The organism is Asaccharospora irregularis DSM 2635, from assembly GCF_900129815.1.
In the GTDB taxonomy this organism is placed as follows: Bacteria; Bacillota; Clostridia; order Peptostreptococcales; family Peptostreptococcaceae; genus Asaccharospora; species Asaccharospora irregularis.
The window spans coordinates 1-113,468 of the sequence record NZ_FQWX01000004.1 but is presented as its reverse complement, the minus strand read 5'-3'; the positions used below and the strand labels follow the sequence as shown (position 1 = coordinate 113,468).

General features: G+C 29.7%; 117 protein-coding genes, 5 tRNA genes and 2 rRNA genes. 23 read left to right on the top strand and 101 right to left on the bottom strand.

The features are described 5' to 3' along the window. From BUB34_RS03490 to yabG, 21 genes are all read right to left on the bottom strand, one after another. Nucleotides 1-189: ribosomal RNA gene (locus BUB34_RS03490) — 16S ribosomal RNA — on the bottom strand; the annotation flags it as partial. A 378-nt stretch (nt 190-567) separates the two neighbouring features. Further along, on the bottom strand, nt 568-774 hold the full coding sequence (locus BUB34_RS03485) for a hypothetical protein (protein ID WP_073124278.1): 207 nt from the start codon (nt 772-774) through the stop codon (nt 568-570). Nucleotides 775-1,147: 373 nt separating this feature from the next. Continuing rightward, nucleotides 1,148-2,677, bottom strand: coding sequence for a lysine--tRNA ligase (gene lysS, locus BUB34_RS03480; RefSeq protein ID WP_073124276.1), 1,530 nt, complete (start codon nt 2,675-2,677; stop codon nt 1,148-1,150). A gap of 14 nt (nt 2,678-2,691) precedes the next feature. Beyond that, nucleotides 2,692-3,171, bottom strand: a complete 480-nt coding sequence (gene greA, locus BUB34_RS03475; protein WP_073124286.1) for a transcription elongation factor GreA — start codon at nt 3,169-3,171, stop codon at nt 2,692-2,694. 136 nt (nt 3,172-3,307) lie between these two features. Continuing rightward, a complete protein-coding gene (gene dusB, locus BUB34_RS03470; protein ID WP_073124274.1) occupies nt 3,308-4,276 on the bottom strand; it encodes a tRNA dihydrouridine synthase DusB in 969 nt (322 codons plus the stop codon). Between the two features lie 199 nt (nt 4,277-4,475). Then, on the bottom strand, nt 4,476-5,252 hold the full coding sequence (locus BUB34_RS03465; protein ID WP_073124272.1) for a type III pantothenate kinase: 777 nt from the start codon (nt 5,250-5,252) through the stop codon (nt 4,476-4,478). Nucleotides 5,253-5,270: 18 nt separating this feature from the next. Then, the gene (locus BUB34_RS03460; RefSeq protein ID WP_143153300.1) at nt 5,271-5,867 is read right to left on the bottom strand and encodes an ECF transporter S component; all 597 of its coding nucleotides are present in this window, start codon (nt 5,865-5,867) and stop codon (nt 5,271-5,273) included. A 164-nt stretch (nt 5,868-6,031) separates the two neighbouring features. Beyond that, nucleotides 6,032-6,991 carry a P1 family peptidase gene (locus tag BUB34_RS03455; RefSeq protein ID WP_073124270.1) on the bottom strand — a complete coding sequence of 320 codons (960 nt, stop codon included), beginning with the start codon at nt 6,989-6,991 and terminating at the stop codon, nt 6,032-6,034. Further along, nucleotides 6,984-7,961 (bottom strand): biotin--[acetyl-CoA-carboxylase] ligase, encoded by a 978-nt coding sequence (locus BUB34_RS03450; protein WP_073124268.1) that lies wholly within the window; start codon nt 7,959-7,961, stop codon nt 6,984-6,986. Before BUB34_RS03450 ends, BUB34_RS03455 begins: the two co-directional genes overlap by 8 nt. A 293-nt stretch (nt 7,962-8,254) precedes the next feature. Next, entirely contained in the window at nt 8,255-10,231 is a 1,977-nt protein-coding gene (gene ftsH / locus BUB34_RS03445) for an ATP-dependent zinc metalloprotease FtsH (RefSeq protein ID WP_073124266.1), read from the bottom strand. A gap of 31 nt (nt 10,232-10,262) precedes the next feature. Continuing rightward, nucleotides 10,263-11,648, bottom strand: coding sequence for a tRNA lysidine(34) synthetase TilS (tilS, locus tag BUB34_RS03440; RefSeq protein ID WP_073124264.1), 1,386 nt, complete (start codon nt 11,646-11,648; stop codon nt 10,263-10,265). A 246-nt stretch (nt 11,649-11,894) separates the two neighbouring features. Beyond that, nucleotides 11,895-12,299, bottom strand: a complete 405-nt coding sequence (locus BUB34_RS03435; protein ID WP_073124262.1) for a DUF1934 domain-containing protein — start codon at nt 12,297-12,299, stop codon at nt 11,895-11,897. 92 nt (nt 12,300-12,391) lie between these two features. Then, nucleotides 12,392-13,201, bottom strand: a complete 810-nt coding sequence (gene murI, locus BUB34_RS03430) for a glutamate racemase (RefSeq protein WP_073124260.1) — start codon at nt 13,199-13,201, stop codon at nt 12,392-12,394. 9 nt (nt 13,202-13,210) lie between these two features. Further along, on the bottom strand, nt 13,211-14,284 hold the full coding sequence (locus BUB34_RS03425) for a D-alanine--D-alanine ligase family protein (protein ID WP_073124258.1): 1,074 nt from the start codon (nt 14,282-14,284) through the stop codon (nt 13,211-13,213). Nucleotides 14,285-14,454: 170 nt separating this feature from the next. Then, nucleotides 14,455-15,024: a cell wall hydrolase gene (locus BUB34_RS03420; RefSeq protein WP_073124257.1), complete on the bottom strand. Its 570-nt coding sequence runs from the start codon at nt 15,022-15,024 to the stop codon at nt 14,455-14,457. 130 nt (nt 15,025-15,154) lie between these two features. Beyond that, nucleotides 15,155-15,832, bottom strand: a complete 678-nt coding sequence (gene spoIIR, locus BUB34_RS03415; RefSeq protein ID WP_084120137.1) for a stage II sporulation protein R — start codon at nt 15,830-15,832, stop codon at nt 15,155-15,157. A 173-nt stretch (nt 15,833-16,005) separates the two neighbouring features. Beyond that, nucleotides 16,006-16,677, bottom strand: coding sequence for a GntR family transcriptional regulator (locus tag BUB34_RS03410; protein WP_073124255.1), 672 nt, complete (start codon nt 16,675-16,677; stop codon nt 16,006-16,008). Then, entirely contained in the window at nt 16,661-17,551 is an 891-nt protein-coding gene (gene ispE / locus BUB34_RS03405) for a 4-(cytidine 5'-diphospho)-2-C-methyl-D-erythritol kinase (protein WP_073124253.1), read from the bottom strand. The genes BUB34_RS03410 and ispE overlap by 17 nt, the downstream gene beginning before the upstream one ends. A gap of 108 nt (nt 17,552-17,659) precedes the next feature. Then, a complete protein-coding gene (locus BUB34_RS03400; RefSeq protein ID WP_073124251.1) occupies nt 17,660-19,210 on the bottom strand; it encodes a DUF3794 and LysM peptidoglycan-binding domain-containing protein in 1,551 nt (516 codons plus the stop codon). Between the two features lie 92 nt (nt 19,211-19,302). Further along, nucleotides 19,303-19,569 (bottom strand): Veg family protein, encoded by a 267-nt coding sequence (locus BUB34_RS03395; protein WP_073124249.1) that lies wholly within the window; start codon nt 19,567-19,569, stop codon nt 19,303-19,305. Nucleotides 19,570-19,712: 143 nt separating this feature from the next. Beyond that, nucleotides 19,713-20,579: a sporulation peptidase YabG gene (yabG, locus tag BUB34_RS03390; protein ID WP_073124247.1), complete on the bottom strand. Its 867-nt coding sequence runs from the start codon at nt 20,577-20,579 to the stop codon at nt 19,713-19,715. Between the two features lie 125 nt (nt 20,580-20,704). Between yabG and BUB34_RS03385 the strand changes: the two genes are divergently transcribed. Then, a complete protein-coding gene (locus tag BUB34_RS03385; protein ID WP_073124245.1) occupies nt 20,705-21,463 on the top strand; it encodes a pseudouridine-5'-phosphate glycosidase in 759 nt (252 codons plus the stop codon). A 129-nt stretch (nt 21,464-21,592) separates the two neighbouring features. On the opposite strand, the gene BUB34_RS03380 is transcribed toward BUB34_RS03385, so the two are convergent. The 4 genes from BUB34_RS03380 to BUB34_RS03365 form a co-directional block, all read right to left on the bottom strand. After that, nucleotides 21,593-22,090: an SEC-C metal-binding domain-containing protein gene (locus BUB34_RS03380; protein WP_073124243.1), complete on the bottom strand. Its 498-nt coding sequence runs from the start codon at nt 22,088-22,090 to the stop codon at nt 21,593-21,595. A gap of 72 nt (nt 22,091-22,162) precedes the next feature. Beyond that, nucleotides 22,163-22,879, bottom strand: a complete 717-nt coding sequence (locus BUB34_RS03375; RefSeq protein WP_073124241.1) for a peptide arginase family protein — start codon at nt 22,877-22,879, stop codon at nt 22,163-22,165. An 87-nt stretch (nt 22,880-22,966) separates the two neighbouring features. Beyond that, complete coding sequence (locus BUB34_RS03370) at nt 22,967-23,638, bottom strand: RluA family pseudouridine synthase (RefSeq protein ID WP_073124239.1); 672 nt, start codon at nt 23,636-23,638, stop codon at nt 22,967-22,969. After that, nucleotides 23,638-24,510, bottom strand: coding sequence for a class I SAM-dependent methyltransferase (locus BUB34_RS03365; protein WP_073124237.1), 873 nt, complete (start codon nt 24,508-24,510; stop codon nt 23,638-23,640). The genes BUB34_RS03370 and BUB34_RS03365 overlap by 1 nt, the downstream gene beginning before the upstream one ends. A gap of 184 nt (nt 24,511-24,694) precedes the next feature. Here BUB34_RS03365 and BUB34_RS03360 point away from each other — a divergent pair, with 184 nt between their 5' ends. Next, nucleotides 24,695-25,426, top strand: coding sequence for a DUF3298 and DUF4163 domain-containing protein (locus tag BUB34_RS03360; RefSeq protein WP_073124234.1), 732 nt, complete (start codon nt 24,695-24,697; stop codon nt 25,424-25,426). 58 nt (nt 25,427-25,484) lie between these two features. Here BUB34_RS03360 and carB read toward each other — a convergent pair whose 3' ends face one another. From carB to BUB34_RS03340, 4 genes are all read right to left on the bottom strand, one after another. After that, complete coding sequence (carB, locus tag BUB34_RS03355) at nt 25,485-28,694, bottom strand: carbamoyl-phosphate synthase large subunit (RefSeq protein WP_073124232.1); 3,210 nt, start codon at nt 28,692-28,694, stop codon at nt 25,485-25,487. Nucleotides 28,695-28,745: 51 nt separating this feature from the next. Continuing rightward, nucleotides 28,746-29,792 carry a glutamine-hydrolyzing carbamoyl-phosphate synthase small subunit gene (gene carA / locus BUB34_RS03350; protein ID WP_073124230.1) on the bottom strand — a complete coding sequence of 349 codons (1,047 nt, stop codon included), beginning with the start codon at nt 29,790-29,792 and terminating at the stop codon, nt 28,746-28,748. Between the two features lie 12 nt (nt 29,793-29,804). Then, nucleotides 29,805-30,521, bottom strand: a complete 717-nt coding sequence (pyrF, locus tag BUB34_RS03345; RefSeq protein WP_073124228.1) for an orotidine-5'-phosphate decarboxylase — start codon at nt 30,519-30,521, stop codon at nt 29,805-29,807. A gap of 428 nt (nt 30,522-30,949) precedes the next feature. Beyond that, nucleotides 30,950-31,807 carry a nitroreductase family protein gene (locus BUB34_RS03340; RefSeq protein WP_073124226.1) on the bottom strand — a complete coding sequence of 286 codons (858 nt, stop codon included), beginning with the start codon at nt 31,805-31,807 and terminating at the stop codon, nt 30,950-30,952. 457 nt (nt 31,808-32,264) lie between these two features. On the opposite strand from BUB34_RS03340, the gene BUB34_RS03335 reads away from it, so the two are divergent. Further along, nucleotides 32,265-33,494, top strand: a complete 1,230-nt coding sequence (locus BUB34_RS03335) for an aminopeptidase (protein WP_073124224.1) — start codon at nt 32,265-32,267, stop codon at nt 33,492-33,494. Between the two features lie 256 nt (nt 33,495-33,750). Next, the gene (locus BUB34_RS03330; RefSeq protein ID WP_330392735.1) at nt 33,751-34,215 is read left to right on the top strand and encodes a tRNA 2-thiocytidine biosynthesis TtcA family protein; all 465 of its coding nucleotides are present in this window, start codon (nt 33,751-33,753) and stop codon (nt 34,213-34,215) included. Nucleotides 34,216-34,399: 184 nt separating this feature from the next. Here BUB34_RS03330 and BUB34_RS03325 read toward each other — a convergent pair whose 3' ends face one another. From BUB34_RS03325 to BUB34_RS03280, 10 genes are all read right to left on the bottom strand, one after another. Then, nucleotides 34,400-35,281: a metallophosphoesterase gene (locus BUB34_RS03325; RefSeq protein ID WP_073124222.1), complete on the bottom strand. Its 882-nt coding sequence runs from the start codon at nt 35,279-35,281 to the stop codon at nt 34,400-34,402. 17 nt (nt 35,282-35,298) lie between these two features. Beyond that, nucleotides 35,299-36,291, bottom strand: coding sequence for an NAD-dependent epimerase/dehydratase family protein (locus BUB34_RS03320; RefSeq protein WP_073124220.1), 993 nt, complete (start codon nt 36,289-36,291; stop codon nt 35,299-35,301). Nucleotides 36,292-36,479: 188 nt separating this feature from the next. Continuing rightward, a complete protein-coding gene (locus BUB34_RS03315) occupies nt 36,480-36,668 on the bottom strand; it encodes a ferredoxin (protein WP_073124218.1) in 189 nt (62 codons plus the stop codon). 65 nt (nt 36,669-36,733) lie between these two features. After that, on the bottom strand, nt 36,734-37,207 hold the full coding sequence (locus tag BUB34_RS03310) for a methylated-DNA--[protein]-cysteine S-methyltransferase (protein ID WP_073124216.1): 474 nt from the start codon (nt 37,205-37,207) through the stop codon (nt 36,734-36,736). 18 nt (nt 37,208-37,225) lie between these two features. Next, complete coding sequence (locus BUB34_RS03305; protein ID WP_073124214.1) at nt 37,226-37,996, bottom strand: N-acetyltransferase; 771 nt, start codon at nt 37,994-37,996, stop codon at nt 37,226-37,228. Between the two features lie 238 nt (nt 37,997-38,234). Then, a complete protein-coding gene (locus BUB34_RS03300; protein ID WP_073124212.1) occupies nt 38,235-38,426 on the bottom strand; it encodes a YwbE family protein in 192 nt (63 codons plus the stop codon). A gap of 26 nt (nt 38,427-38,452) precedes the next feature. Further along, nucleotides 38,453-38,710 carry a hypothetical protein gene (locus BUB34_RS03295; RefSeq protein WP_073124210.1) on the bottom strand — a complete coding sequence of 86 codons (258 nt, stop codon included), beginning with the start codon at nt 38,708-38,710 and terminating at the stop codon, nt 38,453-38,455. Between the two features lie 150 nt (nt 38,711-38,860). Then, nucleotides 38,861-39,622 carry a MerR family transcriptional regulator gene (locus BUB34_RS03290; protein WP_073124209.1) on the bottom strand — a complete coding sequence of 254 codons (762 nt, stop codon included), beginning with the start codon at nt 39,620-39,622 and terminating at the stop codon, nt 38,861-38,863. Between the two features lie 116 nt (nt 39,623-39,738). Beyond that, a complete protein-coding gene (locus BUB34_RS03285) occupies nt 39,739-40,083 on the bottom strand; it encodes a zinc ribbon domain-containing protein YjdM (protein ID WP_073124207.1) in 345 nt (114 codons plus the stop codon). Between the two features lie 150 nt (nt 40,084-40,233). After that, on the bottom strand, nt 40,234-41,457 hold the full coding sequence (locus BUB34_RS03280; RefSeq protein WP_073124205.1) for a hypothetical protein: 1,224 nt from the start codon (nt 41,455-41,457) through the stop codon (nt 40,234-40,236). 165 nt (nt 41,458-41,622) lie between these two features. Here BUB34_RS03280 and BUB34_RS03275 point away from each other — a divergent pair, with 165 nt between their 5' ends. Continuing rightward, entirely contained in the window at nt 41,623-41,949 is a 327-nt protein-coding gene (locus tag BUB34_RS03275; protein ID WP_073124203.1) for a hypothetical protein, read from the top strand. Between the two features lie 98 nt (nt 41,950-42,047). On the opposite strand, the gene BUB34_RS03270 is transcribed toward BUB34_RS03275, so the two are convergent. The 13 genes from BUB34_RS03270 to BUB34_RS03210 form a co-directional block, all read right to left on the bottom strand. Beyond that, nucleotides 42,048-45,215 (bottom strand): DEAD/DEAH box helicase, encoded by a 3,168-nt coding sequence (locus tag BUB34_RS03270; RefSeq protein WP_073124201.1) that lies wholly within the window; start codon nt 45,213-45,215, stop codon nt 42,048-42,050. Nucleotides 45,216-45,342: 127 nt separating this feature from the next. Next, complete coding sequence (locus BUB34_RS03265; RefSeq protein ID WP_073124200.1) at nt 45,343-46,020, bottom strand: flagellar brake protein; 678 nt, start codon at nt 46,018-46,020, stop codon at nt 45,343-45,345. Between the two features lie 191 nt (nt 46,021-46,211). After that, nucleotides 46,212-46,961, bottom strand: a complete 750-nt coding sequence (locus BUB34_RS03260; protein WP_143153299.1) for a creatininase — start codon at nt 46,959-46,961, stop codon at nt 46,212-46,214. Nucleotides 46,962-47,106: 145 nt separating this feature from the next. After that, entirely contained in the window at nt 47,107-48,153 is a 1,047-nt protein-coding gene (locus BUB34_RS03255) for a DUF4179 domain-containing protein (protein WP_073124198.1), read from the bottom strand. 12 nt (nt 48,154-48,165) lie between these two features. Continuing rightward, nucleotides 48,166-48,708, bottom strand: coding sequence for a sigma-70 family RNA polymerase sigma factor (locus BUB34_RS03250; protein ID WP_073124196.1), 543 nt, complete (start codon nt 48,706-48,708; stop codon nt 48,166-48,168). A 150-nt stretch (nt 48,709-48,858) separates the two neighbouring features. Beyond that, nucleotides 48,859-49,266, bottom strand: a complete 408-nt coding sequence (locus BUB34_RS03245) for a bacteriohemerythrin (RefSeq protein ID WP_073124194.1) — start codon at nt 49,264-49,266, stop codon at nt 48,859-48,861. 173 nt (nt 49,267-49,439) lie between these two features. Further along, nucleotides 49,440-50,327: an AraC family transcriptional regulator gene (locus BUB34_RS03240; RefSeq protein ID WP_073124192.1), complete on the bottom strand. Its 888-nt coding sequence runs from the start codon at nt 50,325-50,327 to the stop codon at nt 49,440-49,442. A gap of 148 nt (nt 50,328-50,475) precedes the next feature. Continuing rightward, nucleotides 50,476-51,234, bottom strand: a complete 759-nt coding sequence (locus tag BUB34_RS03235; RefSeq protein ID WP_073124190.1) for a nitroreductase family protein — start codon at nt 51,232-51,234, stop codon at nt 50,476-50,478. Nucleotides 51,235-51,330: 96 nt separating this feature from the next. Next, a complete protein-coding gene (locus tag BUB34_RS03230) occupies nt 51,331-51,777 on the bottom strand; it encodes a MarR family winged helix-turn-helix transcriptional regulator (RefSeq protein WP_073124188.1) in 447 nt (148 codons plus the stop codon). A 163-nt stretch (nt 51,778-51,940) separates the two neighbouring features. Further along, a complete protein-coding gene (locus BUB34_RS03225; protein ID WP_073124186.1) occupies nt 51,941-52,537 on the bottom strand; it encodes an FMN-dependent NADH-azoreductase in 597 nt (198 codons plus the stop codon). A gap of 197 nt (nt 52,538-52,734) precedes the next feature. Continuing rightward, entirely contained in the window at nt 52,735-53,256 is a 522-nt protein-coding gene (locus BUB34_RS03220) for a YcxB family protein (RefSeq protein WP_073124184.1), read from the bottom strand. Between the two features lie 86 nt (nt 53,257-53,342). Further along, a complete protein-coding gene (locus BUB34_RS03215) occupies nt 53,343-53,750 on the bottom strand; it encodes a bacteriohemerythrin (RefSeq protein WP_073124182.1) in 408 nt (135 codons plus the stop codon). A 99-nt stretch (nt 53,751-53,849) separates the two neighbouring features. Further along, nucleotides 53,850-54,557: a pseudouridine synthase gene (locus BUB34_RS03210; protein WP_073124180.1), complete on the bottom strand. Its 708-nt coding sequence runs from the start codon at nt 54,555-54,557 to the stop codon at nt 53,850-53,852. 132 nt (nt 54,558-54,689) lie between these two features. Between BUB34_RS03210 and BUB34_RS03205 the strand changes: the two genes are divergently transcribed. Then, complete coding sequence (locus tag BUB34_RS03205; protein ID WP_073124178.1) at nt 54,690-55,136, top strand: GNAT family N-acetyltransferase; 447 nt, start codon at nt 54,690-54,692, stop codon at nt 55,134-55,136. A 108-nt stretch (nt 55,137-55,244) separates the two neighbouring features. Here BUB34_RS03205 and BUB34_RS03200 read toward each other — a convergent pair whose 3' ends face one another. The 6 genes from BUB34_RS03200 to BUB34_RS03175 all read right to left on the bottom strand — a co-directional run bounded on the left by BUB34_RS03200 (nt 55,245) and on the right by BUB34_RS03175 (nt 61,950). After that, nucleotides 55,245-56,564, bottom strand: a complete 1,320-nt coding sequence (locus BUB34_RS03200) for a Na+/H+ antiporter NhaC family protein (RefSeq protein ID WP_073124176.1) — start codon at nt 56,562-56,564, stop codon at nt 55,245-55,247. Between the two features lie 123 nt (nt 56,565-56,687). Next, complete coding sequence (gene megL, locus BUB34_RS03195) at nt 56,688-57,878, bottom strand: methionine gamma-lyase (RefSeq protein ID WP_073124174.1); 1,191 nt, start codon at nt 57,876-57,878, stop codon at nt 56,688-56,690. Between the two features lie 250 nt (nt 57,879-58,128). Next, on the bottom strand, nt 58,129-58,935 hold the full coding sequence (locus tag BUB34_RS03190; RefSeq protein WP_242948816.1) for an ATP-binding cassette domain-containing protein: 807 nt from the start codon (nt 58,933-58,935) through the stop codon (nt 58,129-58,131). A gap of 191 nt (nt 58,936-59,126) precedes the next feature. Continuing rightward, nucleotides 59,127-60,422 (bottom strand): hypothetical protein, encoded by a 1,296-nt coding sequence (locus BUB34_RS03185; protein ID WP_073124172.1) that lies wholly within the window; start codon nt 60,420-60,422, stop codon nt 59,127-59,129. A 3-nt stretch (nt 60,423-60,425) separates the two neighbouring features. Beyond that, on the bottom strand, nt 60,426-61,352 hold the full coding sequence (locus BUB34_RS03180; RefSeq protein ID WP_073124170.1) for a glycosyltransferase family 2 protein: 927 nt from the start codon (nt 61,350-61,352) through the stop codon (nt 60,426-60,428). A 400-nt stretch (nt 61,353-61,752) separates the two neighbouring features. After that, nucleotides 61,753-61,950 carry an ATP-binding cassette domain-containing protein gene (locus BUB34_RS03175; RefSeq protein ID WP_073124168.1) on the bottom strand — a complete coding sequence of 66 codons (198 nt, stop codon included), beginning with the start codon at nt 61,948-61,950 and terminating at the stop codon, nt 61,753-61,755. Between the two features lie 553 nt (nt 61,951-62,503). Between BUB34_RS03175 and BUB34_RS13200 the strand changes: the two genes are divergently transcribed. Together BUB34_RS13200 and BUB34_RS03170 are read left to right on the top strand one after the other, a co-directional pair. After that, entirely contained in the window at nt 62,504-62,656 is a 153-nt protein-coding gene (locus tag BUB34_RS13200) for a hypothetical protein (protein ID WP_159430049.1), read from the top strand. Nucleotides 62,657-62,806: 150 nt separating this feature from the next. Further along, nucleotides 62,807-63,148 carry a hypothetical protein gene (locus BUB34_RS03170; protein WP_073124166.1) on the top strand — a complete coding sequence of 114 codons (342 nt, stop codon included), beginning with the start codon at nt 62,807-62,809 and terminating at the stop codon, nt 63,146-63,148. Nucleotides 63,149-64,286: 1,138 nt separating this feature from the next. Here the strand turns inward: BUB34_RS03170 and BUB34_RS03165 are convergent. The 5 genes from BUB34_RS03165 to BUB34_RS03145 form a co-directional block, all read right to left on the bottom strand. Then, nucleotides 64,287-64,835 carry an SF0329 family protein gene (locus tag BUB34_RS03165; protein WP_073124165.1) on the bottom strand — a complete coding sequence of 183 codons (549 nt, stop codon included), beginning with the start codon at nt 64,833-64,835 and terminating at the stop codon, nt 64,287-64,289. A gap of 44 nt (nt 64,836-64,879) precedes the next feature. Next, nucleotides 64,880-65,434: a DUF3885 domain-containing protein gene (locus BUB34_RS03160; protein WP_073124163.1), complete on the bottom strand. Its 555-nt coding sequence runs from the start codon at nt 65,432-65,434 to the stop codon at nt 64,880-64,882. 376 nt (nt 65,435-65,810) lie between these two features. After that, nucleotides 65,811-66,290: a 23S rRNA (pseudouridine(1915)-N(3))-methyltransferase RlmH gene (rlmH, locus tag BUB34_RS03155; protein WP_073124161.1), complete on the bottom strand. Its 480-nt coding sequence runs from the start codon at nt 66,288-66,290 to the stop codon at nt 65,811-65,813. 11 nt (nt 66,291-66,301) lie between these two features. After that, nucleotides 66,302-67,099, bottom strand: a complete 798-nt coding sequence (locus BUB34_RS03150; RefSeq protein ID WP_073124159.1) for an MBL fold metallo-hydrolase — start codon at nt 67,097-67,099, stop codon at nt 66,302-66,304. A gap of 97 nt (nt 67,100-67,196) precedes the next feature. Next, nucleotides 67,197-68,669 (bottom strand): M1 family metallopeptidase, encoded by a 1,473-nt coding sequence (locus tag BUB34_RS03145; RefSeq protein ID WP_073124158.1) that lies wholly within the window; start codon nt 68,667-68,669, stop codon nt 67,197-67,199. A 194-nt stretch (nt 68,670-68,863) separates the two neighbouring features. On the opposite strand from BUB34_RS03145, the gene BUB34_RS03140 reads away from it, so the two are divergent. Together BUB34_RS03140 and BUB34_RS03135 are read left to right on the top strand one after the other, a co-directional pair. Further along, a complete protein-coding gene (locus BUB34_RS03140) occupies nt 68,864-69,919 on the top strand; it encodes a DnaD domain protein (protein WP_073124156.1) in 1,056 nt (351 codons plus the stop codon). Nucleotides 69,920-69,927: 8 nt separating this feature from the next. Beyond that, complete coding sequence (locus tag BUB34_RS03135) at nt 69,928-70,920, top strand: ATP-binding protein (protein WP_073124154.1); 993 nt, start codon at nt 69,928-69,930, stop codon at nt 70,918-70,920. A gap of 90 nt (nt 70,921-71,010) precedes the next feature. On the opposite strand, the gene BUB34_RS03130 is transcribed toward BUB34_RS03135, so the two are convergent. The 26 genes from BUB34_RS03130 to BUB34_RS03005 all read right to left on the bottom strand — a co-directional run bounded on the left by BUB34_RS03130 (nt 71,011) and on the right by BUB34_RS03005 (nt 90,258). Next, entirely contained in the window at nt 71,011-71,748 is a 738-nt protein-coding gene (locus BUB34_RS03130; RefSeq protein ID WP_073124152.1) for a hypothetical protein, read from the bottom strand. Nucleotides 71,749-71,758: 10 nt separating this feature from the next. Beyond that, nucleotides 71,759-72,079, bottom strand: coding sequence for a PadR family transcriptional regulator (locus BUB34_RS03125; protein WP_073124150.1), 321 nt, complete (start codon nt 72,077-72,079; stop codon nt 71,759-71,761). Nucleotides 72,080-72,243: 164 nt separating this feature from the next. Further along, nucleotides 72,244-72,319: transfer RNA gene (locus BUB34_RS03120), tRNA-Thr, on the bottom strand. A gap of 16 nt (nt 72,320-72,335) precedes the next feature. Next, nucleotides 72,336-72,412: transfer RNA gene (locus BUB34_RS03115), tRNA-Asp, on the bottom strand. A gap of 7 nt (nt 72,413-72,419) precedes the next feature. After that, nucleotides 72,420-72,495: transfer RNA gene (locus BUB34_RS03110), tRNA-Val, on the bottom strand. 5 nt (nt 72,496-72,500) lie between these two features. Then, nucleotides 72,501-72,575: transfer RNA gene (locus tag BUB34_RS03105), tRNA-Glu, on the bottom strand. A 5-nt stretch (nt 72,576-72,580) separates the two neighbouring features. Next, a tRNA-Lys gene (locus tag BUB34_RS03100) sits at nt 72,581-72,656 on the bottom strand. Between the two features lie 361 nt (nt 72,657-73,017). Then, entirely contained in the window at nt 73,018-74,910 is a 1,893-nt protein-coding gene (locus BUB34_RS03095; RefSeq protein WP_073124148.1) for an FtsX-like permease family protein, read from the bottom strand. Continuing rightward, a complete protein-coding gene (locus BUB34_RS03090; RefSeq protein WP_073124146.1) occupies nt 74,897-75,652 on the bottom strand; it encodes an ABC transporter ATP-binding protein in 756 nt (251 codons plus the stop codon). Before BUB34_RS03090 ends, BUB34_RS03095 begins: the two co-directional genes overlap by 14 nt. Before the next feature lie 165 nt (nt 75,653-75,817). Continuing rightward, nucleotides 75,818-76,834 carry a sensor histidine kinase gene (locus tag BUB34_RS03085; RefSeq protein ID WP_073124145.1) on the bottom strand — a complete coding sequence of 339 codons (1,017 nt, stop codon included), beginning with the start codon at nt 76,832-76,834 and terminating at the stop codon, nt 75,818-75,820. Further along, on the bottom strand, nt 76,831-77,508 hold the full coding sequence (locus BUB34_RS03080; protein WP_073124143.1) for a response regulator transcription factor: 678 nt from the start codon (nt 77,506-77,508) through the stop codon (nt 76,831-76,833). Before BUB34_RS03080 ends, BUB34_RS03085 begins: the two co-directional genes overlap by 4 nt. A gap of 227 nt (nt 77,509-77,735) precedes the next feature. Next, nucleotides 77,736-79,025, bottom strand: a complete 1,290-nt coding sequence (locus tag BUB34_RS03075; RefSeq protein ID WP_073124141.1) for an adenylosuccinate synthase — start codon at nt 79,023-79,025, stop codon at nt 77,736-77,738. An 84-nt stretch (nt 79,026-79,109) separates the two neighbouring features. After that, the gene (locus tag BUB34_RS03070) at nt 79,110-79,442 is read right to left on the bottom strand and encodes a hypothetical protein (protein WP_073124139.1); all 333 of its coding nucleotides are present in this window, start codon (nt 79,440-79,442) and stop codon (nt 79,110-79,112) included. 243 nt (nt 79,443-79,685) lie between these two features. Then, the gene (gene dnaB / locus BUB34_RS03065; protein WP_073124137.1) at nt 79,686-81,014 is read right to left on the bottom strand and encodes a replicative DNA helicase; all 1,329 of its coding nucleotides are present in this window, start codon (nt 81,012-81,014) and stop codon (nt 79,686-79,688) included. Nucleotides 81,015-81,037: 23 nt separating this feature from the next. Next, complete coding sequence (gene rplI, locus BUB34_RS03060; RefSeq protein ID WP_073124136.1) at nt 81,038-81,487, bottom strand: 50S ribosomal protein L9; 450 nt, start codon at nt 81,485-81,487, stop codon at nt 81,038-81,040. Beyond that, a complete protein-coding gene (locus BUB34_RS03055) occupies nt 81,488-83,473 on the bottom strand; it encodes a DHH family phosphoesterase (RefSeq protein ID WP_073124134.1) in 1,986 nt (661 codons plus the stop codon). Nucleotides 83,474-83,483: 10 nt separating this feature from the next. After that, nucleotides 83,484-84,437 (bottom strand): DUF2232 domain-containing protein, encoded by a 954-nt coding sequence (locus BUB34_RS03050; protein WP_073124132.1) that lies wholly within the window; start codon nt 84,435-84,437, stop codon nt 83,484-83,486. A 7-nt stretch (nt 84,438-84,444) separates the two neighbouring features. Further along, nucleotides 84,445-84,765, bottom strand: a complete 321-nt coding sequence (locus BUB34_RS03045; protein ID WP_084120133.1) for a MazG-like family protein — start codon at nt 84,763-84,765, stop codon at nt 84,445-84,447. A gap of 96 nt (nt 84,766-84,861) precedes the next feature. Next, nucleotides 84,862-85,089 carry a 30S ribosomal protein S18 gene (gene rpsR, locus BUB34_RS03040; protein WP_073124128.1) on the bottom strand — a complete coding sequence of 76 codons (228 nt, stop codon included), beginning with the start codon at nt 85,087-85,089 and terminating at the stop codon, nt 84,862-84,864. A gap of 34 nt (nt 85,090-85,123) precedes the next feature. Next, a complete protein-coding gene (locus BUB34_RS03035; RefSeq protein WP_073124127.1) occupies nt 85,124-85,558 on the bottom strand; it encodes a single-stranded DNA-binding protein in 435 nt (144 codons plus the stop codon). Nucleotides 85,559-85,594: 36 nt separating this feature from the next. Next, nucleotides 85,595-85,873, bottom strand: coding sequence for a 30S ribosomal protein S6 (rpsF, locus tag BUB34_RS03030; protein ID WP_073124125.1), 279 nt, complete (start codon nt 85,871-85,873; stop codon nt 85,595-85,597). A gap of 349 nt (nt 85,874-86,222) precedes the next feature. Beyond that, nucleotides 86,223-87,425: an aminotransferase-like domain-containing protein gene (locus BUB34_RS03025; protein ID WP_073124123.1), complete on the bottom strand. Its 1,203-nt coding sequence runs from the start codon at nt 87,423-87,425 to the stop codon at nt 86,223-86,225. A 96-nt stretch (nt 87,426-87,521) separates the two neighbouring features. Further along, nucleotides 87,522-87,707 (bottom strand): DUF951 domain-containing protein, encoded by a 186-nt coding sequence (locus BUB34_RS03020; RefSeq protein WP_073124121.1) that lies wholly within the window; start codon nt 87,705-87,707, stop codon nt 87,522-87,524. Between the two features lie 11 nt (nt 87,708-87,718). Then, the gene (locus tag BUB34_RS03015; RefSeq protein ID WP_073124119.1) at nt 87,719-87,982 is read right to left on the bottom strand and encodes a DUF3343 domain-containing protein; all 264 of its coding nucleotides are present in this window, start codon (nt 87,980-87,982) and stop codon (nt 87,719-87,721) included. A 109-nt stretch (nt 87,983-88,091) separates the two neighbouring features. Further along, complete coding sequence (yedF, locus tag BUB34_RS03010) at nt 88,092-88,682, bottom strand: sulfurtransferase-like selenium metabolism protein YedF (protein ID WP_073124117.1); 591 nt, start codon at nt 88,680-88,682, stop codon at nt 88,092-88,094. 283 nt (nt 88,683-88,965) lie between these two features. After that, a complete protein-coding gene (locus tag BUB34_RS03005) occupies nt 88,966-90,258 on the bottom strand; it encodes a helix-turn-helix domain-containing protein (protein WP_073124115.1) in 1,293 nt (430 codons plus the stop codon). A gap of 207 nt (nt 90,259-90,465) precedes the next feature. Here BUB34_RS03005 and BUB34_RS03000 point away from each other — a divergent pair, with 207 nt between their 5' ends. Continuing rightward, nucleotides 90,466-91,038: a GerMN domain-containing protein gene (locus tag BUB34_RS03000; RefSeq protein ID WP_073124113.1), complete on the top strand. Its 573-nt coding sequence runs from the start codon at nt 90,466-90,468 to the stop codon at nt 91,036-91,038. Nucleotides 91,039-91,249: 211 nt separating this feature from the next. On the opposite strand, the gene BUB34_RS02995 is transcribed toward BUB34_RS03000, so the two are convergent. The 12 genes from BUB34_RS02995 to rpmH form a co-directional block, all read right to left on the bottom strand. Beyond that, the gene (locus BUB34_RS02995; RefSeq protein WP_073124111.1) at nt 91,250-92,392 is read right to left on the bottom strand and encodes an aminotransferase class V-fold PLP-dependent enzyme; all 1,143 of its coding nucleotides are present in this window, start codon (nt 92,390-92,392) and stop codon (nt 91,250-91,252) included. A gap of 28 nt (nt 92,393-92,420) precedes the next feature. After that, nucleotides 92,421-93,290 carry a ParB/RepB/Spo0J family partition protein gene (locus tag BUB34_RS02990; RefSeq protein WP_073124109.1) on the bottom strand — a complete coding sequence of 290 codons (870 nt, stop codon included), beginning with the start codon at nt 93,288-93,290 and terminating at the stop codon, nt 92,421-92,423. Between the two features lies 1 nt (nt 93,291). Next, nucleotides 93,292-94,065 carry a ParA family protein gene (locus tag BUB34_RS02985; RefSeq protein ID WP_073124107.1) on the bottom strand — a complete coding sequence of 258 codons (774 nt, stop codon included), beginning with the start codon at nt 94,063-94,065 and terminating at the stop codon, nt 93,292-93,294. 54 nt (nt 94,066-94,119) lie between these two features. Beyond that, the gene (gene noc, locus BUB34_RS02980) at nt 94,120-94,905 is read right to left on the bottom strand and encodes a nucleoid occlusion protein (protein ID WP_073124105.1); all 786 of its coding nucleotides are present in this window, start codon (nt 94,903-94,905) and stop codon (nt 94,120-94,122) included. A 208-nt stretch (nt 94,906-95,113) separates the two neighbouring features. Beyond that, a complete protein-coding gene (rsmG, locus tag BUB34_RS02975; RefSeq protein WP_073124103.1) occupies nt 95,114-95,833 on the bottom strand; it encodes a 16S rRNA (guanine(527)-N(7))-methyltransferase RsmG in 720 nt (239 codons plus the stop codon). Next, entirely contained in the window at nt 95,823-97,721 is a 1,899-nt protein-coding gene (mnmG, locus tag BUB34_RS02970) for a tRNA uridine-5-carboxymethylaminomethyl(34) synthesis enzyme MnmG (RefSeq protein ID WP_073124101.1), read from the bottom strand. Before mnmG ends, rsmG begins: the two co-directional genes overlap by 11 nt. A 59-nt stretch (nt 97,722-97,780) precedes the next feature. Continuing rightward, on the bottom strand, nt 97,781-99,160 hold the full coding sequence (mnmE, locus tag BUB34_RS02965; protein WP_073124099.1) for a tRNA uridine-5-carboxymethylaminomethyl(34) synthesis GTPase MnmE: 1,380 nt from the start codon (nt 99,158-99,160) through the stop codon (nt 97,781-97,783). 116 nt (nt 99,161-99,276) lie between these two features. Further along, nucleotides 99,277-99,918 carry an RNA-binding cell elongation regulator Jag/EloR gene (gene jag / locus BUB34_RS02960; protein WP_073124097.1) on the bottom strand — a complete coding sequence of 214 codons (642 nt, stop codon included), beginning with the start codon at nt 99,916-99,918 and terminating at the stop codon, nt 99,277-99,279. Then, the gene (locus tag BUB34_RS02955) at nt 99,890-100,591 is read right to left on the bottom strand and encodes a YidC/Oxa1 family membrane protein insertase (protein ID WP_073124095.1); all 702 of its coding nucleotides are present in this window, start codon (nt 100,589-100,591) and stop codon (nt 99,890-99,892) included. Before BUB34_RS02955 ends, jag begins: the two co-directional genes overlap by 29 nt. A 34-nt stretch (nt 100,592-100,625) precedes the next feature. Beyond that, nucleotides 100,626-100,877 (bottom strand): membrane protein insertion efficiency factor YidD, encoded by a 252-nt coding sequence (gene yidD / locus BUB34_RS02950; RefSeq protein WP_073124093.1) that lies wholly within the window; start codon nt 100,875-100,877, stop codon nt 100,626-100,628. A gap of 38 nt (nt 100,878-100,915) precedes the next feature. Continuing rightward, nucleotides 100,916-101,269, bottom strand: coding sequence for a ribonuclease P protein component (rnpA, locus tag BUB34_RS02945; protein ID WP_073124091.1), 354 nt, complete (start codon nt 101,267-101,269; stop codon nt 100,916-100,918). A 77-nt stretch (nt 101,270-101,346) separates the two neighbouring features. Beyond that, nucleotides 101,347-101,481: a 50S ribosomal protein L34 gene (rpmH, locus tag BUB34_RS02940; protein ID WP_007285206.1), complete on the bottom strand. Its 135-nt coding sequence runs from the start codon at nt 101,479-101,481 to the stop codon at nt 101,347-101,349. 836 nt (nt 101,482-102,317) lie between these two features. Here rpmH and dnaA point away from each other — a divergent pair. The 12 genes from dnaA to BUB34_RS02880 form a co-directional block, all read left to right on the top strand. Beyond that, nucleotides 102,318-103,637, top strand: a complete 1,320-nt coding sequence (gene dnaA / locus BUB34_RS02935; RefSeq protein ID WP_073124090.1) for a chromosomal replication initiator protein DnaA — start codon at nt 102,318-102,320, stop codon at nt 103,635-103,637. 239 nt (nt 103,638-103,876) lie between these two features. Continuing rightward, nucleotides 103,877-104,983 carry a DNA polymerase III subunit beta gene (gene dnaN / locus BUB34_RS02930; protein WP_073124088.1) on the top strand — a complete coding sequence of 369 codons (1,107 nt, stop codon included), beginning with the start codon at nt 103,877-103,879 and terminating at the stop codon, nt 104,981-104,983. A 217-nt stretch (nt 104,984-105,200) separates the two neighbouring features. Next, nucleotides 105,201-105,407: a S4 domain-containing protein YaaA gene (gene yaaA, locus BUB34_RS02925; protein WP_073124086.1), complete on the top strand. Its 207-nt coding sequence runs from the start codon at nt 105,201-105,203 to the stop codon at nt 105,405-105,407. 15 nt (nt 105,408-105,422) lie between these two features. Then, nucleotides 105,423-106,538 carry a DNA replication/repair protein RecF gene (gene recF, locus BUB34_RS02920; protein WP_073124084.1) on the top strand — a complete coding sequence of 372 codons (1,116 nt, stop codon included), beginning with the start codon at nt 105,423-105,425 and terminating at the stop codon, nt 106,536-106,538. Continuing rightward, a complete protein-coding gene (gene gyrB, locus BUB34_RS02915) occupies nt 106,539-108,440 on the top strand; it encodes a DNA topoisomerase (ATP-hydrolyzing) subunit B (RefSeq protein WP_073124082.1) in 1,902 nt (633 codons plus the stop codon). It begins immediately after the preceding gene. 20 nt (nt 108,441-108,460) lie between these two features. Further along, nucleotides 108,461-110,887, top strand: a complete 2,427-nt coding sequence (gene gyrA / locus BUB34_RS02910; RefSeq protein ID WP_073124080.1) for a DNA gyrase subunit A — start codon at nt 108,461-108,463, stop codon at nt 110,885-110,887. A gap of 113 nt (nt 110,888-111,000) precedes the next feature. Further along, entirely contained in the window at nt 111,001-111,285 is a 285-nt protein-coding gene (locus tag BUB34_RS02905) for a YtxH domain-containing protein (protein WP_073124079.1), read from the top strand. Continuing rightward, a complete protein-coding gene (locus BUB34_RS02900; RefSeq protein ID WP_073124078.1) occupies nt 111,285-111,545 on the top strand; it encodes a hypothetical protein in 261 nt (86 codons plus the stop codon). The genes BUB34_RS02905 and BUB34_RS02900 overlap by 1 nt, the downstream gene beginning before the upstream one ends. Nucleotides 111,546-111,578: 33 nt before the next feature. After that, nucleotides 111,579-111,896, top strand: a complete 318-nt coding sequence (locus BUB34_RS02895; protein WP_073124076.1) for an STAS domain-containing protein — start codon at nt 111,579-111,581, stop codon at nt 111,894-111,896. 3 nt (nt 111,897-111,899) lie between these two features. Continuing rightward, complete coding sequence (locus tag BUB34_RS02890; protein ID WP_073124074.1) at nt 111,900-112,307, top strand: ATP-binding protein; 408 nt, start codon at nt 111,900-111,902, stop codon at nt 112,305-112,307. Further along, nucleotides 112,307-113,080: a SigB/SigF/SigG family RNA polymerase sigma factor gene (locus tag BUB34_RS02885; RefSeq protein ID WP_073124072.1), complete on the top strand. Its 774-nt coding sequence runs from the start codon at nt 112,307-112,309 to the stop codon at nt 113,078-113,080. The genes BUB34_RS02890 and BUB34_RS02885 overlap by 1 nt, the downstream gene beginning before the upstream one ends. Before the next feature lie 200 nt (nt 113,081-113,280). Then, nucleotides 113,281-113,468, top strand: a 16S ribosomal RNA gene (locus BUB34_RS02880); the annotation flags it as partial.

Sequence of the window (113,468 nt, the reverse complement as noted above, 5' to 3'; positions counted from 1 at the left end):
TTTTTATCATGCGATAAAAATATATTATCCTGTATTAGCATACCTTTCGGTATGTTATCCATGTGTATGAGGCAGGTTACCCACGCGTTACTCACCCGTCCGCCGCTCACCCCGAAGGGTTCGCTCGACTTGCATGTGTTAGGCACGCCGCCAGCGTTCATCCTGAGCCAGGATCAAACTCTCAAATAAAAGTTTTGTTTTCCTTGCTCAGACTAATCATTATCTGAATATCTGGCTTGGTTTGTGTTGTTTCAATTCTATAAATTAACCTACTGTTTAATTTTCAAAGTTCTTATTTTGTTTTGCCCTTTTCTTAAGGACAAGTAATACTATACCATCATCATTTTATATAGTCAATACATTTTTTAAAATTTTTTATAAAAAAATTTCCATCTAAAATTTTAAACGATATTTTTTTAAAATGTATATAATGAATATAGTTTCAGATGCATTCTAATAAATTACTAGATTGCATCTATTAACAAATACAACCTAGTAATTCACTAAACTTCATACTTTTAGTAACTTTATTAGTATATGCAGTTTTATTGTTTTTATTCTAAATTTTTATCTTGCTATTTTATTTTCATAAGAATATTGAGTTGCGTGTATCTTTTTCTTTCTTAAATTGTTCCCTCTATTTTTTAAGTTACTAGATTTTCCCCCTACACTTTGATTAAACACATTAATTACATCTTTACAAAAATATATCATAATATCTACAGTTAAAGCACAAACACATAATAAACATAAGACATTCATAATTTGAAACATCTCAAAATTCCCCCAATAGTTTTTATATACTTATTCTCAATAATTATTACTATTTCCTTTATAAAAATTTCTCCTTATATTCTCATAATAATTTTTTTTATTTTTTATTCTTTCAGAATTAATGCATACTCAACACGTTCTTTTATTATTTGTTATTTTTAAACGCTAACTTACTTGGCTTTTCTAGAAAAATCGATATGATAAAATTCCTTTTCTTTGGTATATATACATATAATTATTTTGTATTAACAGTAAACCAGCAATAGTATTCACTGCTTCATAGTATCTTTAGATACTTTTTTGTAAGCAAAAAGGCCTAGTAACCATAAAGTATTTTAAATACTCCAAGATTATTAGGCCATTATATTTAATATTAGTTTTGTTCTTCTGCCTTGTGGCTAGCCTCTATAGGTTTCATTGTAGGGAATAATATAACATCTCTTATTGACGAAGAATTTGTTAATAGCATCATTACCCTATCTATTCCTATTCCAAGTCCACCTGTTGGAGGTAAGCCTACTTCTAATGCATTTAAGAAGTCCTCATCCATATCACAGGCTTCATCGTCACCTAACTCTTTCTTTCTTAATTGGTCCATAAATCTACCTTTTTGATCTATAGGGTCATTAAGTTCTGAGAAAGCATTAGCTAGTTCCCATTTATTTGCAAATGCTTCAAATCTATCTGTTATTCTTGGATCATCTGCATTTCTCTTTGCTAGTGGAGAAACTTCAACTGGATGATGAGTTATAAATGTAGGTTGTATTAACTTATCTTCTCCGAATTCTTCAAAGAATGCATTTATAACTTCTCCTCTTCTCATTCCAGGAGTTATTTCTATGCCTTTTTCTTTAGCTATTTTTAGAGCTTCTTCATCTGTATCTATTTTAGAGAAATCCACTCCAGCATATTCTTTTACACATTCTTCCATAGTCATTCTTCTCCATGGAGGTGTGAAGTCTATTTCTACCCCTTGATAGTCTATTTTCATACTACCTGTGGCAGCTTCAGCCATATGAGATATAACATTTTCAGTTATTTCCATCATATCTTTGTAGTCTGCGTAAGCTTGATATAATTCTATAGCTGTATACTCAGGATTATGCTTTATAGACATTCCTTCATTTCTGAACATTCTTCCCATTTCATAAACTTTGTCAAACCCACCAACTATAAGTCTCTTTAAGTATAATTCGTTAGCTATTCTCAAGTACATTGGTATGTCTAGTGTATTGTGGTGAGTTATAAAAGGTCTAGCATTAGCTCCACCAGCTATAGTGTTTAATATAGGAGTCTCAACCTCTAAGAATCCTCTTTCATCCAAATAAGCTCTTAGGGCCTTTAAAGCTTTCGTTCTTGTTAAAAAGGCTTGTTTAACTTCTGGATTTACTATTAGATCAACGTATCTTTGTCTATATCTTAAATCTTGGTCTTTTAGTCCGTGGTATTTTTCTGGTAAAACTTGAAGAGACTTGCTTAGTAATACAACTTTACTAGCTTTTATAGATATCTCTTCTCTTTTTGTTTTGAAAATTTGACCTTCAACACCTATAATATCACCTATATCATAAGTAGAGAATATAGAGTACTCTTCTTCCCCTATAGCATCCAATCTTACATAACACTGAATTCTACCATCTTGATCTTGTATATCTATAAATCCTGCCTTACCTTGTATTCTCTTGCTCATTATACGTCCAGCTATTTTAGCCATTTGACCTTCAAGAGATTCAAAGTTATTTTTTATGTTCATAGAGCTGTTATCTCTATCAAATCTACTTTGTTTAAAAGGGTCTCTCCCCATTTCTTGTAGTTTAGCTAATTTATCTCTTCTTACTTGAAGTACTTCGCTAAGGTCTTCTTGTGTTTCATTTGCTTTAATGTTTTGTTGATCACTATTCATTTTTTCCCTCCCGATTATCTTCTTATTTCTAGTATCTCAAACTTAGCTATCCCATCAGGAACATGCACTTCTACTGTTTCTCCTTTACATCTTCCTAAAAGGGCCTTTCCTACAGGAGATTCATTTGATATTTTACCATCATAAGGATCTGCTTCTGCTGAGCCTACGATTGTGTACTCTACTTCCTCATCATACTCTATATCTTTAACTTTAACTATAGAACCGATTGTCACCATGTTAAGGTCTATTTTACTCTCATCTATGATAACAGCTTTTCTAATCATATTTTCTAGCTTTATGATTCTTTCTTCAACTTGTGCTTGCTCATTCTTAGCTTCATCATATTCTGCATTTTCAGATAAATCTCCGAAAGATATTGCCACTTTTATTCTTTCAGCAACCTCTTTTCTTCTTACAACCTTTAAAAGTTCTAATTCATCTTCTAATTTCTGATAACCTTCTTGAGTTAATAATATTTCCTTATTTTCTTCCATAACCCCTACAACTCCTTCACATACTTTTAAGAACATTAATGTTCCTCATTTTATTTTTCAACTTATTTGTTTTTCAAGTTATAAATTTATAATTACTTTTTTAATTTATGCGCTATATTATAAGTCACTATTATTCTTATGTCAAGGAGTCTTGGATGTAGCCCTCTAGCTTGCAAATAACTTCATCATGGCTTTCTATCTTGTTAATTTCATCCCTTAACTTAGCCGAATTTTTAAGACCTTTTAAATACCATCCGATATGTTTTCTCATTTCTCTCACCGCAACATATTCTCCATGTTCCTCAACTGCAAAGTTTAAGTGTTTTATGGCAGTCCTTATTCTTTCGTCTACTTCGGGTTCTGGTAAAACCTCTCCTGTTTTCATATAATGGTTTATTCTCTCAAATATCCAAGGATTTCCTTGGGCACCCCTACCTATCATTATAGCATTACAGTTTGTTTTGTCTAACATATTTATTGCATCTTCTATAGTAAAAATATCTCCATTACCAATAACTGGTATACTTATATTTCTCTTTATTTGTGCAATTATATCCCAATCGGCCTTTCCAGAATAATATTGTTCTCTTGTTCTACCATGTATAGCCAATGCGCTTATACCACAATCTTCTGCTATTTTCGCAATTTCTACAGCATTTACGCTGTTATCATCCCATCCCTTTCTTATCTTTAGGGTAACAGGCTTTTTTGAATTTTTTACAACTGACTTTAAAACTTCCTCTGCTAATTTTGGGTTTTTCATCAAAGCAGAGCCATCTCCATTTTTTACTACTTTGGGAGCTGGACACCCCATATTTATATCGAGTATCTCATTAGGATAAGAATTCATTATTTCAGCAGCTCTACCCATATATTCAGGGTCAGACCCAAATATTTGAACAGCTATTGGATGTTCTTTATTGTCTATTTTCAACATTTTCTTTGTATTTTCATCATCATAGCAAAGTGCCTTTGCGTTTATCATTTCCGTATATAACATTCCACATCCATGCTCTTTGCATATTAATCTAAATGGAAGATCCGTAACTCCAGCCATAGGAGATAGGAATACCTCATTTTTTATTTCTAAACCACCTATTTTCATATTATTCTCCTTATCAATTCATAGTATCCAGTCATTAACTCATCGTTATTAATTATCATAAAACCATTAATTTATATACCCTTTTTATGTGTCTGTACTTAGGTTAAAATTTACATATATATAATTTTAAAGTAAATTTTATATAAAATAAATAAATTCAATCTTTTACAAAAAAGGAACTGGGCAATAACCCAATTCCCTATAATTGCTCTTTATTTTTATTGTAGATAATTTTTAGCCCTTCTAGTGTAAGGAAATTATCTACACAATCTATACTATCAGTTTCAGATGCTATAAGATTTGCCAAACCTCCTGTAGCTATTACCTTAACATCATCACTTTTTAATTCCTTTTCCATCATTTCTATTATTTTATCAACCAACCCTACATAACCATATATTATCCCAGATTGCATAGCTGTAACCGTACTTTTGCAAATAGTCTTACCAGGTTTAGCTAATTCTACTCTTGGTAGTTTAGATGCCCTTTGGAATAATGCCTCACTAGATATTTTTATACCTGGAGCAATTGTCCCACCTAAATACTCTCCTGCTTTGGATATAGCACAAAATGTAGTAGCTGTTCCAAAATCAACAAGTATGCTCGGGTATCCATATTTTTCTATTGCAGCTACAGCATTTACTATCCTATCTGCTCCAACTTGTTTAGGGTTATCATATTTTATATTTAATCCAGTTTTTATACCAGGACCAACTATCATAGGTTGTTTATTGCAGTATTTTATACAAAAATTTTCAAGAGAATGCATAACATCTGGTACAACAGAAGATATTATTATATCAGCTATTTCATTTATATTTACTCCATCATGCTGAAACAAATTCCCTATTAATATTCCATACTCATCAGAAGTCTTTTCTTTATCCGTATGAATTCTCCAATATTTTATTAGTTTATCATCCTTGTATATTCCTAAAACCATGTTCGTGTTTCCAACGTCAAATACTAGAAGCATAAGCTTTTAACCTTCTTTCTATTTTTTGCTTTTCTTAAGTACAATGGTAACAGCTGATACAACTAAAGCTCCAACAATAGCTTCTGGTACTCCATTTATACCTGCAATACCTAATATAACTTTTCCCGCAGATCCGTCTCTTCCTATAGCATGCATATACTTTTGGGCATATAAAACATAGATAGTTCCTAGTACACCTATTGTGTTTAACAGTGAGCCTACTGCTCCTGTAACCAGACCTGATATATATACATTTTTAGTGATTTTCATTGCGACTTGATATACATAATAGGCTAGTATCCCCATCAATACTCTAGGTAGTATAGATACCAAAGGATTCATAAATGCAAAAGATACTACTGTAGGCTCAGTTATAGCCTTTATAAGACTTGTCAATCCAAATATAAATCCAATTGCAGCACCAACTACAGGACCTTCTACAATTGCACCTATAATTACAGGTATATGCATTATAGTTGCCTTAGTAGGTCCAACTGGAATATACCCTATCATCGGTAACATAGATAACATTATTGATATTGCAGAAAGTACTCCTATAATAGTCATTTGTCTAACATTTACTTTCTTTTTTGATGATATGTTTGTGTTCATCATAAAAATCCACCTCCGTTCCAGCTCATAAGCGATGCCGGACTATTAATTTTTTCGTTTTCTTACTTGTACTTGTTTAATTTTTGTATAAAGTCAGGCTTCTTATTTAGAATGCCCGCTACAACAAAACATATTTTATCAAGAGCAAATATTGTTGTCAACTATTCTTATTTATTTAACATATTTTTGTATGATACTATTTTGCCTATACTTTCTGCATTTTTTATAGCATTTAAAATACTTTTTTGCATGACCTCTGTGGCTAGCGATCCCAATAAAGTAACATCTGATTCTATCTCTCCAGTTGCCAAAGTAAATATTGTGTCTCCATCATGAGGAGTATGAACTGGGAATATAGCCTTTGCATACCCATTATGAGCCATTTGAGATACTTTTTTACATTCTGATTTTGTTAGTTTAGCATTTGTAGCTACTATCCCTATAGTAGTATTATCTATGCTAAACCCTCCGTCACATGTTCCCTGTTTTAAAATTTCATATGTGCTAAGATTTTTAGTTTTTGTATCATCTAATACACCGGCAATCACTTTTCCATCTTCGTATATATCTCCAAGGGCATTAACTGCAACTAGTGCTGATACAACTAATCCATTGTCTAGTTTTATAGAATAACTTCCTACTCCACCCTTCATTGCATAATCCATTCCTCTTATTTTTCCAACAGTAGCTCCACAACCAGCTCCATAGTTTCCCTGATTTAAAATTTTATCACTAGCCGACTTACAAGCATCATATCCCATTTTTATATCGGGTCTTACTTTAGGATTTCCTACCCCAAGATCAAATAACACAGCTCCTACAACTATCGGTACTTTGGTAACTCCAACATCAAATCCTATTTTTCTTTCCTCTAAATATCTGCTTACACCGCAAGTTGATTCAAGACCAAATGCAGAACCGCCAGAAAGGACAACCGCATGAACTTTTTGAATCATATTTATGGGATCTAATAAGTCCGTCTCTCTAGTTCCAGGCGCTGATCCCCTTACATCTACTCCACAGGTTGCACCCTCTTCGCAAATCACAACCGTACACCCGGTAAGAGCCTCATAATCTTGTGCTTGTCCAACCTTTAGCCCCTTTATATCTAGTATATTTTTATACATAACCCTTTTCTCCTCTTATAGATACTTCACCAGACATAATTTCCTTTACTAAGCCCTGTTCTGTCTCTATTATTAAATTCCCCTCTTCATTTAAATCTAAACACTTAACTAATTCTCTTTCACCGTCACTAATTATATATATTTTTTTGCCTATTATAGCTGAATACACTCTACATATATCTAGAGTTTTTTTCTTTGATTTATTAACTACATAATCTAAGTACAATACTTCAAACTCCGTTAATATATTCTTAACTATATCCACCCTGGATACTTCATACCCCTCTTTATATAAAGATGTGGCCACATCACATATTTCAGAGTCAAACTCCATAGTTTTTACATTTATTCCTATACCTAATACTACATAATTTACTCTTTCTATCTCTGCTGATAATTCTGTTAGTATACCACAAATTTTTTTATCATTTACTATAATGTCATTTGGCCACTTTATCGATGCATTTACTCCCAGTTTGTTTAAAGCTTTAACTATACTAGCCCCAGCTACCAAAGTTATAAAAGGGGCTTTGTATGGAGTTATCTCTGGTTTTAAAATAATACTCATCCAAATCCCCTCCGATTCCTTAGAGTGCCATTGCCTTCCTAATCTTCCCTTGCCTTTTGTCTGTTCTTCACTTATTATTATTGTCCCATCCTTTTCATCAACAGCAATATGTTTTGCATAGTCATTTGTAGAATCTATAGTATCAAAATGTATTATATTTTTTCCTATAAATTCTGTATCTAAGTCATACCCTATGTTTTGTAAAGTCAGCAAATCATCCGGTTTTTCTAGTAATCTATATCCTTTTTTATTTACAGACTCTATATTATATCCTTCTTCTCTCAACGCCTTTATATGCTTCCATATAGCCGCCCTAGATACACCTAGCTGTTTTGATAATTCTTCCCCCGAAACAAACTCATTGCCTTGTTTAAAAAAAATATTTATTATTTTATTTCTCATTATATTACCTCCGCATAGATATAATTTTCAATCCTATTTACAATGCCATTACCTTAATAGATATAACTCAATTTAACTCAGCTACCTTAAACACTATATAATAAAATCTAATACTAACGTACTAAACACCACTATTTCATATGTCTTATAATAAACAATTATTTATCTTTAATCAATGTAGACTGACAACTTTATATAAACCTATACTTTTATACATCAATAAATTATTATCAATAAATATAAAATTGCCTACTCAAATGATTTAAATTCACTCAAGTAGGCAATTTTTTTAGCTATTCTATATCTTTTTTATTAGATCCAGTTTTATCTAATTTTATTCCATCTTCTTTAGTTACTTCTTCTTTTTTTATTTCTGTTTCTTCTTTTACTTCTTTTGATAAGTTTAAGATAGAAGAATCCTCTTCTACTTCTTCTGTGGCCGCAATTTCTAGAGGTAATTCCTTATTAAATGCTTTAACAAATTGTTCTGCATCTAATGTTTCATGTACTAGTAATGCTTGAGCAACGTACTCTAAACTATCTATATTTTCTTCTAATTTCTGTCTTGTTAGCTTATAAGCTTCATCAACTATACGTTTTACTTCTTTATCTATCTCAGAAGCTATTTCCTCAGAGTAATTTCTCTTGCTAGACATACTATTTCCTATAAACACTTCATCTTCACTATCAAATGTCATAGGTCCTAATTTAGAACTCATACCATACTTTGTAACCATATTTCTTGCTGTCGCAGATACTCTCTCTAAATCGTTTGAAGCTCCTGTTGATACATCCTTTAGAATTATTTCCTCTGCTACTCTACCACCAAGTAAAACTATTATTTCTTCTTCCATTTCCTTCTTAGTTGAGTAGAACTGATCTTCTAGTGGAAGTCTCATTGTAAATCCTCCAGCTCTACCTCTTGGAATTATAGTAACTTGATGTACAGGACTTACATGTTCAAGAACTTGAGCACAAACCGCATGCCCCGCTTCATGGTAAGCTGTAAGTTTTCTCTCTTTTTCACTTATAACTTTAGATTTTTTAGCTACACCAACAATAACCTTTGTTATAGCTTCTTCTATAGTTTCCATTTTTATCTTCTTTTCTTTTTTTCTAGCAGTAAGTATCGCTGCTTCATTCATTAGGTTTTCTATATCAGCTGGAGTAAATCCAGGTGTTCTTCTTGCTAATACATCAGCTTTTACATCGTCCTCTAAAGGTTTATTTTTAGAGTGAACCTTAAATATAGCTTCTCTACCTTTTATATCTGGTGTTCCAACAACTACCTGTCTATCAAATCTACCTGGTCTAAGTAGTGCTGGGTCAAGTATGTCTGGTCTATTTGTTGCAGCCATTATTATAATTCCTTGGTTGACACCAAATCCATCCATTTCAACTAGAAGTTGATTAAGAGTTTGTTCTCTCTCATCATGACCGCCGCCAAGTCCTGCTCCTCTTTTTCTACCCACAGCATCTATCTCATCTATGAATATTATGGCTGGAGAATTCTTTTTAGCCTGTTCAAATAGGTCTCTAACTCTTGATGCCCCAACCCCAACAAACATCTCAACAAAGTCTGAACCACTTATACTGAAGAAAGGTACTCCTGCTTCCCCTGCAACAGCTCTTGATAAGTATGTTTTACCTGTTCCTGGAGGCCCTACCATAAGTATACCTTTTGGTATTCTCGCTCCTAATTCAATATATCTTCTTGGATTTTTCAAGAAATCTACAACTTCTTGTAAATCTTCCTTCTCTTCCGTCAATCCTGCTACATCCTTAAATGTAACTCTAGTTTTCTCGTCATCCTTATGAACCTTAGCTTTTGATTTACCAAAGCTCATAACTTTTCCGCCTCCACCTTGAGATTGATTCATAAATACGAACCATAGGATTATCATGAAGAATAATACAACCAATGTTGGTAACATTTCTAAGAACCAAGGTGTAGCTGGTTTTGCTTCTCCTCCAAATGTTAATTTTCCTGTTTTTGCCTGTTCTAAAACTTCATCTGCTAATTTATCTCCCATTACCTCTGTCGGTACATATGATCTAAATTTAGTGTTTTTATCTTTTATTGTTCCCTCTACAGATGTCTGATTTACAAAATATAATCTTGATACATTTCCATCTACTAATTCTCTATATACTTTAGAGAATTGCATTTCTTCTACTTTTTCTGTAGGTTTACCTGAAAATTGAACTATTCCTACTATAATTATGAAGATAAATAGATAGAAACCTGCTCCTTTTAATAGTCTGTTCAAAAGAAGCCCTCCTTTCATACGTTGTTTTATTCTACAATTTCTTAAAGCTAATCTTTAAGACTTCTTTTGTTTTATCATCAATTTTATAATTTTCGCTTACCTTATATTCTCCGACACATATTATTCCCTGTTCATCTAGTATTATAGGAACTTTACATCTGTCATCTCTAGGAATTTTTAAATCTATAAAAAGATCCTTTATTTTTTTGCTTCCCATAGTAAGCTTTATTTTGTCTCCTTGTTTTCTGCTTCTTACAACTATACCCCCTTTTATCTTATTAAAATCAAATACTTTAGATGCTTTATCTGCTCTAGTGCTTTTGTATCTTTCTATACTCATTGTTTGTGTTTCAATGATTTCTCTTATTTCTTTGATTTTTATAAATCCATTGCTAGGGACATTATACTTAAACTCTATGTCCTCAACAATAATTTCTTTATTAGTTAATATTATACTTTCTTTTTTTCTATATACAAATATCCCTCTTGGAAGAATTATTTTTTTGTCTATCTTAGTATCACTTTCCAAGTCTAAAATATCCTCTATATGCTTATAATCAATAAAATTAGTATCCCCTAATATATACTTTATACTACTTCTGAGAATTCTAACTTTTATAGCTTCGTGCAAATCAACATATTCCTTTAAGTCCACTTCCACGCTATCTTCTAGTAAATTACACACTTCTTTAAACTTAATTTCTGCCTCTTGTTCTATATATTCACTGTCTAACTTTAAATTATTACTCATTCTTACTATAGATTCTATTACATTTGAATTAAAATTATCCTTCATGTATGGCAATAACTCTAGTCTAATTTTGTTTCTAGTATATATTCCTTCTAGATTAGTTTTATCGATTCTTGGATTTAAATTATTTTTTTCACAATATTCTTCTATTTGGCTTCTTTCTACATCCAAAATAGGTCTAATTATAACTCCATCTCTTATGTACTCTATTCCTCTTAACCCTTGTAGTCCTGTTCCTCTCATTATACGCATTAAAACAGTTTCAGCTTGATCATTTAAATTATGTCCAACAGCTATTTTATTAGATTTAGTTTTGTTTTTTATTTCATCAAACATCTCATATCTTAGTTTTCTCGCGCCTTCTTCTAATGACATTCCCTTTTCTTCGCAGTATTTAGGTACATCTATAGACTTTATAAATAGTGTGGTACCCATTTCCTCACAAAGTTTTGAAACATATAGAGCATCCTTTTGTGCTTCTATTCCTCTTATCTGATGGTTTAAATGAGCTGCATATACTTCTATGTTTTTTTGTTGCTTTAATCTATTTAATATGTGCAACAAGCAAACTGAGTCAGGTCCTCCAGATAGTCCTAGGACAATTTTGTCTCCATTTTCTATTAAGTTGTATTTATTTATCGTACTTAATACCTTATCAAATATCATACCTATCCCTCTTACACTTAGTTTTTATTAACTTTTAAGTATATTTTCTATATAAAACCGTCAAATCCTTGTATATTTTCAATTATTTAAAGTTTAGTATAAATATAATAATACCAAATAAATTAAATAAAAGGTAGTTTTTTCACTACCTTTATAAAATTTATATTAATAACCATATTTTCATAAATTTATATTTGCCATTATTTTATTTTTATCGGCAATATTAGGTATAAACTTACGTTATTTTTATATATTTATTTCTATATCTACTTCATTTCTACCTTCAAAAATATCTTTTATTTTTATATTATAGTCTATATAAATTTTCATACTCTTATTTTTATATATATTTATATGTAAATTATTAGTATAAGTTTCTATCAAAAATATACCTTGTTGCATTCTATACTTAGTTATATTTTTCTCACCATTTTTAAATACCATGTTTGAGTTTATATTCCCAAACCTTTTGATACTTACTTGATTGTCTGAAACCTTGATCGTGTTAGATATTCCAGTTTCCTCTTCTTTGTAAAGAATATATATATCTCCATTCTTTTCGTACAATTTTCCTGTAGAGCTAATTTTTATTATATCTTTATTTCCATTGTTATCATATTGAGTTGTCTTAATATTAATTTTAACACACATAAGTTTATCCTCCTAAAAAGTATAAACTTTAGATTTATTTTCTCTAAAGTTTATACCTGTGTCGATTCATATTAATATTTTTATATTTTTATTTAATATTTTTGTATTTCTATTTTTTGTATTTCTTCTATATCTTTCTTTAAAAATTCTTTTGCTATGCTTGAAAATTTTTCATGAATATCAGATACATAGTATTCATACTTTGCACTAACGCTATTATTATCGTTTATAATATTTGACTTTTCCAATACTTTCTTTAAATCTTCAGCAGTTTCTTTTGCAGGATTAACTAACTTTATAGCTTCTCCTACTTCTTCTCCTATTGTTCTTTTTAGTATTGGATAGTGTGTACAGCCCAAAACTAAGGAGTCTATACCTTCATCCTTTAGCTCCTCTAAATATCTTTTAGCAGTGAGTCTGGCAACATCTGTATTTGACCATCCTTCTTCTACTATTGGAACAAATAAAGGACACGCCTTTGACACTATTTTTATACTCTTATCAAGCTTTCCTATTTCAAGATTATATGCATTTGAACTTATTGTACCTTCAGTCCCTATAATCCCTACTACTTTATTTTTAGTTGAATATACGGCTGTTCTAGCTCCTGCCTCTATTACACCTAAAATAGGTATATCATACTTATCCTGTGCCTCTTCTAATGCTCTGGCTGTTGCTGTGTTACAAGCTATAACTATAGCTTTTACATTTTTAGTTCTCAAAAAATTTATAGCTTGAAAAGTATATTTTGTTACTGTTTCCTTTGATCTTGGACCATAAGGAACCCTAGCTGTATCTCCAAAATAAACTATATTCTCATTTGGCAATATCTTTACTATTTCTTTTAGTACAGTCAATCCGCCTAATCCTGAATCAAAAACTCCTATCGGTCTATCACTCACTCTACACACCTACTTTAACTTTTTTGAATCTAATGCTAATTGTATTAATTCATCTATAAGGTTTATATATTTTAAACCTGTTTTATCCCACATTTTAGGATACATACTTATATTTGTAAATCCAGGTAAAGTATTTATTTCATTTATAAAAATCTCTCCAGAATTTCTATCTATAAAAAAGTCTACCCTAGAAAGACCTCTCCCGTCTATACCTTTAAATGCTTTTATAGCCATTTCTCTTATATTCTTCATATCATCTTCACTTATATTTGCAGGTATTTCATAAGTCGATGCACCATTTATATATTTATCTTCATAGTCATAAAAATCCTTGGCAGGTTTTATTTCTCCGGCTATAGATGCCCTTACATCCTCATTCCCTAAAACAGCAACTTCTATTTCCTTAGCATTTACGCCTTGTTCTAAAACTATTCTACTATCGTACTTTAAAGCCTCTTTTATTCCACTTGAAAGTTCTTCTCTGTTTATGGCCTTTGATATACCTACACTTGATCCTAAATTTGCCGGTTTTACGAATATAGGATATTCAAGCTTATCTTCTATTAAGTCTAACTCTGTTTTTTCATCTTTATTAAATAACCATCTATTTGTATCTGTGTAATTCACCTGTGGCAATCCCAATTGTGAAAATACTTTTTTACAAACAATCTTATCCATACCTACACTTGATGCTAAAACTCCACACCCAACATAAGGTATCTCACTCATCTCAAATAGACCTTGAATAGTACCATCCTCTCCATATGGTCCATGTAAAACCGGGAATAATACATCTATCTTTTCTGTTTTTCCATCCTCATATATAATACCAACTTCTTTGTTTCCAGATGGAATTAAGTTAATTTCCACATTTTTATTTACAAAATCAATCCAACTTCCATTTTCAATATTTTCAGGACTACCATCATAGTACATCCACTTTCCATCTTTAGTTATTCCTATAGTAAAAACATTATATTTCTCTTTATCTATATATTTATATATCGAACTTGTTGATAACAGCGAAACTTCATGTTCCCCTGATTTCCCACCAAATATTAAAGCTACATTTATTTTGCCCATAATATAATCACCTTTCCGCTGTATATATTTATTAATATTTAATATTATATGCATTTCATTATCTAACTGATTATTATAGTTTATTTTCAAAAAAAAATAAAGGAGAAAAACTCCTTTACCTAAATCTTCTGTATATTAATTTTTAATATTACTTTTAATATTACTTAGTATTATTTTGCAAATACATGATTTCCTATCCTCAAGTGTGGTTTTAATCTTTCTATCCACTTACATGTGGCTATATCCGGGTTCCAGAAGTATACTGACTCACCTGTTGGGTCAACTCCATATATGGCCTCCTCTACCGCCTTGTAGGCCGATTCTGTTGGCTTTAAGTGTATAGCTCCATCATTTACCACAGAAAACGCGTTCTTCTGGTATATCACATCTTTTATTGTATCAGGAAATCTATCATCCTGTACTCTATTTATCACCACCGCAGCGACAGCTACCTGCCCTTCATAGCTTTCTCCTCTAGCCTCTCCTGTAACTAACCTGGAAAGTAGAAATAATTCATCATTTGTTAGGCTTATTATCTGTCTTCTCTCTTGTTTTGCCTGTTTAACCTTTGATGTAACTTCTATATCTTGTTTTTTTGTATTATCTTTGTCAATATCGTTACCTTCTATGCTTATCCTTAACAATTGTACATTCCTTTCAACAGCATGTACCCTGTTATTAGGAATCAATATAAAAAGTAATACAAACAGTACGGCTGATACTTTAAAGTACCTGTCCATAATCAAAGTCACTCCCTTTTAACTAATCTTTTAGTTTACTTAACCAGTATTACTGGCTTTCCCATAATTAATAATATGTTTTCAATCAAAATAAATATTTATATACTATCAAGTTTACATAATTTCAGATTTATATAATCTCACTCATCTTAGCTTTTTCATCTATTTTTTCTATGATTTCTACTATTTTAAATTTCATTTTAACTTTACCAACTTCACTCTGATTTTTTTGAGTTATCAATTCGTACTCTTCTTTTGTTAAAACTTCTTTAAGCTTTTTATCTGTTTTTTTGTCTATAACTCCACTTTCCTCATCTACAAAACATAGAGGAGGAAACATAACACACCACCAATTCTTACCCTTACCTTCTCCTATTATTATTTTCAAGGCTTTATATTTGCCCGCTGGTAAGACTATATTTGAGTATTGTTTAGTTGGAAAATTACTGTAATCGATTCCGATCTTTACATCATAGTTATATCCATTTTTTAAAATAACATTCTTACTTATTTTTTCTAAATTGCTATATTCTTGCTTTATAATTCTTTCGCTCTCTGTTATACTACTAGACTTCTCTAGCTTTGGTTTTAAATATTTTATAACTTCATCCCTAACTTTTAGCTTAAGTTCTTGATCCTCATCTGAGTCGCTATTAGCTATAGTATGAAATCTTATTAATTTATTTTTATAACTTTTTGAAGCCAGGTTTATCTTCTTAGCCTCTGCATTTATAGACATTGTCATTACTAATATTATAGATATTAAACTGAATATCATAGCTACCAATCTAATTTTTATTTTTCTCACTCATATCTACTCCCCTCAAGATATTTTCTATCTTGAATTATTCCCACTTTTATTATCTTTATACACAAAATGTTAATTATAATTTAATTTATCAATACAAAAATACCCTATAGATTAGATACTTAACTCAAATATCTACTCTATAGGGTACATTTCATAAGGCATATTTTTTATTATTCTTTGTCGTTCATAGCCTTATCCAGCATAAACTGTTCTGCCTTTTCAATATGTTCTGTAGCACGCTTTTTAGCAAGTTCACTATCTCCTTGTTCTATAGCCTCAACTATCATCTTATGCTCTTCTACTATATTTAATAAAGCATCATAATCAGATAGATAACTAACTCTGAATCTGTAAACTTGTTCCCATAATGAATTTATTAACTGATGTAACTTTTTATTGTTTGTAGCCTTAAATATACATTCATGGAATTCAACGTCCTTTTTCAATAGCTCTTCTATGTTAGATTCATTTTGTCCAAGTTCTCCAGCTATTTCTTTTAAATGTTTAAGATCCTCATCGTTTATTCTTTCGGCCGCTAAAAATGCCGCCATACCTTCTAGGCTTGATCTAATTTCTAAAACATCCATTATATCCTTCAAAGACATATTTGCTACATAAGCACCTTTTCTAGGTAGCATAACAACTAACCCCTCTAATTCAAGCTTTCTTATAGCTTCTCTAACAGGTGTTCTACTAACTCCTAGTTGTTCTGCTAATTGAACTTCCATAAGTCTTTGCCCTGGTTTTAATTGTCCCTCCAGTATCGCCTCTCTCAAGCTTTCAAATACCACATCTCTTAATGGTTTGTAATCATCCAGGTTTAATTTATTTAAGTTCTCCACTGATTTCCACTCCTTTTTCACTACTATTAACAATATACACTTGTCTGTATTTTTTTATAAGCTCATCTTTACATTTTGATGCATCTTCATTGTTTTCAAACAATCCAAAGACTGTCGGTCCACTTCCACTCATCATAGAACCTAATGCATTATTCATCATTATAACTTTTTTAATTTCATTTATTTCTTTATATTTTTTAGAGGTAACTTCTTCAAGAACGTTTGCCATATTTTCTGCAACAAATTTTACATCACCACATTCTAAGTGACTTAACAACAAGTCATTGTTTGGTCTATTCTGAATTTTATTGAGATTTAACCCTTCATAGACTTCCTTAGTTGATACAAATAATTCAGGTTTGCATATTAGTATATTTATATGCTGTGGTAACCCTTTTATACTCGTTAATTTTTCTCCTAAACCTTCTGCTAAAGCTGCACTACCTGATATACAAAACGGTACATCTGCTCCTAGCTTAAATCCAATATCTTGCAATTCTTTTTCTGATAAATTTAATTTCCATAGTTTATTAAGTCCTACTAAAGCCGCAGCCGCATTAGAGCTTCCACCTGCCATACCAGCTGCTACTGGTATATTTTTTTGTATAAATATCTCTACACCTTTATCTATACTAAATTGATTTTTAAGTAAATTAACAGCCCTATAAACAATATTATCACTATCTATAGGTATTTCAGAGCTATCAGTCTTTATAATTATATCTCCATGTGGTATATCTTTTATTCTTATAATGTCGTATAAATTTATTGTCTGCATTATCATCTCGACTAAATGATAACCATTAGGTTCTCTTCCTAGAACATCTATTGATAAATTTATTTTTGCTCTACTTTTTAATTCTATAGAACTCATTTTAGCCTCCTTGTATAAAGTATAATGCATTTTAATTATTTACTATTATACTACAAAAAATAAAATAATAGGGGATTATAATCCCCTATTATTTTATTTTGTACATTTTTAACACTCACAAACTACGTTTTTTTCTAATATTAAACATTTGCCAGCCTTGATTGGATCCTCTGCTTTTATATCATTTAATTCAGCTATTTCATTTTCTGTAGTATTGTATTTTTTGGCTATATTCCAAAGGTTGTCGCCCTCTTTGCATATATAAACAATTATACTTGGTGCTTTGGATAAATCATATACTCCTTGGTCCTCTCCTTTAACTATGAAGTTTTCTGATTTTTTGTCTAGGGCTTCGATAAATCTTTTTACTTTTATAGTTAAATCTATCTGATCTCTGCCTAAATCAACCTCCAACCTTTCTATACAAACTGTATTAAATACAGTAGCCGTATCTGTCAGATCATCTATTTCTATATCATGATCAAACGGAATTTCCTCACTTATTTTATACACTAATTTTAATCCTTCAACAGGAACATAGAGCATATCTACTTTTAATATTCCTTGTATATAACTCTTTCCGTTTTCTATATATGCATTCTCTATTGATATAGATGGGCATACACTAACAATTTCCTTTATTTGTATATCATCATTGTCATTTCTTATACTCTCTCTTACTACAAAGTTTACTGATTTTGTACTCAACACCTTATTTAATTGTATAGGCTTTTGATCAAATTTTATAATTTTTTGTGGTGAGTATGCATCCTGTAATACTTCTCTTGTAACCTCATCAGTCACCTTAACTTTACTGTTAACTGTAGCATCTACCTCTAGAATTCCTGTGGCACTATCTTCATTTTGTTTGAATGTATAATTAAAGTCTGACATTAATAGCAGAACCTCTTCTACCATTCCGTCATATGCACCTGCTACCTCTACAAATTGAGTAAATTCTATTCCTACCTTATCTAGTTCAACAAGCTCACCATCATAAGTACAAGCTAGTGGATTTATTTCTAAAACTCCTCCAACAATTACCTTATTATCTGCAACTCTACTTTCTTTTACCTTGACACAAGGGTTCAGACTTATTATTGATTGAACTTCCTCTGTATTAATAGTTATAGTATCTCTTATAGCACTTTCTGATTTCTCTATTCCAACAATGTCTTGATAACTTATTTCTTTTCTGTGCTTTTGTATTCCTTCTACTTGAGATACATCTTTTACTATCTCTAGTCTTTGTTTCTCAAATAAACTTCCTCTTATATTCATAAGAGCACCTACTCTAATTTTTCTTTCGTTCATTATAGTACAGTCCATATGTTCAACTTCTGGAAATAGCATATATTCCATATCTTGAACAACATTTTCCTTTTCTATAACTTCGTTAATTTCTATTTTCCCATCTACATTAGATACTGAGTTTTTATCATCTGTTACATAAAGTACATTGTAATTAAAGCTTCCTCTACATAATATTTTGCCATCTGTAACTTCTATTTTCTTAATAGCTATGTACCCTTCTGTTTTTACGATTTCATATACGTCTGATTTTTTATCCGGAACAACAGCCTCTGCCTCAATAAAAGTTTGAAACTTTCCAAACTCTACTCTATTGTCTATCTTTATTATATCTTTAATTAGTTCCATTTTTTCTCCCCCTTGTAAAAATAAAATATCACACTATATTTATATTTAAAGAGCAAAAAAAAAATTACACCTATTTTAAATAGGTATAATTTTTAACTTATTTTTAATTTATCTTGATTTTTAAACACTTGTAGTTTTACATTATCTGTCAATAAATCTGAATAACTGTAAGATACCCTAGAATATCCATTAGTCTCATCATCTAGTTTTATAACAAATACGCTTGGATAAACTTTCTCTAGAATACCCTCTTTGGTAATAATCTGTTTTCTACCTTTATTGGCTTTCAACAATATCTTCTTGCCTAAATGTTTCTCTAAGCTTTTTCTTATTTTGTCTAGAGTCTGAACAGTGGCCATAATATCACCTTCTTTAAACATTTGTATGTTTACATAATACCATAAGTTTTTATGTTTGTCAAATGTTTAAACTAGTTATTTTATATATTTTTTAACTAAAAGTCAATACTATTTTTTAAGATATACAGTATTATTTAATATTTTTAATATAAACCTATCTTAGGCATAGCCCATCTAAACTTTCCTCTAGTCTCAGATCCACCTATTCCCTTAACCCCTGTAACAGTTTGTTCTATAACTTCATCAATAGGAACAACCGTATCTATTCTTGAACAGGCCACCTTTTCAACTACAAATACAGGATCTAAAGCATGTATCATTATTCTAGCTGGAGAGCTTGCATAGTTTGCCCCTGCCTTTATTATTTGCTCATAATTGGACTGACATGCCCCTGCAAATATAACAAGGTTATCTACGTTCGGTTCCCACTTACGAGCCTCCTTAACTGCCTTTATAAAGTTCATAGAGTTTCTGTAATTATTTATATTATTTACTCCCCCATTTTTGCCTGTCATTGAATCATGGCCAGTTATTACTAATATATCTGGTTTATGTTTATTGAGAAGATTTCTGACCTCCTTGTATTGGTTTTGTTCCGGTATTGCTACACCTACTGCAGGAATACCTAGTTGTGTATAGACGTCTAGACATATCTTTAGATATTCTTTATCACCATCTATTTGCAATACCTTTCCAGGTATACCATAAATATCCGAATTATTTACCTGAGACTTCATAACGGTATTTCTATTATTTTTTTTTTGTCTTTCTTTGGATTTTCTTACTGACTTATATAATAAATTTTCAACATCTTCATCTATTAAAATACTTCTGATATTTGGCATGCTAACTAACTCTAAATCATCTAAATAAGCATCTGCAATAATTCTAAATGCTACACCTTTTAAAATAGCTACTTTTTTATTGTTGTCATCCACGGTGAAAGCCTCAATTTTGAACACAATATCTTTATTATAAGACTTTCTTGCGACTATATCTCCTATTTTCATAGCCTTCCTCCCTAATAACTTTTCTTAGTTCATACTATGTCCTCTAAAGTATTTTGTTTCCATGGAATATAAAATATATTTTTGTTGAAAAATAATAGAAAATATTATTTAGATTATATTAGGAGGTGAATAACATAATAAAAAACTTTTTAAGAGTTCATCTTGAAGCAAAAAAAGCTATACACTCTAATACCCCAATAGTAGGTATAGACTTTTCCTTTGTACTTAACAATTTCACTTACCCTGACAGCCTAGAAGTATTTAAAAATATCTCTAAGATTGTTAGAAAGCATAAGGCCATTCCTGCATCCATAGCAATCATAGATGGTGTAGTAAAATTTGGCCTAACTAATGATGAGGTTGAGATGCTTGCTATAAAAAATGATTTGCCTGTTTTAAATAAAAATGATCTTCCATTTTTTGTATTAAACAATAGGACAGGACTTGTTGATTTACCTTGTTGTATTGAATTATTTAATTCTATTGGTATTAATATAATAGTTACTGGTGTAGTAGACAACTCACTAGAAAATGTATTCCATCTAAATGTTGAGAATACAATTCTTATTTGCTCAACTTCTTGTGACTGTAGCTTTTTATCTAATAACTATATAAAAAATAACTGCTATAAAAATAATTTCTCTATCGTCAATCTTACTAAAGATAATCCCCAATTTTTAAGTGATATTAATCTAGTTGATGATTTATATAAAGTATTAAAAATAAACAATAAAATATACCCCAAAAGAAATACATGCATTGTAAATAAAAATTTTTATGACTATGATAATTTTTCGGACACTAATTTACCGATTTATGCAAATATCAAAGTAGCGTCTGAATTGTCTATTTTATACTGCTCTAACGGCATAAATAAAAGATAACCTCGCCTATTAATATTTACTTACTGTTACTATCAACTCATAAATAAGCCTCAAAACAAAATAAAAGCCATGGTATACCAAAATATCCCATGGCTTTTATAAATACTATACTAATGTTTTATTAATTTTTTATTTTCCGCAACACTTCTTATATTTCTTTCCACTTCCACATGGACATGGATCATTTCTTCCTATCTTTTCATCTTTAACTATTGTCTTAGATTTTTTATACTCTTTTTGTATTTCTTTTCTTCTTTGAGCTGGTAATATATCTTCCCAACCTTTTAAATTATACAACCAGTGAGCTTCAACAGCTACCATGTTGTAGTATAATTTTTCCCAATCTATTTTTATAGAAACCTCTTTATCAGCTTCTACTTCTTCTAGGTTTATTTCTTCTTTTAAACTTTCACTTATTCCATCCATGAATCCCATTATGTATTCATTTGTTGTGTTAAACTTTTCAGCTAACTCGCTTACTTTTCCTTCTACAGTTTCCATCTTACTGTTTAATATTTCATTATATATCTCTGTTTCTACCTTTAAGTAATCTTCCCAGAACTTTATTTCTGACTCTTGGTTTTCATGATTTTCACTTAATTTTGTCCAATCAGCATATAAACTCATTATATTTTCCTCCTAAAATAAACTTGTATTTTTAATAAACTCTTTATGTGAACTACTTATCACTTATTTATTCTAAATTAACTCTTCTATTATATCATAATTAAATAATTCTTTTAACACTTTTATGGCATACTCTTGGTCTATAAAAAACGGACTACTAGCAACTGTTATTACCCTTGCCGATTTTATAAGGTTTTGTATTTTTGCAAGTCTAGTATCATAAGGAATATAATCCATGTCCTTTGAAAAAATATCCAAGTCGATGTCTAAAACATATTCACCCTGTATATCTAGATCCAAACTATATGAGCTGTCCATTATTATAACCTCAGAAAATACACCGTGTTTCAATGCCGGCTTTATGAAGTTTCCTACGTTTAGTACCTCATTGGTATAGCGAAAAACATCTTCTATATTATCTATTTCAACATCATAGTTCTCTGGTTCTCTCATATCTTTATGTTGATCTACATGAACTAGTTTACAACCTTTTGAAAAGCGATTTAAGCTTAGGCTTTTTATCCAGAAATAAAATGCATGGTTGTGATTATCAAATATATATATATCTTTGCCCTGGAAATAATAATTTACCATGTTCTTTAAACCTTTTGAACTTATTTCACTACCGTCATCTATTTCATTAAATACTATTTCCTCTCCTACTAAAACATCCTCTAAGTCTCCACTTATTAATTTCGGAACATATATCTTTTTATTTTTTCTATCTTCATATGAAAATATATTGTTGCCAACTGGTTTATCAATATAAAATCCTGTATATTTATCCATAATAACTCCTAAATATTTCTTTTTAATTTAATATAAAAACTACATATTTTTGCAGTTATATCATAAGTCTACTTTTATATAGCATTTTTAGAACTTAAATAAATTCCATGGATATTCCTGTGGAGGTGGACAAATAAATTCCATTTTTTCTTTTGTTGTAGGATGAATTATATTAATTCTATACGACCATAGTGATATCTGTTGTCCTACCTTATTGACATTTTGTCCATATCTCTGATCTCCAAATAGCGGATGTTTTCTACTTGAAAATTGAACCCTTATTTGATGAGAACGACCAGTCTTTAAATCTATTTCCACAAGGCTTTTGTTTTCCTTAAAACCTAAGGTTTCATAACTGAGCTCAGCAGACTTTGCATCTTTGTGGTTTTTATTTACAACAGACACCATATTTGTTTTTTTATTTTTATAAAGATAATCGTTTAAAGTATCATTGTTTTTGTTCATCTTCCCATGAATAACCGCTCTATATGTTTTTTTGAAAGATTTATTTCTAACCTGCTCTGATAACCTTGAAGCTGCCTTGGATGTCTTTGCAAACACCATAACGCCACCGACAGGTCTATCCAACCTATGTACAAGACCTATATATACATTACCTGGTTTATTATACTTCTCTTTTACATAACTCTTCAAAAGATTTACCATATCTTTATCATTAGTATCATCACCTTGAGATAATATATTTACAGGCTTTTCAACAACCAGTAAATGATTGTCTTCATATATAACCTTTAACATTATTTTTTCTCCCATCTTCCAAATATACCACAAGGAAGTGTTTTTCCGTCTCTAGAAGCAGGTATCCCTAGCTCTCCTCCATATATAGTTCCGCCTTTAACCCTTTTGCCGATAGTAGTATCCAGTACGTTTTCAAGAACTATAGGAGAAAATCCTGTTGTATACGAGTTTATTAAAAAGAATAAAGGATCATCTGATAATACACCCATACATAACTCAACAAAACTATATAACTTCTCTTCTATCTGCCAAACTTCACCTTTTGGTCCTCTTCCATAAGAAGGCGGATCCATTATTATAGCGTCGTATTTTCTACCTCTTCTTATCTCTCTTTCAACAAATTTAACAACATCATCTACTATAAACCTCACTGTTTGATTTTGAAGCCCCGATAATTCTATGTTTTCTTTTGCCCAAGTAACCATCCCTTTAGCAGCATCAACATGACATACTTCCGCTCCTGCTGAAGCACAAGCTACTGTGGCTCCTCCTGTATATGCAAAAAGATTTAACACCTTTATAGGTCTTTTTGCTCCCTTTATTTTGTCTATCATCCAGTCCCAGTTAGCAGCCTGTTCTGGGAATAATCCTGTATGTTTAAACCCTGTAGGCTTTATATGAAACTTCAAGTTCTTATAGTTTATAGTCCACTGCTCAGGGTACTTCTTTTTGTGCTCCCAGCTTCCTCCTCCTCTACTACTTCTGTGATAATGTCCATGAGGATTTTTCCATAGCGCCCACTCTTCGGACATAGGCCAAACTACCTGTGGATCTGGTCTTCTAAGGACATACTGTCCCCAACGCTCCAACTTCTCACCGTTACCCATATCTATAAGTTCATAATCTTTCCATTTATCTGCTAATAATAACATTATTTACCTCCTGATAAAATTACTCTCAATCTTAGTATTATACCATATAATTATTTATATTTTCGGTATTTTGTACACTTTATATTCTGTAATTTTCTTATTTTAAATCATCTTTTATTAACTATCTGTATGTATACATCATAGTATATTGCATGCGATTTTTTATTTAAAGGAGGTCCCTCGTATGAGTGGTAGCATAAATATTAATGAGTGTGTATATAACCCATTGTTTGTAAAATTCAATGAATACTTTAGATCCAAAGGCTTCTTCTCTTATAACCTACAGTTTCCAAGCTTTCATAACTTTAAAAATGGATCTGATACTATAGACCATTCCATTCTTAATGATATAAATTCTATTATTAGTTTAGATGCATCAACTTTTAAACAAGGTCTATTTGAAGAAGAACAAAACTATAACCTAGTCGTAGCAGAAGGCGGCTCTTTACCTAAAAAAAGATACAAAGCTTTTTCTATCTATGCAGTTACATTCAATAGAAATAATATTTTAAGTGTAACTTTAAGATTAGGAGTGATTTCAAGCGGAAATAAGATTGAGTACGATAATCTAAATAATTATAATATAGACCTTATTAGTGGTAAACGTATTAAACTCGAAGAAGTATTTAATCCTAATGTAAATTATTTTCAGATTATAAATAACTATATTAATTATAAAATAAGACAAAATAAAGAATTGTACTATGAAAATACTGTCATTAATATACCCTATGACCAATCCTTTTATATTACAGATAAGGGGTTAGTTATTTATTTTGGATTAGATCAAATTGCACCAACTGGATTTGGTTTTCCTAAATTTTTAATTTCATTTGGAAGATTTGCTGATTATATAAATCCCCGTTTTTTATGTGGGCCTCAGATGCCAGATATGGAACCTAGATTTAGATATTAAAATATTCTACCCCTATTTTATACCTATAAAAATATAAAACAGGGGTAGTAAATTATCATTATTGTTCTGCTATATTATAAACCTTCAATAAATCTTCATTTATACGTTTCTTTTTGACCTCCACTAATGCCTTTAGTGTATCTAATGAAGTCATCATCTCCGTTGAAAACTCTATCGCAGTTCTTCTTATTTTAAATCCATCTCTTGTAGAGTCATTTCCTTTTGTTGGAGTATTTATTACTATATCAACTTTTTTATTTCTAATAACATCTAGTATATTTGGTCTTGGTTCTTCTACTCTATTTACTACTTCCGCTTCTATTCCATTTTCTTTTAGGCTATTAGCAGTTCCTTCTGTAGCAACAAAAGTATATCCTAACTCTTTCATATCTTTTGCTATCTCTATAAACTCAGCTTTATCTATATTATTAACTGTAGCTAAAACAACTCCTCTTTCGTCAGACATATGTCTTCCAGCTGCTAAGAATCCTTTGTATAAAGCTTCTTCTAAGTTTTCACCTACACCTAAAACTTCTCCTGTTGATTTCATTTCAGGCCCAAGACTTACTTCTACTTTAGATAATTTTGACATAGAGAATACTGGAACTTTAACTGATACTAATTTAGGTTCTTTATAAACCCCTATTCCGTATCCCAAATCTTTTAATTTCTCTCCCATCATACATCTTGTAGCCAAGTCTACTATAGGTACAGTACTTACCTTACTTATATATGGTACTGTTCTACTCGCTCTTGGATTAACTTCTATAATATATAATTCACCTTGAAATTCTATAAATTGTATGTTGACCATTCCCAGTACGTTAAGTTCTAAAGCTATTTTCTTTGTGTACTTTACTATTTTTTCTTTTATACTATCTGATATATTTTGACTAGGATACATTGTTATACTATCCCCTGAGTGAACCCCAGCTCTCTCTAAATGCTCCATTATTCCCGGTATTAATATATCCTCTTTGTCGCATATAGCATCAACTTCTATTTCTCTACCAGTCAAATATTTATCTATAAGAACTGGATTTTTGTTGTCTCTATCAAAAGCATCTTTTAGGTATTGAGTCAATTGCTTTTCATCATATGTTATTTCCATTCCTTGACCACCAAGTACATAAGAAGGTCTCACTAACACTGGATATCCTAGTTTACTAGCTTCTTCAACACCTTCACTTACCGACCATATAGCTTTTCCCTTTGGTCTATTTATATTTAATCTCTCCAATAAATCATCGAATTTTTCTCTATCTTCAGCAGCATCTATATCTTCAAAGTCTGTTCCTAGAATCTTGATATTCTTTTCATGTAAAAATTTAGCTAGCTTTATAGCTGTCTGTCCTCCGAATTGTAATACTACTCCATATGGTTTTTCCTTTTCTATTATGTTTAGTACTTCCTCTTCTGTTAATGGTTCAAAGTATAATTTATCTGATGTATCAAAGTCAGTACTTACTGTTTCTGGATTGTTGTTTATTATTATAGTTTCTATACCCATTTTTCTTAGTGATTTTATACAGTGAACTGAGCAATAGTCAAATTCTATTCCTTGGCCGATTCTTATTGGCCCTGATCCTAAAACTATGACTTTTTTCTTGTCGCTTACCTCTACCTCGTCATATTGTTCATAAGTTGAGTAGTAATAAGGAGATAAGGCATCGAACTCTCCTCCACATGTATCAACCATCTTATATGAAGGCTGTATATTATATAAATTTCTCAGCTCATAAACTTTTTCTGGCTCTATCTTCATCAAATCAGAAATCCCTTTGTCAGAGAACCCTTTTTTCTTTAATTTAAGTAGATAATCCTTGCTTATATCTTCTATATTCATAGATCTTAGCTTTTCTTCTTGTTCTACTATCCATTTAATTTTGTTTATAAACCACTTATCTACACCAGTTATTTCTTCTATTTTTTCTATTTTATAGCCTCTTCTTATCATTTCAGCTAAGTCAAATAATCTTTCATCATCTGGTACAACTACTCTTGATTTCAATTCTTCTATGCTTCTTGCTTCTGATGCTGCATGAACCAATGAGTACTTTCCTATTTCAAGAGATCTTATTCCCTTAAGGATAGCTGATTCAAAGTTGCTTCCTATACTCATTATTTCACCAGTAGCCATCATTTTAGTTCCTAGTTTTCTATTTGCATGTCTAAATTTATCAAACGGCCACTTAGGTATTTTTACTACTACATAGTCTAGTGTAGGTTCAAAACATGCATAAGTTTTTTTGGTAACTGCGTTTTGTATTTCGTCTAATGTATATCCTAAAGCTATTTTGGCTGCAACTTTTGCTATTGGATAACCTGTAGCTTTTGATGCCAGAGCTGAAGATCTACTTACTCTTGGGTTTATTTCTATTATTGCATATTCTAAGCTGTGTGGATTTAGGGCTATTTGAACATTACACCCACCTTGAACTTCTATTGCATTTATTATATCTATTGATGCTTTTCTAAGCATTTGGTACTCCTTGTCGCTTAGTGTTTGACTAGGAGCAACAACTATACTATCTCCTGTATGAACTCCAACTGGATCTATGTTTTCCATGTTACATACAGTTATACAGTTTCCATTTCCGTCTCTCATTACTTCGTATTCTATTTCTTTCCAGCCTTTTATACTTTTTTCAAGCAACACCTGACCAACTGGACTTAGTTGCAAACCTTGAGTAAGTATTTCAGTTAACTCCTCTGGAGTCTCTGCTATACCCCCTCCAGTTCCTCCTAGAGTATACGCAGGTCTAACAACTACTGGGTACCCTATTTTATCAGCAAATCCAAGCCCACTTTGAAGATCTGTTACTATATCACTAACTACAACTGGTTGATTTATTTGTCTCATTACTTCTCTAAAAGTATCTCTATCTTCACCTTTTTTTATAGATTCTATAGAAGTTCCTATAACTTTTACATTGTATTTATCAAGTATACCAGCATCATGTAATTCAACTGCTAAGTTAAGTCCTGTTTGACCACCCATTCCAGCAAGCAAGCTATCTGGTCTTTCTTTTTCTATTATTTTCTCTATAAATTCTATTGTTAATGGTTCTATATATATTTTATCTGCAATTTCTTTATCAGTCATTATCGTAGCAGGGTTACTGTTTATAAGTACTACTTCTATTCCCTCTTCTTTTAATGCTTGGCAAGCTTGTGTTCCTGAATAATCAAATTCTGCGGCCTGACCTATTATTATTGGTCCTGATCCTAATACTAAAGTCTTTTTTATACTATCTATTTTAGGCATATTTTTTTCTCCTTATCTCAAACGATTTTTTTCATTATACTGATTTTTTAATTATACTAACTCTAAGAATTTATCAAATATATAATCGTTGTCTTTTGGTCCTGGACAAGCTTCTGGATGGTACTGAACACTGTATATAGACAACTCTTTATGTCTCATTCCTTCTACAGTATTATCATTTAGGTTTATATGAGTAACCTCCATATTCTCTGGCACCTGTGAAACGTAATATCCATGATTTTGAGATGTTATAAATACTCTTCCTTCTTCTAAGTCTTTTACTGGATGATTTCCACCTCTATGACCAAACTTAAGTTTATCTGTTTGCCCTCCTAATGCCAAAGCTAAAAGTTGATGTCCTAAGCATATTCCAACTATAGGTTTTTTACCTACTAACTCTTTTATATTTTCTATAACATCACTTAAATCTTCTGGATCCCCTGGTCCATTAGATAAAAATATTAAATCAGGATTTATATCTAATACTTCTTGTGGCTTAGTTTGCGCTGGGAATACTGTTATATCACATCCACGTGCTGCAAAAGATCTTAATATATTTTGCTTAACACCAAAGTCCATTACTGCTACTTTTTTACCTGTTCCTTTTATATGCTCTATTTCTCTTCTAGTAACCGTTCTTACTGCTTCTGTATTTGAAAATTTATCTAATTTAGATTTAACCTCCTCTAGAGAAGCTTTTTCTAAAGTTATTATCCCTCTCATTGTCCCATTATTTCTCAGTATCTTCGTTAATGCTCTTGTGTCTATGCCCTCTAGTCCGATTACTTTATTTTGCTTTAAGTAAGTGTCTAAATCCATTTCGCATCTAAAATTATTAGGATCATCACTTTTTTCCCTTACTATAAACCCCTTTACATGAACTCCTGTTGACTCAACATCCTCTAAATTTATTCCGTAATTTCCTATAAGAGGATACGTCATCGTTACTATTTGACCATAATAAGATGGATCAGTTAACACTTCACCATAACCTGTCATAGAAGTGTTAAATACTACTTCTCCTACACTGTCCTTTAAATAACCAAAAGCTTTACCTTCAAATATCGTGCCATCTTGTAATATTAATTTCGCTTTCATATAGACTACCTCCTAAGCATTTTCTATTTCTCTAACTATATCAAGAGCTGATTTTTTTGGATCTTCTGATTTAGTTATAGGTCTTCCAACAACTAAATAATGAGCTCCTTTTTTGATTGCGTCTGCTGGAGTAACAACTCTTTTTTGATCTCCAACCTCTGATGTTTCTGGTCTTATTCCTGGACATACTGTTACAAAATCTTCTCCACACTCTTTTACTATCTTGTCTACTTCTTTTGCTGAGCAAACAACTCCATCTATTCCTGCTTCTTTAGCTAACTTAGCTCTCTTTATAGCCAGTTCTTCAGTCGTCATATTGCATCCTATATCTTGTAAGTCTTCATTACTTAATGAAGTTAAAACTGTAACCCCTACTATTAAAGGCTTTTCTATATTTAATCTTTCTGCTTCTTCTTTAGCTATTTGTGCACATTGTTTCATACCTTCCATATCAGATACATGGATCGTCATCAACCACACATTATCCCTAACTGCTGCTTTTACTGCACTTTTCATGGTATTAGGTATATCATGAAATTTTAGGTCTAAAAATATTTTCTTTCCCTTTTCCTTTAAATAGTCTACTGTTTTTCCTCTAGTAGCTACATATTGCTCAAGGCCTACTTTAAATATATCAACACTATCTTCTAGTTTATCTATTAGCTCTTTTGCCTTATCAAAATCATCTGTGTCTATTGCTACTATTAACTTTTCTATTCCTTCTGTCATTCCTATCTCTCCCCTTTGTACAAAGTCTTAGTAAACCCTCTTAACAAATGCATAATTTTTAGTGTATAAAAAAATCCCTATACCAAGGGAGGTATAAGGATTTTATCTTAGCATAACTTTTATATTTAGACGTTATGAGATATCTTTCCCAGCCTCTCTGGACTAGTTTAAAAGACTTTGCTATTTTATTTTTAAAAAACCTCTAGCCTTGCCAGCTAGAGGTTACAAATACAAATTGATAGTACTACTATAAATATACGGTCTCTCTGTACCTTTAATGCCTATAGTAATAATATTTTTAGTAACTTCGTATCCTCTCTGGGATAATTTAAAGTATTATTTCTATATTTATTAAATCACTTATTAATTTTTATGTCAAGAACTGTTTTTATTATAAATGTATTATGTCTATATATTTTGAAAGTTTTCTATAAATCTTGCATTGGTTCTTCCTTAGGGATGTATTCTATGCTTATAAAATACTCTTTTCCTCTTCTTCTTTTAACCTTTTTCTTTATATACCTTACTTCCAATCCATACTTGGCACATCCTATATCAAAATGTCTAAGGGCAACTCCCATACTAACCTTGTTCATTTTTTCAGTACCTCTTTTAGGCTTGTTTTCGTACATATTAAGCCCTCTATCATCTCCATAAAAAAACCAAGGTTGGGCATTTTTTACAGAAGGTGCTCTTCTCACTAGTTCTAAAGTACTGTTCCACTTTCTCTCCACCTTTTTAGACATATCCTTTACCTGAACTCTATTAGGTCTAGCCTTTCTAGATCTAAATAAATCCTCATTTTTTCCAGCAAATCCAAACGCTATTATTATATACGGCTGTTCTTCTTTCTCTTTTAACTCGTCGCTTTCATTATACAGCAAATCCATCTCATAAAAATCTGCGCCTCTTTCACCTTTGAAATCTATAAACTCCTCAATATCCTCTTTTTTTAAATTACTTTCTATCCAACAAGTCGCCAAACCCAAAGTCGTCAGTTGAAGAACAACCTTTTCTGTTGCAAAACCTATATTTTCTAAGTAATCTTCACCTTCATCAGATGTAACAACTATATAATGTGGAGCCTTTATTTTGCATTCTTTTCCTAATAAAAAATGAATCAAATGTCCCCTCTCTACAACATGGGCTTTTATATTCAAATCTTTATTTAAGTAGTCTAAGTTGGCACATATATCTTTAACCTCTTTCATCAAAGGTTCCTTTAATTTATCTATTGAAAAATTTCTTATAGATTTTCTATAAAAAATAGCCTCATATAACTCCATCAATTTCCTCCTAATAAAATTTATTTATGTCAAAATCCCTATTACATGATACTACATATTAATTCTTCTTTCTTTTAATTTTACTATAAAATTCATATATTTTATTATTATATTATAAGTTTTTTTCGACCTTGTTGTATAGTCCTTAGGCGAAAAAGTATATTAAAATAATTTAGATTTTTAATTATATCTTACATATATATTTATATTGAAATTTTACTTTATGTAATACATCCCAGTTCGACTGTTTTTAAACCTTTAAACTTCAATATCATGACTAGTTTTTGCTATTATGGTATAATATGTAATTAATAAATATATGTTATTTTAGATATATATTATGTATAAATATGTCGATAAATATTATATATAACTATAGGTAATATTATATTGGTAGATATGTTTAAATATTTAAGTAGATATATTTATAAATTAATAAATTAGGGAGGATAGCCTTATGAATTTAGATAATAACCTTGATAAGTATGCAGAATTAGCAGTTAAGGTGGGTGTAAATATACAGCCAAATCAAACCTTACTTGTACGCTCTCCTATAGAATGTGCACCTTTTGTCAGAAAGGTCGTAAAACACGCTTATAAAAATGGTGCCAAAAACGTACATATAGAGTGGTCGGATGAAGAATGTAGCTTAATAAAGTATCTTGATGCTCCTGATGAAGCATTTAGTGAATTCCCTAGTTGGGTATCTGATCAATATGTAAAAATCGCAGAAGAAGGTGGAGCATTTTTAACTGTTTCTGCTCAAAACCCTGATTTACTAAAAAATGTAGACCCTAAGAGAATTGCCGATTACCAAAAAATATCTGGTAATGCCCTTAAAGAGTGGAGATCTTACATGTTAACTGACAAATGTAAATGGAGTATAGTATCAATTCCTACAGAAGCCTGGGCTATGAAAGTGTTCCCTAATTTAGAAGCTAAAGATGCCATAAACAAATTATGGGATGCTATATTTAAATGCACAAGAGTAGATACCAAAGACCCTATAAAAGCTTGGGATGAACATAATTCTAATTTAAAGGAAAAAATGGACTTTTTAAATAATAAAAACTTTAAGCTTCTTAAATTTAAATCTAATAAAACAGATTTAGTTTTAGAACTTCCAAAAGACCATATATGGTTAAGTGGTGCATCTAAAGATCCAAATGGAGTTCTTTTCAATGCCAACATCCCAACTGAAGAAATTTTTTGTATGCCTCACAAATTTAAGGTAAACGGTGTAGTTTATAGTACAAAGCCACTTGTATACGGTGGAAATGTCATAGACAATTTCTCTATAACTTTTAAAGATGGTAAAATAATAGATTTCTCAGCTGAGAAAGGCTTCGATACTTTAAAAAATCTTATAAGTACAGATGAAGGTTCACATTATTTAGGAGAGGTTGCATTAGTTCCTTACAATTCTCCGATCTCTGAAACTGGAATCACTTTCTTTAATACACTTTACGATGAAAATGCTTCTTGTCACCTTGCAATTGGATCTGCATACAAATCCTGTATAAAAAACGGTGATAGTATAAAAGAAGATGAATTAGATAAATACGGGGTTAATGATAGTTTAACTCATGTTGACTTTATGATAGGGTCCCAAGATATGGATATCATAGGAGAAACTTATGATAACAAAGAAATACAAATATTTAAATCTGGTGATTGGGCATTCTAAAAAAATAAATTAACAAAAAAAGGCTGTTAGAAGTTATACCAAAACTCCTCAGCCTTTTTCTATGTTGACGACATTTTTTTAGAAACTTATATAAAACCACATATTAATTTCTATTTTAATGCTTATACATATATTATATATAAATTTTTACTTTTAGTAAAACCTTTATTTTATTTTCTACATTAAAATTTATAAGTTTTTTATAAATGCTTGTAAATTTAGACAATAAATATATTTTTTTAGGAGGAAACGATTCATGCCTATGCAAAAACTTCTTAGTAAAACTCGTCAAGCCATAAAGGATTTTGATATGATACAAGACAACGATAAAATAGCCGTTGGGCTTTCTGGTGGTAAAGATAGTCTGACATTACTTAGTATACTTAAAAATTACCAGAAATTTTCACCCCAAAATTTTGAACTAATTGCTATCACACTAAACCCAGGGGATGTCGATAACTCTCCTCTATATAAATTCTGCGAGGAATTAGATGTTCCTTTTTATGAAATCCAGACAGATATAAAAGAGATTGTATTCGATATAAGAAAAGAGAAAAACCCCTGTTCTCTATGTGCAAAATTAAGAAGAGGGGCTCTAAATGACAACGCAAAAAAATTAGGTTGCAATAAAGTTGCCTTAGGACACCATAAAGACGATGCTGTAGAAACCTTTTTAATGTCTATGTTCTATGAGGGAAGATATAAAAAATCTAATCTCTGATTTAGGCAAAAATTTCCCAGATATCAAGAGAAACCTATTTGGTTCTTTAAATAATTCTGATAAGCTTTTTATATGGGATAAAGAAAAAATTAGATAGTTATTATGTTATTTAAATAAAGCATATAATCCTATATATTTTACACAAAAAAGGCGTCACACTTATTATTTAGCGCGACAGCCTATTTTAATTTAAATTAATATTAAATTCAATTATTTCAGGGGGATTAAATAGCCTAAAAGGTATTCTTGTGCTACCCAGACCTGAACTAACATATAGATTGTTGCCGTTTATGTCGTAAAATCCCTTTGTATATTTCCTACCATAAGGTGGTCCTATTAGGGCCCCTTTAATAGGGATACCGACCTGACCTCCATGACTATGACCAGACAAAGTTAATTCTATTGAATCCTGGTTAAATCTATCTATTAAATCAGGTTCATGCATCAATAATAGATTGAAGTCTTCTTTGGATACCTTTGATTTAAGTTCTTCAATATCAAAATTTCCACTTAATATTTCGTCAGCACCTATGATATTTATAGATTTCTCAAAACTTAAATCTAACTTTTCACTATCATTTACTAATAACCTAAATCCTGAATCTTTCATAATCTGTCTGTAATATTTAGGCAGTTTGCCTACATAATCATGATTTCCAAACGCTGCAAACTTACCCTTATTGGAGTGTATCCCTGATAGTATTTTTGTAATTTCCTCTACATTTGGATTTTTGTTAGACCTATCAATTAAATCACCTGTGAAAACTACTATATCTCCATCTAATGAATTTACCTTTTCTACCACTTTGCTAAGCTTCTTTATAGAATAGAAGTATCCAATTTGGGTATCTGTTATGTGTATAATCTTTATATTCTTATTTGATTTATTATTTAATTTGCTATCATCTCTCTTATTACTTTCTGATTTATCACTTAAAAACTTTCCACTTGAGTCCAAATCATATTTCCTAACAATTAATCTATTTGGTTCTACTAGGGCCGAATATAATAATAGCGATATAAATAATATTATCATAATCTTAAATGTCATTTTTATTTTATTCAAATTACTCTCCTTAAAAATTAACCTTGTTTACAAAGCTCACTATGAATTGATTTATCATCATTTCCTTCTTTTTGAGTTTGTTTAAGTACAAAGTCTATTTTATCCATCTTATTATCTGATAATTTGGGTTTACTTTTCTTATACCATTTATAAGTCTTTGTTAAACCCTCTTTCAACAAGATATTAGGAATATAAATACCATGTTCTATTAATTTATCTATGTCTAAGCTGAAATCTATATGCATAAATGGAAAATAAGACCTTTCTTCACATCCTGCCTTATTAACATCGATTGGCTTTATTATAGGTGTCTTTCCTATAATTTCACCACAAGTCTGTATAAGTTCATTCCATGATATTAGTTGTGGATTTGTTACATTGTAATCCTCCCTAACACGAGAACTATTCATTAAACTCTTGAAAACTTTGACCAAGTCACCTATATATATAAACTGATTGTTGACACTCTTTCCTCTTGGGACTGGTATTGCCTCTCCTCTTTCTATCCTGTCAAAGAAATATGTTTCTCTATATAAGTTATTATGCTCGCCATATATATATGTAGACCTTACAATAACATAGGGAATACCACTACTTATAACAAAGTCCTCTGCTTCCTTCATCTTTAAAGCGTAATCTCCCCAATTCTCATTTTTACCTTTTTCACTGTCTTCCTTCATTCTCTTGGTACAATCTTTATATACTGCTCCTGCAGATAAAACTATATATTTCTTTAGGCTGTCTTTATCTATAGCGTCTATAAGAATCTCTACATCTTCCTTTGTATAGGCTGTAATATCAAATATGTATTCGTATTTTTTGCCTTCAAGAATTTTTTTCACCTTATCTCTTTGTATTCTGTCGCAAATCAAGTGTCTATTAAATCCCTTATAGCTTATTCTCTTCTCGCCCGGTGTAAATATATCCACCTTATAACCAGACTTAATTAGATATTTAGCTAGTGCAGAACCTATAAAGTCGCTTCCACCCATAACTAAAATTGATTTCATCTTATATTAATTCCTCCTTTTTAAATAGACTCTTATAACATAATATCACATGTTATATTTTTGTTGAACTATTTTTAATTTTTTGACTAGTTATTTTCTAACATAATTTTCTATACCTAAAAAAGGAGTATAGATTACCTTAAAGGTTAACTCTATACCCCTTTTCTCTAACTATTTTACAATTTTAACTAATCTACTGATATGGCACAAACTGGGCATCCTTCTTGGGCCTCTATAGCTGAATCTACTACATCAGCAGTTAATTCTTCTGACTTTGCCACAGCTAATCCATCATCATCCATGTCAAATACTTCTGGACATATTCCTGTACATGCGCCACACCCTATACAAATATCTTTATCTACAAATGCTTTCATTTAAATTACCTCCAACTGTTCGCCTTAATTGTTTGTAGTAGATATTTATCCAAATATTGTAGTTTTTAAACAGTTTTATTTATATTTTCTATATCTAAAAGTTTTTTCTTTATGTCCAGTCCTCCTCGATACCCAGTTAAATTGCCTTTAGAACCTACAACCCTATGGCAAGGGATAAAAATAGGTATGGTATTTTTATTGTTTGCAAGACCAACAGCTCTAGCTGCTTTTGGATTTCCTATACGCTTAGCTATCTCTCCATAGCTTGATGTTTGTCCATATGGAATATTTAATAGTTCATTCCAAACAGACATCATAAATTCTGTTCCCTGAGGCTTTAGAGGCAAGTCAAAATCAAATCTTTCTCCTAAAAAATAGCTGTTAAGTTGTTCAATAGCAGTCTTTATAGTCTTTGTCTCTTCAATAACCACTTCTTCTTTAATATTATCTCTGCCAAAAAATAGATTAGTTATTGAACCCTCGTTTTCAGCTATTCCTATTTCACCTATAAGCGTATCGTAAAAAAATATTTTTTTCAAAGTATCACCACCTATTTTTTATTTTAATATATCAAAACCCTTATCCTTAAGTATGCTTTTAAACTTTTTCTCATTTAAAATCTCATGCGTTATAAATTCCCCATTATAAAATAAGCTATATGTGCTAAATGGAGTTAATGAATTCTGTGCATCTTCTTTATTTTTATACTTAAATATAGTAAGTTTTATATCGTTTTCTTTAGCATAATCGTCAATAACAGATACATATTTTGATGTAAACGGACACTGATTAGAGTAATACAATACAAATCCCGGCTCTGTTATAATATTTCGTTTGCTTATACCCTTAAACTTAGGTACTTTAGCGTCTTCATTAAATGGCAAATACAATAACTCATAGTATGGTTCTTTTGTATCAGCTAAAATAAACCCCTTATGTCTAAGGTATTTTGGATCTGATAAATAAGGTTTCTTTTTATTCGAACTCAGCACGACTAGTCCACTCTTTCCTTTTTGCTTACTGTCCACTATACACTCATTTAATAATTGGTTAGAAATTCCCTGACCTTTATATTTCCCGGAAACCCATAGACAATTAATAAACATATAATTTTCAGCAATAATTGGGCACCATGCATTTTCAGCTGGTATATACTCTATAAATACTTTTCCTCTTACATTCCCTTTTTTAAATACAAGCCCATCTTTGAACATTTCTCTTAGCCATGCTTTTTTAGATGAAACCTGACACTCCCCTTTTTTATCTGAAATTGCGCAGCAAATATGCTCGCTGTCCAAATTTGTATCGTCTAAAGTAATAATTTCCATGTTATCCCCCCAAAACTTATACTTTATAAATTCTTATATATTTTTATCCTTTTATTAATTGTATTACTCTTTTTATATCTAAACAATTATAAATTTAGCTTGATTATTTTTAGGATTGATTATTTTTAGAGCTATAATAACAAGGAATATGACATTAAATAAACTCTTGTATGTTTTTGTTCCACGAAAAACAGTATCACCTCTTCGTGATACTGCATATTAATAAGCAAATATAAGTTTAAAGAATTTCTTTAACTCTACCTACAATACCGCCCTCGAGTAAAACTTTAATTCCATGATGATGATTCGAGGATTTCGTAAGAATTCTTTCAACAACTCCGTCCGTTAATTTTCCCGAACGCTGATCTTGTTTTTGTACAACTTTTACCCTTGCACCTATATTTATATCTGCTCTTTTAGTTCCATCCATAATATTAACCTCTTCTCAAATTTGTATTAATTACTGTCTTTAGGCTTTAAGTCTGACTGACTCAAGTGTTTTCTTATAATATATGAAGTACCATCCTTCATATACTCAGCTTCATAAGAATAGCCATATCTATCAATCTCATAAAAATCTAATATTTTAACCTTATCTCCAGCTTTTAAAGATATAGTTTTTGTGTTAGTATCACTTCCATCAATATGAGCCTTTAGCCTTCTATTTTTTGCTATATAAGCAATATCATTTATATCAAATTCTCTTTTTATCATATATTTCTCCTTTAACCTCTGTCTTTATACAGTTTATTCTTTCCATTATACGTCTTATTAATTAATTTATCTATGATGAATTTTATTATTAGAAAAAGACTATCTCCCTTATTTGAAATATAGTCTCCTTCTCGTTAAATTAAAAATGTTTTATTGTTTTGCATATTTAATAATTATATCATGTAGTGTATTAACAGCATCACACCCTAATCTATCATTGTAGTATTTTGCAAATCTATCGTCTGAAACATACATCTTAACCAAACCTATATGCGCTTCCTTTGAATAAGATGGCCAAGAGAAACCTAGCCAATCTCTATGTTTTTCATATACAGTTTTAGCTATTTCTGAATTTAAATCTTTAGTTTCTACAACTTCCCCTAAGGCTTTAAACATCTCCTCTTCAGTTTGTTTCATCATATCAAATTCATCTTCAGTTAAATCCATGAATTTTTTGTTAGATTTTTCAATTACATCTTCACCATATTTTTCTCTTATTTCTCTTCCGTATTTAGCCTCATTCTCAGCTAACTTTTCTTTTTTTAATCCCTCAAACTTCTCTCTATTTGACATATCTATCTCTCCTTTTTTATGTGCTAATGTTTTTTCAACTGTCAGAATTATTTGATCTAACTGATTACGCCTAGATATAAGCATTTTATGATGTTGTACTAATTCTTTACAAATATCAAAGTCTGGTTCACAAACTAATTTTTGTATGTCATCTAGTTTCATATCCATTGATCTATAAAGTAAAATTTGTTGTAATAAATCAACTTCTTTTTCTCCATAAATACGGTAACCTGATGAATTAATACGGCATGGTTTTAGTAATCCAATTTCATCATAATATCTCAGAGTTCGTGCACTAACTCCTGCTAATTCGGCCAATTTTTTTGTTGTGTACTCCATTAGATTCCCTCCTCACAGTTATCCTTAGTTGATATAATAAAGGATTACGTTGCGTCAATGTCAATAGTCTATCACAAAAAAGCCAGGAATAATTCCCAGCTTTTAAGTAAATAACATTATGCTTTTTTTACAACACTAGATTTTAGTTTCATAGCTCCAAAACCATCTATTTTACATTCAATATCATGTCCATCAGAAGGATTTTGAATTAAACGTATATTTTTTACTTTTGTACCTATTTTTATAGAAGATGAACTTCCCTTTACTTTAAGGTCTTTAATTACTGTCACAGCATCTCCATCATTTAATACATTTCCGTTTGCATCTTTTATAACATCTGCACCCTCATTATCTGCTGATTCTAAAGACCACTCATGTGCACACTCTGGACAAACAAAAATACTTCCATCTTCATAAGTGTATTCTGAGTTACATTTCGGACAATTTGGTAAATTTTCCATTACTTTATTTCCTCCATTCGTTATTATTATCAATATTCTTAATTTTTCAAAGATTTTTGAATCTTGAACGTATTAAAAACACCAGATTTTATCACAGACTTTTATAATATCATAATCTATATATGTTGACAAATATTTGGGTATATACAACTATTCGAAGTACCCGGAATTGTCATACAGTACCACAATATCATCATGTACTCTACATGTACCATCATATTTATTACAATTATTCTCCTTGGTATCTACAATATAGACAAACTCAAAATAGTTTTCTTCTTTATCCTCAATCCATTGATTAGTTACCAAGTATCTATCACCTATAAAATCACAAAAATAAGTATTCATATCATTTTTAAAACTTAATTCGTAATCACAGTTGTAAATACCTTTAATATAAATAAAATTTTGTGATTCTATTTTTTCATATACAATATCACCATAAAACAACCTTCCTTCAATCTTTCTATGGTCTATCTCTTTTACTGTTTTGGTTTTAAAATCAGATTTATCTAGTGAATATATTTTTTCGATTTGATTGTCAAAATCTTTTTCCCTAAAGTAAATATTCTTTTCATCCATAAAAATATATCTTACCCATCCATTTAAATGTCTTTTCTTTACTTCTATAAAAGGAATATCATGTTCTCCATTCTTGATTGCCCCTGTAAAGTCGTTTACACTAATTAGATATAGTGCCTCTATCTCTTTGATTCTATCTTTATTTATTCCTTCAGATTTAACCCATTCATAAACGTCCAACTCATACTCATAATCATCCATATAAGTTTCATTAAATATTAAGTACTCCTCACCATCATGGATAAATGTCGGCATAATATCCAGTAACCCATGCACAACAGAAAGACCATCCTTTATTTTAGAATTCCTTATCAAGTGAATGCTATTTTCTAGTAAATCACATAGGTAAATCGAATCTTGTGTGGTATCTAAATCACCTGACTCAGTATAGAAAATAAAGTAACGACTATTTATAGTTATTGGAATAGATGTTACCTCCCCTTCTACATCAAAGTAATGCTTTGATTTAACTAGTTTAGATTTTTTGTCTATAACTTCTACCTCTAGACTGCTTTTCAAATGGGTTTTTATTATTGTGATATTTTCATCGTTAACTCTAAAGTACTGATTGTTAAACTCATATTCTTCTGTTTCATGTTCTTGATTCTTTAATTTGTACCTATAAACTTCCTCTAATTTTTTTATTTTAATTTTATAGCAATATATACAAATATAGTATATTCCATCCACTTTAACTTCCTTACTATACAGTATTTCCTCATTATCAACACTTATTATATTTGACTTTGATCCAGTATAATTTCTTATATCCACTATTTTTATATTATTCAAATTCATATCCTCCAAAATATTTTATCAATATGTTTTTATTGAAATTCATCATTTTTAGTTAAAATTCATCATTTTTAGTTAAAATCCCCTACCTATACGAACAAATATTATAGATTTCTCATATTATAATATGTACCAACTCAAATTAATTTAAGAGGTGTTTTTATGTGTTACAAAAATATACTTTATAATGTAAATAGAAATATTACTAAGCCAGGCTTAGAATGTTCATATATAGATTTTGTCGAAGAGCTTGATGAGTATTTATTATCAACTTATCCAAAATATTATTTAGGTTTACAGCTTTACCAGGACGATTATATTTCTAATATATTTCATGTTGTAGCTTCTTATAATGATATTCCCGGACTATATCAAGTTGGTCCATCGATCTCTGATTATATAAGTAATTTATATGATTCTGTATGGGGTAATTCTGTTGAGCGTACCTCAGTATTTTCATATCTTACTTCTCAGAAAATAATTTCATAATAATATCTTATATTATCATAATTTAAGGAAAAATATAATTTTCCCCCAAAAAGCTGTACCATTTTTCTATGGTACAGCTTTTTTTACAGCTATAAATTCTATTTGAATAAACTTAATATTTCATCATCAGATAGACTTTTTAATACTTTGCCATCAGATAAATTTACGTTTATTATATCGTCTATCAGCTGTTTTTTACTTTCTTGTAGTTCAACTATTTTTTCTTCTATCGTCCCTCTTGATATAAGCTTTATAACCTCTACAACTTGTCTTTGTCCATACCTATGTGCCCTATCACTTGCCTGTTCTTCAACAGCCGGATTCCACCAAGGGTCAAAGTGAATTACAGTGTTTGCAGATGTCAAATTAAGTCCAGTTCCTCCAGCCTTTAGAGATATTAAAAATACCCTCTTGCACTTACTTTCATTAAATTCATCTACAAGCTTTATCCTATCAATAGCCTTTGTCTGTCCATCTAAATAACTATATTCGATATTATTCTTAGATAATTTCTTACCTATATTTTTTAGTACACTAGTAAATTGGGAAAATACCAGTATTTTATTACCTTCATCTATATAGTCCTTTATGATTTCTAGGCAGGCCTCTATTTTTGCACTTTTACCTTTATATCCCTCAATTATTACGCTCGGATCTAAGCATAGTTGTCTTAACTTTGTTAAATAGGAAAATACTGTTATCCTATCTTTTATATCACTTTTTTGCTGTAACTTATTCTTAATTTCCTCTATATATACACCATATATTTTCTTTTGCTCTTTTGTTAATTCTACTAAAAACTGTCTTTCTATTTTGTCGGGTAACTCTTTTATAACCTGCTTTTTGGTTCTTCTTAAAATAAATGGTGTTATCATCCTTTTTAGATTTTCAATTTGTGCCTCATCCTTAATAAAGATAGCATTAAATTTAGTTATATTGTATAAATATCCCGGCATAATAAAGTCAAATATAGACCATAACTCTATGAGATTATTCTCCATCGGAGTTCCTGTAAGTGCAAATTTATTCGAGGCTTTTATAGATTTTACTGCATCCGTACTTATGGCTGTAGGATTTTTAATATTTTGTGCCTCATCTATAATACAGTAATCAAAATTTATTTTTTCATACTTTTCTAAGTCATTCCTTAAAGCTCCATAAGTTGTCAAAATAACATCATAACTACCGATATTATCTATAACCTTTTCTCTTTCCTTTTTAAGTGAATGTGCTATTCCAACACTTAAACTTGGAGCGAATTTTTCAAATTCATTTTTCCAGTTGTGTATAAGTGATGTTGGAGTTATTATTATACTTTTTTTACCTCTTTTAGATAGTAAGAATGTTATGGTTTGTATTGTTTTTCCTAGCCCCATTTCATCGGCTAGTATTCCACCAAAACCACAGTAATCTAAAATTTCAAACCAATTAAATCCCTCTACTTGATAATCTCTAAGGGTTGCATTTAGCTCATCAGGTATATCACTTTTAACCTTATCTATATTTTTAAAACGATCAACTATTTCCTTAGTTTTCTCTACCCCCTCTATATAAGGTAATTTCTTATCCATAATTAAATCATTAATATATAAGGCCTTACTTGCATGTACTTTCATATCGTTTAAACTATTAGAAAAACCTAAACTCTCCATTAATTTAAACATTTCTTTTGTTTCTTCATCCTCTAAATCAACAAAATTACCATCACCTAATTTATAAAATCTCTTTTTTGATTTAAAAGCATCTATTATTTTTTTATATTCTTTTTTATCTACACCTTCAATTTCAAAATTAAAATCTAAGTAATGATTTACCTCTTCACCTAAGCCTACCTTTATTGAAGTTGAATTATATATTTTTTTCTCTTTTAATTTATCTGAGTAATAAACTTCTCCTATATTTTTGAGTCTATTTATTTCTTTACTTAAAAAATCATACAGTTCATAATCATTTCCTCTAAACACATACTTGTCTTTGTCTCTTTCAAAACAATATGTATAAAGCCTATACCTTGCTTGTTCTTCTTTCTCTATATCTTTAATTATAAACTTTCCTTCATCTTCACCCTTATAATAGAACTTTAAATCACAAACAACCTTCCCATCTTCTAGATCAAAATAATATTTAACTGTAAGTTCCTTACAAGTATTCTCCTCTATTTTTTTATCTATATTTACTCTATTTGATATGTTATTAAGCTTTGGAACTAAGTCTGTAAGCACCTTACTTACTGCGTCCTTTGCAAATCTAATTTCCTTATATTCATCTAAAATTTCATATAATTTTTTGTAGTAAATCCCACTTTCAGAACTAAGTAAATATATATCACCCCTGTAAAACACCACATCACCTTTTTGGGATATTGGCATAGGAAGTACATTTTCACTTTTTAATAGAATCTCATCCTCTATAAGTTCCATACTTATATCTATAGGCAGATCTCCCTTTATTACCTTTGGATTGTAGTATGTATTTCTATATTTAAGTTCAAAATCCCTATATTTAAGTGCTTCTACCAACCTTCTTACCGATGGTCCTGTAACTCTCATATACCTATATTCTCTTTGTGTTGATTCATATGAAAGTCCCATCCCATACTCTTCTATCATATCAACTACCTTCTCATCATCTGAATCAAAATAATTGTTTATTGGGTTGTAAACAAAATCCACACCATATATTACATCTTTTGAATTTACTCTGGCGTATGCAAAGTCTCTTATATTTTTTAATATATACATCTTATCTATGCCTATCTTAAAATCAGCTATAACAATTCCTCCAGGAACTAGTTCTAAACTTATTTCTAAATTCACCTTTTCTCTAGGTTTTGTTTCGAAATATGTTAAGAAATCATTATTTATAAAGTCAACACTCCTTGATAACCTAGTTTTATTTTTTACTGTTATAGTTTTCTGTTTTAGGTTGCTCACTACATCTGATTTAAGTAAATTTATCACGTATAATGTCATTGCTACTATATGCTTACATATAGCTAATTCCTTTGGTGTACTTCTAGACATACAATCTTTGCAATCACATTTTCCCGATATAATCCTTTTCTCATCCAAGTTTACACTTATTGAACTATTGTATACTCTTCTTTGATTTTCAGATTCTACCCTTCCACTTATACTTAAATTTCTATCTTCACTTGTATATTGTACTTCTTCTACATAACCATCTTTGTAGTAAGACTTACCCCTATCTAATCTTGTTTTTTCTGTATTATTTATTATTATTGCATTTAATGTCTTAAAGTCCATGTTATCACCCATTTTCTTGTTATCATAAATTTATTGTAATGACCTAAATATGTAATATCTAAATTTAAAAAAGCACCCTTCTTAGTGTAAAGAATTGTGCTTATTTTCTAATATTAAACCCAAGTTTCTAATTTTTAACTAGGGCTCTTTTAGTGTCAAATATAAATCTAGCTATTTCACTTTTGTTTCTACTGCTTAAGTCATCGAACTTTATATTGTATAAATATGTACCGTTACTAAAATTATTTCTTTTTCTCAATACAGTACCCTTTATAGTATATTTTTTCCCGTCTATATCAATATTTATCTTTAATTTTTTGGTTTGATAAATATTTTCATACGTTTCCATAAGCATGCCATTAGAACTTATATCTAAAGTGCTCCCGCTGTATTGGGAATATTCCCTTGGCAATAAAGTATAGCTTAAATCTAAAGTTATTGGCAGCCTATAATCTTTTCTTCTCTGCCTTTTTTCTATTGGAGAATTAATTTCTCCTCTATAATATAATACATCATCCTTCATTATTTTTTCAGTTATTAAAAGTTCAGTTATGTATAATCCACTATAACTTACAAAGTCTACTTTTACAATGCTTTTATTATTAAATCTAATAATATCATGTCTATCTATAGGACATCTAAATACAACTTCCCTATTATCAAAAAACTCTACATCAGTTGTATATATCTTATTTCTACATCTAATACGCATTTTCAAATTTATATCGTCTACTAAAACTTCATTATACTTATCTATTGACCTCTCTATACTCTTAATAGATTTTCTGTTAAGTAAATTAAACATTATTTCCCCCCTATTTAACTTATGCTCCCCACTCCAATACTAGAAAGATTTATAAAAATCTAATATTTACCTAGCTATATAATATTCACCATATTAATACATTTTTCCTTCCAAAAAAGGATAGTAAATAAATTTATATTAATAAAAATTTATCCTCTATCCTTTTAATGTCTGTTTTAACTATATTTATTTTAAGTAAATTCTTTTTTTATTACTTTAACCATACCATCTAAAGCTTCTTTTGCTATTAAATCACCTTTTTCTTTTGAACTAGTTCTACCTATCGATAAAAGTCCTGATTTAGGCACTAAGTCTTTTGGTATTGGATAAACTTGATATGTTGGAACTTCTTCTATTTTCTCATCTATTAACCTATCCATATGAACTGTATCTGGAGCAAATTTTAATACTAAAGAAGTTTCTGTTATAGCGGCATGTTCAAGTGCCCACCCTGGAAACTCTACTTCATCAAACACCTTATCAATAGTTTCTTGGGTTATTAAATCCCACCAACTCATCATTAAAATCTTTGTTCCTTCCGGCATAGTTCTGCTTACTAAATCTATCGCCTCTAGTAAAAATGCTTGATTTTCAAAGTGAGAGTTTATTAAAACTATTTTTTTTACTCCATCTCTTATCAATTCTTCTAATATATCTTTTACTATCGCAATTAGTGTTGAACCATTTAAATCTATCGTACCAGGGAATAATGGTCCTCCTCCTGATGCTGGTTGAGATTTATATCCATAATTTATGGATGGCATTACTATCCCATTTACTCTATTGGCTAAAAGACTAGAAAATCCCTCTGATATAATTGTATCAGTGTAAAGCGGTAAGTGAGGCCCGTGCTGTTCTACTGAACCTACAGGTAGTATTACTATATCCTTGTCTTTTCTTTCATTAAATTCATACCAAGTCATGTTTTTCATTAAAGTCATTTTTCTTCCTCCCTGATAAACTATTTTTTATTGTTAATAATTACATATTTCGTAATTATTATATATCATTATAGTGTTCAATGAAATAATTTTATACTTTTATTTGCACCACACTTTGATAAGTATTTAATATTTAACAATCTCCCTACTTACTTAAATTTAACTCTAAAGAATATTCTCTCAACTCTTTATTATATTTGCTGTTTTCATCATATACAGAGTTAAGTAAAATTATAGGGGTAACTTTTATGGTTTTCGATTCTCTATTTATACTTTTAAATCTATATATATATGTTCCCCTTTCCAAATCTGAATAATCGTATCTCTTCTGTTCGGATATTTTTTCTAAAATATTACCATCAGAGTCTTCTAAAATACACCCTACACTTACATTTTCATTTTCCACTAATAAGTTTTCTGATGAAAGCTCAACTATAGTAGACATCGGTGTTTTAATAACACGCTTCATGCATATGCTACCATATTTATTTAAGTTAATATTCTTATTTAAATCAAACTTTTCAATAAATTCATTTATTGCTAAATTATTAGCCCTAAAATTGAACTCCCATTTACCTTCTTCGATGATTCTATCTTGTGAAAAATCATCCTTACCTCCAATTAATATTTTGACATCAAACTCCCCTGATTTAGTTATAGGATCTCTAGGTTCTAAGATAAATTGTCTCAAATTTTTATTTTCACCGCTATATGTTGCAGACACTCCTCTTCTTTTTACTTCTTTACCGTCAATCAATATCTTAGGTAAGATATTAATATCTTGAGTATCTATTTTTTCACCCTCTAATGTGTATGTTACTATTATGTTATCATAATCAAATATAAACTCATTTATAGTAATAGTTACTCCATTATTAGTTACGGATTTATCAATTATATTTTTATATTCATCTAACTTTGTTTTATTATAATTTTGAAAACTCTCCGTAGGATTTCTACTAATTAACTTTTCTAATGTATCTGCTATAACTTTAATATTTGTTGATATTATTATTGATAATATAACTGCTGAAGCTATAATAGGTTTTTTGTATTTATTAGTTTTATTTTTCCTTATACTTTTTTTCAAATTATTTTTTAGTGTCTTCTTTTCTATATCATTAAGAGTTTCCTCTTTATACTCATCTAAATCAATATTTGTCTCGTTTAGTAGTTCTAACCAATCTTTCATAGTCTCACCTCTTTATTTATCTTTATTAAATAAAATTCTTATCTTCTTCTTTCCTCTAGACATCCTATTGTATATGTTCTCATCCTTGATATTCATATCTTTAGATATTTCTTTTATTGTCTTGCCCTCAATATAATATTTCTTAAATATATTTCTATCCTCTTCTTTTAAGCCTCTAAGTAAACTGTCCACCTCTTCTTTTAGTTCTTTTTTCTTGATTTCTATCTCAATATCGTCAACTGCAACCAAAGTATCTTCTATATCCTGGTTTAAATTCGTTGGCAAGTGTTTTCTTTTATACATTATGCACTTATACTTAGTAATTGCAGCTATCCAATTTTTGAAATCTCCCTTTTTATCATCGTACTTGTCTATTCCATACCAAACATCTAGGAATACATCTTGTATACACTCTTCTTGGTAATTAAAAATATTGTACATATGCCTTTTTACAACAGCTTTTACAATTCCGCCATATATATCTATGATATATTCTAGAGCTTTTTCATCTTTCTTCTTTAACTGTTTAATAAAGTTTTTTTCATCTATTATCATTTCCCTTTCCTCCTGTAAGATATCTTACACTTATTAATTAGATTTTAAATCCAAATTTCTATCAAATAATAAAAAAATATTTTTTTAATTGTAGAAATCAAAAAACCGTATCATTTTCATGATACGGTCTAGGATAACTTTATTATTCAATTATTTAGTATTGTTTCTTATATGTGCAGCTACTTTAACGTCTTCTCTTTTTATATGATTAATTATCCAGTTTCCAACCTTTTGATTAACCTCTCCAACTATAACTATACTTGGACCATTAGCTAAAATCTTTTTACGTATGCTTTCAACAGCATCTATAAAAGTTTGATGATACTTCTTGTGGTTAATATAATCAGGATAATTGTATTTTTTTTGTAAAACTTCTTCACGTCCAAAGTGTATTTTTGTATAAGAAGATAAAAAATTAACTGTCTTTTCTATTTCTGCTCTACCTTTTCCCTCACTACAAGCCTCTAGTAAATCATTTATTGCTTTTATAAGTTCCTTATGTTCTGTGTCTATTTGATTGTTTCCTGTTAATAATTCATCTGACCAGTTATATGCCATATCTCTTACCCCCAAAGTATATATTGTAATATTTTATATATTTTAATAAGATAATATCATTATATCTTATTAAAGTAAATTTTTACCATAAATTTGTCTATTACTTATATACCACAATTTAATAATTTAAACCTTAAATTTAACATTTTTGATAAAATTATTTTTGGTGGTAACTATTTCTCTATCACAGGGATATAAATATCCATAACTGTATCCTTTCTCCAATGACATCTCTCATCATAAAACTCAAAATCCATTTTGCTTTCATCAAATACATACTTACTATCTTTAAACCACTCTTCAAATATATATTTCCAAGTTTCCTTTATGACATTTGCAAATATTATTTGTTCGTCGTCTTCTGATGTGTCAACTGGCGGAGTTGTAAATACTGCATATGTCGCCTCAGGTATATCTACTGTCATCATATCTTCTGTAACACGATCAAAATCATCAACTATAACTCCCATAAGATAGATAGCATCACCATTTTGATTGTTAGATGGTATGCATAATCCAACCTCTCCATGTTTTTTAGGATTCAAAATGTCATACATTTTACTTTCAAGATTTTCACCGTTATAGTTAACCCAAAACGAAGCTACATCTTTAGTATAATTTCCACTAGAAATATTTGTTTCTATACCATACCCTGCAATCTTGAATGCAGGCTTTTTTACAATAATAGGATCCATAATATAACCTCCAATTTTATATAGTGACTGTTTTTGAAAATATCCATCCATACGCTTTATATACTGGGTAGGACTAAATCCATACTCCTTTTTAAAAGCCTTGCAAAATCCATTCTGCGTATCAAATCCATACTCTAAGGCTATATCTATTACTTTTCTTCCATCAAACAGTTCTGATGATGCTAACGATAACCTTCTTTTTCTTATATAATCCATTAATGTTATTCCTTTATGAATATTGAATATTCTACAGAAATGAAATGTTGAGTACCCGCATTTGCTAGCTATTAAATCTGGTGTTAAATCATCTTTTATGTTTTCCTCGATAAAATCAATACATTGTGATATCACTTTACTGTAATTCAACTTATATCCTCACTTTCTATCACGTGATAATTAAAGTATATCAATTAACAAATAATTAATCTGTTCCCAAATTGCTATTTTATTTCTAATATAAAAAACCACACTAAAATTAGTGTGGAAAATTTTTGGATTACCAGTTATTTCTATATTATTTAAATATTTTTTCTCCGTTTATATAATTCCATTTGCCATTATAGTTTTCTTTTCTAGCCCCTAATTCAAAGTGTAACATAGATATTCCTAAATCTATTTCCTCATATCCATGCTTTTTAGAAATGTTGAAAGCTCTTATCTCATTATTCTTAAATGAATATGCAAATGGTTGCTTATTTAGTGCGGATGGAGATTTCAATACAAAATTAATCCCCTCTTTAACCCAACTTGGCACTGAATCACAATCTTTGTCTAATAAAACCTGACTAAATGATTTTTTTCCCTTATTCATCTTAGATATTAATTTTTCTCTCATGCTTTTATCCTCTAAAACATTCCCTATAGCTATTACACAAATTAATTCCTCGTTTTGATTTATATCTATATACCTTTCACATTCTTTTCTATCATAGGTACCACCAATCCAACAGGTTCCCAACTCCATATTGGTAGCCTCTAATACTAATATTTCACCATAATACCCAGCTTTTATCTTAAAGTTCTCTATATTTTTATCTCCTACTATAGCTATACATGAATTTAGCCCTTTTATCATGCCATAAGATGCAGAAAAACCCTTAAAAAGCTTAGAACAATCATCTAAAAATTGAAAATTCAAACTACTTTCTTCATTTATTTTATCTATTAATTTGTTAAGTTCATTGATATGACTTTGTCCTAATGATTTTTCTATATATGTCCTTCTTGATGTTCGATTATTTACAGCTTCAATCCATTGATCTTTTATATCCATATTGAGTACCTCCTAATAATCTACAATCTTTATTCTTGAAATATTTAATATAACAAAATAAAAATTTACATTCTAACTATTTTTTGTTTATATATCTTATTTAATATAATTTTCTATAAGGTCTAATTTATTCACTAAATAATCAAACTCCTTTATATATTTTTGACAATCTTCCTCTGAAAAATTGAGATCATTTGCTATTTTTTTTGGAATATCTTTAGCTTTTTTCTCTATATCTAAACCCTTTTGAGTTATAGATATATATATTTTCCTATCGTCGCTTTCATCCTTAATTCTTTCTAAATACCCATTTCCTTCTAGTTTGCTTAAAATAGGAGTCAATGTGCCTGTTTTCATCTTTAACTTAAAACACATATCCTTAAATGGTAGTTTCTTGTGTTCCCATAAAACCAACATCGCTAGGTACTGTGGATAGGTTAAATCTATCTCCTTTAGTAATGGACCATATATCCTAATCATGCTCTTTGATACAGAATAAATTTTAAAACAAAGTTGATTTTCTAATTTTAGATTCTCGTTCATCCTATACACTCCTGTCATCCACAATAAAAAAATATATTATCGTATACGATTAATCTTGTACGATAATTATATTTTAATATAATTATTATGTCAACTTCAAAACAAATCAAATAAAAAGCCAAATAGAGTACTTTTTTCACTCCATTTGGCTTTTATATAGTCACTAGAATTTTTGTGCTATTAAATTGGCTCTTTTTATACCGTCTTCTACTTTACTTTCAACATCTACACCCATAACATCTACATTTTCTATTGCTATAGTCTCTATATCGCTAATTCCAAAGAATCCCAATATAGTTCTCAGATATTTATCTCCCATTTCATAAGGTGAATTGTCATATCCTCCACCTCTAGATACTATATGAACAGCCTTTCTATCATTTAAAAGGCCTACAGGTCCTTCTGCTGTATACTTAAATGTTATCCCTGTAACACTTACATAATCAATATAAGCCTTTAGTATTGCTGGTATGCTTAAATTCCACATAGGTGCTGCGATTATATATTTGTCAGCCTCTGCAAATTGGTATGCATACTTTAGCTTTTGATGGTTTTTACTTTCTTCATCTTTAGGTCCAAATATTTTTCCTAAATCTTCTGGTCTTAAAAAATCTATCTTCTCTTTATATAAATCCAATACTACTACTTCATCTTCAGGATTATTTTTCTTATATTCCTCAACAAAACTATCTGATACTCTAAAAGTTCTTGATTGTCCGTCCTCTTTAATATTTGCTTTTATATATAATACTTTACTCATATATATATTCTCCTTTTATTTTATTTAACATATTTATATACTCTAATTTTTACTTTATTTCTAGAATCTATACTATATATCTGTTATATTACCACAAAGGATATGAGTTCAATCTTATTTATCAAATTAATCTATAATAATTTATATATTAATCACATCAGTAGTTTATATACCAGTCATATTTAATAATTTATAATCTAAGCATGTTTAATTTTTTCCAGACTTTCTAAAAGATTTTTTTCATTATCCTCATCTAAATATCTCCTTGGTATTATATGGGCTACAAATCCACCTACATATACAAGGATCATATCATCATAAATTCTTATATCTTGAATATTCTCTGATGATATTGTTTCTAAACTAAATTCTCCCTTTACAGTAATAATGCCATCTTCAATATTCAGGCTTTTCTTGCCTAGTATAGAAGAATTGTCTCCTTCTCTTAAAATTTTCTTAATCTCCTTAGATACCAACTTCTTATACTGTTTTGGGTAAGTTAAAATCCACCCAGCTATAAATATAATAGAAATTATAAACCAATAAAGACTTGGTTGCTTGAATACCCCTGTTCCAATAAAATATATTGGTATAGAAAATATTATAGGTATAAAGAATCTAAGCAAGTTGAATGTATTTTTTCTAGATTTAGATTTCTCCAGATGATATATATTAAAATTTATATAGTCGTTTTCCATTACCTCAAATTCTATTTTCATTCGTAGTTCTCCCTTATTCTAATTTTGTTTGTTTATAGCCATAAAGCCGTATCAGTTTTGATACGGCTTGTATTTAAATTCTAAAATTATTTTGAATTCTCTCTTATATGTTTTGCTACTTTAACATCCTCTTTTTTTATATGTCTAATTACCCAACTAGCAACCTTACTATTTACTTCACCAACTAAAATAACACTCGGACCATTTGATAGCAGCTTTCTTTGTATATCTTCAATAGTCTCTATAAACTGAGTATGTTCCTTTTTATGATTATTGTAATCAGGATAATTGTACTTTCTTTGTAAAGCTTCTTCATGTGAGAAATGTGTTTTTGTATAAGACGTTAAAAACTTTACCGTACTTTCTACTTCAGTTCTACCTTTGCCTACACTGCAAGCATCTAATAAATTATTTATTGCATTTAGTAGTTCCTTGTGTTCTGTATCAATCTGCTTATTTCCTGTCAATAAATCATCTGACCATTTATATGCCATTTCTATCCTCCATAACCCATATATTTTTATCCAAATTTTAACAAAATTATACTATATATATCCCTTTAAAGTCAATTTCATGATTATAGTAATCCCAAATTAAGATAGTTTAGACTTAATATTCTCTATTTCCTCAGAGCTTAAATTTCTCCATTCGCCTATCTTTAAATTTCCCAATGTTAGGTCCATAATTTTAACCCTCTTTAACTTTATTACATTATATCCGAAATGTGAGCACATCCTCCTGATTTGCCTATTTAGCCCTTGGGACAATGTGATTTTGAATGTATTATCCTTTATTTTAACTAACTCACATTTTTTTGTAATAGTATATTCATTTCTTACAGGATTATATATCTTCACTCCATTAGCCATTCCCTTTATAAAAGATTGTGTTATAGGTTTGTTTACAGTTACAATATACTCCTTTTTCTTGTTATTTTCTTCTCTTAGAATTTTATTTACAATATCACCATCATTTGTAAGCAAAATTAATCCTTCGGAGTCCTTGTCCAATCTGCCTACTGGAAATATCCTCTCAGAGTGATTTACAAAATCTATTATGTTTCCCTCTATATGTCGCTCTGTTGTGCAAGTTATACCCCTTGGTTTATTTAAGATAATATATACATCATTTTTTTTCTGTTTTAAAAGCTTTCTATCTACACATACCTTATCATCTATATTTACAGATTGTCCAACTGTTGCAATTTGTCCATTAATTGTTACTCTTTTTTCTCTAATTAATTCATCAGCCTGTCTCCTAGAGCACATTCCTGTTGAGCTAATAAACTTATTTAATCTCATAGTTTTCTCCCTTAAAATTTTAATTAATATAAATTACATTATATCATAGGTGAATAATCAACCATTCAAAATAATGTATAATAAAAATAATATATAAATATAAAGGATTATATATGTTATAGGGAGGATTATATGGAAATAATAAAAATTATAAAAGAAAATAAAAAAGACTTCTTAGACCTATTACTTTTGGGTGATGAACAAGAAAGCATGATTGATAAATACTTAGATAGAGGAAAATTGTTTGCATTGTATGACGGAGATCTTAAAACAGTCTGTGTTGTAACAAAAGAAAACAATGATGAATGCGAGATAAAAAACTTGGCTACATATAAAAAATATCAAGGACAAGGCTATGGAAGTAGATTATTAGAGTATTTATCTGAGTATTATAAGGATGAGTTCAAAACGATGATTGTGGGCACTGGAGATAGCCCTTTGACAATCCCTTTTTATGAACGCTGCGGTTTTAAAATTTATACTCGCATTAAAAACTTTTTCATTGATAATTATGATAATCCAATTTTTGAAGGTGAAGTACAACTTGTAGACATGGTTTATTTGAAAAAGGATTTATAAAAACCCTATTTATTATATTACATATATATACATTATTTATTTTATAAATAAACCTCTACAAGTACTTTGTATTCACAATACTCGTAGAGGTTATTTAAACTGTCCAAATTAACTCGCTCTCTTACCTTTCTTTAGAAATGAAAAATCTATAGTTATAGATATGATCGCGAATATAAGCAATAACATAGGATAATGTAAATATTTTATTATTCCTACAGAAGAAACCCCGGCTATTCCAACAGCTGTTAGTACCTGGGCTCCATAAGGTATCATTCCCTGCCAACACGATGCGAACATATCTAACATACTAGCTATTTTTCTTGGGTCAAGATTATACTTTTCTCCAATATCCTTAGCCAAAGGTCCAGCTGTTATTATAGTTATTGTATTGTTTGCAGTACATAAATCTATTACACTTGCAAGTAACGCTATACCAAATTTAGCACCTGTTGCTGTCTTTATCCTACTTGTTATAAAGTTTAGTATAAAATCTATACCGCCATTATATTTTATTAATCCTATTACTCCTCCTACTATCAATACCAATATACATAACTCTTGCATTCCAGCCATACCTTCGGATACAGCCCCAATAAATCCCCATATATCTATAGCATTTGTTAGTATACCTATTGCACCAGCAAATAAAATCCCACCGGCAAGAAGTACAAAAACATTGGCACCCAATAAAGCGCCTACTAAAACAGTTACATATGGTACAACCTTTATTATCTCATAAGATCCAGCCTCAGCTGAAGTAACCCCGTAGCCTGATGACATTATAGATATTATTATGAGACTTACTAATGCCGCTGGTAGTACTACAAGAAAGTTCATCTTTACTTTATCCTTTAATTCACAACCTTGTGTACTTGCTGCAGCTATGGTTGTATCAGATATCATAGACAAATTGTCTCCAACCATGGCTCCCCCTACTATTATTGCTACTAGTAATTCTAGTTGCATTCCAGTCTTTTGAGAAATACCTAATGCTATAGGCGTTAATGCAGAGATTGTTCCAACTGATGTTCCCATAGATGTAGATATAAAGCAAACTACTAAAAATAGGCCCGGAACTAGTAGATTGGGAGGCAGAACTGATAAACTCAGATTAACCGTTGAATCTACCCCACCCATTGCCTTGGCTACACTCCCAAATGCTCCTGCTAGTAGGAAAATTACAAGCATTATAAGTATATTACTATCTCCCGCGCTTTTACAGAATATTTCCATTTTAGTATCTAGAGATTCTTTAGGATTAGTCATAAAGGCTACACCAGCTGCAATTACAAATGCCGTTAATGCAGGCATTTTATAAAAATCTCCTATTACAATACCACTTCCTAAAAATAGAACTAAAAATACTCCTATTGGAAGTAATGCAAATGCATTACCTTTATTTTCAACTTGATTGCTTACGTTTTGCATATTTTCTATCCCTTCTAAATTAATTTAAGGTAAAACTACCAGAGAAGGTATTATATATCTTCCCTGGTAGTTTTAAATATACTATTTATTATGCTACAAATTTTTTAGCAACCTTTTACTTTTTTATAATCTATCAAGTCCTTGTTTTAAGTCCGCTATTATATCCTCTACATCTTCTAATCCAACTGATATTCTTATTAAACCTTCAGATATGCCAGCTTCAGCTCTTTCCTCTGGTGTATATGGAGAATGAGTCATTGAGGCAGGATGTTGTATTAGTGTTTCACAATCACCTAAACTAACTGCTAAAACACATAACTCTAAAGAATTAAGTAATTTTTTACCAGATTCTAGTCCCCCCTTAACTTCAAAAGCAATCATTCCTCCTGGAAGATCCATTTGTTTTTTTGCTAATTCATATTGTGGGAAACTTTCAAGCCCCGGATAATTAATTTTTGTCACATTTTCATGTGATTCTAAGAATTTAGCTACTTCCATAGCATTCTTACAGTGTCTATCCATTCTTATTTGTAAAGTTTTCATTCCTCTTATTATTAAATATGCATCAAACGGGCTTAACACAGAACCCGTCATATCTTTGATTCCAAATAGTCTTACTTGATTTATAAAGTCTAACTTACCAACAACAAATCCTGCTATAACATCTCCATGCCCATTTAAATATTTAGTAGCTGAGTGAACTACTACATCTGCTCCTAATTCTAACGGTCTTTGTATGTATGGAGTACAGAAAGTATTATCAACCATTACTATACATCCCTCTGTTTCGTGAGCTACTTTAGATACAGCCTCTATATCTACTAACTTTAAATCTGGATTTGCTGGAGTCTCTAAGTAAACAACTTTAGTATTTTCTCTCATAGCAGCCTTTACTTCATCTAGATTTGCGGCATCAACAAAAGTAATCTCTACTCCGTATCTACTAATACCATGGTTAAACATTGCATATGTGCATCCATATAAGGTTTTACTTGCAACTACATGATCTCCTGCTTTTAAAGCTGTCCATAAAGCTGAAGTTATTGCACCTATTCCTGAAGCTGTTGATACACAAGCTTCTGCACCTTCAAGTAAAGCAACTTTTTCCTCTAATTGAGTATTAGTAGGATTTCCAAGTCTAGTATATATATATCCTCCCTCTTCTAATGCGAATCTTCTTCCACCCTGTTCTGCATTATCAAATACAAATGTAGATGTTTGATAAATAGGTGTTGTTAGAGCACCTGAGGAATCTTTTTTGTACCCTCCGTGTATTGTCTTCGTAGCAAATTTTTGATTTTTTAAGTTCTCCATTCTTAATTTCCCCCTTAAATTTTAATAGTTTAATTTTTAACTAATGTTCTTAAAGAATACCCTTAGCTTTCTAAAGGTACTCCACCCCTTAACTACACATTTTAATATAACGTTTTCCTAAGCCCCAAGATTTTTTATGTGCATACAGTAAATGTAGCATGTTTTTATTTAGTTGTAAATAAATACTCAAATTGTCATAAAATTTTTAATATTAATTATTAAATTAATCAATATTAAAGTAAGTTTTAACTTATATTTTATCATTAAACATTTTTAATTTTGTTAAAATTAACTCATACTCCTTCTCGTACTCAGCTTTTTTATCAATATTACTCTCAATACATAGCATTGAAATTATATTGCTCATCCTATTTTCTAAAATTAACTTTTCCTCATAATTTTTTTGATTAGATTCCTTTAATTGTCTATTAATTTTATTTTCTATATACTCATTAAAATATCTAAACGCATTTTCTCCATTAGAATATCCTCTGACATTATTCATTAAGTTTTCACGTACAAACTTAGATTGAGTCTTACTTTTAACATTATTAACTCTTTTTAATTCATCGTAATCCTCTAGAGAACTCATTTGAAAACTAGATCCTTTAATTTCTAAATATTCTTTGAAAAGTTCTTCTCTTTTTTGATCAACCCCTTGGTTAATATTTCTAATATTTAACATATAGTCAAATACATCATCGCTTGTTATAATTCTACTATTTTCAGGGATTTTATCTTCAATATACATTTCACATATATTAACATAATCTAAGTAAAAATCGGACTTATTATAAATAGAGTCTCTGTCTACCTGTGTTTTTTCTGCTATAACATTTAATGCTGTTGATTTGCCCGATCCATTTCCTCCGTACAATATAGTAATTGGTTCAAAATCAATTCTTTCAAATCTATTTTTTGATAATATTTTAAATGGATAGAACGAATCATAGCAAGTTCTTTTTTGTTTTATTATAAAAACATCTAAAGCTTCTTTTCTCAACAGAAGAGATGGTTGTTTATTGTTTGAGCAAATCCTATTTTTTATTTTAATCATAAGTATAGCCCTTTCCGGTTTTTATATATATTATATATTGTAACCATCTATTACTCAATAAATAGAAAAAGCACTATCTCATGGAAAGATTAGTGCTAATTTCTTAATATAATTTTAAAATTTTTATTTCTCTAACCCTCGCATTTAACAAACTCTATAACTACCTTATTTCTATATTAAATTTAAATATATTATCTCTTAGCATGTTTTTTAAAAATACTTTTAATCCTCGATGTATCTATTGAGTAAGCCATAAATGTTAACAATGAAAATACTGTTACACCTAAGCTTCTATAAGTAAACCAAAAATGCATATATGAATGGTTCTTCAATACTGAATACCATATAAATGGATATACACTTATTATAAGCACAGGAATCATATTAATTATTTTATTTTTTTTATAAATAACTAATAGTACTAGCCATAAAACAAGTGCCGCTAAAAATATCTTTATTGTAAAATCATCAAATATTAACTCTGTATTTTTTTGTATTACTTCATGTCTATTTAGTACTGTATTTGCTGCTACTGAAGATGTCCTAACCAATATTTGTGATAACGACTCTTTTATTATGTTTCTTCTAAGCACAATACTTGCTAATACCCATTTTGATGCCCAAGTTACTGCGTATCCTAATGTCCATATAGTAGACAATTTTATTATATTTATAAAGTTTTCTATAAATTTACTTTCACTTTCTTCCAACAAAATATATGTTATTAATGGTATCCCTAATGATAAAATAGGTGTTGTCAATAAATCCATAAAACTAGTTACAGAACCTATTGCAAAAAAAGTATATATACTTAAATCATCCTGCTTTATTTTTTTATGATAAATAAGTACTGCTATCATACTAAAAAACGTTACATAAAACATATTTGAAAATTGAAGTGACATAGGAGCTATAAGTATCTTTATTGCAATCATAGTTATTAGGAAGGTAAATGAATATTTAGCCCCAAGTTCTCTTTTTATCAAATAGCAAACCAACATAAAAACAGCCATTATCATAAATGAGTTTAGGTATCTTATCTCCTCGTAATTAAACTTTGTTAGTAATGGTCTAAGAACTATCAAATATCCATGCCAATATCTACTGTATGAACCCCGCTTCGCACTATCACTATCTATTGTTTTAGCTAGGTTGTCTATTTTACTCTCAATCTCCTTATCATTTTTAAATGAATTCTCAAGTGCAGACTTTATTGGATGACTATTGTCACCACCTATGGCTATACTCAACATCCATGAATCAGTAAAATTATCTAGTTGGTTAGAATAAGAATCCGACATTACCTTTGGATACAATCCCTCATACTTAAGTAGTGGTATCGATTCTCTAGTATGGTTGATTATGCTTTTATTAGGTATAGCATATGATAAAGACATAGTTAATAAAAATATAACCATCAGGCTAATATATAAAAATGATAATTTTTTAGTTTTTCCTAAGATATTTTTTGATTTATCTAAGTCCATATATTATTTATCACCTTTCTCTAATAAATTCATTGCTATTTCATAAAATTGATCTGAGTGCTTCTTAACTGTATCTAGTATAAACCCACACGCTAACGATACCAATGCAGATGTCATAAGTCCAATTGATACTATTAAAGTTGGGAATTTGGCTACTAATCCAGTTTTTATAAATCCTAAAAATACAGGTACAAATGCTAATACACCTATTATAAATAATACAGCTGAGATACTTCCAAAAAATGATAGTGGTTTGTAATCTTTGTATAAATTTAATATAGTTTTTAGTACTTTAAATCCATCTCTAAACGTGTTTAGTTTTGACTGACTTCCATCCGGTCTATCTCTATAATCTATCTCTACTTCTCCGATTAAAAATCTTTTATCTAATGCATGTATACTCATTTCCGTCTCTATTTCAAAACCTTTAGATAAAACTGGGAAAGATTTTACAAATTTTCTATTAAACGCTCTACATCCTGTCATTATATCTTTTATATCACTCTTAAATATTTTATTTATCAAAGCTCTAACCAATCTGTTTCCTGTATTGTGAAACGGTCTCTTATTTTCCGTAAAATACGTACTCGATAGCCTATCCCCTATCGCCATATCCGCCTTTCCTTCCATTACAAGTTTTGCAACATTATATGCATCCTTAGCAGGATATGTATCGTCACCGTCGACCATTATATATACATCCGCCTCTATGTCTCTGAACATACTTCTTACTACATTGCCTTTGCCCTGGCGATATTCTCTAACGACTATAGCTCCCTCTTCTCTTGCTATTTGTGCAGTTTTATCTTTTGAGTTATTATCATAAACATAAATATCAGCATCTGGAATTACATTTTTAAAATCATTGATAACTGCTTTTATAGTCAATTCCTCGTTATAACATGGTACTAATACCGCTATTTTTTTCATATAATCATCTCCTCCAAATTAAATTTTTAATGTCTTTTTATTTTTAAATACAATTAATTTTCTAAATATTAAAATTAAGAATTACAACCAATGTACTGATTATTATTTATACTATTAACCATTTACTAGCAATAAGTTTGACATTGCAAGCATTAATACAAGTTAAATTACTTCTGGTTATACTCCAAAAGTCTGTTGATTAATAATAACTTGTAGTTATTTGAATATATAATTATTCCAATAATTTGTATTTTGCTTATAGAGCTACCTTGTTGGACTTTTATGCTTTTACAAGGGCTATTATATCACATATCTACTCTAATTTTGATTAAGCGAGTCTTTTAGTTATTTTTATATATAAAGATTATTGTACTATTATAACTTTAACTTAGTAAGCTTACTAAGTTATTTTTGAAAAATTAAATGTATAGGTATTTATTCCTCCAATCACACTTAAAAAAGTAGATTTTCCACAACCGCTTGGACCTATTATACTTACTATTTTACCTTTTTTAATATCTAGGTAAGTAGAGTTCAAAACTCTTTTTTTCTCTTTATTGTTTTCAAACTCAACTGTGATGTCTTTTATTTCAAGCATAGTTTCTCTTAATAATATTCATCTCTACTTAATATAAGGAGTTAAAAATTTAAATACTCCCTGTAAAATTAAATCATAAATCCTGCCCCATATTGAAATATCTATCATGCACACTATTATAATATCTACATTTCCAAGCATCCTAAAGTCCATCATTACAGCTCCAAGAACTCTAGATGCATGTATTAGAATTTCATCTACATCGCTTCACCCCTAATAGTATTTACATAAACCGGCAAAAATGCAGCTAATGCTATTGAAAAACCTATACTCACTCTGAATAGATTAGCTGTGGAGTGTTGGTGTACCTTTTCCCGGAACCCTTACCATAAGTCCAGATACCTTAGTCTTTTCTTTTACTATGTTTACAATAAAAAAATAACTAACTAAAACTAAAATAGCTCAAAAGTTGTTTAGATATAGTATAGTAATATATCTTGTTGTCGAAACTTAGATTAATTTCATCTATTATTATTTTTATATCTTCTACAATTTATGTTATAGTAATTAACGTATAAAAATGAATTTATTGGTATATATAGGAGAAATTATGATGAGTAAAAAGTTAAAGTCAATAGTAATTATAACAAGTACATTAGTATTTACTATGGTAGGTTCTTGTTTTGGGTATAATTCAAGTTTTAGCAGAACTTTTAACAATGGAAACTATATTAATGGGCGAACAATGGGAAATATTACAGCTTAGAGGCTAAAAGTACTACAATAAAAAGCATATTAACACTCTTAGTTTCTGTAATTTTATATTTTGCAATATTTGCTTTTAAGTTTAGGAATAAAACATTTATCTAGTTATTTTTATTAGTAAATGATTAAGAAAGGGTGAATTTAGTATACTATGAAAAAAAATAATAACTTTAAAATTTTGATTGTGCTATCAATATTTCTAGCTTGTTTTATATTCTATTTGTGGAGATTTTCTCCGTTTTTACCCCATATAAATAGAAATAATGATGAAAGTTTTACATATAATAATATTAACTATTCAATCTATTCTGAGCCTGATTTTATGGAAAAATTTCAGGATATTAAAAGGGGAAAAAAGATAGCAATAATTAATAAGCAGGGAGACCTTCCTAAATGTACTGTTTATGAGGCTATAGGTGAAAATGCAGACAAGGTACTTATTGTACACGAAGAAATAATTATGTCGATTGACTCCTATTATGTGGCAAAATAAGTATAAAATATATGATAGAATACAGCTTATTATTAATATGTTAAGTTTTTTGGAACTATAGATAGTGTAAAGTGAGACTGTAAAAAACTTTCCGCCAGTTTCTAAGAGATAGAGACCATTTTTCGGTTACTTTAAGCATTGTTGGGTGAGCTTGTTCTTCGTTAGAAGCATGATAAATTGATTTTATATACTAGTTTAAATCTATATAATCATCTATAAGAGCTATTTATCTTAATCAACCTAATCTAAAAAATGATTCTGAAAAAAACTTATGTAAAGATATTCTTTTAAAGCTGACAAATATTGTTCTTTTATCTGATAGTGTTCCTTTAGTAGAATATATAGAAAAACTTCTTCCTCAATTAAAAGCCGTATCTTTTATTAGTTATACCGCTTTTATGTTTTAAAACACATTCCCTTACTTATGTTTCGTTCTCCGTACTAGTTCTAAAGAAAGCTTTTTAGTAAAAAATATCTTAGAACAGATTTTTGAGTTCTAAGATATGAATTAATTAAGCATTTTATTTTTTAATTACTCTATTTTTTATATAACATAATTTGATTTGAGATATGTTTCAAAAAACTTCTATTTTCTATTAATTCATTATCTACAAGTTTAAAAGTAATATGTTCCAGCATCTTTTGTCCAATAGCTTTTACTAAAGCTTCGCCCTGAACATGACGGTGTTACAGTTAAAGTTCCTAAATCTGTCATAACACCCTTTGATACTGAATATCCAACTCCACTTTAAGAATATTTTGCATTGTTCCACTAAGAAAATCTTTTAATTCATCTTGTAATCCTCAGCACTTTGAATATCATATTCTTCAATTAATCCTCCTATTATACTTTTCTTTCCTTCACTTAGTTTCTCTTTTTTCCATAGTAAAACAGACTCGTATAATAATTTAATATTATCATAGAAATCTGTTAATTTTGTAATTTACAGACTTTTTTTCACATGCTCGCTGAAATGCAATATTAATTTTTACTTTTTAAGGTACGATTTCACATCTTATATTTGACTGATTTGTAAATATCTTTGTTATACAAAAAATATAGAGTTAGACAATATATATCGTCTAACTCTATATTTTTATAAATTTATGTACATAATATTATCTATATTTAATAACTTTAATAATAAATATTTTCAGAGTCTAAGCGTAGTTTGTAGAAGAATTGTAACCATTTAGGTTGTGTATCAACTTCTTTGGCTAATTTTTTAAGTGTTCTTTTTCCTATACGTCTATCCATTACAGCAAACATCCTAACAATTGGATTTTCCGATACAATACTTTTCACGATAGGTAATTCTTTATATTCTCTAATTGCATCTGTAATGTTATAAATATCAAAATCTCCATTATTTATTGATATATTTACAACTTCATCTTCAATCACCTTATTTTTCTCATCATATAAACAATCTTCATCTATCCATTCTCTCTCTGGAATATCAAGTTCCTGTTTAGCCAAATATTCTAAATTAGGATATCCCTTCACATAATATGCATATGGATTTGCCATAGCATACTCATTTTTATCAACCCTCACGCAAAACCTCCCATAATTATCTGGTGCTCCATGATAATGTGTTAAAAAATACTGAACACGACCTCTCAAACTTTCACATAAAAATTCTTCTTCTAATTCTTTCCTTAATCCAGTCCATGATTTACCCATATACCCCTCCTTATATTCTATATCTGATAGTTACTATTTAAATATTATATTTTTATTTGCTTTAACTTTTCTATAAATGTGCAATTATTAGAAAATACATGAATTCCCCTGTCATCATAAAGAAAAAATACATTATCTGTTTCTTTATCTATTATATAAACTGCACAATCAAGCTCAGTATTATCTCCTATATCAGAAACAATGATCCCTCTAAAAAGTTTTTCAATATTTATTCTATTTGTTTCCCAAACATACCGTGTTCCATAATATTTTTCTTCATCATCAATCCATTCAAATGGGAAAGTAGTACATTCAGTAGACCCCAAACACATTTCAACAAATTCATTTTCTCTTTTTTTAGACTCATTATATTTGTCTTCATATATAACAGCTAAATTATCTGAAAAATTACAATTGCTCCATACTTTACAAGCACAATCTATACATGAATCAACATATTTATCTCTATAAATTAACTCTTCATTTTCTATATCTCTAACATCATAGTATGGGTTTTCATATGGTAATATTTCAAATGATATGTAGTCTTTTGATTGAAAACAATACGCAACTGTCAATTTATCCAAATAAAATTTCATTACTCAACCTCCTCCATTTATATAAACTTACTTTATTAATTTTTATTATAGTAACTTAAAATATTACTTAATATCAACCTTTATATACTATATATAAAGATTTTTTTAATAATTTTAAACTTCATAATTATTGTTACAATGAAAAAGCAAGTAGTTTTAGCCTCTACTTGCCTTTTATATTTATATATCAAGGTCATATGATAAAATTTTCATATTCATTTTTTGAAAATCTACTTCTGACAAGTTATTATTTCTTAACATCTCTACAAGATATGTATCTCTTCTTTTTTCTTTAGTTCTTGGATTTATTCCTTTTTTAACATTTGAAAATCTAATCCCATTTCTTCTTTATCAAAAATAAACAAAAATTTTGCAGCTACTTGTGATACGGTTCTCCCTTATTAATCCTAAAAGCCCTATAAACCTGTTCCAAAAGAATCAGCCTCATCAACTGATGAGGAAAAGTCATCTTAGAAAAAGATAACTTATAGTCAGCTCTCTCTAGAACCTCATCAGATAGCCCCAAGGATCCTCCTATAACAAAAGTAATATGACTATTGCCCCTAACGCCCAAACTCTCAATAGTGCTAGCCAGTTCTTCAGAAGACAAGTTCTTTCCGTCTATCGCAAGGGCTATAACATAGCTATTTCCCTTTACCTTACCGAGAATCTTCTTTCCTTCTTTATCTTTTATCATTTCCATCTCTTTGTCGCTTAGATTTTCTGGGGCCTTCTCATCATCCAATTCTATAATTTCTAGTTTACAGTACTTAGACAATCTCTTTTTGAATTCATCTATTCCCAACTTCAAATATTTCTCTTTTAATTTTCCTACAGTAATAATATTTATGTTCATTATTTTCTCCTCTATTTAAGATTATAGACATGAGAGGCACTATCTCTTAACAAGACATCCAACTTAACATCTTGTCCTACAAACATATCATTTTGTGATAATATTCCCTTAGATGTTTCATATGCAAGCTCTGGAAAATTATTTTCTTTGCTTAAATGGGCTAGAAGTATAGATTCTGTCCCTTCTTTTATTAAATCTACACAAAAATTAGCCGCATCTTCATTGGATAAGTGTCCTGTATTTGATACTACCCTCTTTTTTAAAGAATAAGGGTATGACCCCATCATAAGCATATTATGATCATAATTTGATTCTAATACTACCAACTTAGATTTATATAAATGTCTTTTTAAATTATCCGTTATACACCCTATGTCTGTTGCTATGGACATTTTTTCATCATTTCCTGTATAAAAATTATATCCTACAGCATCGGCTGCATCGTGTTCTATTGAAAATGGTCTTATTATTATATCCCCAATAGAATATGTTTTATCATTTTCAAACACTTTCATATTTTTATCTTGTATATCACCTAGCTTGTCCTTCATAGAACACCATGTCTTTATATTTGCAAATATAGGTATATCAAATTTTCTAGAAAGTATACCTGCTCCTTTTATATGATCTGAATGTTCATGTGTTATAAATATTCCTTTTATTTTATTAGCCTCAACCTCTATATCCTTTAGGGTTGTTGCTATTCTCTTTCCACTTAAACCTGCATCTACCAATATATTGGTATCTTTATATCCTACATAATGACAATTTCCGCTACTTCCACTTCCTATAGAACAATATTTCAGCATTTTTTCACCTCTTTTTCCTATGCTCATAAATTATATTATACCAAAAAAACAGGACATTAAATATTTTTTAACGCCCTGCATAGTTTTTACCTATTATTTACTTGTGTTTACTGATAATTTTATTTATATCTACTCCCTTACTTTGCCATAGCTCTGCGAATTTTGCACCATTTACATTTTCATACATATACTTGCTATAGTATTCTTTTAAAGTATCAAAAAATACCTTATCTCCTACTTCCTTTCTTATCTCATTGAATATAACAGCTCCCTTTGTGTATACATTTAGGCTATATTCTGTAGAATTTCTGTATTGGTTTGTTGCCTTAAATATATTTTCACACAGATAGTTTTTAGACTGTACTTCCATTGTTTTTATAAGCCTATCTGCTGTTTCTTTTCCATATTTCTTTTCAAAATAAAGTATTGTAGAGTACTCTGTCAGGGCCTCATCAAGCCAAGGTTCACTTATTTCATCATTTCCTACAACTGAATACCACCATTGATGTGCTGTTTCATGTGCAATGACATATTCAAGTAAAAATTTACTTCTATCACTATATAAACTTTCATCAATCATAACAAGCGTAGGGTACTCCATACCACCAATATAAAAATCACTTGCTACTACTGAGTATGTATCATATGGATACTTCCCAAATAAATCACCAAATATAGCTATTGAGTCTTTGGCAATTTTAGTAGATGTCTTAGCATATTTTTTATTTAAACTATATGTACTTATTGCAGTCCCATTGTAATCTGTCTTATCTACAACAAACTTTTCACCTAGTATAAATGCAAAATCCCTTACCTTAAGAGCCTCTATTTCGTAAAGTGTTTTTTCGTTATCATTTTTTTCATTAATTACTTTTCCTGTAGAACTTAATTTATACTTTCTTGGTATCAACATTTTTATATGAAAATTACTAGTCTCACTATAAAAAGGATCCCCTAATGTTTCATATCCTTTTAAATTCCATCCTCTTTCATCATACACACAAGCTATAGGAAACCAATTAGTGACATTTATAGTATTTTCCCCATATCCAAACCTACCTAGACAATTAGGGAGTTTTATATTATACTTCATATCTATTGAGATTTTTTGATTTGGTTTTAATTTTTCTTTTAAAGTTATCTCTAATAAATCATTTTTTTCTCCCTTTACTTCATACTTTAGCCTTTGACTTTTATTTAGAATATTTTTTATATCTATATATCCTTCATTGAATCCATTTGGATAGGCCTGCTTCATTTCATTTTTTTCAAATGGAACAGTTTCCTTCCTTAAAAATGCATTTGGATATATATGAAAATATAATTTATCTAAGCTAGTTTTTGTGTTATTTGTATAACTCACATTTTGGTTACACATTACCCTTTTTGTTTCATCGTCAAAAATTATATCCATGCTATACTCATTTATTTTTTTGTTATTTTGCAGCCCATAGGTTTTTACAACTTCATTATTGTTTCTGAGTAAGTGTACACCTCCTCCTAAAATTAACACTGCACAAATTGCAATACATATTAGCCTTCTCACTCTTTTACTAAAATTTATAACCAACTTATCCCCTCCTGTTTACATGAATAATTTTAATAAATATTTGTAATATAATCTTATAGCTGTTTTGTGATATAATTTGAAAATATACTTTTGTGTTACAATCATTCTTATGGGCATCAATTTTTAAATGATGTTTTTTTGGTTGCATCCAATTGTAATGTCAAAAATGATATAATTTAATCTGAGGTGATAAAATGTTTTTTAAAGAGATTAACGAAATAGATTTAGGTGAAATCACTATTCCTAATATCTTCATAGATATATTTATGCCAATGGCGGACGGGTTATACGTAAAAGTATATCTTTTGGGGTATAAGCAGGCTTGTGATTATAGTTCAAATCCTAGATTTGACAACAACTCAATAGCTAAAAATTTAAATGTCCCGCTATCTGATGTTCTCTTGGCATGGGAGTTCTGGGAAAGCAAAAAAATAATTAAGATACATAGAACCGATGGTTCTGATGAATTCAACTATTCAATAGAATTCCTTGATTTAAAAAGGGTTTATATGGAAAACATAGTTATTGATACACCTTCTATAAAATCTAGTTCAGATAGAATTGTTCATAGTGCTGAAAATCCTAGTATTAGAAAAATGTTTAATTCATTAAACAAAATCGTAGGTAGATATCTTGATCCTAGTGAAAAAATATCTCTTATGGAAATTATGGACAAGTACAACATGAGTCCTGATATGATAATATGTGCTTATGAACATGTAAAAGAAAGAACTGGAAATTCTAAATCTGTTAAATATATAGAAGGAATTATAAGAAATTGGTATGATTCCAACTTATATACACCTCAAGATGTTAAAGATAGTTTCGCATTAAGAAGTGAACGACAGATGATGTATAGAACGATTTTCAATGAATTAGGCTTTTCAAGGCAACCATCTAGATCTGAAAAGCAGATTATGGACGAGTGGATTGACAAATTCCAAATGGATATAGAGGTTATACTAGAAGCTTGCTCAAAATCCAAAAATGTATCCAATCCTTCTATATCTTATATAAATGGAGTGGTTAAAAGTTGGAATAATTCTAACATAAAAAACCTTAAAGATCTTCAAGAAGCAGAAGACCTTCTTAATTCAAAAGATAAAGTTAAAAAGAAGAACACTTCTAATAATAATACTGATGTTTTTAAGAAAACTAAGTTTCATAATTTTAATGAGACTTTTACCCAATATACACCTGATGAATTAGATGAGATTATCAAAAAAAGTCAAAAAGAAAAATTTAGGTAGGTGATTAAATGAATGAAAGTAAAATCAGAGATATACTTCTAAAATATGAAAAAAGAAGAGATAATAATGAACTCTGTTTAGAGAATAGAAAAAAAGAAGTTTATGAAAGAATACCAGAAATACAAAATATAGAAAATAAAATCGCTAAAATAGGACTTAGATTAACCAAAGCCGTCCTTTTAGACCCAAAATCTAGAGAGGAGATTGTATTAAAATCTAAAGATGAAATAGCTGAACTTAATTTAACAAAAAGTACATTATTAAATAATTATGGCTTTCCTGATGACTACTTAGAAATGAAATTTACTTGCGAAAACTGCCAAGACAAAGGGTTCTTGCCTAGTGGTGAAAAATGTAATTGCCTAAAGCAAGAAATAATAAATGAGGCATATAAAATGTCTAATTTAGATAAAGTTTTAAGTCAGGAGAACTTCTCTAACTTTAATTTGGATATATTTTCTCCTAATAAATCTAATAATAATGGCATATCTCCTAGAGAAAATATGCTTAATACACTTTCTATCTGTGAAAAATTTGTATTTGACTTTGATGTAGATAATAGCGAAAATTTATTATTCTATGGATCCACAGGTGTAGGGAAAACATATATGTGCAATTGCATAGCCAAAGACTTATTAGATAAGGGATATGTTGTTATATACCAGACATCATTTAAAATACTAGAAATAATAGAAGATTATAAATTTAGAAGGGACGACAACTCAAAAGCAAGTAATGAAAACTATAAAAATTTGTTTGAATGTGACCTTTTAATAATAGATGATTTGGGAACCGAATTAAACAATTCATTTACAAGTGGAGAAATCTTTAATATAGTTAATACTAGATTAATCTCGGGCAAGAAAATTATTATATCAACAAACTTATCTCCTTCTCAGATAGGAAAAACATACACTCAAAGAACTTTATCAAGAATCTTGGATAAATTCAGGGTCATAGAATTTATAGGGAACGATCTAAGATGGGAAAGATTCAAGTAATTCTAAAAAGGAATTATAACATCATGATTTAATATTATTGATGTTATAATTCCTTTTTATTTGCACATTAATTTTTATTTATCTTAAGTTTTATGCCTTTTCTCTTGTCATTCTTTTAGATTCTAAAACAGTAAAAACTAATCCTAATATTGGTGAAACTATTCTTAGTACACTATTGTCTGCAAGATTTATACTTGTAAAATTCGATATGATAACTCCTACATACCATATAAAAGGAAGCATCAAAATCCATGTATCTATTTTTTTTGAAATTATAAATAAACTTACAAAAAGTATTATTATTATTAAATTTACTATTAGTCTATTTAAAACTATTGTTTGATCCATGCTTCTTCCTATCAATCCTACAACTACTAGGCTAGCTATATTTAATATGAAAATTACAAACAAAGATATAGTCCATTTCTTATCTTTAAATGCAAATTTTCGAGATGAGTAAAATATAAGAAACAAAGTAATTAAAAAGATTATTGGGGTAGCTGCTGCCTCAACTAAAGACATAGTAAATACTTTATTGTCTATCCCCCCTAAAAATATCCAGGCTCCAAATCCCAAAATAAAAATAAATGCTGTTTGTAATACATCTACTTTATCAAATGAAATTTCCTTGGCTACTGATTTTGCATACTCCTCTGGTGAATCTCCAAAAATATCTTTTATTGTCTTTCCTTCCTTTTCTCCTAAAATTAGATGTTCCTCTGCCTCTTGTATAAATTCCTTTATCTGTTGTTCACTTTTACCTGTGCTAAATAGATATAAATTTAAATCCTCAATAAATTTTTCTCCTTCTTTAGAAATATTACTCATAAAATCCCTCCTACTTGCTTTCTAGCAACTTATTTACACTACCAGAAATATTTTTCCATTCTTTTATAAATAAATTTAATTCTTCTTTACCATCTTCTGTCAAAGAATAGTACTTTCTCTTGGGTCCACTATCAGATTCTTTAGTTGTTGTTTTTACTAAACCATTTTTCTTCATTCTTATCAGTAAAGGATATATACTTCCCTCACTAACCATATTAAAACCATATAGCTCTAATTTTTTTGTCATTTCATATCCATATACTTCTTCTTCCGATATTACAGCTAATAAACAGCCTTCTAATATTCCCTTTAATATTTGAGTTGAGTTCATCATCACCCTCCTATGTTGTAATACAAGATAGCTAAATAAAATAATCTTGAACTGTTTTATAAATATATTATAAAACTATCTATCTTGTTTTGCAAGGTATATTTTTATATAATTATTTTATATTAAACTAAAAAAACTCTTAGATAAAATCTAAGAGTTTCCACTGGAGCTGGTGATAGGAATCGAACCTACAACCTGCTGATTACAAGTCAGCTGCTCTGCCAATTGAGCCACACCAGCATAATACAGTTTTTATTGGCGACCTGGAAGGGACTCGAACCCTCGACCTCCAGCGTGACAGGCTGGCATTCTAACCAACTGAACTACCAGGCCATATAAATGGTGGGATTAACAGGGCTCGAACCTGTGACCCCCTGCTTGTAAGGCAGGTGCTCTCCCAGCTGAGCTATAATCCCACAAATGGTGACCCGTAGGGGAATCGAACCCCTGTTACCGCCGTGAAAGGGCGGTGTCTTGACCGCTTGACCAACGGGCCATAAATGGTGATCCATCCGCGACTCGAACGCGGGACACCCTGATTAAAAGTCAGGTGCTCTACCGACTGAGCTAATGGATCATACGTCTTTTTTTCGACTTTTTTCGAGTTTTCTCTCACTCACAAATATTATTATATATGCCTGTGGTTTTTTCGTCAATACTTTTTTTGATTTTTTTTTATAATTTTATTTTAATATTACTATAAATATATTCCAAGACTATCCATTTCTAAAATATAAATTGAACTTATAAGTCTAAAACCATTGAAATTCAAATGATTTTCAATGAAGCAAACATTACACTTAAAATTAAGTTCTTTTTAAAATAAAAAATTTTGTATGAATAAAAAAAGTATTCCCTTACACCAAAATATATAAAAATTTACTATGCATTATAAAGAATCTGGTGTTTAGGTAATACTTTTTTAAATGTTTGTAATTTTATTTTGTTATATCAATATATTTTTTAGCCGTAATTAAATAATATGCTGAGTAGATTATTGAAAAAGCTACTACAGTTACTAATATAACTAGCCTTCCATCCTGATTAAATAGTTTGCTTATAGCATAACCTGCGACACTGCTGTGTACAATAGCTATTAAAATCGGTAATAAAAAGAATATACCAACTTGCTTAAATATAGCCTTATTTATATATTCCTGACCTGTACCTATCTTTCTTAATGTATCAAATCTTTTCTTGTCTTTGCTTGCATCTGATATACATTTAAAATACATTATACTGCCCACAGATACTACGAATACCAAGCTCATAAACAGGCCCATAAAATATATAGAATTTATGAAATTGTATGAGTTTTCATCAAAATTATCTACACTATATACTTCTATATCGCTACTATTTTTTATATACTCAGAAATTTTTGAAGTATTATCAAAGTTTTCTAGAGTTATAGCTTTTACCTGTGATATTTTTGCATCTGATAGTTTCTCGCTAAAATATCTATAATCATCGTCATTTACAATTAATACTGCTCCCTCATTAAATCTTCCAAATAGATTTAATGTGTGTGCATCTACTATTTTCACATTTTTACCTGCTATATTTAGATTCACCTTAAAGTCAAACGCATTTATTAGAGCTCCTGGTATAGCAAAAAACGCCTCATTATCTTTTAATTCTCTCTTTAATAATTTATCTTCATTTTCTAATTTTCTAAACTTAGATATATTTTCTACATCTGAATACTTCATAATCCAAACATCATCTATATAAGGTATTTTTTCCTTAGAATTCGAACTTATACTATATGGTATAAATTCTGCTGATAATTTATACTTGACTTCCTCCTTAGATATTTTTATTGCATTGTCTACAATATCATCATTGCTATTTGAAATATACGTCATACTGTATGGATACTCTGCTTCCTTACCTTGAGTAAACAATGATTTCATAGTTATTGAAACTATTATACTTGTTAAACAGCAAGTTATTAAAACTGCCACTTGTGCCAAGGTTTTGTTATTATCTCTTATCCTAAAAATAATATTATTAAAACTCAGTATATTTGTTCCATTGTATAATATTTTCTTATTTTTTATTATTTTAGATATAATAAATGTAAAAAATCCCTTAAATAAAAACATTGTTCCTACTATTACCATAATAACTGTTAGTATTATTGCCACTGGAAAAGGTATATTAAGCTTCGTGTACTTTAATATAACTATATATGCAAATGCTATTATTATAACCCCTAATAACCCCTGTAGTGTTTTGTTTTTGCTATTGTCACTTTGGTATATATTAGTTGCATTTATAAGCTTACTTATATCAGTTCTTAGCAACTTTATATATTCAATTATAAATACAAATAAAAGAATTCCAATAAAAACTATCGCTGTAGTTATCAAAGATTCCTTAGACACTTCAAATTTCATAACAACACTTAGTTTTGATATCTTAACTAATGTCATTAGAAATACCTTGTTAACTAAAACTCCACCTATTAATCCCCCAACAAGAGATATTAAACCTATAAGTAGACCTTCCTGAGCAAATAGTAAGGCTATCTTGTTATTTTCAACTCCCATAAACGTGTATATACCAAATTCTTTTTTCCTCTGCTCTATAAAAAAACTACTTGAGTAAGATATAAAAAATACAAAAAATATAAAGAGCACAAATATACACATACCGGAGACACTAGATATTGTAGCTAAATCCTGTATTTGAGTAAATTGTTTGCTAAACATAAGTGTCATAAAATTATAAAAAACTATAATTGAAAATAACATTGAGAATATATACATTCCATAGTTTTTTAAATTTTGCTTTAAATTCATAAACGACAATTTAAAGAAGCTCATTTACTTCACCTCCCATGGAAGTTAGTAAATTCATTATATTATTATAAAAATCTTTTCTATTTCCAGTGCTATCTATCCTTGCGTTTAATTTTCCATCCTTCATAAATATAACTTTCTTGGAGTAACTAGCACTAAAAGGATCATGTGTAACCATTATTATAGTTACATCAAACTTCTCATTCATATCTTTTAAACAGTTAAGTAATTCTGACGATGCTTTTGAGTCTAATGCCCCAGTTGGTTCATCTGCAAATATAATTTTAGGAGATGTTATAAGTGCCCTAGCAGCTGCAACTCTTTGCTTTTGACCTCCAGATAACTCGTATGGATATTTTTTTAGATGACCTTCTATACCAAAAAACTTAGCTAATCTCAAAATCTCTGTTTTTATTTTACTTTGTTTTTCGTTTGCTATTACTAGAGGAAGTGCTATGTTATCTTCAATACTCATACTATCTAATAAATTATAGTCCTGAAATATAAATCCTATATTATCTCTTCTAAACTTAGACAGTTCTTTGTTTTTCATAGTACCTACATCTCTATTATCGTAGTAAACTTTGCCATTTGTCGGTCTATCTATTGTAGATAATATGTTTAAAAGAGTTGTTTTACCAGCTCCTGATGGACCCATTATAGAGATAAATTCACCGTTTTTCACCTCTAAATCTATTTCTTTTAAAATTTTAAATGTATTTTTATTCGTTTTGAAATCCTTATTTAAATTAACAACTTTTATCATTTTTTCCCCTCCAAATTTTAATAAATACTATTTTTATAAATATTTCTAGTCTTTTCAATCCCTTTATATTTAGTTGAATGAGATTTAACTTATATTTATATTCTATAATTTAAGATATCTTAATTCCATCACTTAACCTTACACTTTGGAGGGTTTTTCTTTCATTTATGTCACATTGAAGTAATCTGATAATTTGTAGAATGTAATATATACATCACAAAATTCACCTGGAGTCGATATTACTTCTATCTTGTGACTTAATTTATTTAAAATCTTCTTAGATATATAGAGACCCATTCCCGTTGACTTTGTTATCTTCCGTCCATTTTGACCTGTAAATCCTTTATCAAATATTCTATCTATATCCTGTGGAACTATACCTAGTCCATAGTCTTTTATATGTAATTCTATACCATTTTTAGCCTCTTTAGTAAATATTTCTATCTTTCCTCCTGCTTTGCTATACTTTATTGAGTTGTCTACTATAAGCTCTATTATATGGGTAATCCATTTCTTATCTGTAAGAATCGTGTAGTTTAAGTCCTGTGTCTCTATTTCTATTTTATTGTATATAAACTGATATTTGTTTTTCTTTATTACCTCTTTAACTACATTTTCTAAGTCGGTCTCCCCTATCAAGAAATCTGAACTATAGTTCCCTGCTCTACTAGAGTACATAGCCTGTTCTACAAGCCTATTTATCCTACTTACAGACGTTCTTATATCTTTAGATAGACCTGTATCTATATCTCGAATTCTTTTGCTTATTATTTCTAAAACTGAAATAGGTATTTTTACCTCATGTATCCAGTTTGTCATATAGTCGTTTATCTCCTCTAACTCTTCTTTTAAACTATATATCTCTTCGTCGTACTCTTTTACTAACTTGTCTACTTCTGTATATATTACATTTCCTTTAAAATTAAAATCTTCATCTTTTTTCTTATTTATATAACTGATGAACATATCAAATTTATTTTTATAATTAAAAAAACCTAAAACTAGAAAAATTAATATACTTATACAAACTAAAAGATCTATATATATTAGGCTCTCTAAGCTTTTTGATAAATATGGATCTAGTAAGATAACAATATTTACTATTGCCATTATAGTTACAATTAAATATAAAAATATTCTATTCTCTTTTATATAGTTGGATAAATACTCTAAAAAACTCATCTTATAATATACCCCTGTCCTTTTTTAGTTAATATAAATTCTTCTAAACCTATAGAATCTAGTTTTTTTCTAAGCCTATTTATATTTACTGTCAGTGTATTTTCACTTATAAATTCTTCACTATCCCAAAGTTCTTCTATTATATCTTCTCTGCTAACTATTTTCTCTTGATTGTCCATTAATATTTTCATTATTTTTAGCTCATTTTTTGTGAGTTCTGTGCTCTTGTCTTTATAGTATACTTTTGCTTCTACTATATTCATGGTTACCTCTTTAAATTTTATAATGTCACTTTTTAGGTTGCTATTATATGAATATGTTCTTCTAAGTATTGCCTGGACTTTTGCAACTAGAACCTGTGGAGAAAATGGCTTAACTATATAATCATCTCCACCCATATTTATAGACATAATAATATCCATATCATTATCCCTAGATGATATAAATATTATTGGAACTTTTAAAAAGTTTCTTATTTGTGAACACCAATAGAATCCATCATGTGATGGTAGGTTTATATCCATTAATACTAGCTTAGGATTATTCTCTAAGACCTCTTTTGTTATATCCTCCAGGTTATCAACCTCTTTAACCTCATAACCCCATTTACTAAGGGCCAAATTTATCTCTCTACTTAAATCTTTATCATCTTCTACTATAAAAATATCTATCATATTTATCCCCTTTCAAAAAAGAATAGTTCTCTACAAGCATTATTTATAATTATAAAGTAGCATCTTTTATTAATATCTAAGGCATTGTCAATTTTATTATATATAAAAAAGCACTTTATTTCACCTTTATATCACCTTAAATGTTAATAGAAAAAGCACCAATTAATCTATTTTAAATAAAAAACTGTCCTAAGACGACTTAATAGTCGTTTTAGGACAGTTATATACTAACAGAATATATTTTTTCTTATTATAGTTTGAGTTCTGTTTGGTCCTACAGATACCATATCTATATTAACTCCAACTAATTCTTCTATTCTAGCTATATATTTTTTAGCATTTTCAGGAAGGTCTTCGAATTTTTCAACCTTAGTTATATCTTCATTCCATCCATCTAACTCTTCATATATAGGTTCACATTTAGCTAAATCATCTAATGATGCTGGGAAATCAGTTATTACCTTATCGCCCATTTTATAAGCCTTACATATTTTGATTTTTTCAAATCCAGTCAATACATCAAGTAGCATGAAAGATATACTTGTAAGTCCGTTTACTCTAGCTGCATATTTAACTATAACAGCATCAAACCAACCACATCTTCTTGCTCTACCTGTTACTGTTCCAAACTCATGACCTTGGACTCTTATTTTTTCTCCAGTTTCATCAAGTAATTCTGTAACAAATGGTCCTTCCCCAACTCTTGTAGTATAAGCCTTTACTATCCCTACAACGTCTTTTATCATGTTAGGTCCTATACCAGCTCCTACAGCAAATCCTCCTGATATTGGATGAGAAGATGTAACGAATGGATAAGTACCTAAATCTAAATCAAGTAATGTTCCTTGAGCTCCCTCAAATAATACTTTTTTACCAGCTTTTATAGCTTCATATACTATAACAGAAGTATCAGCTACATAATGTCTTATTTTATCTGCATATTCAACGTATTCATTGTATATTGCATCAAAGTCAAACATTTCTTCTTTTCCATATATGTTTTTAACTATTTTGTTTTTAGCTTCTATTTGAGGCTTTAATTTTTTTGCAAATACATCTTTGTCCATTAAGTCACATATTCTTAAACCTGATCTCTCAGTTTTATCCATGTAGCAAGGACCTATACCTTTTTTAGTAGTCCCTATTTTGCTATCTCCTCTAGCTTCTTCAGATAAAGCATCTAATTCTTTATGATAAGGGAATACTACGTGAGCTCTGTCACTTATTTTTATATTGCTAGTATCTATGTTATCTTTGTTAAGCATTTCTATTTCATCTAAAAAACCTTTTGGATCAAATACTATTCCGTTTCCTATTACATTGATTGTTTTTGGATTTAAAACACCTGAAGGGATTAAACGTAATGCGAATTTCTTTCCTGATACGACTAAAGTATGTCCAGCATTGTTTCCACCTTGACCTCTTATAACTACGTCAGCTTGTGTAGCAAGGTAATCTATTACTTTACCTTTTCCTTCATCTCCCCATTGAGATCCTACTACTGCAACTGTTTTCATGTAATTCACCTCTATTTAATTATTATATATTCGAACACTATACTTGTTAATTTTATCAAACATTCGATATATTTTCAAACCTTTTTAATTTTTTAGTATTTTTAATATGTAATTTTCTATATCAGATAGATTTTTTATCTTTTTTATATTCTCTTCTTCTCTTTTAATTTTGTCTATTAATTCATCAAATTTTTCGGTATTATCTACTTTTAAAATGCCAATAGTATTACCTATTGACGTGTTTAACATACATATTTCATATTCATTTCTTATCATTCTAGCATAAAATACTATCGTTTCTTTTATATTAAGATCAACGATTCTAAATAGATTTATTTCTCTAATTATAAATACAGTTTCAGGGTATATATATTTTATATTTATATCCAAATTCCTCAACTCCATTGATAGTTTCAAACTACCTCTTTATTATTGATTTACTGTGTGATTAATATACAAAATTAATGCATTAATATAAAAATTATAAAGGGAGCTACAGCTCCCCATATCTTATCAACAGTTATCAACACCCACATGTTGATAATGTGGATAACTTCATCCTTTATTTTTCAATATTTATAAGTTGTTTTCTACAAGTATCCACATTTTTTTCCAAAACAGAAAGGTTGTTCTGTGGATACATGTGGATATTTCTACATGTTATAACTCTCTTAGTTTATCCCCAAATCTTTGGACTTCACCAAGCCATACTAACTCAACAGCACCAGTTTCTCCATGTCTATTTTTAGCTATTATAATTTCTCCTATATTCTTGCTCTCTGAATCAGGATGGTAATATTCATCTCTATATAAAAACATTACTATATCAGCATCCTGCTCTATAGCTCCAGATTCTCTTAAATCCGATAACATAGGCCTATGGTCAGCCCTTTGCTCTGGGGCACGAGATAGCTGAGATAATGCCACTACAGGACAATCTAATTCCTTAGCTATTTTCTTTAGTGATCTAGATATTTTAGATATTTCTTGCTGTCTACTTTCATTGTTCCCTTCACCCTCCATAAGCTGAAGGTAGTCAATTAAGATTAAATCTAAACCTTTTTCGATTTTTAATTTTCTACACTTTGATCTGAGTTCTGATATAGTTATACCAGGAGTATCATCTATGTGTATTTTTGCCTCAGATAAAACTGCCATAGCATCTATTATTCTAGGCCAATCATTATTATTAAGTGTCCCAGTTTTTATCTTTTTTAATTCTACATTCGATTGTGATGATAGCATACGCTGCACTAATTGTTCTTTTGACATCTCCAAACTAAACACTGCTACAGATGCATCTCCCTTTAGGGCTGCATTTTGAACAAGGTTTAATGAAAATGCTGTTTTCCCCATAGCTGGACGTGCTGCTATAAGTACTAGGTCTGTTCTTTGCAGACCGTTTATTTTTTTATTTAAATCCTTAAAACCAGTTGTTATACCTGTGACATCGCTCTTATTTGTATATAAGTTTTCTATCATATCATAGGTATCCATCAACACTAAATTTATAGGTTTAAAATCATCACTCGTTTTTTCTTGGGATATATCAAATATCTTTTTTTCAGCTTTATCCAAAACATCCTGAATTTTTGTTGTACCATCATATCCCAAACTTATTATGTCATTAGATGCTTTTATAAGCTTTCTAAGCACAGACTTATCTTTTACTATATCTGCATAATATTTTACATTTGAAGTAGTTGGTACTATAGTTGAAAGACTTGTTATATAACTTATCCCTCCAACATCATTTAAGTATCCTTGATTTTTCAATTCCTCTGTTAATGTTATTAAATCTATAGGTTCTCCTTTGTTATTCAAAGATAGCATACATTCATATATAATTTTATGAGCTTCCTTATAAAAATCGCCTGGTTTTATAGTTTCTGTGACTGTTATTATTGCATCTTTGTCAAGCAATATAGACCCTAAAATTGACTGTTCTGATTCCACACTATGTGGAGGGACTCTTGTCATATCCTCCATTTTTAATCACCTCAAGTACACTACTATTGCTTCTCTTTTACATCTACTCTTATTTTAGTTACTACTTTTTGATGTATTTTTATTTCTACGAATCTTGAACCTAATACTCTTATTGGTTCATCTAATATAATTTTTCTCTTATCAACTTCTATACCTTTTTGTTTTTTAAGTTGATCTGCTATATCTTTAGAAGTAATTGATCCAAATAATCTTCCAGCTTCTCCAGCCTTTGAGTATATCTCTATATTTATTTCTTCCATTTTCTTACCTAATTCTACAGCCGCCTCATATTCTTTTTGGCATTTTATTTCATGAGATTTTTTCTTTTCATTTAATTCCTTCATAGATGTGCTATCTGCTTCAACGGCAAACTTCTTAGGTAGTAGGAAGTTTCTTGCGTATCCATCACTTACTTCTTTAACATCACCTTTTTTACCAGTTCCTTTTACATCTTTTAATAATATAACCTTCATTTAGTCTTCCTCCTCTAGATATTCTTCTATTATGTCATGTACCATTTCATATGCTTGTTTTAGAGAAACATCTTTAAGCTGTGCACCAGCTATATCTATATGTCCTCCTCCGCCTAGCTTTTCCATAAGAACATGAACATTTATTTGTCCTAGTGACCTTGCACTTATAAATACCTTATCATTTTTATGACCAAGAACAAATGAAGCCTCTACATCTTTTACGTTTAACAATTCATCTGCTGCTTGAGCTATAACAACATTTATATTTTCAAGCTCTGTTTCAGAGTAGGCTAAGCATATTCTGTTATTAATAATCTTAGTACTTTGTATAATCTCTGCTTTTGTTATAAAGTCCTTTACATCTGAGTTAAACAGTTTTTTTACTTCTATTGTATCAGCCCCAACTTTTCTAAGATACGATGCAGCCTCAAAAGTTCTAACACCTGTCTTAAAGGCGAAATTCTTAGTATCTAAACTTATTCCAGCTAAAAGGCCTTCTGCTGTTAATTTATTTATCTTTACATCCCCTTCCATATACTGAACTAATTCAGTTACCATCTCACAAGTAGATGATACGTATATTTCGTGGAATAAAAGAACTGTATCATTTATAAATTCGACACCTCTTCTATGGTGGTCTATAACCACAACTTTTTCGGATATATCTAGAAGCTTTTCACATTCAGTGAAGTTAGGTCTATGAGTGTCAACTACCACTACTAGAGTGTTTTTTCCGCAATTATCAATTGCTTCATCATGGCTTACAAATATATTTTTATAATAATCACATTCTTTTAATCTTTTTGCAAACATTTCTATTGACTCATTTGCTGAGTTTAATACTATATTCGCTGGTTTGTTACACGACTTACATATATCATAAATACCAACTGCAGCTCCCATAGCATCCATATCAGGGTACTTATGTCCCATTATATAAACATGACTACTTTCTAAGATAACCTCTCTTAGTGCATGACCAATTAGTCTAGATTTAACCTTTGTTTTCTTTTCTACTGCCTTAGATTTTCCTCCATAGAACGTAAACTTGTCTTTCGTTCTTATAACAGCCTGATCCCCACCTCTACCTAGAGCTAAATCTAGTGCTCCTGAGGCAAGTTTTATGTTTTCATTTACTGTATCTCCATCTATACCTATTCCCATACTTATTGTAACAGGAAGATTATTTCCATAGTCAATATGTCTTATAGTATCTAATATAGCGAATTTTCCAGCCTCTAATTTTTTAAGTTCTCTTCTGTTCATAACCAAAAAGAATTTGTCCTTAGATGTCCTTCTTAAGGCTCCCTCTGTACTCGTCTCTAAAGATGTTAATATTTTTTCTACCTCTACATTTATTAAAGGCCTTTTATCTTCATCTGCACTTTTTAGTACTTCATCATATCCATCTATCTGTATCAAAGCCATTACATTTTTTTCTTCATTATAGGCTTTTTCAAGTTTTAAATAATCAGTTTTATCTATCCAATAAAGTATCATCAAATACTTCGCATGTTCTTCTTGATCCTTTTTTATTACATTGTAAACTACTGTATATTGTCTATCTCCGTACTCTACATCTGTATACATTTCCTTGTTTTCATTTAGTACTTTTCTTAAGCTTATATTTTTTATTGTATCTTCGATATTCGTATCCAGTAAATCTTCCTCTCCAACCATATTATAAAATTTGTTGTTATACCATGATATACGACCATCAAACTCAAGTATACACAAAGGTATAGGAAGATTAATTATAGCTTTTTTAGTTGTTTCATCTATATTTAAAGATAGGTCTTGAATATACTTAGTCCATTCTTTTCTTCTAATATTGGTAACTCGCCAATTGTGAAAAACCGAATATAGAAAAATAACAAAAAATACACTGCCTATATATAAATTATAGTAAAGTAAAACTAAACTAGTAATACCAATAATAACTATATATATATTTATTTCTGGCATATTTGTTGATTTATTCCTCATCTCTATCCTCCTATGTGGATTTATAGCTTCTTACCTTTCTAAAATCAATTATACTATCTATCATCCCAACAAAAGATACTCCCATAACCCCAAACAATCCTAGCGTTATACCTGAAAATAATATATTAGTAACTTTGCCTTCTTTAATCCATCTTCTAAAGTAATAGATACAAACCGCTATACCTTGTATTATAAACATTAAGCTAAACACTAACTGCAAATTCATCATTATTAAATCTGTATATAGTTTCGAACCAACAAATTTAATAAATAAAACAAGTAGGTATAGTACAAAAGAAGTCATTACAGCATTCCCTGGAAGATAAAAACCAGTAAATTTTGGTGACTCTACATTCCACTTCATCTTTTTTAGGAAAAATATACTTAAATAGTATGTTATAAATGCAGAAATTGCTCCTTGTAAAAATAACATCATAGGTAACATATTGTTAAAGTAAATCAACAAGTCTTTCGAATTTAAATCTTCTATTAGTTGTGGTTGGTATTCTTTTATACTACTTATTTGTGTATTTATACTACCTTCCAATATTTTCATAAATTCATCTAATAAGTTTACCTTCAATATTAGTTGAGTAATAAGGAAATACAAAACTGTTGATATTACAAAAGCTATAATACCAACATATATAGGTTCTGATATATTCCTACTCTCTCTTTCTATACATACTCTAGTAGCTTTTCCTACTATAATTCCAGGTGCTGCATTAATAATACAAATGCTTAGAGCATATGATACATCTACAAAAATTACTAGTACAAAAAAAGTTATTATTATAGATAATATAGAATATCTATTATCAGTTATCGTACCTATAACAGCATAAATAGCTGGAATCATTATGTTAAATATACTTAATTGTGGTATATATGCCGTTATCAAAGCCAAAGCCATAGCTGCCACGACTATCAATAGTTCTCGAGATAGTCCTTTTTTATTCTTCAATTTGAAATCACTCCCTATTATCTATGTGTTTTTTTAAATTCGATAAGTCTCCATACCATCTTTCAACGCTATGTTCATCATCTATTCCTATTTTTATCTTTTCTTTCACCTTATAATCTATTTCTTTAAAACTTATCCCTAATCTTTTTGCTAACAGATATGTTATCATTATTATATTCGCTAAAGTATCCTGAAGTGCTTCATCTAAAGGTTTTACCCCTCTAAATAATAAATTAAACAAATCGCTTATACTCATCAATAATTCTGTCTTCATCCACTCTATTAATTTTATATTCTTCGTTATATCGGATCCTCTTTCTACTTTCACGGTCTCCCCCCTCCTTAACATATAAACATTATATCATAAATAAGCATATATTTAAGTATATATACAAAAAAACGAGCCAAATGGCTCGTCCTATTATTAGTCTAATGTATATGGTAAAAGTGCTATATTTCTAGCTCTTTTTATTGCTACTGTTAATTCTCTTTGGTGCTTAGCGCAAGTTCCAGATATTCTTCTTGGTAATATTTTACCTCTCTCAGTTATATACTTTTGTAATCTTTGAGTATTTTTGTAATCTATTCTAGCGTCTTTAGAAGCACAGAATTGACAAACTCTTTTTTTCTTACGTCTCTTCTTGTTCATCATGACTTTTTCCCTCCTTTTTTAAAACGGTATATTTTTAAAACGGTATATCGTCATCATCTATAGCCTGGAATCCTTGAGGATCTAATCCTTTTGGTTCGAAGCTAGGCTCAAAGCTTTGAGCGCTTCCTTTATATGAATTTTCCGATTTATTTTTACTATCTAAAAACTGAACCCTATTTGCATTCACTCTAAAACTTCTTCTGTTTTCTCCAGCCTGGTTTTGGTAAGTATCTATTCTTATAGAACCTTGGATAGCTACTAAACTACCTTTACCTATATAGTTTGCACAGTTTTCAGCAGATTTGCCCCAAACTTGTATATCGATAAAGTCTGTTTCTTTTTTGCCATCTTTACCAGTAAACTCTCTATCAACAGCTACTGCAAAATTTGCAACTGGTGTCCCTGTTCCTGCGATGTATCTTAACTCTGGGTCCCTAGTTAATCTACCAACTAATACAACATGGTTCATAATCACACCGCCTATTATTTCGTAAAAGACTAGTTATTAAGCAACAACTATCATGTGTCTTATTACGTTTTCGTTTATCTTTAAGTTTCTATCTATTTCCTTAGGAACTTCTACTCCTGATTTGAAGTTAACTAATACATAATAACCTTCTGTGAACTTAGCTATTGGATAAGCTAACTTCTTAGTTCCCCATGTATCAACTTTAACTACTTCACCTTCAGTAGCTACTACTTCCTTAACTTTGTTTAGTACAGCATCTCTTGATTCTTCATCAACATTTGGCTTTACTACGAAAACTAATTCATAATTTCTCACTATAATTCACCTCCCTTTGGACTTAACGGCTCTATTATCTTAGAGCAGAGAAACGAGAATAAAATCTCATACCCATGTATTTTATCACCTTTATAAAAATGTGTCAATACCTTTGAATTGTAGAAGATAATTTTATTTTTATTAGTATATGTATATCTTTAGCTATTTTGGTAATAATATAATCATATAGCCCCCATAACTTAAATATATTTCATCCCAATTTCCCCAAAAAGAGGGTGGTCATTTGACCACCCTCTTTTTTACACTGAAAATAGTATCTACTAACAATATAGTTAGTGTAAATACAACATTTTCAGATATGTAAAACTATTATATTTTTATAATTTACTTAAGCTTTAGCAGTTTCTCCTATAGCTTCTTTTAAAACTTCAGCTATTTTCTTGATACCTTCAACTATCTTCTCTTCTGGCATATTTGAGTAGTTAAGTCTGAAAGTATTTTCTCTTCCTCCATTAGGGAAGAAAGCTCCACCTGCAACATAAGCAACATTTTTTTCTATACATTTTGGCATTAATTCTTTAGCATTTAAATGACTAGGTATTTCAACCCATGTAAATAATCCACCTTCTGGATGTGTAAATTTAACACCTTCTGGGAATTCTTCTTCCATAGTTTTTAACATTACATCTCTACGTTTTACATAAACTGATTTTATTTTTTCTACATGCTCATCTAGATTGTATACATCCATAAATTTACTAACTTCCATCTGAGATATAGTAGAAGCTTGTAAGTCTGAACCTTGTTTTACAAATACAAACTTACTTAATATTTCTGGAGCTGCACATGTCCATCCTAATCTGTATCCTGGGCAGAATATTTTTGAGAAAGTTCCTAGGAATATTACTAATCCTTTTTCATCTAATGATTTTAAAGATGGTAAAGACTCACCTTCAAATCTTAATTCTCCATAAGGATTGTCCTCTATTACAGGTATTTCATATTTGTTTATTATTTCCATGAATTTTTTACGTCTTTCCATAGGCCAAGTTCTTCCTGTTGGATTTTGGAAATCTGGGATAACATAAATCATTTTTATTCTGTCAGTTGTTTGTATTATTTTTTCTAGCTCTTCCATTATCATTCCTTCATCATCAGTAGGAACATCTACAAACTTAGGACAATATGCTTTAAAAGCGTTTAATGCACCTAAGTAAGAAGGGCTTTCGCATAATACTACGTCACCTTCATCTAAGAATACTTTTCCTGCAAAGTCTAATCCTTGTTGTGATCCACTAGTAACTAATATATCGTCTTTAGTTATATTAGTCATATTCTTTGTATTCATTCTTTCAGCTATTTTTTCTCTTAGTGGAGCAAAACCTTCTGTTGTTGTGTATTGTAGCGCCTGTCTACCTCCCTCTTCAAGTACTGCAACTGAAATCTTCTTCATTTCTTCAACTGGGAATAATTCTGGTGCTGGCATCCCTCCAGCAAATGAAATAACTTCTGGTCTTTCTGTAAGTTTTAAAAGTTCACGTATTTCTGATCCTTTTAATCCATCCATTCTTTTCGCAAATTTAATAGCCATATTAAAGCACCCCCTGAAAATGTTTTCCTATTTTATTATATCAAATTTTTTTATATTAATATAGCTACTTTATACTTTTTAAATGTTATTTTTATGTCATTTTCTAACTATTTTCTTTACTCTTTTTTCTAAAGTCTCTCTATCTAACATTATCATCCTAGAACATTTTTGACACTTTATCTTTATGTCCATTCCTACTCTTGTTATTTCAAATTCTTTACATCCACAAGCGTGTTGTTTTTTTAATTCAACTATATCTCCAATTTTTATATCCATAGGCATACTCTTACCTCCTAATCTATCTGCCTTACTTCTTTTAGCCCATCTTCTAGTTTTTTTATATTATAAATTCCTCTGTATTCAATGTTGTTTTCAGTTAATATATTTTTTATTTTATCTGTATCTTCGTAGTTAAATCTAATTGAAATTCCACAACTTGCGGTTATTTCCCTTGGGGTCGGTAAAGTAACTGCTTTTATATTATTCTCTCCTATAAGCTTATCTGTTCTTATAGCATGGTGAGTTGAGTTGAATGATACTATATACATTTCTTTCATATGCAAGATACCTCTCTTTTGCTAGTAAGTTTATTGTTAATTAAACAAAAGACTGCATATATTAAAAAATAATGCAGCCTAATTTAATCCAATTATTATTCTATAATTCTTATATTGTTATAGTGTTTGCTGAATTTTTCATTGATTCTACTATAGTATACATATTTGTAACTGTACCTACCTGTAGATTTTCTTTTAGACCATAGTAATCTAGACAAGTTCCGCAAGACAGTATTTCAACCCCTGCTTCCTCAAGTATCTTAAGATTTTCTATAGTCGCTTCATTTTCTGCACTTAGTTTTACTCCTCCATTTACAAGAAGTATTTGTTTTGGATAAGGTTTTGTTTCTGTTAGAGTGTAGATAAATCCTTTTATTAGAACTTGTCCTAATTCATCGTTTCCAAGTCCCATTTTATCTGAAGATATATATATACATTTATCTTCTAAGTCACTCTCTTCTTTTTTTTCTATTATAACATTTTCTCCCTTTTTAATCTCTATAGAAATTAAATTTTCTTCTTCTTTTATAACCATAGATTCACAATTTAAAGATTTAGCTAATTTTAATATATTTTCTTTAGCTATGTTGTTATCAACTGTTGTTATAACAACACCTTCTTCTAGTTTTTCTAATTCCTTTTTTGTATTTATAACTGGTTTTGGACAAGCCAATCCTCTAGCATCTACTTCTATAATCATAATATATATCATCCCCTCAAGATTATTAGTTAATTTTTATAAATCTTATAGATCTTTTTACTTAATTTTATCATATATACTATTTTATCTGTTATAGATTATTTCTATTTTCTTAATCGAACTAAAGCTATATCTATTTATATAAAATAGTAAAATCGGCTTCATTTTTTGTGAAATTTTTAATTTTATATCTATTTTTTTTAAATTTTTTCTGTCATTTGTTTATACTTTTCTGTAATATTAGTTGAATTTATATAGTAATTATTATTAAAATTACTATTCTCTATATTATATCTAGATTTTTATACATAAATACTCCTTTTTGGTAATACTCCAATTCTTTTTCTTTTGAACTACCTGAATAAAGTTCCCCTAGTTCAATGTATAAATCGGCAAGAATTTTTGTATCGTTTAAACCTTCAACTATATCTATGCATTTTGATATATATTCAATAGCAACTTCGTAATTATTTTGGGCTTTATAAATATCTGCATAGAATTTTAAAACCCTATACTCATTGTACCTATTTCTACTTTTTATTGATGATGCTAATCCTATTTTACAATACTTTCTTGCTATTTCGAATTCTCCAAGTTCTATATACGCTCTAATCATGTTGCATAAACTATTTATCATATAATCATCTTCATCATTCTTTTTGATATCATATGCTATTTGAGAATACTCTAAAAACTTTTCAGTATTTCCCATTTTTCTATATGTGTCTGCTATAGTTAAATAAATTACTGCTAATTCAGTCTTATTCTCTTCTTTTTCTAATATGGCTAATGCCTTATCAAAGTATTCTCTCGCCTCTTCATACTTTCCTGTATTAAGCATATTGTTAGCTCTTAAGACTAAAACATCCACTTCTTCTTTAGAGTTACCTTGTCTATTAAGTTCTGATATTTTTGCTATATAATCTAGGGATTTTTGAGGTTGGTCAAGCTTTATATAGCAGTATGATATTTTACTATATAAATCTTGATATATACTGATGTCTTCTATTTTACTTTCCCTTAAAACTTCCTCTGCAAAGTTAAAGTGGCTTATAGCTCCATTATAGAATTTCTCATCCATATAGACTTTTCCTATATTTAAGTAACACTTAAATATACTTTCTTTGTCATTGTTTTTTATAAAGAAGTGTAGTGACTTTTCGAAATTAGTTACAGCATCATTGTTGTTGCCTTTTTTTAGATTTATTGTTGCAAGCAAAAAATTGCATTTACCATAGTTTTCAATAAGATTGTATTTCTCACATATACTTAAAACCTCTTTTATTTCTTGTTCTGCTTTTTCTATTTGATTGGATTTTATATATATTTCACTTTTAAGTATCATATTATCAGTTAACTTTTTAGACTGCATTTCTTTAGTTTCCAATAAGTAGTCTACACTTACATCTAACTTTTCTCCCAAATACTCTAATAGTTCATAACTTGTATGTGATTTATCTCTTTCTATATGGCTTATTTGTGCAGCAGTAATCCTATCCCCAGCCAGCTCTTTTAACGTAAGGTTTTTTTCTTTTCTTAATTTTTTTATTTTCTCTCCTAAGCTCAAAATCTCCATATTATTCCCACCTTTTGAAAACATTTTCTTATAATATAATTATAACTTATATTTATTTTAAAAACACTATTTAATTTTGGTCTTTCTTACAGAAAATAGATGTTTTTTTATACTTTATGGAATTTGTTACTATTTTGTATTTATATATAATCATCTTAAGTTTATAATATATATATACACTTTTATTTAAAAGGAGGTAGCAATAAAATGAATAGAAAAATAAGTTTAATGCTTATATGTATATTATCAGCCTCTCTGTTTATAGTTGGATGTGAGAAAAATACTGTTGATAATCAAAGATCTGAAACTAGCAACAGCTCTACACCTACTGAACAACAAAAAAATGAGGAAAATACTCAAGTAAAAGAGGAAGAGAAAACTACTCCTGAGGAGTCTACTAAAGAGGAAACTACTAAAGAAACTACTATATATTCATATAATGTAGATAGTGAAGACCTAATCAAAAATTCAGTTTCACTAGATACAGTTGACGAAAATTCTCTTTTCTCTCAATTACAGTCTTTAGGCGTTATACCTAAAGAAGCTAAGTTAAATTCATTTAAAGTTGAGGATATAGATGGCGTTAAAACGGCACTTATAGATGTTGACTCAAACTTTATGAATACAAATCTAGGAAGTGGAACTGAAGAGTTAATGCTTAATTCTTTTGCACACACTTACATAGATAATATGGGAGTAGGACAAGTAAAGCTTACTGTTGATGGAGAAAACTATCAAAGTGGTCACATAATGCTTGAAGATGGAGATTTCCTAAAATAAAAAAATTTTCTATCTAAAACTTTTATAAGTATAATTTTTTTGAAATGCATGTACGGAAATTATACTTATAAACATTCTAAAAATGAATATAATTTCCTATGCATTATAAAAAATATTTCCCAGGAAAATAATAAATTATAAAGAAGGTATGAATCTAGCAATAGCTATTTTCATACCTTCTTTATAATGCACAAAATTTATATTTTATATATTAATTATTTTCAGATATTTCTTTTAGTGCTTCTATTGCCTTATCTATATCCTCTTTAGTGTTAAAATACCCCAAACTAAATCTAACCGCACCTTGCTTAAGAGTTCCAAGTGTTGTATGAGCTAAAGGAGAACAGTGTATCCCTGATCTAGTTGCTATTTCATATTCGCTATCCAATAAAAATGTAACTTCTCCTGAATCCATATTACCTATATTTATTGATATAACTGCCGCTCTTTTTTTGCTATCTTTTGGTCCGTATATCTTTATATCTGGAACTTCATTTAATCTATCTAACATATACTGGCATAATTCTTCTTCATGCTTTCTTATATTTTCTATTCCCTCTTCAAATATAAATTTAACACCTTCATTAAGTCCTACTATTCCAGGCGTATTATGTGTTCCTGATTCATATTTATCTGGAGTTAGATCAGGTTGATATAACTCCTCTGACTTACTACCTGTTCCACCTTCTTTTAGTATTGATAACTTTAATCCATCCCTTATATACAAAATCCCTGTTCCTTGTGGTCCAAGTAAACACTTGTGTCCTGGGGCTGCTAGCATATCTATATTATTCTCATCTACCTGTATATCATAAACCCCTGCTGTTTGAGATGCATCTACTAAGTATAGTATTCCATGTTTCTTTGCTATTTCTCCAACTGATTTTATATCTATCAAAGTTCCGCTTACATTTGAAGCATGTGTTGTAACTATTAACTTTGTATTTGGTTTTATAGCTTTTTCTATATCTCTACAATCTAGTAATCCCTCTTCGTTGCATTTAACTACTGTATTTTCGACTCCTTTTTCTTCAAGAGCTTTTATTGGTCTTATTACTGAATTATGCTCCATACTTGTAGTTATTACATGATCTTTACTCTCTAGTACACCCTTTATTGCTAAGTTTAAAGAATCTGTTGCATTATGTGTAAAAACGATACTCATAGGATCGCTTATCCCAAACAATCTTGCTATATTTTCCCTTGCATCATATATCTCTCTTGCAGCTTTCATTGCTAATTTATGCCCTGCTCTACCTGGATTTGCACAGTAATTTTTCATACAATCTATGATTGATTCATATACTTTCTCTGGTTTTGGATATGTAGTTGCTGCATTGTCTAAATAAATCATTTTTCTCTTCCTCCTATTTTTATTGTTTTTATTCCATAAGCATAGATACTATGTTATTTAAATCATCCTCAGAGTAGTACTCTATCTCTATTTTACCCTTTTTCTTTCCCTTGGATATATTTACCTTTGTACCAAATACATTTCTCAACTTATCTTCTATATCTGTTATAAATAGATCTTTATCTTTTATTTTTTTACTAATTTCCTTTACGTCACTCTCACTTATTTTTTTAGCTATTCTTTCTGTTTCTCTAACAGATAATCCTTCCTCTGCTATTTTTTTTGCTATTTCTAATTGCAGTTCTGGATCAGAAATTCTAAGTAGAGCTTTTCCATGTCCAGCTGTAATCTTGTTACAACCAATCATATCTGAAACTTCTGGACTTAAGTTTAATAACCTTATAGTGTTAGTTATATGAGGTCTACTTTTACCTATAGCTTCTGAAATCTCTTCTTGAGTAACGTGGTAGTGTTCTATCAAACTTTTATATGCTAATGCTTCTTCTATTGAGTTTAAATCTTCCCTTTGTAAGTTTTCAATAAGGGCTATCTCCATTATTTCTTTCATTGAGATATCTCTTATTACAGCAGGTATTTCCTTCTTTTTAGCCATTTTTGAAGCTCTATATCTTCTTTCACCTGCTATTATCATGTATTTCCCATTTTCATCTTGTTTTACAACTATGGGTTGCAAAACTCCGTAGTTTTTTATAGATTCAGATAAAATCGTTATTTTTTCTTCATCAAATACTCTTCTAGGTTGTTTATCGTTAGGATATACTTTATCTAAGTCTATATTTACAACTTCTTTTTTGTCTATATCTTCTTTTAAGTCAGGTATTAATGCTCCAAGACCTCTTCCTAATCTGTTAGTTCTCTTAGATACTTTATTATCCATTTTATATCACATCCTCCTCTAAATCTATAAACTCTTCGGCTAGTTCCATATAAGCAATTGTCCCCCTACATTTATCATCATAATAAATAACTGGTTTGCCATGACTCGGAGCCTCAGCCAATCTTACATTTCTTGGTATAAGCGTTGTATAAACACTGCCCTTGAAATATTTTTTTACTTCATCCACTACCTGTATAGAAAGATTTGCTCTTCCATCAAACATACTCAAAACTACACCTTGTATATCTATATCTGGGTTTAGTCTTGATTTAACTAGTTTTATAGTCTCCATTAACTGACTTACACCCTCTAATGCATAATATTCACACTGTATAGGTATCAATACGCTATCAACGGCTGTAAGACAGTTTATAGTAAGCATTCCTAGTGACGGTGGACAATCTACAAATATATAATCATAATCTTTCTTTACTTCTTTTATAGCTTTTTTAAGGACATACTCACGATTTTCAATAGATGCAAGTTCTATTTCAGCTCCAGCTAAATCTGTAGCTGATGATACTATATCTACATTCTCAAACTCTGTCTTTATTATAGCATCTTTAATACTTAGATTATCTAACATAACTTCATATATTGTATTTTCAACCGTGGTCTTATCTATTCCATACCCACTTGTTGTATTACCTTGTGGGTCTAAATCTAAAACCAAAGTCTTTTTTCCTTTTTTACCTAAGCTTGCACTTAAATTTACATTGGTAGTAGTCTTACCCACGCCCCCCTTTTGGTTGAATACAGCTATAACTTTGCTCATAAGATTTCCCCCCTTCTAACTTTCCAAAAAAAGATTACTGCTAAGCAGTAATCTTTATTTTTTAGGAATTTTAACAACAACTTCCATATAATCGCCCTTATCTACTTCTTTATACTTAGCTTCAATTCCTGTGTTTAATATAGCATCAAAAGCTTGCTTCATAGTATTTAGGTATATTCTTATACCCATGGCACCCTTTATATTCTGTTTTTTATCAGGTTCTTTCTCTGACTCTAGGTCAAACAAGATGTCACTTATAAGTTTTTCTGTTCTTTTTACTGTTAATTCATTTTTTATTACCCTATCTAAAACATCCTTCATCAAATCCTCAGTTGGTAGTTTAAGAAAAGCTCTTGCATGACGCTCTGTTAAGTTGTTTTCTACAAGCTTAATTTTAACATCATCAGGTAATCTTAATATTCTAAGTTTGTTAGCTATAGTAGATTGATTTTTTCCTAATTTCTCAGCTAACTGTTGTTGAGTAAAGCTATGTTCCTTTATTAAGTTTTCATATCCCATAGCTTCCTCAATAAAGTTTAAATCTTCTCTTTGTAGATTCTCTAAAAGAGCTAAAACTGCTGAAGACTCATCAGACATATTATTTATAATAGCTGGGATTGTCTTAAGATTTTCTAATTTAGCCGCCCTCAACCTTCTTTCCCCTGCAATTAGTTCATATTTATCATCTTTTTCTCTAACTGTTATAGGTTGAAGTATTCCATAAGATCTTATAGAATTACTTAGTTCTTCCAACGAAGCCTGCGAAAATATTTTTCTTGGTTGATATGGATTAGGAACTATATTTTCTATAGGTATCTCCATAACTCTTTTATCTTCCATAACATCCCTCTCTCACTTAAATATAAATATATTTTTAAATTTCTTAATTACATAAGATAATAATTTTCTTATGTTGTTTATAAATTACGTTAATTATATATGATATTTATTTCTTCATATAATTACATAATCCTTTTATTTTATTTATTTTTAATATTATTTAATTTGTTTCTGTAGGAAGTAAATTCAATTATAATCGTTTATACCCCTACTTTATAGGATTTTTTGATGGTTTACCAGCTTTTCTTGGGTATTTTTCTGGTGTATTTTTGATTTTTTTAAATACCAATATATTGTGACTTAAATCAAGCTCTGGCAACTTAACATCTATTTTTTCTACAAACTCTAACCCCATTATTTCTATAGCTTTTTTTGCCTCTTCTAGTTCTAAATTAGCATTTGGACCCTTCAAACAGACAAAGTACCCTCCTAATTTTATAAAAGGTGCACAAAACTCTATCAAAACAGGTAGACCAGCAACAGCTCTAGCAGTTGCAATATCATACTTTTCTCTATAGTTTTCGTCTTTTCCAAAATCTTCTGCTCTTCCATGTATAAATTCTATATCATCTATACCAACTTTAGCACTCACCTCTTGCAAAAAATTAATTCTTTTATTTAGTGAGTCAAGTAGTGTAAGTTTTACATTTTTCAAGCATATTCTCAGTGGTAGACCAGGAAAACCTGCACCTGTGCCAACATCAATTATAGACATACCATCTTTTATATAATTATTAGTTATTGCAGATATAGAATCTAAGAAGTGTTTTATATATACTTCCCTTTCCTCTTCTATCCCTGTAAGGTTCATTTTTTGATTCCAGTCAACTAATACTTCTCTATAAACCTTAAAATCCTGTAGAATTTTGTCATTTACAGATATGCCTAATTCCTCTATACCCTTTCTTAAAATATCTTTATTTTCCATTATTTCCTCCTCTAGTCCTTCTCATTTGCTCTAAATATATAAGAAGTACAGATATATCAGCAGGAGAAACTCCAGATATACGTGATGCCTGTCCTATTGATATAGGCTTTATCTCATCAAGCTTTTGTCTAGCTTCTAATCTAAGACCATCTATAGATGAATAATCTAATTTTTCATCAAGTTTCTTGTTTTCTAACTTTTTAAATTGATCTATCTGCTTTAATTGTTTTTCTATATATCCCTCATACTTAGTTATTACGACACATTGCTCTTTAACTTCATCTGATATTTCTTCTTTTGATCCTTTTCCTATAGCTTCAATTAAATCATATGTCACTTCTGGTCTTTTCAAAAATTCGTATAAAGATAATCCTACCTTGATAGGCGATGCATTTAACTCTTCAAGAAGATGATTTACTTCTTTTGGAGTTACTCTTTCTGTTTTTAATCTTTCAAATTCTTTTTCTACATCACTTTTTTTATTTAAAAATCTACTATATCTATCTTCTTTCACTAGACCTATATCATATCCTTTTTGAGTAAGTCTCATATCTGCATTATCTTGTCTTAGATATAGTCTATATTCCGCTCTTGAAGTAAGCATTCTATATGGTTCATTAGTTCCTTTTGTTACAAGATCATCTAATAATACCCCTATATATGCCTCTGATCTATCTAATATAAAAGGATCCTTACCTTGTATTTTTAGAGCTGCATTTATTCCTGCTATTAGCCCTTGTGCAGCAGCCTCTTCATAACCAGATGTCCCATTAAACTGCCCAGCGCTAAATAGATTTTCTACACCTTTTATTTCTAAACTTATTTTTAGTTGTGTTGGATCCACACAATCGTACTCTATTGCATATGCTGGTCTCATTATCTTGCAATTTTCAAGCCCTTTTACTGTTTTGTACATTTGTTGCTGTATTTCATAAGGTAAACTTGTAGATATACCCTGAATATACATTTCTTTTGTATTTAAGCCCTCTGGTTCTATAAATATTTGATGAGATGGTTTATCATTAAATCTAACTATCTTATCTTCTATAGACGGACAATATCTAGGACCTGTACTATCTATCTTTCCACTATACATAGCAGATCTATTGATATTGTCCAGTATAACCTTGTGAGTTTCCTCTGTTGTTCTAGTCAAATAACATGGTTCTTGATTTTTTTCTATGTTTTCGTTCATAAAAGAAAATGGAGTGACTTTTTTATCCCCTTCTTGTATATCCATCACAGAAAAATCTATGCTATCTTTGTGAACTCTAGCTGGAGTACCCGTTTTAAATCTTCTCATTCTTAGTCCTAATTCTACTAAGTTATCTGTAAGATATTTTGAGTACCCTAATGCATTTGGTCCTTCATAAAAAGACACTTCTCCCATATATATCTTAGAATTCAGGTAAACGCCCGTAGCCAATATAACTGCTTTTGAATTATATTGGCAGCCCAATTTTGTAATAACCCCTGTTACTACATTTCCTTCATGAGTCAACTCTACAACCTCATCCATAACTATGTCTAGGTTAGGCTCATTTTCTAATGTTTTTTTCATTTCTTGATGATACTTAAACTTATCTGCTTGGGTTCTTAGTGAATGAACAGCCGGTCCTTTCGCTGTATTTAACATTCTACTTTGTATATATGTCTTATCTATATTTATTCCCATTTGGCCACCAAGTGCATCTATCTCTTTAACCAGTTGGCCTTTACCTGTTCCTCCGATTGATGGATTACATGGCATTAATGCTATAGAATCTAAAGACATAGTTATTATTAAAGTCTTATGACCCATTCTAGCTGTAGCCAAGGCTGCCTCACAGCCTGCATGTCCCGCTCCAACTACTACAACATCGTATTTACCTGCTTCAAACTTTATCATGTATGGCTCCTTTCTGTTAAACATTAAAAGATGTTTCACGATAAACTACAAAAAAAATATTACTTACCTATGCAGAAGTTTTCAAATATACTATCTAATAAGTCTTCCGTTACAGTGTCTCCATTTATATATCCAAGGTAATCCCATATATTTTTTAAGTCTACTTCAATGAAATCAAAAGGCTTATTTTGATTTATTGCATCTATTGCATCATTTATAGATTTGTATGCCTTATTTAGTGCATCTTTATGTCTTGAGTTTGTGATTACTAAGTCAGATGAGTTTTTAACTTCTCCATTATAAACTAAATCTTCTATCTTGTTTTGTAAAATTTCGATTCCTTCATTGTTTAACGCTGATATTCTTATTATACTATCATTGTCTACATATTGAAGAATTTTTTCTTCTTCTATCTTTTGATTTAAATCAACCTTATTTAATATTAAAATAGCTTTTTTCTTATCTAAGTTCTCAAGAATTTCAAAATCTTCTTCTGATAATTTTCTTGATGAATCTAATACTGCTATCACTAAATCAGCTGTACTAAGAGATTCTCTTGATTTTTTTACGCCTATTTTTTCAACTATATCATCTGTTTCTCTTATTCCTGCTGTATCAACTATTTTTAAAGGTATACCTTTTATATTTACAAATTCTTCTATTACATCTCTAGTTGTACCAGGAATATCAGTAACTATAGCTCTGTTTTCTCCTAATATAGAATTTAGTAGAGATGACTTTCCTACGTTTGGTTTACCCACTATAACTGTTTTTAAACCATCTCTAAATATTTTCCCACTCTCAGCTGTATCATATAATTTCTTTATTTCATCTCTAAGTATTTCTGCTTTATCTTTAAGTGTTTTATATGTTATATGTTCGATATCCTCTTCCGGATAATCTATTGCTACCTCGACATGTGCTAATAATTCTGTAACATTCATTCTTAGTTCTCTTATTTTATTAGAAAGAGTTCCCTCTAGTTGTGTTTGAGCTATTTCATGAGCTTTATCTGTTTTTGATTTTATTACATCTATTATAGCCTCTGCTTGTGATAGATCTATTCTTCCATTTAAAAATGCTCTTTTTGTAAACTCACCCTTTTCTGCAAGTCTAACGTCCTTTGATAAAATTAGTTCTAGTATTTTTTTTACAGAAATAAATCCACCATGACAGTTTATTTCAATAACATCCTCTGCCGTATATGAATTAGGGCCCTTCATATATGCCACTAATACCTCATCTATCACATTTTCATTATCTATAATATTTCCATATATTAATGTTCTCGTCTTATATTCTTCGATCTGCTTTCCAGACATAGATTTAAATATTTCTTGAGCAACTTGAAGTGATCTCTCTCCACTTATTCTTATTATCCCTATACCACCTTCTCCGGGGGCAGTTGCTATAGCCGCTATAGTATCATCTATAAACAAATTTATCACCTCTTTATTATAAATTTTTATATTCTACTCTAATTGTTTCCTTAATCCTAATATTATATAAAATAAATTTCAAAAATAAAACCCCCTATTATCTAGGAGGTTAAGTTTTATTTTTTATACTCTATAACTAATCTTCTGTAAGGGTCTGTTCCTTCACTGTATGTAATTACATATTTATCATTTTGAAGAGCTGAGTGAACAATTCTTCTCTCATAAGGGTTCATATAATCTAACTTCTTAGTTTTTCTTGTCTTAGCTACTTCTCTAGCAGCCTTATTAGCATATCTTACTAAAGATTTTTCTCTTTTTGATCTATAGTTTTCTATGTCTACAAGAACTCTTAGGTGAGAGTCTTTATTTACTTTATTAAGAGCTAGTCCTGTTAAAAATTGTATAGAATCTAAAGTTTCTCCTCTTCTACCAATTAAACATGCTGCTTCTTTTCCTTCAATATCAACTTTTATTAAATTACCTTCCTGAACAACATTTACCTTTGCATCTACATTAGCATTTTTTAGCATAGTAGATATGAACTCTTTAGCAATTTCTGTTTCCTTTTTTTCTTGTTTTTTTTCTTTTACGGAAACTTTATAGACACCATCTTTGGCACCTATTATACCTAAAAAGCCTTTTGTAGGGTTTTGTATAACTGTTATTTCAATATCTTCTTCCCTAACCTCTAACTCTACTAGTGCTTTTTTTATAGCTTCATCTTTAGTCTTACTTCTTAATTCTAGGCTTTTTCTCATCAATTATTTCCTCCTTAGAGTTCGCCAGCTTAGCTTTTAAAGGATTCATTACTAAGTAGTGTTGCCCTATTGAGAATAAGTTACTTACTGTCCAGTACAGTATAACTCCTGCTGGGAATGTAACTCCCCAGTAAAATGAAAATGCTGGCATCATGTAAAGCATCATTTTCATACTTCCTTGCTGTTGGTCTGGTGGTGTCATTACCTTTTGCATTACAAATGCACTTATCCCCGACAATACCCCTAATATAAAGTTGCTATCAGTTAAGTTACTCATCCATAAAAAACCAGTGTCTGCTGCCATGAACTGTGCTTGTGTTGCAAATACGCCATGAGATACTGGGTTTTTTAAGACACTAAATAATCCTATTAATATAGGCATCTGTATAAGTAAAGGTAAGCATCCTGCTAGAGGATTTATTTTAGCTTCACTATATAACTTAACTATTTCTTCATTTTGTTTTTCTGGCTTACTTTTATATTTTTCTTGTATCTCTTTTATACGAGGTTGTATATCTTGCATTGCTTTTGTTGACTTTGTCTGCTTAATAGTAAGCGGTAATAATATCACCTTTACAATTATAGTAAATATTATTATAGAAAGCCCATATTGATGAACATTTTCAAATATAATTCTTAGAATATGTCCTAATAAATTGCCTATTAAATTCAATTTTTAATACCTCCTAAAGTAGATTAATCTTTAATTATTTTAGAGGATCGTATCCTCCAGGATGGAAAGGATGACATTTTAAAATCCTTCTTATACTAAAATACATTCCCTTTATAAATCCATACTTTTTAAATGCTTCTATTGAGTATTGAGAACATGTTGGATAAAATCTACAAGTAGGTCCTTTTAAAGGTGATATATATTTTTGATAAAATCTCACCAAATAAATACATAATTTCGATAAACAGTTGCCTATTTCCTTCAATATATTAATTATTTTCTCCAAATAGATCTCCTCCATATTGGCAATACCAACTCAACATTCTAATTAATTTCCTTACAAATACCTGCTTTTTTGACCAAACTTTTTACCGATTTTTGAATGTCTTTAAATTCAGCATTTTGAGAAGGTATTCTTGCTATAAATACTATATCATATCCATCTTCAATATTTTCATCAATATTTAAACGGTATACTTCTTTTATTAGCCTTCTAACTCTGTTTCTTGTAACTGCTTTTCCTACTTTTTTAGAAACTGACATCCCGACTCTACTATATTCTGATTTATTTTTAAGTATATACAATACTAAATACTTATTCGCAAATGACTTGCCGTGTTTATATACTTTTCTAAAATCAGAGTCCTTTTTTAACCCCTTAGTTCTATTAAAGTCCATAATTATCCTCCATAAACACAGCTGTAAGTTGTACCTTTTTACACAAAAAGGCCACTTTTACAGCGGCCTTTTTTAAATTAATGAGTTAATCTGTTTCTTCCCTTAGCTCTTCTTCTTTTTAACACGTTTCTTCCATTAGAAGTTTTCATTCTCTTTCTGAAACCATGTTCTTTTTTTCTTTGTCTCTTTTTTGGTTGATAAGTTCTTTTCATTATATAGCACCGCCTTTCAAATTTTTATTTCCGTTTATAAAAATAATAACTTTGCCCTCAAAGTAAACATAACACGTATAATTATAAATCCTTTTATATCAGTTGTCAACGAGTTTTTGTAGCATATTTGTAGGCTAAATCAGACCAATTACTTTCCTTATATGTGTTATTTTTATATTATTTCTATATTTTAAAATAAGCTTATAAAAATAACAAGTCTTTAGGATTGTATTTTTTATTAAAATAATAAAACGAAGTCTAAAGTATTCAAAATTAAGTTTATTCAAACCCTTCTTGCTTTAAATATAGAAGCTTTAGCCAATAAAACTGGATTTTTAAATTTTATAATAGCCGACCTGCATATATCTTTATTGACACTTATTCAGCTATCTATTCAAATCCAAACATATTATATATACATTTTTCTTGTGTATTATTTTATAAACATACTCTTAATATTGTGGATAAATTGAGTATAAATTATTGAATTTTGCCGTTTATTCTGATATTATTAATATACTTGTTGATAATGTTCATATAACTTATCTACATATTAAATTTATTCACAGGTTGTGGATAGAAATGTGTATAACTTATATCATATGTGCCTATAATCTAAATATAATCTATATTTAGTATATTTTTATGCTATTTATAACTTTATATACATGCTGTTTATATCTTTTAGTATTAAGTTACACATATTTTACTTATTAGTTCAATATCCACATTATTATCCATAGATTTAATTATTTTGTAAAAAATATATATATATTTTGCTTTTTTGTTAATAACTTTGTGGAAAATGTTAATTATTCTGTTCGGAGGTTTATATTATGGATATAGTTTCTTTATGGGACAAAACACTACAGCTAATCAAGGGTGAATTATCTGCCCCTAGCTTCAAAGCTTTTTTTAGACAAATAGTACCTCTAAAAATTTACTCAAACGATTTATTTCTCCTAGTTCCCAATGAATTTACTAAGGGGATCTTGGAAGATAGGTACTTAACTTTAATAGAAAACTCAATAAATCAACTATCTTTGAAAAAATACAATATAAAATTTGTACTCGATGAAAAAGAAGTTGCTAGTTTAGGAGAGGATAATCCAGTTATAAAAATGAAAAGGAACTATCCAAACCTAAATCCAAAATACACATTTGATACGTTCGTGATTGGTAATAGTAATAGATTTGCTCATGCTGCTTGTGTTGCCGTTGCTGAGTCCCCAGCTAGAACATACAACCCTCTTTTCTTATATGGAGGCGTTGGGCTTGGAAAAACACATCTAATGCATGCTATTGGACATCATATAATGAGTCAAAAAAAGGACGCTAAAGTTGTATATGTGTCTTCTGAAAAATTTACAAATGAGCTTATAAACTCAATAAAAGATGATCGAAATGAAGAATTTAGAAACAAGTATAGAAATGTAGATATTTTATTGATAGACGATATCCAATTTATAGCTGGAAAAGAACATACTCAAGAAGAGTTCTTCCATACTTTTAATTCTTTATATGAGGCGAATAAACAAATTATAATTTCTAGTGATAGGCCACCAAAAGAAATACCTACATTAGAAGATAGACTAAGATCTAGATTTGAAATGGGTCTTATAACTGATATACAAGCTCCTGATTTTGAAACCAGAGTGGCTATTCTAAGAAAAAAAGCTCAAATGGAAAGCATCAAAGTACCAAGTGAAGTAATGACTTATATAGCAAAACATATTAAATCTAATATAAGGGAGCTAGAAGGAGCTTTAACAAGAGTAGTTGCTTATTCATCTCTTACAAATAGACTTATATCTCTAGATTTAGCAGCTGAAGCTTTAAAGGATATAATCACTACTTCAAAAACAGAAGAAATCACTGTTCTTAGGATCAAAGAAAAGGTCGCTTCTACTTTCAACATTAAAATGGAAGACTTTAATTGTAAAAAAAGAACAAGATCTATAGCTTACCCAAGGCAAATAGCTATGTATATAACTCGTGAGCTTACAGATTTATCGCTTCCTAAAATAGGTGAAGAGTTCGGAGGAAGGGATCATACAACAGTAATCCATGCCCATGATAAGATATCAAAAGATATACAAAATAATGAAGAAATTAAAATAAAAATAGACAAAATAGTTTCGGATTTAAAGGGGTAATCTGTTCACAATTGCTTGTTAGTATCCTATTGATAAAATGTGTATATGTTTTGGGGTCGATTTTATACACAAAATATACATTAAAAAATAACAAAGATATTAACATCTTGTACACATGTTAATATCTTTGCGTTTATTTACACCTATACACTTATTAACATTACTAACAGCACCTACTACTATTCCTACTATTATTTTTATTTATTTTATATATAATTAGTGCAAGGAGGTTATCCACATTGAAAATAATTTGTAACCCAAAATCATTAGCTAATAAAATTGGAATTACTCAAAAAGCTATTAATAGTAAAACTACTTTAGATGTTTTAAAGGGTATATTTTTATCTACGCAAGAAAATCAATTAAAATTAACTGGATACGATTTAGAAATAGGAATAGAAACTTTTGTTCAAGCGGAAATAGTAGAAGAGGGAGAAATAGTAGTAAACTCTAGACTTTTCGGAGATATTATTAGAAAACTTCCAGATTCTTTTGTTGAAATAGAAACTGACTCTGAAAACAACGTTTATATAAATTGTGTTAACTCAAGATTTAAAATAAAAGGTGATTCTGCCAAAGAATATCCTAGATTACCAGATGTTCAAGAAGAAAATTTATATACTATTCCGCAAGACATATTAAAGAATATGATAAAGCAGACTGTATTTGCTATATCTCAAGATCAAAGTAAGCATGTTTTAATGGGTGAACTTTTAGAAATCGAAAATAATAATATAAGCCTAGTTGCTATAGATGGATATAGATTGGCTGTTAAAAGTTGTGAACTTAATAATATAGAAAAGAGTATAAAAGTAATAATACCAGGAAAAGCTCTTAATGATATAAATAGTCTTCTTTCTAGTGAAGATGATGTAAAATTAGGATTTGATGATAAAAATGCCATATTTATAATTAATGAAACAAGAGTAATCACTAGGTTATTAGAAGGTGAATTTATAGACTATCAAAAATTACTTCCTAGGGAGTATAATACTAAGATAAAGTTAAATACTAAAAGTCTTCAAAACAGTATAGAAAGAGCATCATTGTTATCTGAATCAGAAAAAAACAATTTGATTAAATTGTCTATAAGAGATAATGCAATGGCTATAACTTCTAATACTGAAAAAGGTAATGTTTACGAAGAGGTAAACTTAGAATTAGAAGGTGATTATCTAGACGTAGCTTTTAACTCTAGATATTTTATAGAAGGACTAAAAAACATAGATAGTGAAGAGATATTTATAGAATTCACAACTAATATTAATCCATGCATAATAAAACCAGTTGACGGAACGAAGTATACATATTTATTACTTCCAGTAAGGATGTCATCTAATATATAATTAATCTATAAAAAACCCAACTATCATAAAGTTGGGTTTTTATATCTAAATTTATGATATAATTATATTTTAGTGTCTTTATATTAAGACATAGTTGAGGGACTTAAAAGCATGATTTTTGTTGAAATTATATAGTCATAAACTGTATTTAATTATATTTATAAAGCTAAGTATAATTAAATAAATACTATAAAATATTAAAATGGGAGGTGTTGTTATGATAGAGGTAAAAATAGATTCAGAGTACATAAAATTAGACCAATTTCTTAAATTAGCAGATGTGGCCTCAACGGGAGGGCATGCTAAATTTTTAATTTTAGAAGGTTTAGTTAAGTTAAATGGAGAAATTGAAATAAGAAGAGGGAAAAAAATAAGACCTGGTGATATAATTGAAGTTGAAGGTTCAAAAATTAAAGTGGTGTAAAAAAGGAGTGCTTTTGTGAGATTAAAGAACTTACAGCTAGTAAATTTTAGGAACTATAAAAATTTACATCTAGAATTTAATGAAAAAGTAAATCTTCTTGTTGGTAAAAATGGTCAAGGAAAAACAAATATAGTAGAGGCTATATATATGCTTTCTTTTGGAAAATCATTTAGAACGAATAAAGATAAAGAAATTATTAATTTCGATAGCGAAAGTCTATATTCTGGTGGAAACTATTTAAAATATGGTAGAGAATGTGTAATAGAGATAGCAATTGGAAAAAATAAAAAGGGAATCAAAGTAAACAAAATTCATGTTCAGAAAATACAAGAACTGTTGGGAAATTTTAATGTTGTTATATTCTCACCTGAAGATTTAAGACTTGTTAAAGAAGGTCCAAAGGAAAGAAGGTCTTTTATAGATAAAGAGATAAGTCAGATTATTCCTAAGTATTACAACTACCTTACTAATTATAATAAGGTATTATTCCAAAGAAATAAGTTGTTAAAGAGCAACTTTGTAGATAAAAATCTACTTGATGTTTATGATGAGAGTTTGGCCAAGTATGGAAGTTATATTTATATTATGAGAAGAGATTTTATAAAAAAAATAGCTAATATAGCTATAAATATACATAAAAACCTTACAGGTGGTATAGAAGATTTGTCTATAACATACAAGAATCAGCTTGATATAAGCGATGAAGATAATATAAATATGATATATACTAGGTTTTTAGAAAAATTAATATCTAGTAGAGATCACGATATAGAAACTAGAACAACTAGGTACGGTATACATAAAGATGACTTAAATATATGTATAAATAGATTAGATGTAAGGCTTTATGGTTCTCAGGGTCAACAAAGGACAGCCTCTATTTCTCTAAAATTATCAGAAATTGAGCTGATAAAAAATGAAGTAGGTGAATATCCAGTTTTAATATTGGATGACGTTTTTAGTGAGCTAGATGAGACGCGCCAAAAGCTACTGGTTGATAATTTAAGTGCTGTACAGATGTTTATAACAACAGCTGAGGTTTCACACAAAAGTATATTTAATAAAAGTAATACTACTATTTTTAACATAGATAAAGGAAAAGTTATTAGCATAGAGAATGGAGGTAACTAAATGAAACAAGAATACGGTGCAAGTCAGATACAGGTACTAGAGGGATTAGAAGCCGTTAGAAAAAGACCTGGTATGTACATAGGTTCCACTGGTCCAAGAGGTTTACACCATTTAGTTTATGAAGTAGTGGATAATAGTATAGATGAGGCACTACAAGGATATTGTTCAGAAATTTATGTATCTATAAATGGGGATGGAAGTATAACTGTAAAAGATAACGGTAGAGGTATTCCAGTTGAGGTACATCCTAAAACAGGAAAATCAACGTTAGAAACAGTTTTAACAGTTCTTCATGCAGGAGGAAAATTCGGTGGAGGAGGATACAAGGTATCTGGTGGACTTCACGGAGTAGGTGTCTCTGTAGTTAATGCATTATCTAAATGGTTAGTTGCAGAAATAAACAGAAATGGGAAAGTATACAGACAATCTTATGAAAAAGGAATAGCAACATCTAAATTAGAGACTGTAGGAGAAACTAATGATTCAGGAACAGTAATAAGCTTTATGCCTGATGAAACTATATTCGATGAAGTTGATTTTAAATATGAGACTCTAGAATACAGACTTAGAGAGTTGTCTTTCTTAAACAAAGGAATAAAAATAGTATTTGAAGATAAAAGAGAAGAAAGCGAAAAGAAAAAAGAATTTCACTATACTGGCGGTCTGATAGAGTATGTTAAGTACTTAAATAAATCTAGAACTGGAATACATGATCAGATAGTTTATATAGATAAGGATCTTGATAGTTGTACTGTGGAGTTAGCAATGCAATACACTGATGGGTATACAGAAAATATATACTCTTTTGCAAATAATATAAATACTCATGAAGGTGGAACACATCTAAGCGGATTCAAGGCAGCTCTTACTAAAACAGTAAACGAATATGCTAAGAGAAATAAGTTTTTAAAAGAAAATGAACCTAATTTATTAGGAGAAGATATTAGAGAAGGACTTACAGCTGTAGTATCTGTTAAGCTTTCAGACCCTCAATTTGAAGGTCAAACTAAGACAAAATTAGGGAATACATCTATGAGAGGTACAGTGGATACTGTTACTGTGGAGGAATTGGGAGCATTTTTAGAAGAAAATCCTAATATCGCAAAAATCATAGTAGACAAGGCTCTTAGGGCACAAAGGGCTAGAGAGGCTGCGAAAAAAGCTAGAGAGTTAACAAGAAGAAAAAGCGTTTTAGAGAGCACATCATTACCAGGAAAATTAGCAGATTGTGCTGAAAAAGATCCTTCAAAAAGTGAAATATTCTTAGTCGAAGGGGATTCTGCCGGTGGATCAGCAAAACAAGGTAGAGACAGACATTCACAAGCTATATTACCACTAAGAGGTAAAATTCTTAATGTAGAGAAATCAAGGTTAGATAGAATTTTATCATCTGACGAGATAAAAAATATGATAACAGCTTATGGATGTGGTATAGGTGATGATTTTGATATAGAGAAGGCAAGATATCATAAAATAATAATAATGACCGATGCCGATGTAGACGGTGCACATATAAGAACATTACTTTTAACATTCTTCTTTAGATATATGAGACCTTTAATAGAAAATGGATATGTATATGCAGCTCAACCACCTCTATATAAAGTTAAGAAACAGAAAAAAGAATACTATGTCTATTCAGACAAAGAATTGGATACTTTACTAGATGAAATAGGAAGAAATGGTGTAGAGCTTCAAAGATATAAAGGTCTTGGAGAGATGAATGCAGAGCAATTATGGGATACTACAATGAACCCCGAAACAAGAACTTTACTACAAGTAAATATAGAAGATGCTGCTGTTGCAGATGAGGTATTCTCTATGTTGATGGGAGATAAAGTAGGTCCTAGAAAAGAATTTATAGAAGAAAACGCCACATATGTTAGAAACTTAGACATATAAAGAAAGGGGATGAGTATAAGATGGAAGAACAAAATAAAGTACTCCCTATTGAAATAGCAGATGAAATGAAAAAATCATACATCGACTATGCTATGAGTGTTATAGCTGGTCGTGCATTGCCAGATGTAAGAGATGGATTAAAACCTGTTCATAGAAGAATATTATACTCAATGAACGAATTAAATTTAATGCCAGATAAACCATATAGAAAGTCAGCACGTATTGTTGGGGACGTTTTAGGTAAGTACCACCCACATGGAGATACAGCAGTTTATTTTGCTATGGTAAGAATGGCGCAGGATTTCTCAACAAGAGCATTATTGGTTGATGGTCATGGTAACTTTGGTTCTGTGGATGGAGACTCTCCTGCTGCAATGCGTTATACAGAAGCTAGAATGAGTAAATTATCATTAGAATTACTTAGAGATATAGATAAGGAAACAGTTGATTTTATACCAAACTTTGATGAGTCTTTGAAAGAACCATCAGTTTTACCATCGAGATATCCAAACTTATTAGTTAATGGTTCGAATGGTATTGCAGTTGGTATGGCAACATCTATACCACCTCATAACCTAGGAGAGGTTATAGATGCTACAGTACACTTAATAGACAATCCAGAATGTACTGTAGATGATTTAATAAATTATATACAAGGCCCAGATTTTCCTACTTCAGCTATAATAATGGGAAAAGAAAATATAGCACAGGCTTATAGAACTGGTAGAGGTAAGGTAAAGGTTAGAGCCAGAGCTTATATTGAAGAGTTACCAAAGGGAAGACAGCAGATATTAGTTACAGAAATACCTTATCAAGTTAATAAAGCTAAGTTGGTAGAGAGAATAGCTGAGTTAGTTAAGGATAAAAAAATAGAAGGTATATCTGACCTAAGAGATGAAAGTAATAGAAATGGTATGAGAATAGTTATAGAGCTTAAGAGGGATGCAAATGCTAACATAGTGTTAAACAACCTTTATAAACATTCTCAAATGGAAGATACTTTTAGTATAATAATGCTTGCTTTAGTTGATGGTCAACCTAAAGTATTAAATATAAAACAGATGTTATATCATTATATTAAACATCAAGAAGATGTTGTTACAAGAAGAACTAAATTTGAATTAAATAAAGCAGAAGCGAGAGCACATATATTAGAAGGTTTAAAAATAGCTCTAGATCATATAGATGAAGTTATAAGATTAATAAGAAGTTCTAAAACTGGGCAAGAAGCTAAATCTGGATTAATAGAAAAATTCAATTTAACTGATATCCAGGCTCAGGCTATATTAGATATGAGACTTCAAAGACTTACAGGTTTAGAAAGAGAAAAGATAGACGCTGAGTATGAAGAATTGATAAAAAGAATAAATAAACTAAGAGAAATATTAGCTGATAGAAGATTACTTTTAAATGTAATAAAAGATGAAATGTTAATAATAAAAGAAAACTATGCAGATGAAAGAAGAACTGAAATAAGACATGCTGAAGGCGAAATAGATATGAGAGATCTTATAAGTGATGAGGAGATAGCTATAACTCTGACTCATTTTGGATATATAAAGAGATTGCCAGCAGATACTTATAAGAGCCAAAAAAGAGGTGGAAGAGGAATATCAGCTCTTACAACTAGAGAAGAAGATTTCGTAAAACACCTTGTATCTACAACTACTCACAGTAGATTGTTATTCTTTACTAACAAGGGAAGAGTGTTCAAGTTAAATGCATATGAAATTCCAGAAGGAAAGAGACAAGCTAAAGGTACAGCAATAGTAAACTTATTGCAATTAGGCCCAGATGAAAAGATAGCTACATTAATAGCTATAAACGATAATGATAGTAATGAGTACTTATTATTAGCAACTAAAAAAGGTATCGTTAAAAAGACTAAACGTGATGAGTTTAAGAATATAAATAAATCAGGTCTAATAGCTATAGGTCTAAGGGATGATGATGAACTTATAGATGTAAAGCTTACAGACGGAAATAAAGATGTACTTCTAGTTACTCATAATGGAATGTCTATAAGATTTAATGAAAATGATATAAGACATATGGGAAGAACTGCAATGGGAGTTAAAGGGATATCTTTATCCAAGGAAGATAAAATAGTTTCTATGAGTTTGTGTGATGAAGGAACAGATGTACTAGTAGTTAGTGAGAATGGATATGGAAAAAGAACTAACATAGATGAATATAGAAGCCAGATAAGAGCAGGAAAAGGTATAAAGACTTATAATATATCTGATAAGACAGGAAAAATTGTCGGAGCTCAAATGGTTAAAGAAGATGACGAGGTAATGATTATAAACTCTAATGGTGTTCTTATTAGAATAAGAGTTGATGAGATATCATTATTTGGTAGAGTGACTAGTGGTGTCAAACTAATGAAGACTGATGACGAAGTAACCGTAGTTTCTATTGCTAAAATAAATATGGAAGAAGAATAGGATAAAACCTATTCTTTTTCTGTAAAAAATAGTTGATTATATTGTCTTTAACTTTGTATATGAGTATAATTGCCATATATATTAAAAATTTCAAATCAAAAGGAGTGAAATATATGAGCAGTAAAAAAGGTAGATTTCTGTTTTGGGGGTTAATTCTAGGGTTTATAGGAGGATTATTTTTAGCTCCTAAAAAAGGTTCAGAGTTAAGAAAAGATACAAAAGATAAGTTGGATGAAGTAAAAGAAAATCCAAAAGAGGTTTTACGTGAAACATATGTTGAAATAAAAGATAAGTTATCGAATTTAGTAGATGATACTTGTTATGATGAGAATATAGATATAAGTGAAGATGAAATAATTATAAGTAAAACTTTTGATGATGAGGGAGAGAATAAATAATGAATGCTTTGGGATGGCAAATAGGGGCTATATTATTTGGAATATCATCATTGGTGATTGCTATATATCTTGCTAAATTACTAGATAATACAACTAAAATAATTGAAAAATCAAATAGAATTGTTGATTATAACGAAAGATATATAAATGAAATAATAGAAAATACAGCACATATAACAAAAAGTGCAGAGAGTATAATAGATTTAGTAGGTAGAGCAACAGGTGCAGTTAAGGTATTTAGATTTATAAAAAGAAAGTAAGTTAAAATTGTATAAAGTAAGAGGAGGCAGTATATGTCAATGAATATTAGTTCAAAACTAGATAGCACAAATTCTTTTTGGGATGTTTTAATAGATGGAGAATTAGATGTATCTACATGTGATAAGGTAAAGGAACATTTATACTCACTTTTAGACAAAGAAGTTTTAGATATAAAAGTAAATCTTGAAAATTTAGAATATATAGATTCTACAGGTTTAGGTGTACTAATTGGGGTATTAAAAAAATTAAAGGTAAACAATAAAGAAATATTTATATTAAACCCTAGAAATAATGTTAATAAAATTTTCACTATAACAGGTCTAGATAAAATATTTAAAATGGAGGGATAAAATTTGGCTTGTGAAACTATAAAAATGGAAATAACATCAAATCCAAGTTATGTAGGAATTATAAGATTAACTACATCGGGGATAGCTAATAAAATAGGTTTCTCTGTTGATGATATAGATGACATAAAAGTAGCTGTATCAGAAGCTTGTACAAATGCTATAAAGCATGGAGATAATGATAGATTCTATATAAAATTTAGCATATTAGAAAATGGTCTTAGTATAGAAATAAGAGATGATGGCAAAGGATATGATATTAGCTCTGTAGGTACGCCAGATTTAGAAAATCCAAAAGAAAGTGGATTAGGTCTATTTATTATAAAGTCACTAATGGATGAAGTGAGCATCGAATCAAAAAATAATGAAGGAACATTAATAAAAATGACTAAATTCTTAGGAGCTGATATTTAATGAAAAATGTAGGTAATGCTACAAATTACCTAGATATGGATACAAAAGAGCTATTTAAAATATATAGTACAAATAAAGATCAGTATATTAGAAATATTCTTGTAGAAAGACATCTATATTTAGTAAAATTGTTAGCTAAAAAATACATAAATAAAGGTGTTGAGTTCGAAGATATTTATCAGGTTGCTTCTTTGGCTTTAATATATGCAATAGATAGATATGATGTAGAAAAAGGATTTGAATTTTCAAGTTTTGCTACACCAACAATAATAGGAGAAATAAAAAAATACTTTAGAGATAAAGTATGGACACTTAGGGTTCCTAGAAGAGTTCAAGAATTAAACAAAAAAATAAATGATGCAAAGCTTATACTTGAACAGAAAAATAAAAAACACCCAAAGGTTAAGGATATCGCTGAGTATATTGGTGCTACAGAAGAAGAAGTTTTGGAGGCTATGGAGGCTTCATACGGATACAAGCCAGTATCATTAGACTCATCAAATAATGATGACTCTGATGACAAAGATCTTACCCTTATAGATAGGATAGGAAAAGAAGAAAATAGCTTTGTAAGTATAGAGTATAAAGACTTTGTAAATAAATTTATGGAGAACTTAAACGAGTTAGAAGTAAAAATATTCAAGGACAGATTTTTTTTAGATAAAACTCAGTCAACTATAGCAAAAGAAATGGACATATCTCAAATGACAGTATCCAGATTAGAAAGAAAAATTATTGAAAAACTGAAAAAAGAGTACGAAAAAAATAATTAAAAAATAATTTTAAAATAAAATATAAAAAACTGTTGACCTACTGTTAAATTTATAGTATATTATTACTTGTCCCTAAGAAAAGGGAGCAAAACAAATTGAACTTTGAAAATTAAACAGTAGGTTAATTTATAGAATTGAAACAACACAAACCAAGCCAGATATTCAGATAATGATTAGTCTGAGCAAGGAAAACAAAACTTTTATTTGAGAGTTTGATCCTGGCTCAGGATGAACGCTGGCGGCGTGCCTAACACATGCAAGTCGAGCGAACCCTTCGGGGTGAGCGGCGGACGGGTGAGTAACGCGTGGGTAACCTGCCTCATACACATGGATAACATACCGAAAGGTATGCTAATACAGGATAACATGTTTTTATCGCATGATAAAA

Coding starts and splice junctions, on each gene's coding strand:
- BUB34_RS03330 (WP_330392735.1), top strand. CDS start 33,751: ATGCCTATGCAAAAACTTCTTAGTAAAACTCGTCAAGCCATAAAGGAT.
- BUB34_RS03290 (WP_073124209.1), bottom strand. CDS start 39,622: ATGGAGTACACAACAAAAAAATTGGCCGAATTAGCAGGAGTTAGTGCA.
- BUB34_RS03285 (WP_073124207.1), bottom strand. CDS start 40,083: ATGGAAAATTTACCAAATTGTCCGAAATGTAACTCAGAATACACTTAT.
- BUB34_RS03075 (WP_073124141.1), bottom strand. CDS start 79,025: ATGAAAACAGTTGCAGTAGTAGGATCTCAATGGGGAGATGAAGGAAAA.
- tilS (WP_073124264.1), bottom strand. CDS start 11,648: ATGATATTTGATAAGGTATTAAGTACGATAAATAAATACAACTTAATA.
- jag (WP_073124097.1), bottom strand. CDS start 99,918: ATGAGAAAAAGCCTAGAATTAAGAAGTAAGACTAAAGATGAAGCTATA.
- BUB34_RS03165 (WP_073124165.1), bottom strand. CDS start 64,835: ATGGGTAAATCATGGACTGGATTAAGGAAAGAATTAGAAGAAGAATTT.
- BUB34_RS02900 (WP_073124078.1), top strand. CDS start 111,285: ATGAATGCTTTGGGATGGCAAATAGGGGCTATATTATTTGGAATATCA.
- yedF (WP_073124117.1), bottom strand. CDS start 88,682: ATGATTATAGAAGTAGATGCTAGAGGATTGGCTTGTCCAAAACCAGTT.
- lysS (WP_073124276.1), bottom strand. CDS start 2,677: ATGAATAGTGATCAACAAAACATTAAAGCAAATGAAACACAAGAAGAC.
- BUB34_RS03380 (WP_073124243.1), bottom strand. CDS start 22,090: ATGAGTTTATATGCTGATTGGACAAAATTAAGTGAAAATCATGAAAAC.
- BUB34_RS03000 (WP_073124113.1), top strand. CDS start 90,466: ATGAATAGAAAAATAAGTTTAATGCTTATATGTATATTATCAGCCTCT.
- BUB34_RS03175 (WP_073124168.1), bottom strand. CDS start 61,950: ATGCTTGAAATAAAAGACATCACAGTTGAGTTTGAAAACAATAAAGAG.
- BUB34_RS03205 (WP_073124178.1), top strand. CDS start 54,690: ATGGAAATAATAAAAATTATAAAAGAAAATAAAAAAGACTTCTTAGAC.
- BUB34_RS03085 (WP_073124145.1), bottom strand. CDS start 76,834: ATGAGTTTTTTAGAGTATTTATCCAACTATATAAAAGAGAATAGAATA.
- BUB34_RS03465 (WP_073124272.1), bottom strand. CDS start 5,252: ATGCTTCTAGTATTTGACGTTGGAAACACGAACATGGTTTTAGGAATA.
- BUB34_RS03370 (WP_073124239.1), bottom strand. CDS start 23,638: ATGTTAAAGGTTATATATGAAGACAATCATTTACTGGTTGTTGAAAAG.
- BUB34_RS13200 (WP_159430049.1), top strand. CDS start 62,504: ATGAGTAAAAAGTTAAAGTCAATAGTAATTATAACAAGTACATTAGTA.
- BUB34_RS03015 (WP_073124119.1), bottom strand. CDS start 87,982: ATGAAAGAAATGTATATAGTATCATTCAACTCAACTCACCATGCTATA.
- BUB34_RS03420 (WP_073124257.1), bottom strand. CDS start 15,024: ATGGACAGGTACTTTAAAGTATCAGCCGTACTGTTTGTATTACTTTTT.
- BUB34_RS02985 (WP_073124107.1), bottom strand. CDS start 94,065: ATGAGCAAAGTTATAGCTGTATTCAACCAAAAGGGGGGCGTGGGTAAG.
- dnaB (WP_073124137.1), bottom strand. CDS start 81,014: ATGGAGGATATGACAAGAGTCCCTCCACATAGTGTGGAATCAGAACAG.
- BUB34_RS03250 (WP_073124196.1), bottom strand. CDS start 48,708: ATGATAATAGATGAAAAAAACTTTATTAAACAGTTAAAGAAGAAAGAT.
- BUB34_RS03185 (WP_073124172.1), bottom strand. CDS start 60,422: ATGGACTTAGATAAATCAAAAAATATCTTAGGAAAAACTAAAAAATTA.
- greA (WP_073124286.1), bottom strand. CDS start 3,171: ATGGAAGAAAATAAGGAAATATTATTAACTCAAGAAGGTTATCAGAAA.
- BUB34_RS03095 (WP_073124148.1), bottom strand. CDS start 74,910: ATGAGCTTCTTTAAATTGTCGTTTATGAATTTAAAGCAAAATTTAAAA.
- BUB34_RS03170 (WP_073124166.1), top strand. CDS start 62,807: ATGAAAAAAAATAATAACTTTAAAATTTTGATTGTGCTATCAATATTT.
- BUB34_RS03150 (WP_073124159.1), bottom strand. CDS start 67,099: ATGCTGAAATATTGTTCTATAGGAAGTGGAAGTAGCGGAAATTGTCAT.
- BUB34_RS03200 (WP_073124176.1), bottom strand. CDS start 56,564: ATGCAAAACGTAAGCAATCAAGTTGAAAATAAAGGTAATGCATTTGCA.
- BUB34_RS03190 (WP_242948816.1), bottom strand. CDS start 58,935: ATGATTAAAATAAAAAATAGGATTTGCTCAAACAATAAACAACCATCT.
- BUB34_RS03090 (WP_073124146.1), bottom strand. CDS start 75,652: ATGATAAAAGTTGTTAATTTAAATAAGGATTTCAAAACGAATAAAAAT.
- BUB34_RS03400 (WP_073124251.1), bottom strand. CDS start 19,210: ATGGAACTAATTAAAGATATAATAAAGATAGACAATAGAGTAGAGTTT.
- megL (WP_073124174.1), bottom strand. CDS start 57,878: ATGGAGAACTTAAAAAATCAAAAATTTGCTACGAAGACAATACACGGA.
- gyrB (WP_073124082.1), top strand. CDS start 106,539: ATGAAACAAGAATACGGTGCAAGTCAGATACAGGTACTAGAGGGATTA.
- rplI (WP_073124136.1), bottom strand. CDS start 81,487: ATGAAGGTTATATTATTAAAAGATGTAAAAGGAACTGGTAAAAAAGGT.
- BUB34_RS03270 (WP_073124201.1), bottom strand. CDS start 45,215: ATGGACTTTAAGACATTAAATGCAATAATAATAAATAATACAGAAAAA.
- noc (WP_073124105.1), bottom strand. CDS start 94,905: ATGGAAGATAAAAGAGTTATGGAGATACCTATAGAAAATATAGTTCCT.
- BUB34_RS03365 (WP_073124237.1), bottom strand. CDS start 24,510: ATGTTATTATTAGCAGATAAATGGAAAGATTATGAACTTATAGATATG.
- BUB34_RS02895 (WP_073124076.1), top strand. CDS start 111,579: ATGTCAATGAATATTAGTTCAAAACTAGATAGCACAAATTCTTTTTGG.
- BUB34_RS03360 (WP_073124234.1), top strand. CDS start 24,695: ATGAGTGGTAGCATAAATATTAATGAGTGTGTATATAACCCATTGTTT.
- BUB34_RS03055 (WP_073124134.1), bottom strand. CDS start 83,473: ATGAGGAATAAATCAACAAATATGCCAGAAATAAATATATATATAGTT.
- BUB34_RS02885 (WP_073124072.1), top strand. CDS start 112,307: ATGAAAAATGTAGGTAATGCTACAAATTACCTAGATATGGATACAAAA.
- BUB34_RS03035 (WP_073124127.1), bottom strand. CDS start 85,558: ATGAACCATGTTGTATTAGTTGGTAGATTAACTAGGGACCCAGAGTTA.
- BUB34_RS03340 (WP_073124226.1), bottom strand. CDS start 31,807: ATGGAGTTATATGAGGCTATTTTTTATAGAAAATCTATAAGAAATTTT.
- BUB34_RS03130 (WP_073124152.1), bottom strand. CDS start 71,748: ATGAGTAATATTTCTAAAGAAGGAGAAAAATTTATTGAGGATTTAAAT.
- BUB34_RS03080 (WP_073124143.1), bottom strand. CDS start 77,508: ATGATAGATATTTTTATAGTAGAAGATGATAAAGATTTAAGTAGAGAG.
- BUB34_RS03225 (WP_073124186.1), bottom strand. CDS start 52,537: ATGAGTAAAGTATTATATATAAAAGCAAATATTAAAGAGGACGGACAA.
- carA (WP_073124230.1), bottom strand. CDS start 29,792: ATGAAAGCGAAATTAATATTACAAGATGGCACGATATTTGAAGGTAAA.
- BUB34_RS03260 (WP_143153299.1), bottom strand. CDS start 46,961: ATGACTTTAATGAAAAACATGACTTGGTATGAATTTAATGAAAGAAAA.
- BUB34_RS03395 (WP_073124249.1), bottom strand. CDS start 19,569: ATGGCCACTGTTCAGACTCTAGACAAAATAAGAAAAAGCTTAGAGAAA.
- yabG (WP_073124247.1), bottom strand. CDS start 20,579: ATGAAAATAGGAGATATAGTCGCAAGAAAGTCTTATAATAAAGATATT.
- BUB34_RS03265 (WP_073124200.1), bottom strand. CDS start 46,020: ATGTTTAATTTACTTAACAGAAAATCTATTAAGAGTATAGAGAGGTCA.
- BUB34_RS03025 (WP_073124123.1), bottom strand. CDS start 87,425: ATGGCTATTAAATTTGCGAAAAGAATGGATGGATTAAAAGGATCAGAA.
- BUB34_RS03295 (WP_073124210.1), bottom strand. CDS start 38,710: ATGATAAAAAGAGAATTTGATATAAATGATATTGCTTATATAGCAAAA.
- rpsR (WP_073124128.1), bottom strand. CDS start 85,089: ATGATGAACAAGAAGAGACGTAAGAAAAAAAGAGTTTGTCAATTCTGT.
- BUB34_RS03020 (WP_073124121.1), bottom strand. CDS start 87,707: ATGCCTATGGATATAAAAATTGGAGATATAGTTGAATTAAAAAAACAA.
- BUB34_RS03220 (WP_073124184.1), bottom strand. CDS start 53,256: ATGAAAATAGAATTTGAGGTAATGGAAAACGACTATATAAATTTTAAT.
- BUB34_RS03320 (WP_073124220.1), bottom strand. CDS start 36,291: ATGAAATCAATTTTAGTTATGGGTGGAAGCGACTTTATAGGTTCTGCA.
- BUB34_RS03125 (WP_073124150.1), bottom strand. CDS start 72,079: ATGAACTCAACTCAAATATTAAAGGGAATATTAGAAGGCTGTTTATTA.
- rlmH (WP_073124161.1), bottom strand. CDS start 66,290: ATGAACATAAATATTATTACTGTAGGAAAATTAAAAGAGAAATATTTG.
- BUB34_RS03160 (WP_073124163.1), bottom strand. CDS start 65,434: ATGAAATTTTATTTGGATAAATTGACAGTTGCGTATTGTTTTCAATCA.
- BUB34_RS03455 (WP_073124270.1), bottom strand. CDS start 6,991: ATGTATAAAAATATACTAGATATAAAGGGGCTAAAGGTTGGACAAGCA.
- BUB34_RS03140 (WP_073124156.1), top strand. CDS start 68,864: ATGTTTTTTAAAGAGATTAACGAAATAGATTTAGGTGAAATCACTATT.
- rnpA (WP_073124091.1), bottom strand. CDS start 101,269: ATGGACTTTAATAGAACTAAGGGGTTAAAAAAGGACTCTGATTTTAGA.
- BUB34_RS03210 (WP_073124180.1), bottom strand. CDS start 54,557: ATGAGATTAAATAAGTTTATTAGCTCAACAGGAATGTGCTCTAGGAGA.
- gyrA (WP_073124080.1), top strand. CDS start 108,461: ATGGAAGAACAAAATAAAGTACTCCCTATTGAAATAGCAGATGAAATG.
- BUB34_RS02905 (WP_073124079.1), top strand. CDS start 111,001: ATGAGCAGTAAAAAAGGTAGATTTCTGTTTTGGGGGTTAATTCTAGGG.
- BUB34_RS03300 (WP_073124212.1), bottom strand. CDS start 38,426: ATGGATGGAACTAAAAGAGCAGATATAAATATAGGTGCAAGGGTAAAA.
- BUB34_RS03335 (WP_073124224.1), top strand. CDS start 32,265: ATGAATTTAGATAATAACCTTGATAAGTATGCAGAATTAGCAGTTAAG.
- BUB34_RS03485 (WP_073124278.1), bottom strand. CDS start 774: ATGTTTCAAATTATGAATGTCTTATGTTTATTATGTGTTTGTGCTTTA.
- BUB34_RS03245 (WP_073124194.1), bottom strand. CDS start 49,266: ATGGCATATAACTGGTCAGATGAATTATTAACAGGAAACAATCAAATA.
- rsmG (WP_073124103.1), bottom strand. CDS start 95,833: ATGGAAAATAAAGATATTTTAAGAAAGGGTATAGAGGAATTAGGCATA.
- BUB34_RS03305 (WP_073124214.1), bottom strand. CDS start 37,996: ATGGAAATTATTACTTTAGACGATACAAATTTGGACAGCGAGCATATT.
- BUB34_RS03435 (WP_073124262.1), bottom strand. CDS start 12,299: ATGTGTGTTAAAATTAATATTAAGACAACTCAATATGATAACAATGGA.
- BUB34_RS03235 (WP_073124190.1), bottom strand. CDS start 51,234: ATGGATATAAAAGATCAATGGATTGAAGCTGTAAATAATCGAACATCA.
- pyrF (WP_073124228.1), bottom strand. CDS start 30,521: ATGACAGAAGGAATAGAAAAGTTAATAGTAGCAATAGACACAGATGAT.
- BUB34_RS03215 (WP_073124182.1), bottom strand. CDS start 53,750: ATGGCATATAAATGGTCAGATGATTTATTGACAGGAAATAAGCAGATT.
- carB (WP_073124232.1), bottom strand. CDS start 28,694: ATGCCTAAAATAGATAGTATAAAAAAGACTTTAGTATTAGGATCAGGA.
- rpmH (WP_007285206.1), bottom strand. CDS start 101,481: ATGAAAAGAACTTATCAACCAAAAAAGAGACAAAGAAAAAAAGAACAT.
- BUB34_RS03275 (WP_073124203.1), top strand. CDS start 41,623: ATGTGTTACAAAAATATACTTTATAATGTAAATAGAAATATTACTAAG.
- ispE (WP_073124253.1), bottom strand. CDS start 17,551: ATGAGTTCTATAGAATTAAAAAGTAGAGCAAAAATAAATTTATCAATA.
- BUB34_RS03315 (WP_073124218.1), bottom strand. CDS start 36,668: ATGAAAGCATTTGTAGATAAAGATATTTGTATAGGGTGTGGCGCATGT.
- BUB34_RS03255 (WP_073124198.1), bottom strand. CDS start 48,153: ATGAAAGATTGGTTAGAACTACTAAACGAGACAAATATTGATTTAGAT.
- dnaA (WP_073124090.1), top strand. CDS start 102,318: ATGGATATAGTTTCTTTATGGGACAAAACACTACAGCTAATCAAGGGT.
- dusB (WP_073124274.1), bottom strand. CDS start 4,276: ATGAAAATAGGTGGTTTAGAAATAAAAAATGAGGTATTCCTATCTCCT.
- BUB34_RS02995 (WP_073124111.1), bottom strand. CDS start 92,392: ATGATTTATTTAGACAATGCAGCAACTACATATCCAAAACCAGAGAAA.
- BUB34_RS03460 (WP_143153300.1), bottom strand. CDS start 5,867: ATGATGAACACAAACATATCATCAAAAAAGAAAGTAAATGTTAGACAA.
- BUB34_RS03180 (WP_073124170.1), bottom strand. CDS start 61,352: ATGAAAAAAATAGCGGTATTAGTACCATGTTATAACGAGGAATTGACT.
- BUB34_RS03005 (WP_073124115.1), bottom strand. CDS start 90,258: ATGGAGATTTTGAGCTTAGGAGAGAAAATAAAAAAATTAAGAAAAGAA.
- BUB34_RS03425 (WP_073124258.1), bottom strand. CDS start 14,284: ATGGGCAAAATAAATGTAGCTTTAATATTTGGTGGGAAATCAGGGGAA.
- BUB34_RS03230 (WP_073124188.1), bottom strand. CDS start 51,777: ATGAACGAGAATCTAAAATTAGAAAATCAACTTTGTTTTAAAATTTAT.
- mnmG (WP_073124101.1), bottom strand. CDS start 97,721: ATGATAAAGTTTGAAGCAGGTAAATACGATGTTGTAGTAGTTGGAGCG.
- BUB34_RS02990 (WP_073124109.1), bottom strand. CDS start 93,290: ATGGATAATAAAGTATCTAAGAGAACTAACAGATTAGGAAGAGGTCTT.
- BUB34_RS03450 (WP_073124268.1), bottom strand. CDS start 7,961: ATGAGAAATAAAATAATAAATATTTTTTTTAAACAAGGCAATGAGTTT.
- BUB34_RS03135 (WP_073124154.1), top strand. CDS start 69,928: ATGAATGAAAGTAAAATCAGAGATATACTTCTAAAATATGAAAAAAGA.
- BUB34_RS03375 (WP_073124241.1), bottom strand. CDS start 22,879: ATGGATAAATATACAGGATTTTATATTGATAAACCAGTTGGCAACAAT.
- yaaA (WP_073124086.1), top strand. CDS start 105,201: ATGATAGAGGTAAAAATAGATTCAGAGTACATAAAATTAGACCAATTT.